The organism is Streptomyces sp. NPDC057280, assembly GCF_042668605.1.
GTDB lineage: Bacteria > Actinomycetota > Actinomycetes > Streptomycetales > Streptomycetaceae > Streptomyces.
On record NZ_JBHUYR010000002.1, the window covers coordinates 1305408 to 1419170 of the forward strand.

At 70.6% G+C, this 113763-nt stretch carries 101 protein-coding genes, 1 tRNA gene and 1 pseudogene (1 of these 103 cut by a window edge); 62 read left to right on the plus strand and 41 right to left on the minus strand.

The genetic code is table 11. The features are described 5' to 3' along the window. The 9 genes from ftsW to ACFUO4_RS16480 all read left to right on the plus strand — a co-directional run. Positions 1–1078: the 3' portion of a putative lipid II flippase FtsW gene (gene ftsW / locus ACFUO4_RS16440; RefSeq protein ID WP_383484843.1), read on the plus strand. It extends 287 nt beyond the left edge of the window; the window shows 1078 of its 1365 coding nt (coding positions 288–1365); its start codon lies off the left edge, out of view; the stop codon is at positions 1076–1078. A 6-nt stretch (positions 1079–1084) separates the two neighbouring features. Next, positions 1085–2182 (plus strand): undecaprenyldiphospho-muramoylpentapeptide beta-N-acetylglucosaminyltransferase, encoded by a 1098-nt coding sequence (gene murG / locus ACFUO4_RS16445; protein WP_079311106.1) that lies wholly within the window; start codon positions 1085–1087, stop codon positions 2180–2182. Positions 2183–2208: 26 nt separating this feature from the next. Beyond that, positions 2209–3003, plus strand: a complete 795-nt coding sequence (locus ACFUO4_RS16450; protein WP_383484846.1) for a cell division protein FtsQ/DivIB — start codon at positions 2209–2211, stop codon at positions 3001–3003. 278 nt (positions 3004–3281) lie between these two features. Beyond that, on the plus strand, positions 3282–4478 hold the full coding sequence (gene ftsZ, locus ACFUO4_RS16455) for a cell division protein FtsZ (RefSeq protein ID WP_383484849.1): 1197 nt from the start codon (positions 3282–3284) through the stop codon (positions 4476–4478). Then, positions 4475–5203, plus strand: a complete 729-nt coding sequence (gene pgeF / locus ACFUO4_RS16460) for a peptidoglycan editing factor PgeF (protein WP_383484852.1) — start codon at positions 4475–4477, stop codon at positions 5201–5203. Before ftsZ ends, pgeF begins: the two co-directional genes overlap by 4 nt. 6 nt (positions 5204–5209) lie before the next feature. Further along, the gene (locus tag ACFUO4_RS16465; RefSeq protein WP_079311104.1) at positions 5210–5929 is read left to right on the plus strand and encodes a YggS family pyridoxal phosphate-dependent enzyme; all 720 of its coding nucleotides are present in this window, start codon (positions 5210–5212) and stop codon (positions 5927–5929) included. A gap of 129 nt (positions 5930–6058) precedes the next feature. Next, the gene (locus ACFUO4_RS16470) at positions 6059–6700 is read left to right on the plus strand and encodes a cell division protein SepF (RefSeq protein WP_079311103.1); all 642 of its coding nucleotides are present in this window, start codon (positions 6059–6061) and stop codon (positions 6698–6700) included. Between the two features lie 74 nt (positions 6701–6774). Next, complete coding sequence (locus tag ACFUO4_RS16475) at positions 6775–7059, plus strand: YggT family protein (RefSeq protein WP_007448661.1); 285 nt, start codon at positions 6775–6777, stop codon at positions 7057–7059. A gap of 52 nt (positions 7060–7111) precedes the next feature. Further along, on the plus strand, positions 7112–8284 hold the full coding sequence (locus ACFUO4_RS16480) for a DivIVA domain-containing protein (RefSeq protein WP_079311102.1): 1173 nt from the start codon (positions 7112–7114) through the stop codon (positions 8282–8284). A 249-nt stretch (positions 8285–8533) separates the two neighbouring features. Here the strand turns inward: ACFUO4_RS16480 and ileS are convergent, their stop codons facing one another. Beyond that, a complete protein-coding gene (ileS, locus tag ACFUO4_RS16485; protein WP_079311101.1) occupies positions 8534–11671 on the minus strand; it encodes an isoleucine--tRNA ligase in 3138 nt (1045 codons plus the stop codon). 591 nt (positions 11672–12262) lie between these two features. Between ileS and ACFUO4_RS16490 the strand changes: the two genes are divergently transcribed. The 6 genes from ACFUO4_RS16490 (at position 12263) to ACFUO4_RS16515 (ending at position 17846) form a co-directional block, all read left to right on the plus strand. Then, positions 12263–13264 (plus strand): TraR/DksA family transcriptional regulator, encoded by a 1002-nt coding sequence (locus ACFUO4_RS16490; RefSeq protein WP_383484857.1) that lies wholly within the window; start codon positions 12263–12265, stop codon positions 13262–13264. Positions 13265–13325: 61 nt separating this feature from the next. Next, positions 13326–13922, plus strand: a complete 597-nt coding sequence (lspA, locus tag ACFUO4_RS16495; RefSeq protein ID WP_383484860.1) for a signal peptidase II — start codon at positions 13326–13328, stop codon at positions 13920–13922. Positions 13923–13965: 43 nt separating this feature from the next. Continuing rightward, the gene (locus ACFUO4_RS16500) at positions 13966–14910 is read left to right on the plus strand and encodes an RluA family pseudouridine synthase (RefSeq protein ID WP_383484863.1); all 945 of its coding nucleotides are present in this window, start codon (positions 13966–13968) and stop codon (positions 14908–14910) included. Further along, positions 14907–15377, plus strand: coding sequence for a GNAT family N-acetyltransferase (locus ACFUO4_RS16505; RefSeq protein WP_383484866.1), 471 nt, complete (start codon positions 14907–14909; stop codon positions 15375–15377). Before ACFUO4_RS16500 ends, ACFUO4_RS16505 begins: the two co-directional genes overlap by 4 nt. Before the next feature lie 73 nt (positions 15378–15450). Then, complete coding sequence (locus tag ACFUO4_RS16510; RefSeq protein ID WP_079311096.1) at positions 15451–17037, plus strand: Na+/H+ antiporter; 1587 nt, start codon at positions 15451–15453, stop codon at positions 17035–17037. A gap of 68 nt (positions 17038–17105) precedes the next feature. Beyond that, entirely contained in the window at positions 17106–17846 is a 741-nt protein-coding gene (locus ACFUO4_RS16515; RefSeq protein WP_383484869.1) for an SDR family NAD(P)-dependent oxidoreductase, read from the plus strand. A gap of 101 nt (positions 17847–17947) precedes the next feature. Here ACFUO4_RS16515 and ACFUO4_RS16520 read toward each other — a convergent pair whose 3' ends face one another. Beyond that, positions 17948–19063 carry a mechanosensitive ion channel family protein gene (locus ACFUO4_RS16520; protein ID WP_079311095.1) on the minus strand — a complete coding sequence of 372 codons (1116 nt, stop codon included), beginning with the start codon at positions 19061–19063 and terminating at the stop codon, positions 17948–17950. 107 nt (positions 19064–19170) lie between these two features. On the opposite strand from ACFUO4_RS16520, the gene ACFUO4_RS16525 reads away from it, so the two are divergent. Further along, complete coding sequence (locus ACFUO4_RS16525; RefSeq protein WP_079311111.1) at positions 19171–19740, plus strand: dienelactone hydrolase family protein; 570 nt, start codon at positions 19171–19173, stop codon at positions 19738–19740. A gap of 7 nt (positions 19741–19747) precedes the next feature. On the opposite strand, the gene ACFUO4_RS16530 is transcribed toward ACFUO4_RS16525, so the two are convergent. From ACFUO4_RS16530 to ACFUO4_RS16550, 5 genes are all read right to left on the minus strand, one after another. Continuing rightward, the gene (locus tag ACFUO4_RS16530) at positions 19748–20737 is read right to left on the minus strand and encodes a zinc metalloprotease (protein WP_383484874.1); all 990 of its coding nucleotides are present in this window, start codon (positions 20735–20737) and stop codon (positions 19748–19750) included. Between the two features lie 176 nt (positions 20738–20913). Further along, the gene (locus ACFUO4_RS16535; RefSeq protein ID WP_383484877.1) at positions 20914–22572 is read right to left on the minus strand and encodes an alkaline phosphatase D family protein; all 1659 of its coding nucleotides are present in this window, start codon (positions 22570–22572) and stop codon (positions 20914–20916) included. Positions 22573–22654: 82 nt separating this feature from the next. Further along, on the minus strand, positions 22655–23467 hold the full coding sequence (locus ACFUO4_RS16540) for a DsbA family protein (RefSeq protein ID WP_079311092.1): 813 nt from the start codon (positions 23465–23467) through the stop codon (positions 22655–22657). A gap of 91 nt (positions 23468–23558) precedes the next feature. Beyond that, complete coding sequence (locus ACFUO4_RS16545; protein WP_383484880.1) at positions 23559–24251, minus strand: hypothetical protein; 693 nt, start codon at positions 24249–24251, stop codon at positions 23559–23561. A gap of 92 nt (positions 24252–24343) precedes the next feature. Then, entirely contained in the window at positions 24344–25669 is a 1326-nt protein-coding gene (locus ACFUO4_RS16550) for a DUF2252 domain-containing protein (RefSeq protein ID WP_079311091.1), read from the minus strand. Positions 25670–25896: 227 nt separating this feature from the next. Here ACFUO4_RS16550 and dnaE point away from each other — a divergent pair, with 227 nt between their 5' ends. Next, on the plus strand, positions 25897–29436 hold the full coding sequence (gene dnaE, locus ACFUO4_RS16555; protein ID WP_079311090.1) for a DNA polymerase III subunit alpha: 3540 nt from the start codon (positions 25897–25899) through the stop codon (positions 29434–29436). Positions 29437–29530: 94 nt separating this feature from the next. Here dnaE and ACFUO4_RS16560 read toward each other — a convergent pair whose 3' ends face one another. Then, complete coding sequence (locus ACFUO4_RS16560; RefSeq protein ID WP_165951132.1) at positions 29531–29695, minus strand: hypothetical protein; 165 nt, start codon at positions 29693–29695, stop codon at positions 29531–29533. 225 nt (positions 29696–29920) lie between these two features. Here ACFUO4_RS16560 and ACFUO4_RS16565 point away from each other — a divergent pair, with 225 nt between their 5' ends. The 4 genes from ACFUO4_RS16565 (at position 29921) to ACFUO4_RS16580 (ending at position 33860) form a co-directional block, all read left to right on the plus strand. Then, complete coding sequence (locus tag ACFUO4_RS16565; RefSeq protein ID WP_383484885.1) at positions 29921–31135, plus strand: NYN domain-containing protein; 1215 nt, start codon at positions 29921–29923, stop codon at positions 31133–31135. A gap of 107 nt (positions 31136–31242) precedes the next feature. Then, positions 31243–32217, plus strand: a complete 975-nt coding sequence (locus ACFUO4_RS16570; protein WP_079309619.1) for an ABC transporter ATP-binding protein — start codon at positions 31243–31245, stop codon at positions 32215–32217. Positions 32218–32329: 112 nt separating this feature from the next. Next, entirely contained in the window at positions 32330–33151 is an 822-nt protein-coding gene (locus ACFUO4_RS16575; RefSeq protein WP_079309620.1) for an ABC transporter permease, read from the plus strand. 34 nt (positions 33152–33185) lie between these two features. Beyond that, positions 33186–33860, plus strand: coding sequence for an AAA family ATPase (locus ACFUO4_RS16580; RefSeq protein WP_383484889.1), 675 nt, complete (start codon positions 33186–33188; stop codon positions 33858–33860). A gap of 258 nt (positions 33861–34118) precedes the next feature. On the opposite strand, the gene ybaK is transcribed toward ACFUO4_RS16580, so the two are convergent. From ybaK to ACFUO4_RS16600, 4 genes are all read right to left on the minus strand, one after another. After that, positions 34119–34625, minus strand: a complete 507-nt coding sequence (gene ybaK, locus ACFUO4_RS16585; RefSeq protein ID WP_383484892.1) for a Cys-tRNA(Pro) deacylase — start codon at positions 34623–34625, stop codon at positions 34119–34121. Positions 34626–34641: 16 nt separating this feature from the next. Beyond that, positions 34642–35382 carry an LON peptidase substrate-binding domain-containing protein gene (locus ACFUO4_RS16590; RefSeq protein WP_383484895.1) on the minus strand — a complete coding sequence of 247 codons (741 nt, stop codon included), beginning with the start codon at positions 35380–35382 and terminating at the stop codon, positions 34642–34644. A gap of 11 nt (positions 35383–35393) precedes the next feature. Then, positions 35394–36416, minus strand: a complete 1023-nt coding sequence (locus ACFUO4_RS16595; RefSeq protein ID WP_383484898.1) for a hypothetical protein — start codon at positions 36414–36416, stop codon at positions 35394–35396. 134 nt (positions 36417–36550) lie between these two features. Beyond that, complete coding sequence (locus ACFUO4_RS16600) at positions 36551–38122, minus strand: oxidoreductase (protein ID WP_383485742.1); 1572 nt, start codon at positions 38120–38122, stop codon at positions 36551–36553. Positions 38123–38277: 155 nt separating this feature from the next. Between ACFUO4_RS16600 and hisD the strand changes: the two genes are divergently transcribed. The 10 genes from hisD to ACFUO4_RS16650 all read left to right on the plus strand — a co-directional run bounded on the left by hisD (position 38278) and on the right by ACFUO4_RS16650 (position 45964). After that, on the plus strand, positions 38278–39603 hold the full coding sequence (gene hisD / locus ACFUO4_RS16605) for a histidinol dehydrogenase (protein ID WP_383484901.1): 1326 nt from the start codon (positions 38278–38280) through the stop codon (positions 39601–39603). Next, positions 39600–40709, plus strand: coding sequence for a histidinol-phosphate transaminase (locus ACFUO4_RS16610; RefSeq protein ID WP_079309624.1), 1110 nt, complete (start codon positions 39600–39602; stop codon positions 40707–40709). The genes hisD and ACFUO4_RS16610 overlap by 4 nt, the downstream gene beginning before the upstream one ends. After that, positions 40706–41299: an imidazoleglycerol-phosphate dehydratase HisB gene (hisB, locus tag ACFUO4_RS16615; RefSeq protein ID WP_079309625.1), complete on the plus strand. Its 594-nt coding sequence runs from the start codon at positions 40706–40708 to the stop codon at positions 41297–41299. The genes ACFUO4_RS16610 and hisB overlap by 4 nt, the downstream gene beginning before the upstream one ends. Next, positions 41296–41460: a hypothetical protein gene (locus ACFUO4_RS16620; protein ID WP_165951131.1), complete on the plus strand. Its 165-nt coding sequence runs from the start codon at positions 41296–41298 to the stop codon at positions 41458–41460. Before hisB ends, ACFUO4_RS16620 begins: the two co-directional genes overlap by 4 nt. Further along, entirely contained in the window at positions 41457–42101 is a 645-nt protein-coding gene (gene hisH / locus ACFUO4_RS16625) for an imidazole glycerol phosphate synthase subunit HisH (protein ID WP_383484906.1), read from the plus strand. Before ACFUO4_RS16620 ends, hisH begins: the two co-directional genes overlap by 4 nt. After that, positions 42101–42829 carry a bifunctional 1-(5-phosphoribosyl)-5-((5-phosphoribosylamino)methylideneamino)imidazole-4-carboxamide isomerase/phosphoribosylanthranilate isomerase PriA gene (priA, locus tag ACFUO4_RS16630; protein ID WP_383484909.1) on the plus strand — a complete coding sequence of 243 codons (729 nt, stop codon included), beginning with the start codon at positions 42101–42103 and terminating at the stop codon, positions 42827–42829. The genes hisH and priA overlap by 1 nt, the downstream gene beginning before the upstream one ends. Beyond that, positions 42826–43227, plus strand: coding sequence for a RidA family protein (locus ACFUO4_RS16635; RefSeq protein ID WP_079309628.1), 402 nt, complete (start codon positions 42826–42828; stop codon positions 43225–43227). The genes priA and ACFUO4_RS16635 overlap by 4 nt, the downstream gene beginning before the upstream one ends. After that, the gene (gene hisF, locus ACFUO4_RS16640) at positions 43224–43979 is read left to right on the plus strand and encodes an imidazole glycerol phosphate synthase subunit HisF (protein WP_079309629.1); all 756 of its coding nucleotides are present in this window, start codon (positions 43224–43226) and stop codon (positions 43977–43979) included. The genes ACFUO4_RS16635 and hisF overlap by 4 nt, the downstream gene beginning before the upstream one ends. 124 nt (positions 43980–44103) lie before the next feature. Next, the gene (locus tag ACFUO4_RS16645) at positions 44104–44694 is read left to right on the plus strand and encodes a helix-turn-helix domain-containing protein (RefSeq protein WP_383484913.1); all 591 of its coding nucleotides are present in this window, start codon (positions 44104–44106) and stop codon (positions 44692–44694) included. A 13-nt stretch (positions 44695–44707) separates the two neighbouring features. Beyond that, entirely contained in the window at positions 44708–45964 is a 1257-nt protein-coding gene (locus ACFUO4_RS16650; protein WP_383484916.1) for an MFS transporter, read from the plus strand. A 90-nt stretch (positions 45965–46054) separates the two neighbouring features. Here the strand turns inward: ACFUO4_RS16650 and ACFUO4_RS16655 are convergent, their stop codons facing one another. Next, positions 46055–46690 (minus strand): TIGR03085 family metal-binding protein, encoded by a 636-nt coding sequence (locus tag ACFUO4_RS16655; protein ID WP_079309631.1) that lies wholly within the window; start codon positions 46688–46690, stop codon positions 46055–46057. 139 nt (positions 46691–46829) lie between these two features. Between ACFUO4_RS16655 and hisI the strand changes: the two genes are divergently transcribed. The 11 genes from hisI (at position 46830) to lgt (ending at position 55705) form a co-directional block, all read left to right on the plus strand. Continuing rightward, a complete protein-coding gene (hisI, locus tag ACFUO4_RS16660; protein WP_128112187.1) occupies positions 46830–47225 on the plus strand; it encodes a phosphoribosyl-AMP cyclohydrolase in 396 nt (131 codons plus the stop codon). A gap of 11 nt (positions 47226–47236) precedes the next feature. Then, positions 47237–48724, plus strand: coding sequence for an anthranilate synthase component I (locus ACFUO4_RS16665; RefSeq protein WP_383484921.1), 1488 nt, complete (start codon positions 47237–47239; stop codon positions 48722–48724). Positions 48725–48776: 52 nt separating this feature from the next. Beyond that, on the plus strand, positions 48777–49418 hold the full coding sequence (locus tag ACFUO4_RS16670; protein ID WP_383484924.1) for a TIGR02234 family membrane protein: 642 nt from the start codon (positions 48777–48779) through the stop codon (positions 49416–49418). A 184-nt stretch (positions 49419–49602) separates the two neighbouring features. Next, complete coding sequence (locus ACFUO4_RS16675; RefSeq protein ID WP_079309633.1) at positions 49603–49851, plus strand: HGxxPAAW family protein; 249 nt, start codon at positions 49603–49605, stop codon at positions 49849–49851. An 87-nt stretch (positions 49852–49938) separates the two neighbouring features. After that, positions 49939–50379 (plus strand): DUF2752 domain-containing protein, encoded by a 441-nt coding sequence (locus ACFUO4_RS16680; protein ID WP_383484928.1) that lies wholly within the window; start codon positions 49939–49941, stop codon positions 50377–50379. Positions 50380–50517: 138 nt separating this feature from the next. Continuing rightward, complete coding sequence (trpC, locus tag ACFUO4_RS16685; protein WP_079309635.1) at positions 50518–51327, plus strand: indole-3-glycerol phosphate synthase TrpC; 810 nt, start codon at positions 50518–50520, stop codon at positions 51325–51327. A 21-nt stretch (positions 51328–51348) separates the two neighbouring features. Further along, positions 51349–51582, plus strand: a complete 234-nt coding sequence (gene trpM / locus ACFUO4_RS16690; RefSeq protein WP_383484931.1) for a tryptophan biosynthesis modulator TrpM — start codon at positions 51349–51351, stop codon at positions 51580–51582. A 77-nt stretch (positions 51583–51659) separates the two neighbouring features. Beyond that, a complete protein-coding gene (trpB, locus tag ACFUO4_RS16695) occupies positions 51660–52943 on the plus strand; it encodes a tryptophan synthase subunit beta (protein ID WP_383484934.1) in 1284 nt (427 codons plus the stop codon). Continuing rightward, entirely contained in the window at positions 52940–53758 is an 819-nt protein-coding gene (gene trpA, locus ACFUO4_RS16700) for a tryptophan synthase subunit alpha (protein ID WP_383484937.1), read from the plus strand. Before trpB ends, trpA begins: the two co-directional genes overlap by 4 nt. An 88-nt stretch (positions 53759–53846) precedes the next feature. Next, a complete protein-coding gene (locus ACFUO4_RS16705; RefSeq protein ID WP_383484940.1) occupies positions 53847–54623 on the plus strand; it encodes a DsbA family protein in 777 nt (258 codons plus the stop codon). Between the two features lie 92 nt (positions 54624–54715). Continuing rightward, entirely contained in the window at positions 54716–55705 is a 990-nt protein-coding gene (gene lgt, locus ACFUO4_RS16710; RefSeq protein ID WP_383484943.1) for a prolipoprotein diacylglyceryl transferase, read from the plus strand. 64 nt (positions 55706–55769) lie between these two features. On the opposite strand, the gene ACFUO4_RS16715 is transcribed toward lgt, so the two are convergent. The 7 genes from ACFUO4_RS16715 to ACFUO4_RS16745 are packed head-to-tail and all read right to left on the minus strand — an operon-like array spanning position 55770 to position 63863. Then, positions 55770–56597, minus strand: a complete 828-nt coding sequence (locus tag ACFUO4_RS16715; RefSeq protein WP_383484946.1) for an HpcH/HpaI aldolase/citrate lyase family protein — start codon at positions 56595–56597, stop codon at positions 55770–55772. Then, positions 56594–57811: a CaiB/BaiF CoA transferase family protein gene (locus ACFUO4_RS16720; RefSeq protein ID WP_383484949.1), complete on the minus strand. Its 1218-nt coding sequence runs from the start codon at positions 57809–57811 to the stop codon at positions 56594–56596. The genes ACFUO4_RS16715 and ACFUO4_RS16720 overlap by 4 nt, the downstream gene beginning before the upstream one ends. Further along, positions 57808–58704, minus strand: coding sequence for a ribokinase (gene rbsK / locus ACFUO4_RS16725; RefSeq protein WP_383484951.1), 897 nt, complete (start codon positions 58702–58704; stop codon positions 57808–57810). Before rbsK ends, ACFUO4_RS16720 begins: the two co-directional genes overlap by 4 nt. Next, positions 58701–60191 carry an ADP-ribosylglycohydrolase family protein gene (locus tag ACFUO4_RS16730; protein WP_383484954.1) on the minus strand — a complete coding sequence of 497 codons (1491 nt, stop codon included), beginning with the start codon at positions 60189–60191 and terminating at the stop codon, positions 58701–58703. Before ACFUO4_RS16730 ends, rbsK begins: the two co-directional genes overlap by 4 nt. Continuing rightward, entirely contained in the window at positions 60179–61381 is a 1203-nt protein-coding gene (locus ACFUO4_RS16735; RefSeq protein ID WP_383484957.1) for an ADP-ribosylglycohydrolase family protein, read from the minus strand. The genes ACFUO4_RS16730 and ACFUO4_RS16735 overlap by 13 nt, the downstream gene beginning before the upstream one ends. Positions 61382–61389: 8 nt before the next feature. Next, positions 61390–62823 (minus strand): ADP-ribosylglycohydrolase family protein, encoded by a 1434-nt coding sequence (locus ACFUO4_RS16740; RefSeq protein ID WP_383484960.1) that lies wholly within the window; start codon positions 62821–62823, stop codon positions 61390–61392. Beyond that, positions 62820–63863, minus strand: a complete 1044-nt coding sequence (locus tag ACFUO4_RS16745; RefSeq protein ID WP_079309643.1) for an ADP-ribosylglycohydrolase family protein — start codon at positions 63861–63863, stop codon at positions 62820–62822. Before ACFUO4_RS16745 ends, ACFUO4_RS16740 begins: the two co-directional genes overlap by 4 nt. Before the next feature lie 274 nt (positions 63864–64137). Between ACFUO4_RS16745 and ACFUO4_RS16750 the strand changes: the two genes are divergently transcribed. The 3 genes from ACFUO4_RS16750 to ACFUO4_RS16760 all read left to right on the plus strand — a co-directional run bounded on the left by ACFUO4_RS16750 (position 64138) and on the right by ACFUO4_RS16760 (position 71286). Then, the gene (locus ACFUO4_RS16750) at positions 64138–64869 is read left to right on the plus strand and encodes a VIT1/CCC1 transporter family protein (RefSeq protein WP_079309644.1); all 732 of its coding nucleotides are present in this window, start codon (positions 64138–64140) and stop codon (positions 64867–64869) included. Positions 64870–65240: 371 nt separating this feature from the next. After that, positions 65241–69833, plus strand: a complete 4593-nt coding sequence (gltB, locus tag ACFUO4_RS16755; protein WP_383484964.1) for a glutamate synthase large subunit — start codon at positions 65241–65243, stop codon at positions 69831–69833. After that, positions 69826–71286, plus strand: coding sequence for a glutamate synthase subunit beta (locus ACFUO4_RS16760; RefSeq protein ID WP_383484967.1), 1461 nt, complete (start codon positions 69826–69828; stop codon positions 71284–71286). Before gltB ends, ACFUO4_RS16760 begins: the two co-directional genes overlap by 8 nt. 151 nt (positions 71287–71437) lie before the next feature. Here ACFUO4_RS16760 and ACFUO4_RS16765 read toward each other — a convergent pair whose 3' ends face one another. The 3 genes from ACFUO4_RS16765 to ACFUO4_RS16775 form a co-directional block, all read right to left on the minus strand. Beyond that, positions 71438–72100 (minus strand): family 16 glycoside hydrolase, encoded by a 663-nt coding sequence (locus ACFUO4_RS16765; protein ID WP_383484970.1) that lies wholly within the window; start codon positions 72098–72100, stop codon positions 71438–71440. Beyond that, positions 72097–73260, minus strand: a complete 1164-nt coding sequence (gene wecB, locus ACFUO4_RS16770) for a non-hydrolyzing UDP-N-acetylglucosamine 2-epimerase (RefSeq protein ID WP_079309645.1) — start codon at positions 73258–73260, stop codon at positions 72097–72099. The genes ACFUO4_RS16765 and wecB overlap by 4 nt, the downstream gene beginning before the upstream one ends. A 128-nt stretch (positions 73261–73388) precedes the next feature. Then, entirely contained in the window at positions 73389–74633 is a 1245-nt protein-coding gene (locus tag ACFUO4_RS16775) for a glycosyltransferase family 2 protein (protein WP_079309646.1), read from the minus strand. A gap of 514 nt (positions 74634–75147) precedes the next feature. Between ACFUO4_RS16775 and ACFUO4_RS16780 the strand changes: the two genes are divergently transcribed. Together ACFUO4_RS16780 and ACFUO4_RS16785 are read left to right on the plus strand one after the other, a co-directional pair. Next, positions 75148–76971 (plus strand): DUF2334 domain-containing protein, encoded by a 1824-nt coding sequence (locus ACFUO4_RS16780; RefSeq protein ID WP_383484974.1) that lies wholly within the window; start codon positions 75148–75150, stop codon positions 76969–76971. Continuing rightward, entirely contained in the window at positions 76968–78002 is a 1035-nt protein-coding gene (locus ACFUO4_RS16785) for a glycoside hydrolase family 113 (RefSeq protein ID WP_383484977.1), read from the plus strand. The genes ACFUO4_RS16780 and ACFUO4_RS16785 overlap by 4 nt, the downstream gene beginning before the upstream one ends. Here the strand turns inward: ACFUO4_RS16785 and ACFUO4_RS16790 are convergent. Together ACFUO4_RS16790 and ACFUO4_RS16795 are read right to left on the minus strand one after the other, a co-directional pair. After that, positions 77999–78913 (minus strand): chitosanase, encoded by a 915-nt coding sequence (locus ACFUO4_RS16790; protein WP_383484980.1) that lies wholly within the window; start codon positions 78911–78913, stop codon positions 77999–78001. The two genes, ACFUO4_RS16785 and ACFUO4_RS16790, sit on opposite strands and share 4 nt — an antisense overlap. After that, positions 78910–79833, minus strand: a complete 924-nt coding sequence (locus ACFUO4_RS16795; RefSeq protein ID WP_383484983.1) for a rhomboid family intramembrane serine protease — start codon at positions 79831–79833, stop codon at positions 78910–78912. The genes ACFUO4_RS16790 and ACFUO4_RS16795 overlap by 4 nt, the downstream gene beginning before the upstream one ends. A gap of 99 nt (positions 79834–79932) precedes the next feature. Here ACFUO4_RS16795 and ACFUO4_RS16800 point away from each other — a divergent pair, with 99 nt between their 5' ends. After that, positions 79933–80676 carry a vWA domain-containing protein gene (locus tag ACFUO4_RS16800; RefSeq protein ID WP_383485745.1) on the plus strand — a complete coding sequence of 248 codons (744 nt, stop codon included), beginning with the start codon at positions 79933–79935 and terminating at the stop codon, positions 80674–80676. Positions 80677–80768: 92 nt separating this feature from the next. After that, a complete protein-coding gene (locus ACFUO4_RS16805) occupies positions 80769–82418 on the plus strand; it encodes a cytochrome bc complex cytochrome b subunit (RefSeq protein ID WP_383484985.1) in 1650 nt (549 codons plus the stop codon). Here the strand turns inward: ACFUO4_RS16805 and ACFUO4_RS16810 are convergent. Then, positions 82393–83391, minus strand: a complete 999-nt coding sequence (locus tag ACFUO4_RS16810; RefSeq protein ID WP_383484988.1) for an acyl-CoA dehydrogenase family protein — start codon at positions 83389–83391, stop codon at positions 82393–82395. The genes ACFUO4_RS16805 and ACFUO4_RS16810 overlap by 26 nt on opposite strands. After that, entirely contained in the window at positions 83391–84530 is a 1140-nt protein-coding gene (locus tag ACFUO4_RS16815; protein ID WP_383485748.1) for an acyl-CoA dehydrogenase family protein, read from the minus strand. Before ACFUO4_RS16815 ends, ACFUO4_RS16810 begins: the two co-directional genes overlap by 1 nt. Before the next feature lie 59 nt (positions 84531–84589). Between ACFUO4_RS16815 and ACFUO4_RS16820 the strand changes: the two genes are divergently transcribed. The 3 genes from ACFUO4_RS16820 to ACFUO4_RS16830 are packed head-to-tail and all read left to right on the plus strand — an operon-like array spanning position 84590 to position 87196. Continuing rightward, positions 84590–85375, plus strand: coding sequence for an SDR family oxidoreductase (locus ACFUO4_RS16820; RefSeq protein ID WP_079309652.1), 786 nt, complete (start codon positions 84590–84592; stop codon positions 85373–85375). Between the two features lie 15 nt (positions 85376–85390). Next, positions 85391–86002 (plus strand): TetR/AcrR family transcriptional regulator, encoded by a 612-nt coding sequence (locus ACFUO4_RS16825; RefSeq protein ID WP_383484992.1) that lies wholly within the window; start codon positions 85391–85393, stop codon positions 86000–86002. 36 nt (positions 86003–86038) lie between these two features. Next, a complete protein-coding gene (locus tag ACFUO4_RS16830; protein ID WP_383484995.1) occupies positions 86039–87196 on the plus strand; it encodes an acetyl-CoA C-acetyltransferase in 1158 nt (385 codons plus the stop codon). Here the strand turns inward: ACFUO4_RS16830 and ACFUO4_RS16835 are convergent. The 4 genes from ACFUO4_RS16835 to ACFUO4_RS16850 are packed head-to-tail and all read right to left on the minus strand — an operon-like array spanning position 87180 to position 90522. Next, on the minus strand, positions 87180–88229 hold the full coding sequence (locus ACFUO4_RS16835; RefSeq protein WP_383484998.1) for an NAD(P)H-dependent flavin oxidoreductase: 1050 nt from the start codon (positions 88227–88229) through the stop codon (positions 87180–87182). The genes ACFUO4_RS16830 and ACFUO4_RS16835 overlap by 17 nt on opposite strands. After that, on the minus strand, positions 88229–88960 hold the full coding sequence (locus ACFUO4_RS16840) for a CoA-transferase subunit beta (RefSeq protein WP_383485001.1): 732 nt from the start codon (positions 88958–88960) through the stop codon (positions 88229–88231). Before ACFUO4_RS16840 ends, ACFUO4_RS16835 begins: the two co-directional genes overlap by 1 nt. After that, on the minus strand, positions 88957–89763 hold the full coding sequence (locus tag ACFUO4_RS16845) for a CoA transferase subunit A (protein ID WP_383485004.1): 807 nt from the start codon (positions 89761–89763) through the stop codon (positions 88957–88959). Before ACFUO4_RS16845 ends, ACFUO4_RS16840 begins: the two co-directional genes overlap by 4 nt. Then, entirely contained in the window at positions 89764–90522 is a 759-nt protein-coding gene (locus ACFUO4_RS16850; RefSeq protein WP_383485007.1) for an enoyl-CoA hydratase family protein, read from the minus strand. Between the two features lie 54 nt (positions 90523–90576). Here ACFUO4_RS16850 and ACFUO4_RS16855 point away from each other — a divergent pair, with 54 nt between their 5' ends. Together ACFUO4_RS16855 and ACFUO4_RS16860 are read left to right on the plus strand one after the other, a co-directional pair. Next, a complete protein-coding gene (locus tag ACFUO4_RS16855) occupies positions 90577–91317 on the plus strand; it encodes an SDR family oxidoreductase (RefSeq protein ID WP_383485010.1) in 741 nt (246 codons plus the stop codon). Positions 91318–91359: 42 nt separating this feature from the next. Continuing rightward, complete coding sequence (locus tag ACFUO4_RS16860) at positions 91360–92265, plus strand: SDR family oxidoreductase (RefSeq protein ID WP_383485013.1); 906 nt, start codon at positions 91360–91362, stop codon at positions 92263–92265. Between the two features lie 16 nt (positions 92266–92281). Here the strand turns inward: ACFUO4_RS16860 and ACFUO4_RS16865 are convergent, their stop codons facing one another. Both ACFUO4_RS16865 and ACFUO4_RS16870 read right to left on the minus strand, forming a co-directional pair. Beyond that, positions 92282–93163 carry a hypothetical protein gene (locus ACFUO4_RS16865; protein ID WP_383485015.1) on the minus strand — a complete coding sequence of 294 codons (882 nt, stop codon included), beginning with the start codon at positions 93161–93163 and terminating at the stop codon, positions 92282–92284. A 45-nt stretch (positions 93164–93208) separates the two neighbouring features. Continuing rightward, positions 93209–94942 carry a beta-galactosidase family protein gene (locus ACFUO4_RS16870; RefSeq protein WP_383485018.1) on the minus strand — a complete coding sequence of 578 codons (1734 nt, stop codon included), beginning with the start codon at positions 94940–94942 and terminating at the stop codon, positions 93209–93211. A 361-nt stretch (positions 94943–95303) separates the two neighbouring features. On the opposite strand from ACFUO4_RS16870, the gene ACFUO4_RS16875 reads away from it, so the two are divergent. The 5 genes from ACFUO4_RS16875 (at position 95304) to ACFUO4_RS16895 (ending at position 101842) form a co-directional block, all read left to right on the plus strand. Then, complete coding sequence (locus tag ACFUO4_RS16875) at positions 95304–95654, plus strand: chorismate mutase (protein ID WP_079309659.1); 351 nt, start codon at positions 95304–95306, stop codon at positions 95652–95654. A 141-nt stretch (positions 95655–95795) separates the two neighbouring features. Then, positions 95796–96347, plus strand: coding sequence for a two-component system response regulator (locus ACFUO4_RS16880; protein WP_383485021.1), 552 nt, complete (start codon positions 95796–95798; stop codon positions 96345–96347). A 56-nt stretch (positions 96348–96403) separates the two neighbouring features. Continuing rightward, positions 96404–98899 carry an aminopeptidase N gene (pepN, locus tag ACFUO4_RS16885; protein WP_383485024.1) on the plus strand — a complete coding sequence of 832 codons (2496 nt, stop codon included), beginning with the start codon at positions 96404–96406 and terminating at the stop codon, positions 98897–98899. Positions 98900–99011: 112 nt separating this feature from the next. Then, positions 99012–100421, plus strand: coding sequence for a pyridoxal phosphate-dependent decarboxylase family protein (locus tag ACFUO4_RS16890; protein WP_383485027.1), 1410 nt, complete (start codon positions 99012–99014; stop codon positions 100419–100421). Beyond that, positions 100418–101842, plus strand: a complete 1425-nt coding sequence (locus ACFUO4_RS16895) for a lysine N(6)-hydroxylase/L-ornithine N(5)-oxygenase family protein (RefSeq protein WP_383485030.1) — start codon at positions 100418–100420, stop codon at positions 101840–101842. Before ACFUO4_RS16890 ends, ACFUO4_RS16895 begins: the two co-directional genes overlap by 4 nt. A 67-nt stretch (positions 101843–101909) precedes the next feature. Here the strand turns inward: ACFUO4_RS16895 and ACFUO4_RS16900 are convergent, their stop codons facing one another. Further along, positions 101910–103715 (minus strand): bifunctional metallophosphatase/5'-nucleotidase, encoded by a 1806-nt coding sequence (locus ACFUO4_RS16900; protein ID WP_383485033.1) that lies wholly within the window; start codon positions 103713–103715, stop codon positions 101910–101912. A 150-nt stretch (positions 103716–103865) separates the two neighbouring features. On the opposite strand from ACFUO4_RS16900, the gene ACFUO4_RS16905 reads away from it, so the two are divergent. Further along, positions 103866–104582 carry an SIMPL domain-containing protein gene (locus tag ACFUO4_RS16905; protein WP_383485036.1) on the plus strand — a complete coding sequence of 239 codons (717 nt, stop codon included), beginning with the start codon at positions 103866–103868 and terminating at the stop codon, positions 104580–104582. A 105-nt stretch (positions 104583–104687) separates the two neighbouring features. Further along, complete coding sequence (pyk, locus tag ACFUO4_RS16910; RefSeq protein WP_079310944.1) at positions 104688–106124, plus strand: pyruvate kinase; 1437 nt, start codon at positions 104688–104690, stop codon at positions 106122–106124. A gap of 10 nt (positions 106125–106134) precedes the next feature. Here the strand turns inward: pyk and ACFUO4_RS16915 are convergent. Further along, positions 106135–106834, minus strand: a pseudogene (locus ACFUO4_RS16915) (helix-turn-helix domain-containing protein). A 106-nt stretch (positions 106835–106940) separates the two neighbouring features. Next, positions 106941–107015: transfer RNA gene (locus ACFUO4_RS16920), tRNA-Leu, on the minus strand. A gap of 101 nt (positions 107016–107116) precedes the next feature. Between ACFUO4_RS16920 and ACFUO4_RS16925 the strand changes: the two genes are divergently transcribed. Next, entirely contained in the window at positions 107117–107773 is a 657-nt protein-coding gene (locus tag ACFUO4_RS16925; protein ID WP_079310942.1) for an ANTAR domain-containing response regulator, read from the plus strand. Between the two features lie 78 nt (positions 107774–107851). Here ACFUO4_RS16925 and ACFUO4_RS16930 read toward each other — a convergent pair whose 3' ends face one another. The 5 genes from ACFUO4_RS16930 to ACFUO4_RS16950 form a co-directional block, all read right to left on the minus strand. Beyond that, positions 107852–108568, minus strand: coding sequence for an ABC transporter ATP-binding protein (locus tag ACFUO4_RS16930; RefSeq protein ID WP_079310941.1), 717 nt, complete (start codon positions 108566–108568; stop codon positions 107852–107854). Beyond that, positions 108565–109443 (minus strand): ABC transporter ATP-binding protein, encoded by an 879-nt coding sequence (locus tag ACFUO4_RS16935; protein ID WP_079310940.1) that lies wholly within the window; start codon positions 109441–109443, stop codon positions 108565–108567. Before ACFUO4_RS16935 ends, ACFUO4_RS16930 begins: the two co-directional genes overlap by 4 nt. 3 nt (positions 109444–109446) lie before the next feature. Beyond that, complete coding sequence (locus ACFUO4_RS16940) at positions 109447–111273, minus strand: branched-chain amino acid ABC transporter permease (protein ID WP_383485042.1); 1827 nt, start codon at positions 111271–111273, stop codon at positions 109447–109449. Between the two features lie 5 nt (positions 111274–111278). Further along, entirely contained in the window at positions 111279–112211 is a 933-nt protein-coding gene (locus ACFUO4_RS16945; protein WP_194080193.1) for a branched-chain amino acid ABC transporter permease, read from the minus strand. A 140-nt stretch (positions 112212–112351) separates the two neighbouring features. After that, positions 112352–113581 (minus strand): branched-chain amino acid ABC transporter substrate-binding protein, encoded by a 1230-nt coding sequence (locus tag ACFUO4_RS16950; RefSeq protein WP_383485047.1) that lies wholly within the window; start codon positions 113579–113581, stop codon positions 112352–112354. Positions 113582–113763 lie beyond the last annotated feature (182 nt).

Consider the following 113763-nt stretch of genomic DNA (forward strand, 5'->3'; position numbering starts at 1 on the left):
GCTGCTGCTCGTGGCCTCGCGCATGCCGGTGAAGCTGCACCGGGCGCTGGCCTACCCGATCCTCGCGGGCGCGGTCTTCCTGATGGCCCTGGTGCAGGTGCCGGGGATAGGGATGGCGGTCAACGGCAACCAGAACTGGATCTCGCTCGGCGGCTCCTTCCAGATCCAGCCCAGCGAGTTCGGCAAGCTCGCCCTCGTCCTGTGGGGCGCCGACCTGCTCGCGCGCAAGCAGGACAAGAAGCTGCTGACCCAGTGGAAGCACATGCTGGTGCCGCTCGTCCCGGTCGCCTTCATGCTGCTCGGGCTGATCATGCTCGGCGGCGACATGGGGACCGCGATCATCCTGACGGCCATCCTCTTCGGCCTGTTGTGGCTCGCGGGGGCGCCGACCCGGCTGTTCGTCGGGGTGCTCTCGATCGCCGGTCTGATCGGCCTGATCCTCATCAAGACCAGCCCCAACCGGATGGCCCGGCTCGCCTGCATCGGCGCCACCGAGCCCCGGTCCGCGGGAGCCGACTGCTGGCAGGCCGTGCACGGCATCTACGCCCTCGCCTCCGGCGGAATCTTCGGCTCCGGGCTCGGCGCGAGTGTGGAAAAATGGGGGCAACTGCCCGAAGCGCACACGGACTTCATCTTCGCCGTCACCGGTGAGGAACTGGGCCTGGCGGGGACGCTGTCGGTGCTGGCCCTGTTCGCGGCTCTAGGCTATGCGGGTATCCGCGTGGCCGGCCGCACGGAGGACCCCTTCGTCAGGTATGCCGCGGGAGGCGTGACCACATGGATCACCGCGCAGGCGGTGATCAACATCGGTGCGGTGCTCGGCCTGCTGCCGATCGCCGGTGTCCCCCTCCCGCTGTTCTCCTACGGAGGATCCGCCCTGCTGCCGACCATGTTCGCGATCGGGCTGCTGATCGCCTTCGCTCGTGACGAGCCCGCTGCGCGGGCCGCGCTTGCGATGCGGCAACCCCGCTTTGGTAGAAAGCGGGGTGCCGGGGGCTCCGCTCGGACCAGGGAGCCGCGGAGATGGAACACGATGCGACGGCGTGCCTCGGCGGCACGCACGTCCGGAGAGCGGTGAATTTCGGTGCATGTCGTACTCGCCGGTGGGGGGACCGCCGGCCACATCGAGCCCGCGCTCGCCCTCGCGGACGCCCTGCGCAGGCAGGACCCGACCGTGGGGATCACGGCCCTGGGCACGGAGCGCGGCCTCGAGACTCGTCTCGTCCCCGAGCGCGGCTACGAACTCGCGCTGATCCCCGCCGTACCGCTGCCACGCAAGCCCACGCCCGAGCTGATCACCGTGCCGGGCCGGCTGCGCGGCACGATCAAGGCCGCCGAGCAGGTCCTGGAGCGCACCAAGGCGGACGCCGTCGTCGGCTTCGGCGGGTACGTGGCCCTGCCCGGCTACCTCGCCGCCAAGCGCCTCGGCGTGCCCATCGTGATCCACGAGGCCAACGCGCGCCCCGGCCTGGCCAACAAGATCGGCTCGCGCTACGCCGCCAAGGTCGCCGTCTCCACCCCGGACAGCAAGCTGCGCGACGCCCGCTACATCGGCATCCCGCTGCGCCGCACCATCGCCACCCTCGACCGGGCCGCCGTCCGCCCCGAGGCCCGCGCGGCGTTCGGCCTCGACCCGAACCTGCCGACCCTGCTGGTCTCCGGCGGCTCCCAGGGCGCCCGCCGGCTCAACGAGGTCGTCCAGCAGGTCGCCCCGTGGCTCCAGCAGGCCGGCATCCAGATCCTGCACGCGGTCGGTCCGAAGAACGAACTGCCGCAGGTGCACCATATGCCGGGGATGCCCCCGTACATCCCGGTACCGTACGTGGACCGGATGGACCTCGCGTACGCCGCGGCCGACATGATGCTCTGCCGCGCGGGCGCGATGACCGTCGCCGAGCTCTCCGCCGTCGGACTCCCGGCCGCCTACGTCCCGCTGCCCATCGGCAACGGCGAACAGCGGCTCAACGCCCAGCCGGTGGTCAAGGCGGGCGGCGGCCTGCTGGTCGACGACGCGGAACTCACCCCGCAGTGGGTCCAGCAGAACGTCCTGCCCGTGCTCGCCGACCCGCACCGGCTGTACCAGATGTCCCGCGCCGCCGCCGAGTTCGGCCGCCGGGACGCCGACGACCTGCTCGTCGGCATGGTGTACGAGGCGATCGCCGCCAACCGTGCACGCCACTAGGAACGTATGACCGAAGGGCAGGGAGCGTGGCCGGACCGACCACCGCCGAACGCGGTGAACGCCAGCAGGAGTCGTCCGTTCCGCCCCCTGCCCGACGGCTGAGGCCGCCGCGGCCTCGTACGATCATCATTCTCGCCGTCGCGCTGGTCCTCCTCGGTGCCGGCGGCGTCTGGGCGCTCTACGGCTCCCCATGGCTGCGCGTGGAACGGGTGTCGGTCTCCGGCACCGGCGTGCTGACGCCGGCACAGGTGCGCGAGGCGGCCGACGTACCGCTCGGATCGCCGCTGATTTCCGTCGACACCGATGCGATTGAGGCGCGGTTGCTCCGGAAATTGCCCCGAATTGACTCGGTTGACGTGACTCGCTCCTGGCCGCACGGAATCGGGCTGAAAGTGGTCGAGCGCACTCCGGTTCTGATTGTCGAAAAGGGCGGAAAGTTTGTCGAAGTGGACGATGACGGCGTCCGTTTTGCCACGGTTTCCCGGGCCCCGAAAGGCGTCCCCGCACTCGAATTGACGCTCGCCGACTCGGGCTCCGCCACCCCGAGCCTGCGCCGCTTCGGCGACGGCCGGCTGGTGCGCGAGGCGGTGCGCGTCGCCGGTGACATTCCGGCCGCCGTCGCGCGCACGACCCGGACCGTCAAGGTGCGTTCGTACGACGACATCTCGCTGGAGTTGAGCGACGGCCGGACCGTCGCGTGGGGGAGCAGCGAGAAGGGTGCCGCGAAGGCCCGCACGCTCACCGCTCTGCTGAAAGCGGCGCCCGGTGCGCGGCACTTCGACGTCTCGGTTCCCACCGCCCCTGCGTCATCAGGGAGTTGACGTACATCCGCGCAGGCCAGCACCCTGGTTGGCTACCGCTACGGCTGATCACATAGGGTGAAAAGAAAAACGGGAGGTTCGGCGTGTTCGTTGAACGTGCGCCACTTGTCGACTTAGTGTCCTGTTCAGAAGACTCCAGGGAACAGACACACTGGTAACCCTAAACTTCAACGTTAGGGTTCGGGTCGGCACTATGGACCGTCCCATTCGGCATCCGTCGTCGTATCGCATGACCACGCGAGACGACGACACGTAACTCGAGGCGAGAGGCCTTCGACGTGGCAGCACCGCAGAACTACCTCGCAGTCATCAAAGTCATCGGTGTCGGCGGCGGTGGTGTCAATGCCATCAACCGGATGATCGAGGTCGGTCTCAAGGGCGTCGAGTTCATCGCCATCAACACCGACGCGCAGGCGCTGTTGATGAGCGACGCCGACGTGAAGCTCGACGTCGGCCGTGAACTCACCCGTGGACTCGGCGCCGGCGCCAACCCGGCCGTCGGACGCAAGGCCGCCGAGGACCACCGCGAGGAGATCGAAGAGGTCCTCAAGGGGGCCGACATGGTCTTCGTGACGGCCGGTGAAGGCGGCGGCACCGGCACCGGCGGCGCGCCCGTCGTGGCCAACATCGCACGCAACCTCGGCGCCCTGACCATCGGCGTGGTCACCCGCCCGTTCACCTTCGAGGGACGGCGCCGCGCCAACCAGGCCGAGGACGGCATCGCGGAGCTGCGCGAAGAGGTCGACACCCTCATCGTCATCCCCAACGACCGGCTGCTGTCCATCTCGGACCGCCAGGTCTCGGTCCTCGACGCCTTCAAGTCGGCCGACCAGGTCCTGCTCTCCGGTGTCCAGGGCATCACCGACCTCATCACCACGCCCGGCCTGATCAACCTCGACTTCGCCGACGTCAAGTCGGTCATGTCCGAGGCCGGTTCGGCCCTCATGGGCATCGGCTCGGCCCGCGGCGACGACCGCGCGGTGGCCGCCGCCGAGATGGCGATCTCCTCGCCGCTGCTGGAGGCGTCCATCGACGGCGCCCGCGGTGTGCTGCTCTCCATCTCCGGTGGCTCCGACCTCGGCCTGTTCGAGATCAACGAGGCCGCCCAGCTGGTCTCCGAGGCCGCCCACCCCGAGGCCAACATCATCTTCGGCGCGGTCATCGACGACGCCCTCGGCGACGAGGTGCGCGTCACGGTCATCGCCGCGGGCTTCGACGGCGGCCAGCCGCCGGCCCGCCGGGACACCGTCCTCGGCTCGACCTCCTCCTCGGGCCGCCGCGAGGAGCCCACTCCGGTACGGCAGACCGAGTCCCGCCCGTCCTTCGGCTCGCTCGGCAGCGTCACGCCGAAGGAGGAGCCGGAGCCCGCGCCGGAGCCGGTCGCCGACCTCCCGGTCGCCCCGCCGGTCCCGCCGTCGCGCACCTACTCGGACAGCGCGGCCGAGGAACTGGACGTGCCGGACTTCCTGAAGTGATAGGACGGCGCGACACCGTGAGCGGCGCGCACTTCGCCTTCACCGACCGGTGGGGCGGGGTGAGCGCCGTTCCGTACGAGGAGCTCAACCTCGGCGGAGCGGTCGGCGACGACGCCGACGCCGTCCGTACGAATCGCGAACTGGCCGCCAAGTCGCTGGGGATCGACCCGGCGCGGGTGGTCTGGATGAACCAGGTGCACAGGGCGGAGGTGGCGGTGGTCTCCGAGGCGTGGGGGGACCGGCCGGTGCCCGAGGTCGACGCGGTCGTCACCGCCGAACGCGGTCTCGCCCTCGCCGTCCTCACCGCGGACTGCACGCCCGTCCTGCTCGCCGACCCGGTCGCCGGAGTCGTCGCCGCGGCCCACGCGGGGCGGCCCGGCATGGTCGCCGGGGTCGTCCCCGCCGCCGTACGGGCCATGGCCGAACTCGGCGCCGAACCCGGCCGGATCGTCGCCCGCACGGGACCCGCGGTGTGCGGCCGCTGCTACGAAGTCCCGGACGCGATGCGCGCCGAGGTCGCCGCCGTCGAACCGGCGGCGTACGCCGAGACGAGTTGGGGCACTCCCGCCGTCGACGTGACCGCCGGAGTGCACGCGCAGCTCGACCGGCTCGGGGTGCGCGACCGGGAGCAGTCGCCGGTGTGCACGCTGGAGTCGCGCGACCACTTCTCGTACCGCCGCGAGCGCACCACGGGGCGACTCGCGGGATATGTCTGGCTGGACTGAGAGAGCATGACGGACCGTAAGGGCGAACTCGCCGCAAATCTGGCGAAGGTGGAGGAGCGCATCGCCGCCGCGTGCGTGGCCGCGGGGCGCAAGCGTGAAGAGGTGACCCTGATCGTGGTCACCAAGACCTACCCCGCGAGCGATGTGCGGATCCTGTCGGAACTCGGCGTCCGCGACGTCGCCGAGAACAAGGACCAGGACGCGGCACCCAAGGCCGCCGAATGCTCGGATCTGCCCCTTAATTGGCATTTCGTCGGTCAGCTTCAGACCAACAAGGTGCGATCCGTGGTCGGTTACGCGGATCTCGTGCAGTCCGTCGATCGTTCGAAGCTGGTGACGGCCCTCTCCAAGGAGGCCGTCCGGGCCGGGCGCGAGGTGGGGTGTCTGCTCCAGGTCGCGCTCGACGCGGGGGAGAGCGAGCGAGGGGAGCGGGGTGGCGTGGCGCCCGGCGGAATCGAAGAGTTGGCCGACCTCGTGGCCGGCGCTCCGGGGCTGCGGCTCGACGGACTGATGACCGTCGCGCCGCTCACCGGGGAGTACGCGGGGCGCCAACAGGCGGCGTTCGAGCGGTTGATGGATTTGTCGACCGACCTGCGCCGAGCCCATCCGGCTGCGAACATGGTCTCGGCAGGGATGAGTGCGGATCTCGAACAGGCCGTGGCCGCCGGAGCGACACATGTACGCGTCGGTACCGCGGTACTCGGAGTCCGCGCGAGGCTCGGGTAACGTCGCCAGGAAGTCGGACCACAGCAGAAAATATGGTCATTACCGCCGGAAGGCGGGTGTAACGACCTCGTGGATCGCAGGCACTTGGCAGTCGTCAGCAGATCCACCACAGAGCGGAGGACTCAGAGCATGGCCGGCGCGATGCGCAAGATGGCGGTCTACCTCGGCCTCGTGGAGGACGATGGGTACGACGGCCGCGGTTTTGACCCCGACGACGACTTCGAACCGGAACTCGACCCGGAGCCCGAGCGGGACCACCGGCGCCACGAGCCGGTGCACCAGTCGCACAGTGCACATCAGTCCCAAAGGGACGAAGAGGTGCGAATCGTACAGCCGTCCACCCCGCGTGAACCGGTCGCCCGTTCCGCTTCGCTAGCCGCGGAATCCGGCCGTCCGGCGCGCATCGCGCCCGTGGCGTCCATCACACAAGAACGCCAGAGCCTGGAGAAGAACGCACCGGTGATCATGCCCAAGGTCGTGTCGGAACGAGAGCCTTACCGGATCACCACACTTCACCCGCGGACCTACAACGAGGCCCGTACCATCGGGGAACACTTCCGTGAGGGCACCCCTGTGATCATGAATCTCACTGAGATGGATGACACAGATGCGAAGCGACTTGTCGACTTTGCGGCCGGTTTGGTGTTTGGTCTTCACGGCAGCATCGAGCGGGTGACGCAGAAGGTGTTCCTGTTGTCGCCTGCTAACGTCGATGTCACGGCGGAGGACAAGGCCCGTATCGCAGAGGGCGGGTTCTTCAACCAGAGCTGAGACGCAAGGCCGGAAACAGCAGTACAAGTAGTACCCAGCAGCACGGAAAAACAGGGGAGAGGGAAGCACAGGTCATGAGCGTGGTTCTGGATGTCGTCTACATCGCGCTGATGTGCTTCCTGATCGTGCTCATCTTCCGGTTGGTCATGGACTACGTCTTCCAGTTCGCCCGCTCGTGGCAACCCGGCAAGGCGATGGTGGTCGTTCTGGAGGCCACCTACACTGTCACCGATCCACCGCTCAAGCTTCTGCGGCGGTTCATTCCGCCGCTGCGTCTCGGGGGCGTGGCGCTCGACCTGTCCTTCTTCGTACTGATGATCATCGTCTACATCCTGATCTCGATCGTGAGCCGGCTGTGAGCGATGTGAACTACCGTCTTGCCGATGCCGACGACTACGTTGAGGTGAAGAGATGCCGTTGACCCCCGAGGACGTGCGGAACAAGCAGTTCACGACCGTCCGCCTCCGAGAAGGCTATGACGAGGACGAGGTCGATGCCTTCCTCGATGAGGTCGAAGCCGAACTGACCCGCCTGCTCCGCGAGAACGAGGACCTGCGCGCCAAGCTGGCCGCGGCCACGCGCGCCGCTGCGCAGAACCAGCAGAACATGCGCAAGCCTCCGGAGGGTCCCGGCGGTCCCGGTCCGCAGGACCAGCAGCAGGGTATGCCCCCGCAGGGAATGCCTCAGCAGGGGATGCCGCAGCAGGGCATGCGAGGACCGGGCGGCCCCGTGCCGGCCGGCATATCTGGCCCGCCGCAGCAGCAGATGGGCGGCCCCATGGGTGGCCCGCCCCAGCTGCCGAGCGGTGCGCCGCAGCTGCCCGCCGGTCCCAGCGGCCAGGGTGGCCCGCAGGGTCCCGGTCCGATGGGCCAGGGTCCGATGGGTGGCCCCATGGGTGGTCAGCCGCCCATGCAGCAGCAGATGGGTGGCCCGATGGGCGGCCCCATGGGCGGTCCGATGGGCGGCCCCGGTCAGGGCCCCGGTGGCGACAGCGCCGCCCGTGTCCTCTCGCTGGCCCAGCAGACCGCCGACCAGGCGATCGCCGAGGCCCGCTCCGAGGCCAACAAGATCGTCGGCGAGGCGCGTTCGCGTGCCGAGGGTCTTGAGCGTGACGCCCGTGCGAAGGCCGACGCCCTGGAGCGGGACGCGCAGGAGAAGCACCGCGTCGCGATGGGCTCCCTGGAGTCCGCCCGCGCCACGCTGGAGCGCAAGGTCGAGGACCTGCGCGGCTTCGAGCGCGAGTACCGCACCCGCCTGAAGTCCTACCTGGAGTCGCAGCTGCGTCAGCTGGAGACCCAGGCCGACGACTCGCTGGCTCCGCCGCGTACCCCGGCGACCGCGTCGCTTCCGCCGTCCCCGGCGCCTTCGATGGCTCCGGCCGGTGCGAGCGCCCCGTCGTACGGTGGGAACCCGGGCGGCATGGGTGGTGCTCCGGCGCCGGCCGCTCCGTCCTACGGCGGTCAGCAGCAGATGTCGCCCGCGATGACCCAGCCGATGGCTCCGGTGCGGCCGCAGGGGCCGTCGCCGATGGGGCAGGCTCCCTCGCCGATGCGTGGGTTCCTGATCGACGAGGACGACAACTGACGAGGTGTAGTACGCCTTAGGCGTCGGCAGCGTTCAAAGGGGCGAGCCCTGGACTTCGGTCCGGGGCTCGCCCCTTTTACGCGGGTTGCTTCGCAGGGTGCCGGGTCAGGCTGTCAGGCGGCTGCTGGTCCGATGTGGCTGCGCGCGCAGTTCCCCGCGCCCCTGGGTTGGTGCAGCTGACGGCCGTTTCATGGCGAAGGCCCGGTTTCCCTGAGCAGGGAGACCGGGCCTTCGTCGGTTGTGCTGGTGTTACGCCTTGCGCAGGCGGAACGTCAGCGACAGGCCCTCGTCTGTGAACGGGGTGCCGTAGGTGTCGTCCGCCTCGCCCTGGGCGAAGTCCGTCGACAGGACCTCGTCGGCGATCAGGCCCGCGTGCTCGGTCAGGGCCGCGATCACCGCCGGGTCCGTGGACGTCCAGCGCAGGGCGATGCGGTCGGCCACGTCCAGGCCGCTGTTCTTGCGGGCCTCCTGGATCAGGCGGATCGCGTCACGGGCGAGGCCCGCCTGGCGGAGCTCCTCCGTGATCTCCAGGTCCAGGGCGACCGTCGCGCCGGAGTCCGAGGCGACCGACCAGCCCTCACGCGGGGTCTCCGTGATGATGACCTCGTCGGGGGCCAGCGTGATCGTCTCGCCGTCGACCTCGACCGAGGCCGTGCCCTCGCGCAGGGCGAGGGAGAGCGCCGCCGCGTCGGCGTTCGCGACCGCCTTCGCCACGTCCTGGACGCGCTTGCCGAACCGCTTGCCCAGGGCGCGGAAGTTGGCCTTGGCGGTGGTGTCGACCAGGCTGCCGCCGACCTCGGAGAGGGACGCCAGCGACTCGACGTTCAGCTCTTCCGTGATCTGCGAGTGCAGTTCGGGGTTCAGGGTGTCGAAGCCCGTCACCGCGACCAGCGCGCGCCGCAGCGGCTGACGGGTCTTGACGCCCGACTCCGCGCGCGTGGCACGGCCCAGCTCGACCAGGCGCCGGACGAGGACCATCTGCCGCGACAGCTCCGGGTCGATGGCGGAGAGGTCCGCCTCCGGCCAGGTGGACAGGTGGACGGATTCCGGGGCGCCCGGCGTGACCGGGACGACCAGGTCCTGCCAGACCCGCTCGGTGATGAACGGGGTCAGCGGGGCCATCAGCTTGGTGACCGTCTCCACGACCTCGTGCAGCGTGCGCAGTGCGGCCTTGTCGCCCTGCCAGAAGCGGCGACGCGAGCGGCGGACGTACCAGTTGGACAGGTCGTCGACGAACGCCGAGAGGAGCTTGCCGGCGCGCTGGGTGTCGTAGGCCTCCAGAGCCTGCGTCACCTGGTCGGTGAGCGCGTGGAGTTCGGACAGCAGCCAGCGGTCCAGGACCGGGCGGTCGGCCGGGGCCGGATCGGCCGCGGACGGCGCCCAGTTGGACGTACGGGCGTACAGCGCCTGGAAGGCGACCGTGTTCCAGTAGGTGAGGAGGGTCTTCCGCACCACCTCCTGGATCGTGCCGTGGCCCACGCGGCGGGCCGCCCACGGGGAGCCGCCGGCCGCCATGAACCAGCGGACCGCGTCGGCGCCGTGCTGGTCCATCAGCGGGATCGGCTGCAGGATGTTGCCCAGGTGCTTGGACATCTTCCGGCCGTCCTCGGCGAGGATGTGGCCGAGGCAGACGACGTTCTCGTAGGACGACTTGTCGAAGACCAGGGTGCCCACCGCCATCAGCGTGTAGAACCAGCCGCGGGTCTGGTCGATGGCCTCCGAGATGAACTGCGCCGGGTAGCGGCTCTCGAAGAGCTCCTTGTTCTTGTACGGGTAGCCCCACTGCGCGAACGGCATCGAACCCGAGTCGTACCAGGCGTCGATGACCTCCGGCACGCGCGTGGCGGCCTTGCCGCAGGCGTCCTTGGGGCAGGCGAAGGTGACGTCGTCGATGAACGGGCGGTGCGGGTCGAGGTCCGACTGGTCGGTGCCGGTCAGCTCGGTGAGCTCCGCGCGGGAGCCGACGACGGTGAGGTGGTCGTCCTCGCAGCGCCAGATCGGCAGCGGGGTGCCCCAGTAGCGGTTGCGGGACAGCGCCCAGTCGATGTTGTTGTTCAGCCAGTCGCCGTACCGGCCGTTCTTGACCGTGTCCGGGAACCAGTTGGTGTTCTCGTTCTCCTGGAGGAGGCGGTCCTTGATGGCCGTGGTGCGGATGTACCAGGACGGCTGCGCGTAGTAGAGGAGCGCGGTGTGGCAGCGCCAGCAGTGCGGGTAGCTGTGCTCGTACGGGATGTGCTTGAACAGGAGGCCGCGGTCGTGGAGGTCTTCCGTGAGCTTCTCGTCCGCCTTCTTGAAGAAGACGCCGCCGACCAGCGGGACGTCCTCCTCGAAGGTGCCGTCGGGGCGGACCGGGTTCACGACCGGGAGGCCGTAGGCGCGGCAGACCTTGAGGTCGTCCTCACCGAAGGCGGGGGACTGGTGGACCAGACCCGTACCGTCCTCGGTGGTGACGTACTCGGCGTTGACCACGTAGTGGGCGGGCTCCGGGAACTCCACGAGCTCGAACGGACGTTGATACGTCCAGCGCTCCATCTCGGCGCCCGTGAAGGACTGGCCGGTGGTCTCCCAGCCCTCGCCGAGCGCCTTGCCGACGAGCGGCTCGGCGACGACGAGCTTCTCCTCGCCGTCGGTCGCGACGACGTAGGTCACGTCGGGGTGCGCGGCCACGGCCGTGTTGGAGACGAGGGTCCAGGGCGTAGTCGTCCAGACCAGGAGCGCGGCCTCGCCGGCGAGCGGACCGGAGGTGAGCGGGAAACGGACGTACACGGACGGGTCGACGACCGTCTCGTAGCCCTGCGCCAGCTCGTGGTCCGACAGGCCGGTGCCGCAGCGGGGGCACCAGGGGGCGACGCGGTGGTCCTGGACCAGCAGGCCCTTGTTGAAGATCTCCTTGAGCGACCACCAGACCGATTCGATGTACTCGGGGTCCATCGTGACGTAGGCGTCGTCGAGGTCGACCCAGTAGCCCATGCGGGTCGTCAGCTCGGAGAACGCGTCGGTGTGCCGCAGCACGGAGTCGCGGCACTTGGCGTTGAACTCCGCGATGCCGTACGCCTCGATGTCCTGCTTGCCGCTGAAGCCGAGCTCCTTCTCCACCGCGAGCTCGACCGGCAGGCCGTGGCAGTCCCAGCCGGCCTTGCGGGCCACGTGGTAGCCGCGCATGGTGCGGAAGCGGGGGAAGACGTCCTTGAAGACGCGCGCCTCGATGTGGTGGGCCCCGGGCATGCCGTTGGCGGTGGGCGGGCCCTCGTAGAACACCCACTCGGGGCGGCCCTCGGACTGCTCCAAGGACTTGGCGAAGATCTTCTGCTCGCGCCAGAAGTCGAGCACCGCGTGCTCGAGCGCGGGCAGATCGACCTGGGCGGGCACCTGGCGGTACTGCGTCATCAGTCTTCCTCCGGCGGACTTGCTGCCTTCCGTCCGGAGGGACGAGAGCTACGTCATTTCCTGCGCCGCCTTCGGCGCGCTCCCGCGGTACCACCCTCCTTGGCTCCCCTGTGCGCCGTACGCACCGGTGAGCCCCCTCATTGGGGTCGCGAGGCCGGGTCTACTTGCCCTCCAGGGCGTTCTTCCGGCGGCTCCGGGGTGATCTTCACGTCGCGCTCGCCCCCGGGCTTCCACCGTCCCCGGGTCGCTCTGGGCTGCGTACGTCGCTACTCGTCCCCATCCACGCTTTTCGCTCCGCCCAGTGTACGGCGCCGCGAGGACAGCGGCCGACCGGTTTTCCCGGCCCCCGGGGCGCGGTCGTCGCGGCCGACGGAGTGACCCGAATGGAGCGGTACGCGTGTTCGGATTCTGGGACGCGCAGTCCGGCGGATTACCGGGCGGGGAGCTGGGCACAACGCTTGCATGCCTGGCGTTCTCCCTGCGCGAGGCGGGCGAATCGGGCGGTGTGCCCCGTTGCCGCGGGACTCAAGTCGATTTATCGTCCCAGCACGATTCGCGTGCAAGATCACAATATGTGAAGGGGCCGCGGCCATGGTGGCGAAGAAGACCGCCGATCAGAAGTCGGCGTCGGGCAGGTCCACACATGCCTCCGGCGGTGCGGCCAAGGACGTGGGCGGGAAGAAGGCCGTGGGGGCGGCGGCGAGAAAGGCGGCCGAGAAGGCGGCGGAAGGTCCTGAAAGACCGGGGGCCGCTGCCGGGAGCAGTAAGACGGCGGCCAAGAAGGCCGTGACGACGAAGACGGCCGCCAAGAAGACGGCGGGGGCGGCGGAGGCGGCGGTGAAGAAGGCGGCTGCCAAGAAGACGGCCGCCAAGAAGACGCCGGCCGAGAAGACCGCGGCGAAGAAGACGGCCGCCAAGAAGACCGCTGCCGCGAAGAGCACCACTGCGAGGACCACGGAGACCACGAAGGCGACGAGCACCAGCACGAAGTCCACGAAGTCCACGAAGTCCACGAAGAGCACCTCCACGAAGAGTGCCGCCGGCGAGAGCACGGCCGGGAAGACGGCCAAGAAGGCGAGCGCGGCGCAGGCCGCGAAGCAGACGGGAGCCACGACGGTGGTTGCGAAGAAGACTCCTGGCACGGCCACGGCGGCGAAGACGGCCGTCCCCAAGGCACGCCTCGCCGCGGCGGAGCCCGGCGAGCTCGCGGTCCGCCCCGGCGAGGACCCCTGGACCCCGGAGGAGGTCGCGGAGGCGCGCGCCGAGCTGCAGTCCGAGGCGCTGCGGCTGCGCGCCGAGATCACCACGTCCGAGGAGTCCCTCGTGGGCCTGATGCGGGACTCCGGGGACGGCGCGGGCGACGACCAGGCCGACACCGGCACCAAGAACATCACGCGCGAGCACGAGATGGCCCTCGCGGCCAACGCGCGCGAGATGCTCGAACAGACCGAGCGGGCCCTGGACCGCCTCGACGCGGGGACCTACGGTCTGTGCGAGAACTGCGGCAACCCGATCGGCAAGGCGCGTATGCAGGCGTTCCCGCGCGCGACCCTGTGCGTGGAGTGCAAGCAGAAGCAGGAACGCCGGTACTGAGGGTCCACCCGAGCGTGTCGTACCCTCGTCCTCAGTCAGGCACCTAGGTTGAGGGACTCACGTGACCGAAGCGGAGCGCATGATCGGTACGCCGGACACCCCTGAGGGGGACGGGGCCGAGCCGGAGCGGGCAGCCGGGCAGCAGGGCGTCGGGGAGCGGCCCCAGCCCAGGGGCAAGCGCCGGATCGCCGTGCTGTTCGCCGTCGCCGCCTTCGCGTACCTCCTCGACCTCGGCAGCAAGCTGCTCGTGGTGGCCAAGCTGGAGCACCACGCGCCGATCGAGATCGTCGGGGACTGGCTGAAGTTCGAGGCGATCCGCAACGCGGGCGCCGCCTTCGGCTTCGGCGAGGCCTTCACCGTGATCTTCACGGTGATCGCGGCGGCCGTGATCGTGGTCATCGCCCGCCTCGCCCGCAAGCTCTACAGCCTGCCCTGGGCGATCGCCCTCGGCCTGCTCCTCGGCGGTGCGCTCGGCAACCTCACCGACCGGATCTTCCGCTCGCCCGGCGTCTTCGAGGGCGCGGTCGTCGACTTCATCGCGCCGAAGCACTTCGCGGTGTTCAACCTCGCCGACTCGGCGATCGTGTGCGGCGGCATCCTGATCGTGCTGCTGTCCTTCAAGGGCCTCGACCCGGACGGGACCGTTCACAAGGACTGAGCGCGCGTTCGGGGCTGTCCGACCCGTCCGGCATACTCGACGGGTGAGCACAGTTCCCGAGGTCCGTACCCTGCCCGTGCCCGACGGCCTGGAGGGCGAGCGCGTCGACGCCGCCATCTCCCGCATGTTCGGCTTCTCCCGCACCAAGGCGGCCGAGCTGGCGGCGGCGGGCAAGGTCCAGGTCGACGGGGCCGTGGTCGGCAAGTCCGAGCGGGTGCGCGGCGGTGCCTGGCTGGAGGTCGAGATGCCCGGCGCGCCCGCGCCCGTGCAGATCGTCGCCGAGCCGGTCGAGGGCATGGAGATCATCCATGACGACGATGACGTGGTCGTCATCGTCAAGCCCGTCGGCGTGGCCGCCCACCCGTCGCCCGGCTGGACCGGCCCGACCGTCATCGGCGGCCTCGCCGCCGCCGGGTACCGCATCTCGACCTCCGGCGCCGCCGAGCGCCAGGGCATCGTGCACCGCCTCGACGTCGGCACCTCCGGCCTGATGGTCGTCGCCAAGTCCGAGTACGCGTACACGTCCCTCAAGCGCCAGTTCAAGGAGCGCACGGTCGACAAGCGCTACCACACCCTCGTCCAGGGCCACCCGGACCCCACGAGCGGCACCATCGACGCCCCCATCGGCCGGCACCCGAACCACGACTACAAGTGGGCGGTCACCGCCGACGGCAAGCCGTCGATCACGCACTACGACCTCATCGAGGCGTTCCGGGCGGCCTCCCTGCTCGACGTGAAGCTGGAGACGGGCCGCACCCACCAGATCCGCGTCCACATGGCCGCCCACCGACACCCCTGCGTCGGCGACCTCACCTACGGCGCCGACCCGACCCTCGCCAAGCGGCTGCGTCTGACCCGGCAGTGGCTGCACGCGGTCCGCCTGGGCTTCGAGCACCCCGGGGACGGGCAGTGGGTCGAGTTCGAGAGCGACTACCCGGAGGACCTCCAGCAGGCCCTGGACCAGGTCCGCGAGGAGACGTACGCGTGAGCCGGCCGCCGTACGCCGTGCGGGTCGCCGAGGACCCCGCCGACCGGGAGATGTGCTTCGCCGTGCGCAAGCAGGTCTTCGTCGTCGAGCAGGGCGTTCCGGAGGACCTGGAGTACGACGCGTACGACGCCGTCGCGGTGCATGTGCTGGCCGTGCGGGACGACGGGACCGCGCTGGGCACCGGAAGGCTGCTGTACGGCTCCGAGGCCGCCGAGAAGGTCGGCGGTGATCTCACCCTGGGCTCGCTCGGGCGGCTCGCGGTGGCCGAGGAGGCGCGCGGTCTCGGCGTCGGCGTGGCGCTCGTACGGGCCATCGAGGACGCGGCACGCGCGCGGGGGCTCGCGGCGGTGGATCTGCACGCGCAGACGCACGCGCTGGGGTTCTACGAGCGGCTCGGCTACGAGGCCTACGGCCCGGAGTACCTGGAGGCAGGGATTCCGCACCAGGGGATGCGGCGCGCGCTGTAACTGATCGGCGCGGCCGGCATGGCAGGCTGGACAGCTGGAGATTCCTGCTCGTCCGACCCGCCGGAGCCTGCCCGTGGATCAATTGGCCCTGCTGTTCCTGCTGTTGCTCGGGGCCGTGGTGAGCGTCCCGGTGGGGGACCGGTTCAAGCTGCCGGCGCCGGTCCTGATGACCCTGCTCGGGATCGTCCTCGCGCTGCTGGACTTCGTGCCCAACGTCGAGATCGCGCCGGAGCTGATCCTGCCGCTCCTGCTGCCGCCGCTGCTCTACGCGGCCGTGCGGCGCACCTCCTGGCGGCAGTTCGCGGCCAACGTACGGCCGATCCTGCTGCTCGCCGTGGCGCTGGTCTTCGTCACCACCCTGTGTGTGGCCGCCGTCGCCCAGGCGATCGTGCCGGGGCTGCCGATCGCCGCCGCCGTGGCGCTCGGCGCGCTGGTCGCGCCGCCCGACCCGGTCGCGGCGACGGCCGTCGCCGGGCAACTGGGGCTGCCGCGGCGGCTGGTGTCGATCCTGGAGGGCGAGGGCCTCTTCAACGACGTCACGGCCATCGTGCTCTACCACGTGGCGATCACCGCGGCCGTCAGCGGTTCCTTCCACGTCGGGGAGGCCGCGTTCGAGCTGGTGCTCTCCGCGGTCGTCGCCGTCGTCATGGGCGTCGCCCTGGGCTGGGGCGCGAACAAGCTGATGGACCTGCTCGACGACGCGACCCTCCAGATCGGGCTGACGCTCCTCGTGCCGTACGCCTCCTACGTGCTCGCCGAGGAACTGCACGGGTCCGGGGTGCTCGCCGTGCTCACCACCGCCCTCTTCCTCGCCGAGTACGGCACCGACGCCGACGACGTGCTCACCCGGCTCGCCGGGCACACCTTCTGGGACATCGTCGACACGCTCGTCACCGGGGTGGCCTTCGGACTGATCGGGCTCGAACTGCACAACGCGATCCGCACCGCGTCCGGACGGTGGGGCGAGATGCTCGGCTGGGCCGCCGCGATCGTCGTGGTCGTCGTCCTCGTACGCCTGCTGTGGCTGGTTCCCGCGACCTGGGTCGCCAAGCGGCTGCACGCCCGGCAGGACTACGACGAGGAGATCCCGATGACCTGGCGGGAGACCGTCGTCATGTGGTGGTCGGGGATGCGGGGGGTGGCGTCCGTGGCGTTGGCGCTGGCGATTCCGCTGAAGACCGACGACGGAGGCGCCTTCCCCGACCGGGACGAGATCGTGTTCATCGCTTTCGGGGTCATCATGGCGACGCTCGTGCTCCAGGGGCTGACCCTGCCGTGGCTGGTGAAGCGGCTCGGTGTGAAGGCCGACACCGAGCGGGAGAAGGAGTTCGAGAAGACCCTCGCCATCCGGGCCGCCAAGGCCGCCAAGCAGCGGCTGAAGGAGATCGAGGAGGTCGAGGAACTGCCGGAGGAGCTGTCCGAGCAGATGCTGCGGCGGGCCTTCGACATCGGGGTGCGGATCAGTCCCGACATGGGGGACGAGGAGCGCCGGGAGGCGCATCAGCAGCGGGCGAAGCGGCTGAAGCGGGTGCGGCGGATCCAGGGCGAGATGCTCAGCGCGGCGCGGCACGAGGTGCTGGCGGCGCGCAGTGAGCCCGGGGCCGATCCGGAGGTGGTGGACCGGGTGCTGCGGCACCTGGACGTGCGCAGTCTGCGCTGACCTGACAGTCGTATGACCTTCGTGTGAAGGCGGATGACGGGAGTCGCGGCCCTTCCTAGGGTGGGTTCATGGCTCGCAACGTGGTGATCAGTGGTGGCGGTACGGGAATCGGGCGCGCTGCGGCCCGTGTCTTCGCGGCGGACGGGGACCGGGTGCTGCTGCTCGGGCGACGGAAGGAAGTACTGGAGGGGGCCGGGGTGCCCGGGGCGCTGACCTACGCCGCCGATCTCAGTGACACGGCGGACGTGCGCGGGGTCGCCGAGTTCGTCGGACGGGAGCTGGGGGCCGTGGACGTGCTCGTCCACAGCGCCGGGGGGAACGGGCAGCTCGAACCGTCCGTCTCCGGGGACGATCCGCTGGACGCCGTCGCGCACCACTGGACCGTCAACTTCCGGCTCAATCTGCTGACCGCCGCACTGCTCACCGAGGCCCTCAAGGACCGGCTCGCCTCGCCCGGCGGGCGCGTGCTGTTCGTCAGCTCCATCGCCGCCTACCGGGGCTCCGGGAGCGGGGCGTACGGGGCCGCCAAGGCGGGGCTGCACCCGTACGCCCACGACCTGGCCCGGGATCTCGGCCCGCGCGGCATCACCGTGAACGTCGTCGCGCCCGGCTACATCGAGGACACCGAGTTCTTCGGCGGCGCCATCGACCCGGCCCGGCGGGAGCGGCTCATCAACGACACCGCGAACGGGCGCGCCGGGAACCTGGGGGACGTCGCCGAGACCCTGCACTGGCTCGCCTCGCCCGGCGCCGGACACGTGACGTCACAGATCGTGCAGGTCAACGGGGGCGCCGAGCGGGGGCGTTGAGCCGTTCTTTCTGCTGGGGGTCCGGGGGTCGTCCCCCGGGCAGGTGCAGCACCTCGCAGATCGTGCAGGTCAACGGGGGCGCCGAGCGGGGCAACTGACGGTCAGCGGCTCTGCCTCGGGGGCTCGTGGATCCTGCGGGGCGCGCCGTCCGGAGAGGCGGACGGGCGGGCGCCGTTCCTGCTCGGCGGCTGAGCCGAGTCGGCCGTGTTGACGCGGGGGAGGGCGTACGGGTGGTGGTCGGTCAGCCAGCGGATCATCTGCTCGCGGACCGTGACCCGTACCTTCCAGATGTCGTCGGCGTCCTTGGCGGTCACCAGGGCCCGCACCTGCATGGTGTTCGGCGTCGAGTCCGTGACCGTCAGATCGCAGGCGCGGCCGTCCCACGCCGGGCACTCGCGCAGGATGTCGCGGAGCTTCTCGCGCATCGCGTCCATCGGCGCCGAGTGGTCGAGGTGCCAGTAGACGATGCCGGTCATCTGGGCCCCGCCGCGCGACCAGTTCTCGAACGGCTTCGAGGTGAAGTACGACACCGGCATGGTGATCCGGCGCTCGTCCCAGGTGCGGACCGTCAGGAAGGTCAGCGTGATCTCCTCGACCGTGCCCCACTCGCCGTCCACCACGACCGTGTCCCCTATGCGCACCATGTCGCCGAACGCGATCTGCAGCCCCGCGAACATGTTGCTCAGCGTGGACTGCGCCGCGACACCGGCGACGATGCCGAGGATTCCGGCCGAGGCCAGCAGTGAGGCGCCGGCCGCGCGCATCGCCGGGAACGTCAGCAGCATCGCCGCCACCGCCACTACGCCGACGATCGCGGCGACGACCCGCATGATCAGCGTCACCTGGGTGCGCACCCGGCGGACCCGGGCGGGGTCCCGGTGCATGCGCGCGTACCTGCTGTACGACGTCTCGACGACCGCCGCCGCGATCCGGATCACCAGCCAGGCGGCCGACCCGATCAGCACGAGCGTGAGGGTCTGCCCGATGCCGACCCGGTGCTCGCGCAGCAGCTGGGCCTCGTCGTAGGACCCTCTGAGCATCGCGGCGCAGAGCACCAGCTGGTAGGGGATGCGGCCGCGGCGCAGCAGACCCCACAGCGGGGTCTCGCTGTGCCGTGCGTCGGCCTTGCGCAGCAGCAGGTCCGTGGCCCAGCCGATGACCAGCGTGAGCAGGACCGAGCCACCGATGACGATCAACGGTCGGAGTACGTTCTCCATGACCCCGAACCTAACCGGCACCACGGGGTCATGAACATGTGACTTCTGCGGAGATGTGGGTACGGGCGCTCGCCCGCGCTGTCGTACCCGGCTGGCACCATGGCCTCATGAACATCATGCTCTTTCACTCGACCTACGGTCTGCGGCCCGCCGTGCGCCAGGCCGCCGACCGGCTGCGCGCCGCCGGACACCAGGTCTGGACACCGGATCTCTTCGAGGGGCGCACGTTCGAGACGGTCGAGGACGGCATGGAGTTCAAGGAGAGCGTCGGCAAGGACGAGCTGCTCAAGCGGGCCGTGCTGGCCGCCGCGCCCTACTCGGAGCGGGGCCTGGTGTACGCCGGGTTCTCGTTCGGTGCCTCCGTCGCGCAGACCCTCGCCCTCGGCGACGACAAGGCGCGCGGGCTGTTGCTGCTGCACGGCACCTCGGACATCGCGGCCAACGCCGCCGTGGACGAGCTGCCGGTCCAGCTGCATGTCGCCGAGCCGGACCAGTTCGAGACGGACGACTGGCTGAGCTCCTGGTATCTCCAGATGGGCCGCGCGGGCGCCGACGTGGAGATCTACCGGTACGCCGGGGCCGGTCACCTCTACACCGACCCCGACCTGCCCGACTACGACGAGGAGGCCGCCGAGGCCACCTGGCGGGTGGCGCTCGGCTTCCTCGACTCGCTCTAGGTCAGCCTCAGCCGGCGCGGTAGGCCGCGAAGCTCTGCTGCATCCGCGTCACCTGGCCCGCGGTGAACTGGTACATGCAGTTGTCGTACGTGTAGTCCATGAAGTTGTGGATCGGGTCGACGCCGGTCTTGTTGGTGCAGCTGTCGCGGCCGGTCGGGCACTCGTAGGCGGCGCTCTTCTCGGCCGGGGTGTCGCTGACGTAGTCGCCGTTGCCGTTACAGCCGCCCTGGAAGGTGTGGTAGAGCCCCATCCAGTGGCCGACCTCGTGGGTGGCGGTGTCGCCCTCGTTGTAGTTGGTCGCCGAGCCGCCGGGCAGGGACGTGTCGAGGATGACGACACCGTCCATGGACGGGCTGGACTTGTACGAGCTGGGGAAGGTGGCCCAGCCGAGGAGGCCGCCGCCGAGGTTGGCGGTGTAGATGTTGAGCGCGTTCGCGCCGCCCTTGCGCAGGGCGGTCTTCATCGCCTTCTCCGCCGTGGAGCCGGAACTGACGTTGTACCAGGTGGCGTTGTCGGTGTAGTCGGTGCCGGCCAGCGTGAACTGGTAGCCGGAGTCGACGTTTCCGGTGCCCTGGCCGGCGTAGGCGGCGTTCAGGACGTTGATCTGGGCGGTGATGGCCGACGAGCTGAGGTTGCCGGTGGCGCCGTCGTGGATGACGTGGAAGTACACCGGGATGGTGGTGGAGGACGCGGCGGCGAGGCTGCGGCTGCCGGACTTGGGCAGCTTGTCGAGCTTGGCCTTGAGGTCGGCGTTCATCGCCTGGGCCTTGGCGGCGCTGACCTCGTTGGGCTCGGCGGCGTGCGTGCCGCTGCCGGGGCGGGCCTCGCGGGCCGCCGCGTGGGAGTCCGTGCCGGCGCAGTCGGCGGCGGCCGGAGCCTGGGCCGCCGCGAGTCCGGTGGGCGCCGACAGGGGAGTGAGCATCAGGGTTCCGGCCACAACTGCCGTGCCGAGAAGGCGTCTGCGCGTAGTGGGGGATATCCGGGCAAGCGCACGCATGCTGACTCCTAGCGGATGCGTTGGGGAGAGCGGACGCAGGGGTCTTCCTGGCCGCCGCCCGGAGATTACGTGTACATGCCCAGCCTGTAAATGCCTTCCGATCACCTTCTGACCGGCCACGGGGTGCGGCCGTATACGAACACGGGCCGCACCCCTTGCCGTTGGCCGGAACCTGACTACACGGGGTCGTACGTCCGTTCGACCTTCTGGGTGCCGGACTTCGTGCGGTACGAACGGGCCCAGGACGAGGTCGCGTTGGCCTTCGTCTTGTCGGAGACGACGTAGTAGTCCATCTGCGCGCGGTCGGCGGTGAGGTCCAGGACGCCGTAGCCGTGGCGGTCGGTGTCGACCCAGTGGACATGCCGGTTGGCGGCCTTGATGATCGGCGCGGCGAGCGCGGAGACCGTGCCCTCGGGGACCTTGACGATGTCGTCGAGGTTGTCGGAGGTCACCGAGGTGACGACGAACTCGGTGGCGGCCGAGGCCGACAGCGGATACGTACCGGCGTCCACCGGCACGTCGTTGGCCCACGCCATGTGGATGTCACCCGTCAGGAACACGGTGTTGCGGATCGCGTTCGCGCGCAGATGGGCCAGGAGCTCACGGCGGTCGTCCGTGTAGCCGTCCCACTGGTCGGTGTTGAGGGCGAGGCCCTCCTGCGGCAGGCCGAGCAGCTTGGCGAGCGGCTTGAGCAGGTCCGCGGAGAGCGAGCCGATGGCGAACGGCGAGATCATCACCGAGTTGCCGACCAGCCGCCAGGTGGTGTCGGAGGACTTCAACCCCGCCTTCAGCCAGTCCAGTTGGGCACGCCCGGTGAGGGTGCGGTCCGGGTCGTCGACCGAGCCGTTGCCGACGGAGACCTGCTGCGAACGGAAGGAGCGCAGGTCCAGCAGCGACAGATCCGCCAACTTGCCGAAGCGCAGCCGCCGGTAGGTCGTCCCCGCGATCGCCGGACGCACCGGCATCCACTCGAAGTACGCCTGCTTCGCGGCCGCCTGGCGCGCGGTCCAGGCGCCCTCCGCGCCCTCGGTGTGGTTCTCCGCCCCGCCCGACCAGGCGTCGTTGGCGAACTCGTGGTCGTCCCAGATCGCGACGACCGGAGCCACCGCGTGCAGCGCCTGGAGGTCGGCGTCGGTCTTGTACTTCCCGTGCCGCACGCGGTAGTCGGCGAGGGTCAGGATCTCGTGGGTCGGCGCGTGCTGCCGGACGACGGTGCCCCGCGTGCCGTACTCGCCGGTGCCGTACTCGTAGATGTAGTCGCCCAGGTGCAGCCAGGCGTCCAGGTCGCCGCGGGCCGCGAGATGGCGGTACGGCGCGAAGTAGCCGGCCTCCCAGTTGGCGCAGGAGACCACGCCGAAGCGGAGGCCCGGGACGGCCGCGTCCGCCGCCGGCGCGGTGCGGGTGCGCGCCGCCGGGGAGTCGGTGCCGCCCGCGGAGAAGCGGAACCAGTAGGTCGTGGCGGGGGCGAGGCCGCGGACGTCGGCCTTGACGGTGTGGTCGGAGGCGGCGGTCGCGGTGACGGAGCCCTTGGCGACGATGTTCGTGAACGCCTTGTCCGTGGCGACGATCCAGCTCACCTCGGTGTCCGGGCCGAGCCCGGAGCCGGGTATCGCCGCGGCCACGGGGGTCACCCGGGTCCACAGCAGGATGCCGTCGGGCAGCGGGTCGCCGGAGGCGACGCCGTGCAGGAAGGCGGGGACCTCGTCGGCGGCGCCGGCGGGGAAGGGGGCCGCGACGAGGGCGGCGCCCGCGGTGGCGGCGGCGGCCTTCACGACCGTACGGCGGCGCGGCGCCAGGGAGTTGAGGCGCTCGGATGCTCTGTGTCTACTGGTCACGACCGATCAGGTTACTGATCGGTATGAACGAGAGCGGGCGAACTGGTGAAAGTTCGCCCGCTCTTTGAGGTGAAGCGAAGGGTCAGGCCTTGAGGGCCGCCTCCAGCGCCGTGTTGAACTCGGCCACCGTCATCGGGGCGTTCTGGCCGTCGGAGCCGGTGAGGTTCTTGCCGTCCATCTGCAGGGTCGGGGTGCCGCTCACGCCGGCCTTGTCGAAGAGCTTGGACTCCTCCAGCGCCCACTTGTCGTAGGTGCCGTCCTTCACGTCCTTCTGGAACTGCTTGTTGTTCTTCAGGGCGTCGACCGTATTGGCGATCTTGATGAGGTAGGCGTCGTCCTTGAACTTGTCGTCGGTCTCCTCGGGGTGCCACTTCGTCGTGTACATCGCGGTCTTGTACTCGAGGAAGGCCTCGGGGCTGACGTTGAGCGCGGCGCCGAGCGCGCTGAGGGCGTTCTTGGAGCCCTCGCCGGTCAGCTTGTCGTCGAGGAAGGTGGCGCCGACGTACTGGATCTTGAACTTGCCGGCGTCGAGGTCCTTCTTGACGGTCGGGCCGACCGTCTGCTCGAACTGGGCGCAGACCGGGCAGCGCGGGTCCTCGTACATGACGAGGGTCTTCTTGGCGCTGCTCTTGCCGATGACGACGGTCGTGCCGTTCGTGCCGGTGGTGTTGGCCGGCTTGACCAGCTTGTCGTTCTTGGCGTCTTCCCAGTAGCCGGGCTTGTTGCCCTGGACGACGGCGTAGCCGATGCCGCCGGCTATCGCGAGGACGCCCACGATGGAGAAGGCGACGATGACCTGCCGCTTGACCTTGTCGCGCTTGGCCTGGCGCTCGCGTTCCTGACGCAGGCGCTCGCGCGCCGCGGTCTTCGCCGACTGGCTGTTCCGCTTGCTCATGGGGGATCTCCGTAAGGGGACGCGCACACGTGGGTGCGGGTACGTAAAGGCGTAAAGGGGGGTGGTGATGCTCGGTGCTGTGCGTGGTCGTTCAGGCCAGAGCGGCCGAGCAGGGCGGTCCACGCCGTCCCAGGGAGTGCACGAGAAGCCGGTCGCGGGCGACGGTCGTACGACGACGGGGGCGCCGCGGGACGCGGAGTGCCGGGGTCCGTCGTACCGCCACCGCGGCGACCGCGAGCAGGAGCGGGCGGAACGTCGTCGCCGCGACCGCCCGCAGCAGCTGGGCCAGCGCCCGCTCGCCGCGGCGCAGCCAGGCGGCGGCCAGCAGGCCGACGCCGATGTGCGCGCCGAGCAGCAGCCAGGCGGCCTGCGGATCGGCGTGGGCGAGGACGCTCGCGAGCCGGTCCGTGTCGGCGCCCGTGACCCGGGCGAGGGGGCTGCCGACGCTGGTGCCGTCGCCGCAGAACACGTCCCAGCCGACCGAGCGCAGCGGGCCCGCGACGGGGCCGCCCGCCGCCCCGTAGCAGACGTGCTGCCCGGTGGTGAGGACCGTGTCCGCGGCCAGCTCCAGCGGGACGAGCAGGGCGGCGATCCGCCCGAAGCTCCGCTCCCGGCCGGCCAGGGCGTATGCCACGGCGAACACGGCGACCGTGACCAGGGCCACCGTGTTCAGCGGGAGCGGGGCGCGGGACAGCAGTACGTGCGACGCGGTGCTGAGCGTCACGACGAGTGCCGTGAACAGCGCCGCGCGGAGCGCTCGTAGCTGGGTCCCGGATATGTCCATAGCGACAGAGAGTGTGTCACGCGCCCCTGTAAGGGACCCCTAAAAGGTCCCTGTGAGCGCCCCTATCGTTATCGACATCCCTGCGGTTTCCGTCACAGGCCCGGAATGCGGCCGTTGCGGAACAGGTCCACGAAGATCTGGTGGTCTGCACGCGCGCGTGCGCCGTAGTCGTGCGCGAAGGAGACCAGGAGCTCGCCGAAGCCCTCCTCGTCGGCCGCGATCGCCGCGTCGATGGCCCGCTCGGTGGAGAACGGCACCAGGGACTCGCCGGACTGGTCGTCCGCCGCCGCGTGCATGGTGGCCGTGGCCCGGCCGAGGTCGGCGACGACCGCCGCGATCTCCTCCGTGTCGTCGATGTCACCCCAGTCGAGGTCCACGGCGTACGGCGAGACCTCGGCGACCAGCTGGCCCGCGCCGTCCAGCTCGGTCCAGCCCAGCCACGGGTCGGCGTGCTGCTGCAGGGCGCGCTGGGAGAGGACCGTGCGGTGCCCCTCGTGCTGGAAGTAGCCGCGGATCGCCGGGTCGGTGATGTGCCGGGAGACGGCCGGGGTCTGGGCCTGCTTGATGTAGATCACGACGTCGTTCTCCAACGCGTCGCTGTGGCCCTCCAGCAGGATGTTGTACGACGGGAGTCCCGCCGAGCCGATGCCGATGCCGCGGCGGCCCACCACGTCCTTCACGCGGTACGAGTCCGGGCGGGCCAGCGAGGTCTCCGGCAGGGTCTCCAGGTAGCCGTCGAAGGCGGCCAGCACCTTGTACCGCGTGGCCGCGTCCAGCTCGATGGAGCCGCCGCCCGGGGCGAACCGGCGCTCGAAGTCCCGGATCTCCGTCATCGAGTCCAGCAGCCCGAAGCGGGTCAGCGCGCGGGCGTCGCGCAGGGCGTCCAGGAGCGGGCCCTCGGCGGTGTCCAGCGTGAACGGCGGCACCTCGTCGCTCTTGGCGCCGGTCGCCAGGGCGTGGATGCGCTCGCGGTACGCGGCCGCGTAGACGCGCACCAGCTCGGTGATCTGCTCGTCGCTGAGCGCCTTGGCGTAGCCGATCAGGGCGATGGAGGCGGAGAAGCGCTTGAGGTCCCACGTGAAGGGGCCGACGTACGCCTCGTCGAAGTCGTTGACGTTGAAGATCAGCCGGCCCGTGGCGTCCATGTACGTGCCGAAGTTCTCCGCGTGCAGGTCGCCGTGGATCCACACGCGCGAGGTGCGCTCGTCGAGGTACGGGCCGCCCCGCTTCTCCGCGTCCAGGTCGTGGTAGAAGAGGCACGCCGTGCCCCGGTAGAACGCGAACGCCGAGGCCGCCATCTTGCGGAACTTCACACGGAACGCTGCCGGGTCGGCGGCCAGGAGCTCGCCGAAGGCGGTGTCGAAGACGGCGAGGATCTCCTCGCCGCGGGGCTCGTCGTTGAGCGGCTGTACCGACATCGCGGGGTGCCTCCTGGTGCGAATCTGCGTGCAGGCCGTACCTGCATGTGTACGACAGCGTTTCTGTCGTCTGAACGGTCGGGGCCGCGCGAAAGTGCCCGCGGAACCCCCGCTGTGAAGGTACGCGGGGCGGCCCCCGAAGTGTCAGTCCCGAGGCATAGACTTCGACGCTGTCCCCCGAACTGTCCGCCCGCCTGTCGCCGAGTGTTTTCCATGGAGGCCACGCCGTGTCAAAGCCGCCGTTCACGCACCTGCACGTCCACACCCAGTACTCCCTGCTGGACGGTGCCGCGCGGCTGAAGGACATGTTCGACGCGTGCAACGAGATGGGCATGACCCATATCGCCATGTCGGACCACGGCAACCTCCACGGGGCGTACGACTTCTTCCATTCCGCGAAGAAGGCCGGGGTCACCCCGATCATCGGCATCGAGGCCTACGTCGCCCCCGAGTCCCGGCGCAACAAGCGCAAGATCCAGTGGGGCCAGCCGCACCAGAAGCGGGACGACGTCTCCGGTTCCGGTGGTTACACCCACAAGACGATCTGGGCGTCGAACGTCACCGGTCTGCACAACCTCTTCCGGCTCTCCTCGGACGCCTACGCCGAGGGCTGGCTGCAGAAGTGGCCCCGGATGGACAAGGAGACCATCTCCCAGTGGTCCGAGGGCCTCATCGCCTCCACCGGCTGCCCCTCCGGCGAGCTCCAGACCCGCCTGCGCCTCGGCCAGTACGACGAGGCCCTGAAGTCCGCCGCCGAGTACCAGGACATCTTCGGCAAGGACCGCTACTTCCTGGAGCTGATGGACCACGGCATCGAGATCGAGCGCCGGGTCCGCGACGGCCTCCTCGACATCGGCAAGAAGCTCGGCATCCCGCCCCTGGTGACGAACGACTCGCACTACACGTACGCGCACGAGGCGACCGCGCACGACGCCCTGCTGTGCATCCAGACCGGCAAGAACCTCTCCGACCCGGACCGCTTCAAGTTCGACGGCACCGGCTACTACCTGAAGTCCACGGACGAGATGTACGCCGTCGACTCCTCCGACGCCTGGCAGGAGGGCTGCCGCAACACCCTCCTGGTCGCCGAACAGGTCGACACCACCGGCATGTTCGAGGCCAAGAACCTCATGCCGAAGTTCGACATCCCGGAGGGCTACACCGAGGTCACCTGGTTCAAGGAGGAGGTCCGCCGCGGCATGGAGCGCCGCTACCCGGGCGGCATCCCCGAGGACCGCCAGAAGCAGGCCGACTACGAGATGGACGTCATCATCTCGATGGGCTTCCCCGGCTACTTCCTCGTCGTCGCCGACTTCATCATGTGGGCCAAGAACAACGGCATCGCGGTCGGCCCCGGCCGAGGCTCCGCGGCCGGTTCGATCGTCGCCTACGCCATGGGCATCACCGACCTCGACCCGATCCCGCACGGCCTGATCTTCGAGCGGTTCCTCAACCCCGAGCGCATCTCCATGCCCGACGTCGACATCGACTTCGACGAGCGTCGGCGCGTCGAGGTGATCAGGTACGTGACGGAGAAATACGGCGCCGACAAGGTCGCCATGATCGGCACCTACGGCAAGATCAAGGCCAAGAACGCGATCAAGGACTCCGCGCGCGTGCTGGGCTACCCGTACGCGATGGGCGACCGCATCACCAAGGCCATGCCCGCCGACGTCCTCGGCAAGGGCATCGACCTCAACGGCATCACCGATCCCTCGCACCCCCGCTACTCGGAGGCCGGCGAGGTCCGCGGGATGTACGAGAACGAACCGGACGTGAAGAAGGTCATCGACACCGCCAAGGGCGTCGAGGGCCTGGTCCGGCAGATGGGCGTGCACGCCGCCGGCGTGATCATGTCCAGCGAGACCATCACCGAGCACGTGCCCGTCTGGGTGCGCCACACCGACGGCGTGACCATCACGCAGTGGGACTACCCGAGCTGCGAGTCGCTCGGCCTGCTGAAGATGGACTTCCTCGGCCTGCGCAACCTGACGATCATGGACGACGCCGTCAAGATGGTGAAGTCCAACAAGGGCATCGACATCGACCTGCTGGCGCTGCCGCTGGACGACCCGAAGACCTTCGAACTCCTCCAGCGCGGCGACACCCTCGGCGTCTTCCAGTTCGACGGCGGCCCCATGCGCTCCCTGCTGCGCCTGATGAAGCCCGACAACTTCGAAGACATCTCCGCCGTGTCGGCCCTGTACCGCCCGGGCCCGATGGGCATGGACTCGCACACCAACTACGCGCTGCGCAAGAACAAGCTCCAGGAGATCACCCCGATCCACCCGGAGCTGGAGGAGCCTCTCAAGGAGGTCCTGGACGTCACCTACGGCCTGATCGTCTACCAGGAGCAGGTGCAGAAGGCCGCCCAGATCATCGCCGGCTACTCGCTCGGCGAGGCCGACATCCTCCGCCGCGTGATGGGCAAGAAGAAGCCCGAGGAACTGGCGAAGAACTTCACCATCTTCCAGGCGGGCGCCAAGAAGAACGGCTACAGCGACGAGGCGATCCAGGCCCTGTGGGACGTGCTGGTCCCCTTCGCCGGCTACGCCTTCAACAAGGCGCACTCCGCCGCGTACGGCCTGGTCTCGTACTGGACGGCCTACCTCAAGGCCAACCACCCCGCCGAGTACATGGCCGCGCTGCTGACCTCCGTCAAGGACGACAAGGACAAGTCGGCCGTCTACCTCAACGAGTGCCGCCGCATGGGCATCAGGGTGCTCCCGCCGAACGTCAACGAGTCGGTGCACAACTTCGCCGCCCAGGGCGACGACGTGATCCTCTTCGGCCTGGAAGCCGTCCGGAACGTCGGGTCCAACGTGGTCGAGTCGATCATCAAGGCCCGCAAGGCCAAGGGGAAGTACGCCTCCTTCCCCGACTACCTCGACAAGGTCGACGCCACCGCCTGCAACAAGCGCACCACGGAGTCGCTGATCAAGGCGGGCGCCTTCGACAGCCTCGGGCACACCCGCAAGGGCCTCACCGCGCACTTCGAGCCGATGATCGACAACGTGGTCGCGGTCAAGCGCAAGGAGGCCGAGGGCCAGTTCGACCTCTTCGGCGGCATGGGCGAGGAGGAGAGCAGCGAGCCCGGCTTCGGACTCGACGTCGAGTTCACCACCGACGAGTGGGACAAGACCTATCTGCTCGCCCAGGAGCGGGAGATGCTCGGTCTGTACGTCTCCGACCACCCGCTCTTCGGCCTGGAGCACGTGCTGTCCGACAAGGCCGACGCGGGCATCGCCCAGCTCACCGGAGGTGAGCACGCGGACGGCGCGGTCGTCACCATCGGCGGCATCATCTCGGGCCTGCAGCGCAAGATGACCAAGCAGGGCAACGCCTGGGCGATCGCCACCGTCGAGGACCTCGCCGGCTCCATCGAGTGCATGTTCTTCCCGGCCACCTACCAGCTGGTGTCGACCCAACTCGTCGAGGACGCCGTGGTGTTCGTCAAGGGCCGCCTCGACAAGCGCGAGGACGTCCCGCGCCTGGTCGCCATGGAGCTCCAGGTCCCCGACCTGTCCAACGCGGGCACCAACGCGCCGGTGATCCTCACCATCCCGGCAACGAGGGTCACCCCGCCGATGGTCAGCCGCCTCGGCGAGATCCTCAGCCACCACAAGGGCGAGAGCGAGGTCCGGATCAAGCTCCAGGGCCCGACCAAGACCACGGTCCTGCGCCTGGACCGGCACCGGGTCAAGCCGGACCCGGCGCTCTTCGGCGACCTGAAGGTGCTGCTCGGCCCGTCCTGCCTGGCGGGTTAGCCGTACGTCGAGAGGGCGCATCCGTGAACCGGATGCGCCCTCTCTGTGTGCCTGGGTCTCAACAACCCATGGGTCTCAACCCGTTATGCAGATGTCAGTTGTGACCGAAGCGCTTCTGCTTGCCCTTGCGGGCCATGTCACCCGGAGTCACCTGGGTCATGCGCTGCTCGGCCTGCGCCTCCATCGAGGACTGCTGGGCCTGCTGCTGACCACGCTCGGACTGCGGCTGCTTACGGTCACGGTTCTTGTTCTTGGCCATGGTGATCTGCCTCCTGAGGGGGATCTAGGGGCCAGGGCCGCGACCAGATTCACATAGGCTGGCAAAGAACGCATTTCGGATAATTACCGTGTGTGACAGGGGTGGTCGTCCGGCGATGCCCCGAAACGCCACGCCGAAGATCGAGTTCGGGCCGTTAACCTCCGCGCGGTCGGGCAGACTCGAAGGAAGCCCCGAAGCAAACCTCCCGGGAAGAGGGTGAGTCGCGTGGACCGCTGCATCGTCCTGGTGGACGCCGGCTATCTGCTGGGGGCGGCCGCCTCCCTCCTTGCGGGGGAACCTTCCCGATCCCGGATCACCGTCGACCACGCCGCCCTCATCCAGGGCCTGCGCGACCGCGCCGAGTCGGACACCGAGCGACCGCTGCTGCGCATCTACTGGTTCGACGGCGCCCCCGACCGCGTCCCCCAGCCCGAGCACCGCCGCCTTCGCGTGATGCCCCGGGTCACCGTCCGGCTCGGCGCCCTGACCCGCAGCGACGGACGCTGGGCCCAGAAGGGCGTCGACGCCGCCATGCACGCCGAGCTCACCGAACTGGCCCGCAACCGTGCCTGCTCCGACATCGTCCTCGTCACCGGCGACGGCGACCTGCTGCCGGGCATGATGGCCGCCAAGGAGCACGGCGTCGCCGTCCACCTGTGGGCCGTGCAGGCCGCCGACGGCGACTACAACCAGTCCGAGGACCTGGTCGCCGAGGCCGACGAACGCCGCGTCCTGGACCGCACGTGGATCACCAAGGCCGTCCGCGCCAAGGAGCTCGGCGGGATCTGCGCGCCGCCGCCCGCGCCCCGGCCCGAGATCGCCGCGATCCTCTCCGCGCCGCTGCCCGAGTCCGCGCTCGCCGCGGCCGCCGAGCGCTCCGCCGACGAGGGCGAGCACGCACCCGCCGCCGCGTCCGAGAACGGCACCCAGGAGCGGGTGCCCGCGCCCAAGGGCGTGCCCACCCCCAAGGACCTCGCCGCCCTGCGCGCCCCGGGCGTCCAGCCGCAGCAGCCCGCCAACGCCACCCTGCGCTGGTCCTCCGACAAGGGCTGGGTCGACCGGCCCGGCGGCGCCGCCGAACCGCCCGAGGTCGCCTCCATGCCGACGCTCGCGCAGCTCACCACCGCCGAGCAGCGATGGGCCGACCGGGAGGAGGACATCACGACCGTCGGAGGCGACCCCTACGAGGTGGGGCAGGTCTTCGCCCGACGCTGGATGGAGCGGCTGGGCGACCAGAGCCACCTCCAGAAGCTGTCCGGGATGTACCCGCGCATCCCGCACCGCATCGACGGGGAGCTGCTGCGCTACGCCGCCCGCTTCGGACTGCTCGCGCACAAGGACGACCAGATCGACGAGCACGACCGGTACGCCATCAGGGCCGGGTTCTGGCGCGAGATCGACGTCCGCACGGCCGCGGAGCACGCGCCCGCCGGGGAGTGAAACGGCACATACCCCGCCCCCAGGGGCGAGCGGAGCTTCCCGACCCCGTAGTCTCGTGCCTTGTGAGTACGCGCGCGGGACAGGCACTTCGGCATGGCGACGATGTCGTGTGCGCGGTGCGCGGACTGACCAAGACCTATCCCGCGGTACGGGGCAGGCGCGGGGTTCCCGCGACACCCGAGGTACGGGCCACCGACGACGTACGACTCGACATCCGCCGCGGTGAGATCTTCGGGCTGCTCGGGCCGAACGGCGCCGGCAAGTCCACCCTCGTACGCCAGCTGACCGGCCTGATGCGGCCCGACAGCGGCACGGTCGAGATCCTCGGGCACGACATCGTGCGCCACCCCGAGCGGGCCGCGCGCATCCTCGCCTACCTCGGCCAGGAGTCCACCGCCCTCGACGAGCTCACCGTCTCCCTCGCCGCCGAGACCACCGGACGGCTGCGCGGTCTGGACGCGCGGACGGCCAGGGCCGAGCGGGACGCCGTACTCGACGAACTCGGGCTCGCGCCGCTCGCCGGGCGGGCGATCAAGAAGCTGTCCGGCGGCCAGCGGCGGCTGGCGTGCTTCGCCGCCGCGCTGGTCGGGGAGCGGCCGCTGCTGGTGCTGGACGAACCGACCACCGGCATGGACCCGGTGGCACGGCGGGCCGTGTGGGCGGCAGTGGACCGGCGCCGGGCCGAGCGCGGCACGACCGTCCTGCTCGTCACCCACAACGTCATCGAGGCCGAGACCGTCCTCGACCGGGTCGCGGTCCTCGACCGCGGCCGCGTGATCGCCTGTGACACCCCCGTCGGGCTCAAGGAGCAGGTCGCCGGGGAGGTCCGGGTCGACCTGGTGTGGCGCGACGCCGCGCCGCTGCACGTCCCGGAGGTCGCCGCGCTGCACGACCGGGCCGTCGAGACCGGACGCCGCTGGACGCTCCGGCTCGCCCCCGAGGAGGCCCGCGCGGTCGTCGCCACCGTCACCGGCGGCGCCGCCTTCGCCGCCCTCGACGACTTCACGCTCGCCACGCCCAGCCTGGAGGACGTGTACCTGGCGCTCGGCGGGGCGGCGCGGCAGGGGCTGGTGAAGGCGTGAACGCTTTGAAGGCTCTTGAGTCAGGCTTGAGCGAGCGGGCCGTAGCATCCGTACGGAGACGGAACAGGGCGAACGTATCGGTGACCCCGTGGGTGAAAGGGAGCAGCGCCACGTGAGTGTCGTACCCGCCGAGGTGCTGCCGGGCGGCGCCCTGGCCGTCGAGGAGACGGACCGGGGGGCGGCCGAGCTCGGGCCGCGTGCGCGGCTGTGGCCGGCGCTCGTCGCCGTGTACCGGGCCCAGCTGTCCAGGGCCCGGGTCGCGCGCATCCCGCTGCTGTTCGTGGCGACCTTCCAGTCCGTCGGGATCATGATCCTGATGCGCGGGGTCGTGGACGGCGGGGCCGAGGCGCAGGCCGTGGTCGCGGGCTCCGCGGTGCTCGTCGTGGCGTTCGTCGCGCTGAACCTGCTCGCCCAGTACTTCGGGCAGCTCCGCGCGAGCGGCGGCCTCGACCACTACGCGACGCTGCCGGTGCCGCCCGCCGCGGTGGTGCTGGGCGCGGCGGGGGCGTACGCCTCCTTCACCGTGCCCGGGACCGTGGTGACCGCGGTGTTCGGGTGTGTGCTGTTCGGGCTGCCGATGGCGCATCTGTGGGTGCTCGTCGCCGTGATCCCGCTCGCCGGGGCCGCGCTCGCCGGGCTCGGGGCGGCCTTCGGGCTGCTCGCGCCGCGGCCGGAACTGGCGACCGTGCTGGGTCAGTTGGGCATGTCCGCGGCGCTGCTGCTGGGCGTCCTGCCGGCCGACCGGATGCCGGAGGGAGTGCGGTTCCTGCGGGACCTGCTGCCCTCGACGTACGGCGTCGAAGCCTTCGCGCGGACCTTCGGGCCGCATCCCGACTGGGCGTTCGTCCTCGGTGACCTGGCCGTCTGCGGAGCGGTCGGGGTCGTTTCCCTCGGCGTCGCCACCTGGGCCTACCGTCGAGCGGCCGTCCGGTGACGCGCCGCACAGGCGGGCCTGGCACGATGTCAGGGTGACCGCACCGCTGACTCCTCCTCCGCCGCCGAGCGACCCCTCTCCGCACCAGGCCTGGCAGGCACCGCCGCCGTACGGTGCCGGTGGGCCCGGAAGCCTGTACGAACAGGACGGCCCCGGAATGAAGACCGAACTGCGGGAAGCCGCCGTGATCACGGTGGCGGTGGCGCTCGGTGGGCTGCTGCTGGGGGTGCTGTGGTGGTGGCTGGCGCCGCATGTGCCGCTGGTGGGGGACATCGTCGACAAGCGCTGGATCGTCTACGTCAAGGACACCGAGGGGGAGCAGGCGGTCGGCGTCGACGGGACGTTCGCGCTGCTCGGGCTGGCGTTCGGGGCGGTGAGCGCGGTCGTCGTGTTCCTGCTGCGGCGGCGTGGCGGGGTGCCGCTGGTCGTGGCGCTCGGGGTCGGAGGGCTGCTCGGGTCGCTGCTGGCGTGGCGGGTCGGGGTGTGGCTCGGGCCCGCGCAGGACGTGCTGGCCCATGCGAAGTCCGTGGGCAAGGGGGTGACGTTCTCGGCGCCGCTGAAGCTCGGGGCGAAGGGGGCGTTGCTGGCGTGGTCGTTGGGGGCGCTGCTGGTGCACCTGGGGCTCACGGGGTTGTTCGGGCCGCGGGATCCTGAGGTGCCGGTGTATGGGGCGGGGCCGGGGCCGTATGGGGCGAAGCCGTCGGCGTAGCTCGTAAGGAGCCCGGGGTGGGGGCTGGGCGGGGGTGGGTTTGGCTCGCCCGCGCCTGCGGGGTGCCGCCGCGCCCACCCGTGCCGCCCTGCGGCACGACTGCCCGCGGCTGCGCGGGGAGCGCGTGCCGCTGAAGACCCCCCTACGCCGGGCGCCTGCCGTGGTTGGAGCGGCCCTTCTTGGTGCGCCATTTCCGCTTTCGCGTTTTCTTCGACATGTTCCTCGTACTTAACGGAGGAACGGACCCGCGTCGAGAGGTCAGGCGCGGCCGATGGGGGCCAGGATCGCGTCCGTGAGGTTCGCCAGGTCCTGCGGGGCGAGTTCGACCTCCAGGCCCCTGCGGCCCGCCGAGACGCAGATGGTGGGGTGGGCGGAGGCGGAGGCGTCCAGGACCGTGGGGAGCTTCTTGCGCTGGCCCAGGGGGGAGATGCCGCCCCGAACGTAGCCGGTCGTGCGCTCGGCGAGGGCCGGGTCGGCCATCGCCGCCCGCTTGCCCTTCACCGCCGCCGCCAGCGCCTTCAGGTCCAGCTGGCCCGCCACCGGGACCACCGCCACCGTGAGGGTGCCGTCCACGTCCGCGACGAGGGTCTTGAAGACCCGCTCGGGGGAGACGCCCATCGCCTCGGCCGCCTCCTCGCCGTAGGAGGGGTGGCTGGGGTCGTGGTCGTAGGAGTGGACCGTGTACTCCGCTCCCGCCGCCGTCAGGGCCACCGTCGCGGGGGTGCCGCCCGTCTGCTGGGCCTGCTTCTTGGACTTCTTCGCCATCGGTCGTCCCTCGGACTCAGTTCAGACTCGTCGGGCCGCGCGTCAGGTCCGACGCCGGCAACGACGGCAGATTACGGATGATCGCCGTCTCCGAGCGAAGGAGTTTCAGCTCGTCCCGGAGGCGGGAGGCCGTGTCGGGGGCCTGGAGGAGGCGCTGCTTGGTGGGGGTGTCGAGCATCATCGCGGCCGCGACGAGGTAGGAGACGACCGCCGGTTCGTCAGGGAGTTCGGAGCCGGAGGCCAGGGAGCGTTCTCGGGCGCCCGCCAGGCGCTTCTGGTACGCGCGGAAGGCCCTCAGGACGCCTTCGGCCAGGGCGCCGGCCTCCTCCCCCCGCTCCTCCGGGAGCTCCTCCAGTTCCGCGACGAGATACGGGCCCGACGCGTCGACGGACAGCAGCTTCACCCGGGTCGTGCCGGTCGCCAGGACCTCGAACGTGCCGTCGGCCCGTTCCCTGATCGTCGCCGCGTCCGCGATGCAGCCGGTGCCGTGGAAGGCCTTGGCGGGGTCGGCGCCGAAGCCCGCCGCGGGGCCGCGTTCGGGCACGGACGTGGGATCGGGCATGCCGGGCTCACTCGCCGCCACCTCCTGGCCGTCGCGGATGGCGACGACGGCGAAGCGGCGCGGTTCGTCCTCGGGGGTCTTCAACAGTTCGCGCATCATGGCGCGATAGCGCTCCTCGAAGACGTTCAACGGGAGCACCAACCCCGGGAACAGCACCGAGTTCAGGGGGAAGAGCGGGAGCCGGACGGTGGTCACGGCGCAAAAGCCTAATGGTCGCGGGAGTGTGCACGTCCACGGTGCTCACTCCGTGGAAGACCGGAGGCCGATCGCAGCCGGATCTCCTCCCGCAGTTCCAGGAACCGGCCCAGCGGGTCGTCGGAGACCAGTTCCCAGGGGAACGAGGTGGCGTACGGGCCGATCCGGCCGAGCTGCTCCAGGGCGTCCTCGCGGCGGTCCAGCAGCGCGAGGACGTACGTCAGCTTGTTCCGCATCTCCGCCGGCCACGGGTCCGCCGCCGGGAACCGGGCCGACAGCGCGATCGCCCGGTCCACCGCCGCGTCCAGCCGGGCGCGGGGCACGTCCGGGCCGCAGCCGTCGGTCAGATAGGCGAGCGCGGCCCGGGTGGGCAGGGCCTGGACGAGGGAGTCGGCCGGGGCGTCCTGCGCGGCCGTCTCCGCGAAGTCGAAGCACTCCCGGTGCGAGCCGTGCCAGCTCTCGGCGAGACAGCGCAGGGCGGCGGCATGGCAGCCGTAGTGGTGCGGGGCACGGCGGATCGCCGCCTCCCACAGCTCCTCGAAGTACTTGTGCCCGGCGCGCGAGCCGTGCGCGTGGTCCAGCGCGATCCGCCACGGCACCGGATCGCGGTCGTCACCGCGCGCGGCGGCCGTGATCAGCGGGCTCACCTCGCGCAGCAGTTCCTCCCGCGCGGGCGACCCCCAGGCGCGGGTCACGGCGAGCTGGGCGCGGACCACGAGCATGTCCGGGTCGCGCGGGGCGGCCGTACGCCAGGAGTCGAACCACTCGGGGCGCGCGCCCGCGAAGGACGCCAGGCGGACGACGTACCGGTCGCGGTGTTCCCAGGCGGCAGCCGCGCGGGTGCCGGCGAGCAGGGCGGCCGCCACCTCGTACGATCCCTGCCCGGCGGCCACGAGGGCCGGACCGAGCCGGTCGTCGGGCGCGTCGAGGAGCACCTCGTCGTCGGCCGGCAGCGCGACAGGCGGGTGCTCGACGGTCCTGGACGTCCGGGAGGAGCGGACGAACGGGGGCAGCAGAGCCATGGTGTCGACCATTGAAAAGCCGCAGGTCGTGCGAGCGCCAGAGGTTCCGGGCAAAGTACGGAAAGTTGTACGGCGGAAGGTCAAGAGCACGTAAAAATGATTAGTGTTCAACATTCGTTCGACCGCTGTGCCCCCGAACGGCGGCGTCAATTGCGTCTCAGCAGCCTGGTCGCCCCCGCCGCCACCGTCGTCGCCAGGATCCAGCCCAGCAGGATCATCGCCGCCGCCAGCCACTGCCAGCCGCCGCGCAGCTGCCAGAAGCCGACCTGGCCCAGGTCGATGACCGGCAGGAGCAGGTCGAGGGCGAAGAGGGTGGCGTTCCAGTGCGGGCCCTCGCTGCCCTTGAGCGGCGGATGGTCGGCGTGCGCGAAGGCGAGTGAGCCCGCCGCCCACAGCACCGCCATCCACACCAGCGCCCGCCCCGGCCGGTAACCGTAGGCGACCGTCCAGTCCTGCGCGTACCCCCACAGCTTCGCGGCGGGCGGCAGCGTCTCGCGGCGGCGGCGCTGCTTGGCGAGCAGCACCTCGCGGGCGTCCTCGTCCTCGCCGCCGGCCCGCAGCACCGCCGCCAGCCGCTCGTACGGCTCCGGGTTGTACTCGGCGGTCGCCGCGGCCACCCACGTCAGCCGCTCCTCCAGCGGGAACGGGCCCCTCGGCACCAGGTTCTCGTAGCCGAAGCCGCCCATGTGCAGCCGGCCCGGGCCCGGCCAGCTGTCGGTGCGGTCCATCAGGTTCACCACCCGCGCCCCCGACAGCACCACCCGCCCGCGCGCCGGTGCCTGCCCGAGGAAGCGCAGCTCGGGCGTCTGGATGCGGCGCAGCGACACCTCCTGGTCGTCGGTGAGGGTGAAGCGGGCCTTGTCGAAGTCGACCGCGTCCCCGAACCTGCCGTCGTCCAGGCGCAGCCCGCCCCGGCAGGTGAACCGCTGGATGCGGGTGCCCTGCGCCGGGGTGGCCCCGCTCAGCAGCGCGTTGCCGACGCCCGCCGGCGTCAGGTACATCGAGCGCCCGACGGTCAGCTGGGGCGCGTTGAGCGCGAGCCGCGTGTACGGGTTGGCCAGCTTCGCGCCGCGCAGGCTCAGCGAGACACCGATCTTGGCGCTGCGCAGGCTCAGCTCGCCGTGCGACTCGAGGAGCTCGGCCTGGAGATCCTGGCCCACGCTCATGCCGTCGGCGGCGATCGAACGGCCGCTGCGGTCCCGGTAGACGATCGCCTGGTTGAGCAGCAGGTCCGTGCCGATGTGCGCGTCGGTGAGCCGTACGCCGTTGTGGAACCGGCAGCGGGGGAGGTGCAGATCGCCTTCGGTGTGGACGCGGGCCGCCTCCAGGCGCGGCACCGAGCAGTCCACCAGGCGCAGGGTGGCGAAGCGGGCCTCCGGCAGCAGGACGTCCCGCTCGAACCGGCAGCCCTTCATCTCCACGTACGGCACCACGATGCCGCCCGCCAGGTCCAGCGCGCCGCTGATCTGCACGCCTGCCAGCTTCAGCGACGACACCCGGCCGGCCAGCGCGGGCGGCCCGTCCAGCAGCAGCCAGCACACGATGCGGGCCCGCACGGTCCGCTCCGGGCCCCACGGGTGACCGCCGTGCGGATCGTCGACGACCGCGTCGCCGCTGCTCAGGTCGTACACGCTGCCGTTGCGGAAGGCCTGCCACATGCCGACTTCGGCAGGCGTCAGATCGTCCGGCAGGTCCCCCTCGGTCACCATTCCTCCCATCCCGTGCGCGCCCCCGGTCATGCCCGCGTCATGCCCGCTCGGTGAGGCCCCGAACGCTAGACGTGAAGGCGATCTTCCAGGTTGCGTATCAGGCCGCGTATCAGCCATTGGAATGCCCGAACGACGCCGAACCGTGGTCTGAGAGAATTGGGGATGTGATCTCCCGAATCGATCTGCGCGGCGACGCCCTCCCCGAGGGCCCCGCCCTGCGCGACCTGCTGCCCCGAGCCGACTTCGACGTCTCGGCCGCCCTGGAGAAGGTGCGTCCGATCTGCGAGGCCGTGCATCATCGGGGTGACGCGGCGCTGATCGACTTCGCCGAGAAGTTCGACGGGGTCCGGCTGGAGTCCGTACGGGTCCCCGCCCAGGCCATCAGCGAAGCACTGCAGAACCTGGACCCGGCCGTCCGCGCGGCCCTGGAGGAGTCCATCCGGCGTGCCCGGCTCGTCCACCGCGAGCAGCGCCGCAGCACCCACACGACCCAGGTCGTCCCCGGCGGCACCGTCACCGAGAAGTGGGTCCCCGTCGACCGGGTCGGGCTGTACGCGCCCGGCGGCCGGGCCGTCTACCCGTCCTCCGTGATCATGAACGTGGTCCCGGCCCAGGAGGCCGGCGTCGAGTCCCTCGCCCTCGCCTCCCCGGCGCAGGCCGAATTCGGCGGCCTGCCGCACCCGACGATCCTCGCCGCCTGCGCGCTGCTCGGCGTCGACGAGGTGTACGCCGCCGGCGGCGCCACCGCCGTCGCGATGTTCGCGTACGGCACCGAGTCCTGCGCGCCCGCCAACCTGGTCACCGGCCCCGGCAACATCTGGGTCGCCGCCGCCAAGCGCTACTTCACCGGCAAGATCGGCATCGACGCCGAGGCGGGCCCGACCGAGATCGCGATCCTCGCGGACGACACCGCCGACCCGGTGCACGTCGCCGCCGACCTGATCAGCCAGGCCGAGCACGACCCGCTCGCGGCGGCCGTGCTGGTCACCGACTCCGTCGCGCTCGCGGACGCGGTCGAGAAGGAGCTGGAGCCGCAGGTCGCGGCCAGCAAGCACATCGACGAGCGGATCGCCCCGGCCCTCGCGGGCAAGCAGTCCGCGATCGTCCTCGTCGACGGCATCACCGAGGGCCTGCGGGTCGTCAACGCCTACGGCGCCGAGCACCTGGAGATCCAGACCGCCGACGCCGGCGCGGTCGCCGAGCGGGTCCGCAACGCCGGCGCGGTCTTCATCGGCCCCTGGGCGCCGGTCTCGCTCGGCGACTACGCCGCCGGGTCCAACCACGTCCTGCCCACCGGCGGCTGCGCCTGCCACTCCTCCGGGCTCTCCGTCCAGTCCTTCCTGCGCGGCATCCACATCGTCGACTACACGAAGGACGCGCTCGCGGACGTGGCGCACCACGTGGTCACGCTGGCGGAGGCGGAGGACCTGCCCGCGCACGGCGCGGCGATCAAGGCAAGGTTCGGTTGGAAGGTGCCTGAGAGCAAGTGAGCTTCGGAATCGACGATCTCCCCGTACGGGACGAACTGCGCGGCAAGTCCCCTTATGGCGCGCCCCAGTTGGACGTCCCCGTACGGCTGAACACCAACGAGAACCCCTACCCGCTGCCCGAGCCGCTGGTCGAGCGCATCGCCGAGCGCGTCCGCGAGGCCGCCCGCGACCTCAACCGCTACCCCGACCGGGACGCGGTCGAACTGCGCACCCAGCTCGCCCAGTACCTGACGGACACGTCCGGACACGAGGTCGGCCTGGCCAACGTGTGGGCTGCCAACGGCTCCAACGAGGTCATCCAGCAGCTGCTCCAGACCTTCGGCGGCCCCGGCCGCACCGCGATCGGCTTCGAGCCGTCGTACTCGATGCACGGCCTGATCGCGCGCGGAACCGGCACGGGCTGGATCTCCGGCCCCCGGAACGCGGACTTCACCATCGACGTCGAGGCGGCCGTGCGCGCGATCGCCGAGGCCGAGCCGGACGTCGTCTTCGTCACCACCCCCAACAACCCCACGGGCAACGCGGTCCCGCCCGAGACGGTCCTCGCGCTGTACGAGGCCGCGCAGGCGGCGAAGCCGTCGATGGTCGTGGTCGACGAGGCCTACGTCGAGTTCAGCCACGGCGACTCGCTGCTGCCGCTCATCGAGGGCCGGCCGAACCTCGTCATCTCGCGCACGATGTCGAAGGCCTTCGGCGCGGCGGGCCTGCGCCTCGGCTATCTGGCCGCGCACCCGGCGGTGGTGGACGCCGTACAGCTCGTACGGCTGCCGTACCACCTGTCGGCCGTCACCCAGGCGACCGCCCTGGCCGCCCTGGAGCACACCGACACGCTGCTGAAGTACGTCGAGCAGCTGAAGGCCGAGCGGGACCGCCTGGTGAGCGAGCTGCGCGCGCTCGGTTTCCAGGTCGTGGAGTCGGACGCGAACTTCGTGCAGTTCGGGCTGTTCGACGACTCCCACGCGGCCTGGCAGAAGATCCTCGACCGGGGCGTCCTGGTCCGGGACAACGGCATCCCGGGGTGGCTGCGGGTCTCCGCCGGAACCCCCGAAGAGAACGACGCGTTCCTCGACGCGGTCCGTGAGTTGACGAAGGAGCAGAGCGCATGAGCCGCGTAGGACGGGTGGAAAGGGTCACCAAGGAGACCTCCGTGCTCGTCGAGATCGATCTCGACGGCAGCGGCAAGGTCGATGTGGCCACCGGGGTCGGGTTCTACGACCACATGCTCGACCAGCTCGGCCGGCACGGTCTGTTCGACCTGACCGTGAAGACCGAGGGCGACCTGCACATCGACTCGCACCACACCATCGAGGACACCGCCCTCGCCCTGGGCGCCGCCTTCAAGCAGGCGCTCGGCGACAAGGTCGGCATCTACCGCTTCGGCAACTGCACGGTCCCGCTGGACGAGTCCCTCGCCCAGGTGACGGTGGACCTGTCCGGCCGCCCCTACCTCGTGCACACCGAGCCCGAGAACATGGCGCCGATGATCGGCGAGTACGACACCACCATGACCCGGCACATCCTGGAGTCCTTCGTGGCCCAGGCGCAGATCGCCCTGCACGTGCACGTGCCGTACGGGCGCAACGCGCACCACATCGTGGAGTGCCAGTTCAAGGCGCTCGCGCGGGCGCTGCGCTACGCCTCCGAGCGGGACCCGCGCGCGGCCGGCATCCTCCCCTCCACGAAGGGCGCGCTGTGAACGGGCTGTCCACCGTCCTGATCGTCCTCGGCCTGTTCCTGGTCGGCGGGATCATCTCCTTCGTCAAGCAGGGGATGCCCAAGCAGCTCGTCGTGCTGCTCTCCATCGGCGCCGCGATGTGCCTGGTCGCCGGTGTCATGAGGCTGGAGGTGTGGAGTTGAGCGCATCCTCGAAGAAGGTCGTGGTCTTCGACTACGGCTTCGGCAACGTGAGGTCGGCCGAGCGCGCTCTCGCGCGCACCGGGGCCGAGGTCGAGATAACACGTGACTTCGACCAGGCCATGAACGCCGACGGGCTGCTGGTGCCGGGTGTCGGGGCCTTCGCCGCCTGCATGAAGGGCCTGCGCGACGCGCGCGGCGACTGGATCATCGACCGCCGGCTGTCCGGCGGGCGCCCGGTCATGGGCATCTGCGTCGGCATGCAGATCCTCTTCGCGCGCGGCATCGAGCACGGCGTGGAGACCGAGGGCCTCGACGAATGGCCCGGCTCGGTCGAGCCGCTGCAGGCCGACATCGTGCCCCACATGGGCTGGAACACCGTGGACGCGCCGGCCGGCTCCGAGCTGTTCGCGGGCCTGGACGCGGACGCCCGCTTCTACTTCGTGCACTCCTACGCCGTCCACGACTGGTCGCTGGAGACGCACAACGAGGCGTTGACACCGCCCAAGGTCACCTGGTCGACGCACGGCAAGCCCTTCGTGGCCGCCGTGGAGAACGGCGCCCTGTGGGCCACGCAGTTCCACCCCGAGAAGTCCGGCGACGCCGGAGCGCAGCTGCTGAACAACTGGATCGGAACCCTCTGATGCCCGCCAAGCTCGAACTCCTCCCCGCCGTCGACGTCCGGGACGGCCAGGCCGTCCGCCTCGTGCACGGCGAGTCCGGCACGGAGACCTCGTACGGCTCCCCCCTGGACGCCGCCCTCGCCTGGCAGGCGGCGGGCGCCGAGTGGCTGCACCTGGTCGACCTGGACGCGGCCTTCGGCACCGGCGACAACCGCGAGCTGGTCCGCCAGGTCACCGAGGCCATGGACATCAAGGTGGAGCTGTCCGGCGGCATCCGCGACGACGCCTCCCTGGCCGCCGCGCTCGCCACCGGCTGCACCCGCGTCAACCTCGGCACGGCCGCCCTGGAGAGCCCGGAATGGGTCGCCAAGGTCATCGCCGAGCACGGCGACAAGATCGCGGTCGGTCTCGACGTCCGCGGTACGACCCTCAAGGGCCGCGGCTGGACCAGCGAGGGCGGCGACCTCTACGAGGCGCTGGAGCGCCTCGACAAGGAGGGCTGCGCCCGGTACGTCGTCACCGACATCGCCAAGGACGGCACGCTCCAGGGCCCCAACCTGGAGCTGCTGCGCAACGTCTGCGCGGCGACGGACCGTCCGGTCGTGGCCTCCGGCGGCGTGTCGTCGCTGGACGACCTGCGGGCCATCGCCGAGCTGGTACCCCTCGGTGTCGAGGGCTCCATCGTCGGGAAGGCCCTGTACGCGAAGGCGTTCACCCTGGAAGAGGCCCTGGAGGCTGTGTCGTCATGAGCGATGCCGTACGGCGTGTGCAGAGCGGAAGTCCCTGGGAAGAGTCCTTCGGTTTCGCACGCGCCGTCGCGGTGGGCGACCGGGTGCTGGTCGGGGGCACGACGGCCTTCAAGGGGTCGGTGCTGTACGGCGAGGGCGATCCGTACGAGCAGGCCAGGACCGCCTTCGGTACGGCGATCGAGGCGCTCGGCGAGTTCGGCCTCGACGCCGGGTCCGTGATCCGTACGCGGATGTATCTGACCCATGCGCGGGACGTGGACGACGTCGGCCGCGCGCACAAGGAGCTCTTCGACGCGGTGCGTCCGGTCTCGACCCTCCTCGTCGTGGAGGGCTTCGTCGACCCGCGCATCCTCGTCGAAGTCGAAGTAGAGGCATTCAGAGGAGCCGTGAACTCATGACCCTGGCGGTCCGAGTCATCCCCTGCCTGGACGTGGACAACGGCCGGGTCGTCAAGGGCGTCAACTTCCAGAACCTGCGCGACGCGGGCGACCCCGTCGAGATGGCCAAGGTGTACGACGCCGAGGGCGCCGACGAACTGACGTTCCTGGACATCACCGCGTCGTCCGGCAACCGCGAGACCACGTACGACGTGGTGCGCCGCACGGCCGAGCAGGTCTTCATCCCGCTCACGGTCGGCGGCGGGGTGCGGACCGCCGAGGACGTGGACAAGCTGCTGCGCGCCGGTGCGGACAAGGTGGGCGTCAACACGGCGGCCATCGCCCGTCCCGACCTGATCCGCGAGATTGCCGAGCGGTTCGGGCGGCAGGTGCTGGTGCTGTCGGTGGACGCCCGCCGGACGCCCGAAGGCTCCTTCGAGGTGACCACCCACGGGGGCCGCAAGGGCACGGGCATCGACGCCGTCGAGTGGGCGCACCGGGCCGCCGAGCTGGGTGCGGGGGAGATCCTGCTCAACTCGATGGACGCAGACGGCACCAAGGACGGCTACGACCTGGAGATGATCGCCGCCGTCCGCAAGCACGTGACGGTTCCGGTGATCGCGTCCGGCGGCGCCGGCAAGCTCGCCGACTTCGCCCCGGCGATCGAGTCGGGGGCGGACGCGGTCCTGGCGGCGTCCGTCTTCCACTTCGGCGATCTGCGGATCGGCGAGGTGAAGGACGCGCTGCGGGGGGCCGGGCACCCGGTGCGGTGACGGTCCTCAAGGGTTGAAGTAAGCCCCGACCACCTCGTGGGCGGGGCTTACTTGTCGGCAGATGCGAAAGAGAAGTTGCGCAAAATCCATTGCGCAAGATTTCTTTCGTATCTACGGTGGTGGCATGACAGGAAAAGAGCGGGACCGGCGGATCACGGATGTGGGGACGCTCAAGGCGCTCGCCCACCCGCTGCGGATGAGGCTCTGCCGGAACCTCACGCTCATGCGGATCGCCACCGCCTCACAGCTCGCCGAGCAGGTCGACGAGGCCGTCTCGCTGGTCAGCTACCACCTGCGCAAGCTCGCCGAGTTCGGGCTCATCGAGGAGGCCGAGCCGCAGAGCGCGGACGGCAGGGAGCGGTGGTGGCAGCTCGCCTCGGACGGCGTCAGCATCCACCACGAGGACTTCAGCGCCGCCCCCGAGGAGGCGGCGGCGCACACGGCGGCCAGCAGGCTCTTCGCCGAGCAGCGCATGGACATGTACCGGCGCTGGCTCGACGAACGCGCGCACTGGGACGAGGCCTGGAACCGCAGGGCCGAGTCCTCCGAGTCGGCGCTCCGCCTCACCGCGGACGAACTGGCCGACCTGAACAAGGAGATGCTCGCGCTCCTGCACAAGTACGACGAGCTGGGCCGGGCCGCCGAGGCCGCCGGCGACACCGAGGGCCGCGAGAACGTCGCGGTGCACACGTACGCCTTCCCCTTCCGCGCCTGAGAGGACCTGGCCCGTGACCGCCACGCTCACCGCCCCGGCCGACGTCGCCACCGCCCGCCCCGCCCACCGCGACGGCAACGTCCTGCGCTGGCTCGCCGCCTACACCTCCTCCATGGTCGGCGACAGCGTGTACTACATCGCCCTGTCCTGGGCCGCCGTCCAGACGGGCAGCGCCTCGCAGGCCGGGCTGGTGATGTCCGTGAGCGCGCTGCCGCGGGCGGTGCTGATGCTCGGCGGGGGAGTCATCGCCGACCGGCTCGGACCGCGCCGGGTCGTCATCGGCAGCGACGTCGTGCGCTGCGCGGCCGTCCTCGCGGTGGCGGCGCTGCTGTTCCTCACCAGCCCCGGGCTGTGGCCGCTGGCCGCGCTGGCGTTCGTCTTCGGCACCGTCGACGCCGTGTTCATGCCGGCCGTGGGCGCCCTCCCCGCGCGCGTGACGTCACGGGACCAGCTCGCGCGCGTGCAGGGCATGCGGGGCCTCGCGATCCGGTTCGCGAGCGTGGTCGGGGGACCGCTGGGCGGCCTCGGGGTGGCGGCGGGCGGGGCGGCGGCCGCGTTCGGGCTGGCCGGGCTGCTGATCGCAGTGTCGGTGCCGCTGCTCGTGTCCGTACGGGTGGGGGAGGTACCGGCTGATGACAAGGCTGGTGACAGCGCTCGGGGTACCGCCTGGAGCGATCTGGTCAGCGGGTTGCGCTACATCCGCCGGCACCGCGTACTCGCTCCGTTGATGCTGGCCATCGCGCTCGGGGACCTCGGGTTCGTCGGGCCCCTCAACGTCGGGCTGACCCTGCTCGCCGACGAACGCGGCTGGGGTGCCTCCGGCATGGGTGCGGTGCTCGCCGGGTTCGGGGTCGGCGCGGGTGCCGCCTCCCTGCTGCTCACCGTGCGCGGGCGGCTGCCGCACGCCGGGCAGGTCGCGGCGTACGCCATCCTCGCGGGCTCCGTCGCGATCGGGGCGCTGGCGTTCGTGCCGAGCCTCCTCGCCGCCGTCGGCACCGCCGTGCTGGTCGGGCTGCTCGCCGGGCTCAGCGGCGCGATGTGCGGGGCGCTGCTCCAGACCCAGGCCGACGCCGCCTACCTGGGCCGGGTCACGGCCGTCTCCGGACTGGTCAGCCTGGGCTTCGCGCCGCTGAGCATGCCGCTGTCCGCCGCGGCCATCGGGGCGTGGGGCACGGGGCCGGTGTTCGTCGTCAGCGCGGCGGTGTGCGGGCTCGGCGGGGTCGTCGCCCTGCTGGTACGGGACCTGCGCCGCGCCGAACTCCCGAAGTAGCCGCGCGTCGGGGCGGGCTCCCGAAGCAGCCGTGCGTCGGGGCGGGCTTCCGAAGCAGCCGTGCGACGCGCCGGGCTCCCGAAAGGGTTGCTAGATCCCCAACTGCTTGCCCTCGGACAGCTTCGCGATGGCGTCCTTCTCGCCGTCCAGGTCCACCTTGGCGGCGCTCTTGCGGCCGTACAGGAACAGCAGCAGCTCCGACGGCTCGCCCGTCACCGTCACGACCGGCGTGCCGCGGTGGGCGACCGCCGTCTGGCCGTCGGGGCGGCGCAGCACGAGGCCGGTCGGGGCGCTGCGGCCCATCAGCCGGGCCGTGCGCTCCAGGCGGGACCACAGGGCGTCCTGGAAGACGGGGTCGAGCTCGCGGGGCGTCCAGTCCTCCTGGGCCCGGCGGACGTCCTCGGTGTGGACGTAGAACTCGATGATGTTGGACGCCTCGTCGAGCTGCTTGAGCTGGAACGGCGAGAAACGCGGCGGCCCCGTCCTGATCAGCTGGATGAGCTCCTCGTACGGCTTGGCCGCGAACTCCTCCATCGCCTTGTCCAGGCGGGCGGAGAGCTGCTTGATGAGGAGACCGGCGGAGGCGTCCGGGCGCCGCTCGCGCACCACCACGTGCGCGGCGAGATCCCGGGTCTGCCAGCCCTCGCACAGGGTGGGCGCCTCGGGACCGGCGGTTTCCAGGAGATCGGCGAGCAGAAGTCGTTCACGCTTGGCGAAAGTCGACATGCCGTCAGCCTACGACCGCGCAGCGGGTCCGCCCACCCGTCTCCCGGCCACCACCCCTCACCGAGGCGCCTCGCGCCGCCATTTCCAATCAGTGGACGCCCCGCGTTCGCTGTCGGTGGCGCGCGGCACAATGGCACCCATGACCAGCACGCCGCCCCCCAGCAGCCTCGACCCGGAGATCGCCGCGCGCCTCAAGCGCAGCGCCGACGGGCTCGTCCCCGCCATCGCCCAGCAGTACGACACCGGTGAGGTGCTGATGCTCGGCTGGATGGACGACGAGGCGCTGCACCGCACGCTGACCACCGGCCGCTGCACGTACTGGTCGCGCAGCCGCCAGGAGTACTGGGTCAAGGGCGACACCTCCGGCCACTTCCAGTGGGTCAAGTCGGTCGCGCTGGACTGCGACGCCGACACCGTGCTGGTCAAGGTCGACCAGGTCGGCGCCGCCTGCCACACCGGCGCGCGCACCTGCTTCGACGCCGACGTGCTCCTCAAGGACGGCGCCGGTTCCGGCGTACCGGCCGCGGATCAGTAAGGTCAGCCGCCATGGACCTCGAGACCTTCCGCAAGCTCGCCACCGACCGTCGGGTCATCCCGGTCACGCGCAAGCTCCTCGCCGACGGCGACACCCCGGTCGCGCTCTACCGCAAGCTCGCCGCCGAGCGCCCCGGCACCTTCCTGCTGGAGTCCGCGGAGAACGGCCGCACCGCTTTTCGATGGTCTCGCTACTCCTTCGTGGGCGTCCGCTCCTCGGCGACGCTGACCGCGCGCGACGGCCAGGCCCACTGGCTCGGTTCCCCGCCCGTGGGCGTCCCCGTCGACGGCGACCCCCTCGCCGCCCTGCGCGCCACCATCGAGGCCCTGCACACCCCGCACCAGGAGGGCCTGCCGCCCTTCACCGGCGGCATGGTCGGCTATCTCGGCTACGACATCGTCCGCCGCCTGGAGAAGATCGGCCCCGGCGAGCGCGACGACCTCAAGCTCCCCGAGCTGACCATGCTCCTCACCAGCGACCTCGCCGTCATGGACCACTGGGAGGGCTCGGTCCTGCTGATCGCCAACGCGATCAACCACAACGACCTCGACACCGGTGTCGACGAGGCCTACGCCGACGCGGTGGCCCGGCTGGACGCCATGGAGGCGGACCTGTCCCGCCCGGTGGCCCAGCCGCCCGCCGTCCTCCCGCCCTCCGAACTGCCCGAGTACACCGCCCTGTGGGGCGGCGCGGACTTCCAGGCGGCCGTCGAGGACATCAAGGAGCGCATCCGCGCGGGCGAGGCCTTCCAGGTCGTCCCCTCCCAGCGCTTCGAAACGCCGTGCACGGCAAGCGCGTTGGACGTGTACCGGGTCCTCAGGGCGACCAACCCGTCCCCGTACATGTACCTGTTCCGCTTCGACGGCTTCGACGTCGTCGGCTCGTCCCCCGAGGCCCTCGTGAAGGTCGAGGACGGACGGGCCATGGTCCACCCCATCGCCGGCACCCGCTGGCGCGGGGCCACCCCGCAGGAGGACCAGGCCCTCGCCGACGAACTGCTCGCCGACCCCAAGGAGCGCGCCGAGCACCTGATGCTGGTCGACCTCGGCCGCAACGACCTGGGGCGGGTCTGCGAACCGGGCTCGGTCGAGGTCGTCGACTTCATGTCCGTCGAGCGGTACTCGCACGTGATGCACATCGTCTCGACGGTCACCGGAAAGGTGGCGGAGGGCCGTACGGCCTTCGACGTCCTCACGGCCTGTTTCCCGGCGGGCACGCTCTCCGGCGCCCCGAAGCCCCGCGCGATGCAGATCATCGACGAACTCGAACCGTCCCGGCGCGGTCTGTACGGCGGCTGCGTCGGCTACCTCGACTTCGCGGGCGACTCCGACACGGCCATCGCCATCCGAACGGCCCTGCTCAGGGGCGGTACGGCCTACGTCCAGGCGGGCGCCGGGATCGTCGCCGACTCCGACCCCGTCGCCGAGGACACCGAGTGCCGCAACAAGGCGGCGGCGGTGCTGCGCGCGGTGCACACGGCGAACCGGCTCGGGCAATAGGGCGCTTCTCATAGGAACCCCGGGTGACGGTTCGCCCGGGGTTCGGGCGATAGTGGAGTACGTGACTGCCGTTCCTCACCCCCGTTCCGAAGCCGCAGGACCCGCCAGGGCCGGCCGCCTCAGCCTCGCCACAGCCCTGCTGGCCGGTGCCCTCGGCGCGGCCGTGGCGCTGCTCGCGACCCGTCAGCAGTGGTCCTCGGGCACCGCGACGGTGGCCGGCGGCGACTTCCCGCTGACCGCCAAGGGCAGCGACGTCACGGGCGTCCCCGCGGCCCTCGCCATAGTGGGCCTCGCCGCGCTCGTCGCCGTCTTCGCCGTCCGCAAGGTGGGCCGCTTCGCGGTTGCCGCGCTGCTCGCCCTCTCGGGCGTCGGCATCGTCGTCGCGGCGCTGCTCGGCGTCTCCGACAGCTCGGCGCTCGACGAACAGGCGGCGTCCGCCTCCGGCGACGCGGCCGCCACGGTCGACGGCCTCAGCCACACCGCCTGGCCGTACGTCGCGGTCGCCGGCGGGGCCTTGATCCTGCTGGCCGGGCTGCTGGCGCTGCGGTACGGGCGGATGTGGCCGGCGATGTCGGGGCGCTACGAGCGGAACGGGGTGCCTGCGGCGGCTCGGCGGAAGAAGGTCGTTGATCCTGAGCGGCCTGAGGAGATGTGGAAGGCGTTGGATCGGGGAGAGGATCCTACGGGGGCTTAGGGGTTGTTTTTCGGCGTGCGGCCGGTGGGGGCTGGTCGCGCAGTTCCCCGCGCCCCTGAAGGTCGGCTGCACTTCCCGGCATTGACCCGCTAGGCCTACCCCTGCACAACGCTCACGTACCCGTGCGGGACAATAGGTGCCGAGCGTCCGGCTCAGACACGTTTACAGCAACGAGGAGCAAGTCATGGCGGGCAGCAGCCACGGTCACACCCCGGCCGCCTGGACCGGTGTCACTATCGCCTTCATCGGTTTCTGCGTCGCGGGCGCCTTCATGGTGATGGCCCAGCCCGCCGGCTTCTGGGCCGGCATGGCGATCGTGGTCATCGGCGGCATCGTCGGCTGGATCATGAGCGCGATGGGCCTGGGCCAGCCGAAGGACGGCCACAAGGACCTCGTCGCCGCGCAGCCGGAGCCGGCGAGCGCCAAGGGCTGAGAGCGGCAGCAGCCACCTCGTGGAGGGGCGGACCGGCGGAGGCGCCGGGGCCGCCCCTCACGCGCGTCCGGGGTCCCGCGGGGCACAATGCGAGGCGTGAACGCCGACAGCCCGAGGGTGCTGACCCCCACGCGCGTGCTGAGCCGCCTGGGCGTGCCCGCCGGCGTCCTCGCGGCCGTCGCCGGAGCCTTCGCCTACGTGGCCGCGGTGGACCCCAACGAGCCCGGCCACTACCCCGTCTGCCCGCTCCTGCGCTACACCGGGCTGTACTGCCCCGGCTGCGGCGGACTGCGCAGCGCGCACGCCTTCGTCCACGGGGACGTCATGGCGGCGCTGCACGCCAACGCCGTGGCGGTGCTCGGCTATCTGGGGTTCGCCGTGCTGTGGACCGTCTGGGTGGTCCGCGCCGCGCGCGGGCGGCCGATGCGCGTCGATCTCGGCCCGTTGCACCTGTGGACGCTGGGCATGTTGCTGCTGGTCTTCACCGTTGTCCGGAACCTGCCGTTCGGTGGCTGGCTGCATCCTTGATCAATCAGTGAACGTCCAGGTAGTGGGACCGCCGTCAACCGGATGCAAGGCCTACGCCCTCCTGCGGATACCATCGCAGTGACCGCCTTTTCCCACCGGTCGCTGGAACTGTCAACCGTCTGGAAGGGGGCCGCTCGCGTGAGTGTGCTCGACGAGATCATCGACGGAGTCCGTGCCGACCTCGCGGAGCGGCAGGCGCGCGTCAGCCTCGACGAGCTCAAGGAGCGCGTGGCGAAGGCTCCGGCGGCCAAGGACGGCGTGGCCGCACTGCGCGGCGACGGCGTCAAGGTCATCTGCGAGGTCAAGCGTTCCAGCCCCTCCAAGGGCGCGCTGGCCGCGATCGCCGACCCGGCGGGCCTCGCCGCCGACTACGAGGCGGGCGGCGCCGCCGTCATCTCCGTCCTCACCGAACAGCGCCGCTTCGGCGGCTCGCTGGCCGACCTGGAGGCCGTCCGCGCGCGCGTGGACATCCCGGTCCTGCGCAAGGACTTCATCGTCACGTCGTACCAGCTGTGGGAGGCCCGGGCCTACGGCGCCGACCTCGCCCTGCTGATCGTGGCCGCCCTCGAACAGCCCGCCCTGGAGTCCCTCATCGAGCGCGCGGAGTCCATCGGACTCACCCCGCTCGTCGAGGTCCACGACGAGGACGAGGTCGAGCGTGCCGTGGACGCCGGCGCGAAGATCATCGGCGTCAACGCCCGCAACCTCAAGACCCTGGAAGTCGACCGCGGCACCTTCGAGCGCGTCGCCCCCGAGATCCCCGGCCACATCGTCAAGGTCGCCGAGTCCGGAGTCCGCGGCCCCCACGACCTGATCGCCTACGCCAACGCCGGCGCCGACGCGGTCCTGGTGGGCGAATCCCTGGTGACGGGCAAGGACCCGAAGACGGCGGTCGCGGACCTGGTGGCGGCGGGCGCCCATCCCGCCCTGCGCCACGGCCGCGGATGATCTTTCGGTAGTCTTGCCCCGATGACTCTCTCGCTGACCCTGACGACCGTGGACCGGTACGCCCGCCTCGCGCGCGGCTGCCGCCCGCGGGGCTGCCGCGCGCCGGCACGCAGGGTGCACGGCCGCAGGGTGCGGTACGTGATCGGGGATGAGCCGGGGCAAGTGAACGGCATGCGATGGCACCAGCGCCCCCTGAGGGGCGCGGGGCTCTGTTTGATTTGCGGCTACCGCCGCGCGGGCGCGACCAGCCACTGACGGCCCGCAGCCAACCAACACCTCCCCGCCCCCACGGCGCATAGTGTCCTTTCCACGCACTCACCGTGAGGTTCGGCATGCCCAGCGAGTTCTTCATCCCCGACCCCGAGGGTCAAGTACCGACCGCCGAAGGCTACTTCGGCGACTTCGGCGGCAAGTTCATCCCGGAGGCCCTCGTCGCCGCCGTGGACGAGGTCGCCGTCGAGTACGACAAGGCCAAGCACGACCCCGAGTTCGCCCGCGAACTCGACGACCTGCTGGTCCACTACACCGGCCGCCCCAGCTCCCTCACCGAGGTGCCGAGGTTCGCCGAGCACGCCGGTGGCGCCCGGATCTTCCTGAAGCGGGAGGACCTCAACCACACCGGCTCCCACAAGATCAACAATGTGCTCGGCCAGGCGCTGCTCACCAAGCGCATGGGCAAGACGCGCGTCATCGCCGAGACCGGCGCCGGTCAGCACGGCGTCGCGACGGCCACCGCCTGTGCCCTCTTCGGCCTCGACTGCACGATCTACATGGGCGAGATCGACACCCAGCGCCAGGCACTCAACGTGGCCCGGATGCGCATGCTCGGCGCCGAGGTCATCGCCGTGAAGTCCGGCAGCCGCACGCTGAAGGACGCGATCAACGAGGCGTTCCGCGACTGGGTCGCCAACGTCGACCACACCCACTACCTCTTCGGCACGGTCGCCGGCCCGCACCCCTTCCCGGCGATGGTCCGCGACTTCCACCGCGTCATCGGCGTCGAGGCCCGCCGCCAGATCCTGGAGCGGGCCGGCCGGCTCCCCGACGCGGCGATCGCCTGCGTCGGCGGCGGCTCCAACGCCATCGGCCTCTTCCACGCCTTCATCCCGGACACCGCCGTACGCCTCATCGGCTGCGAGCCCGCCGGGCACGGCGTGGAGACCGGCGAGCACGCGGCGACGCTCACCGTGGGCGAGCCCGGCATCCTGCACGGATCGCGCTCCTACGTCCTCCAGGACGAGGAGGGCCAGATCACCGAGCCGTACTCGATCTCGGCCGGTCTGGACTACCCGGGCATCGGCCCCGAGCACTCCTACCTCAAGGACTCCGGCCGCGGCGAGTACCGCGCGGTCACCGACGACGCGGCCATGCAGGCGCTGCGCCTGCTGTCCCGCACCGAGGGCATCATCCCGGCCATCGAGAGCGCCCACGCGCTGGCCGGTGCCCTGGAGGTCGGCAAGGAACTCGGCAAGGACGGGCTGATCATCGTCAACCTGTCCGGCCGCGGTGACAAGGACATGGACACGGCCGCGCGCTACTTCGGCCTGTACGACACCGACGCCGAGGTCGCGGCCGACGCCGCCGACCTCGCCGAGATCGAGGGGGACGCCAAGTGAGCGGGAACATCCAGCTGCTGACCGACACCCTCGCCGGTGCCAAGGCCGAGGGCCGCTCCGCGCTCATCGCCTACCTCCCGGCCGGGTTCCCGACCGTGGACGGCGGCATCGAGGCGATCAAGGCCGCCTTCGACGGCGGTGCCGACGTCGTCGAGGTCGGGCTGCCGCACAGCGACCCGGTCCTCGACGGTCCCGTCATCCAGACCGCCGACGACATCGCCCTGCGCGGCGGCGTCAAGATCGCCGACGTCATGCGCACCGTGAAGGAGGCGTACGCGGCCACCGGGAAGCCGGTGCTCGTGATGACGTACTGGAACCCGATCGACCGCTACGGCGTCGAGCGCTTCACCGCCGAGCTCGCGGAGGCGGGCGGCGCCGGGTGCATCCTGCCCGACCTGCCCGTGCAGGAGTCGGCGCTGTGGAGGGAGCACGCGGAGAAGCACGGCCTCGCGACCGTCTTCGTCGTGGCGCCGAGCAGCAAGGACGAGCGGCTCGCGCAGATCACCGCGGCGGGCAGCGGTTTCGTGTACGCCGCCTCGCTGATGGGCGTCACCGGCACCCGGGAGTCGGTGGGTGCGCAGGCGCAGGATCTGGTCGAGCGCACCCGCGCGGCCGGCGGCGACCTGCCCGTCTGTGTCGGGCTCGGTGTCTCCAACGCGGCGCAGGCCGCCGAGGTGGCCGGCTTCGCCGACGGCGTGATCGTCGGTTCGGCCTTCGTCAAGCGGATGCTGGACGCGCCGGACGACAAGGCCGGCGTCGAGGCCGTCCGCGAACTCGCCGGTGACCTGGCGAAGGGCGTGCGCGGACAGGCGTAACAAGTCCGGATGTTTCGGATCGGTCACTCGAACGGGTGGACCTGGGACCGGGGAGGCGCGCTGCGCCTCCCCGGTTCGTTTCCGGGGTGTGAGCGAGAAGAACCGTGAGGGAAAGCGCACCGCCCGCGAGCGGCTGGCGGTCGAGCGTGAGAAGCAGAAGGCCGCGGAGAGGCGTCGGCGGACGCTGATCGTGGCCGCGAGTGTCGTCTGTGTCCTGGGGCTCGCGGCGGTGATCGGCATCGTCGCCGCCAACGCGGGCAAGGACGACGGGAGCGACTCCGCGGGCCCGGTCGTGGCGCCCTCGGGCGCCAACGGCGACGACCAGCTCGCCATCCCGGTGGGCAAGACCGACGCCAAGTCCACGCTCACGGTGTGGGAGGACTTCCGCTGCCCGGCCTGCAAGTCCTTCGAGGACGCCTACCGCTCGACCATCCATGAGCTGACCGGCGCCGGCCAGCTGAAGGTCGAGTACCACCTCGCGACGATCATCGACGGCAACATGGGCGGCACCGGCTCCCGCAACGCGGCCAACGCCGCGGCCTGCGCCCAGGACGCCGCCAAGTTCACCGCGTACCACGACGTGCTGTACGAGAACCAGCCCCCGGAGACGGACGACGCCTACGCCAAGAACGACAAGCTCATCGAGCTGGCGAAGAAGGTCGACGGCCTGGACACCCCGACGTTCCGGGCGTGTGTCGAGAAGGGCACCCACAGCAGCTGGGTCGAGAAGTCCGCGGCCGCCTTCCGCAACGGCGGATTCAGCGGCACCCCGACCGTCATCCTCAACGGCAAGAACATCTACCAGGACCAGACGATGACCCCGGCGAAGCTGAAGAAGCAGGTGCAGGACGCGGCCAAGGGGTAACGGGGGTAAGAGAATTCCGACCCTCCTGTTATGGAGCCGTAGCCGGGCTGCCTGCCGTCGGCGGCGCCCGGCAGGGTAGCGTCGGTCCTGCCATGGAACTTGCCTACATTCCCAGCCCGTCGCACGGGGTGTACCACCTCGGTCCCATCCCGCTGCGCGGCTACGCGTTCTGCATCATCATCGGCGTCTTCGTCGCGGTCTGGCTCGGCAACAAGCGCTGGATCGCCCGCGGCGGCCGCGCCGGCACGGTGGCCGACATCGCGGTCTGGGCGGTGCCCTTCGGCCTCCTCGGCGGCCGGCTCTACCACGTGATCACGGACTACGAGCTGTACTTCAGCGAGGGCCGTGACTGGGTGGACTCCTTCAAGATCTGGGAGGGCGGCCTCGGCATCTGGGGCGCGATCGCGCTCGGTGCGGTCGGTGCCTGGATCGGCTGCCGCCGCCGGGGCATTCCGCTGCCGGCCTACGCCGACGCCATCGCGCCAGGCATCGCCTTGGCGCAGGCCATCGGACGCTGGGGCAACTGGTTCAACCAGGAGCTGTACGGCCGGGAGACCGACCTCCCCTGGGCCCTGAAGATCACGTCCTCGACGGACGGCCGGGTTCCGGGCCTCTACCACCCGACGTTCCTGTACGAGTCCCTGTGGTGCATCGGCGTCGCCCTGCTCGTGATCTGGGCCGACCGCCGCTTCAAGCTCGGGCACGGGCGGGCGTTCGCGCTGTACGTCGCCGCGTACTGCGTGGGCCGGTTCTGGATCGAGTACCTCCGCGTCGACGACGCCCACCACATCCTGGGCCTGCGCCTGAACAACTGGACCGCGCTGATCGTGCTCCTGCTGGCGGTCGTCTACATGGTCGTCTCGGCGAAGAAGCGCCCGGGCCGCGAAGAGGTCGTCGAGCCCGGCGCCCCCGACGGCGAGACGGAAGACGTCGAGAAGGCCGAAGACGCCGAGAAGGCCGAAGACGCCGAGAAGGCCGAAGACGTGGAGAAGGCGGAAGCCGGGACCGAGTCCGAGGAGACGGCGGACGAGGCTGATTCCACCGAAGTGAAGGACGAGGCCGAGTCGGCCAAGAAGGGCTGACGGCCGTTCGTACGACGACGAAGGGCGCCCGGTGATCACCGGGCGCCCTTCGTCGTGCCGAGGGTCAGCGGCGTTGTGCCAGCGACAGCGTCCGTCGGGCCGCCGCGACCACCGCCGCGTCGATGAAGCTGCCGTCCGGTAGGGCCTGGGCGCCCTGTTCCGTCGTCGCCGCCTTCACGATCCTCTCCGCCTTCTCGATCTCCGCCGGGGTCGGGAGATAGGCACGTTCGATGATCGGGAGCTGGCGGGGGTGGATGGCCGCCCGGCCCAGGAAGCCCAGGGTGCGGCCGTGGGCGCAGGAGGCGGCCAGACCCTCCAGGTCGCGGATGTCGGGGTGGACCGACTGGGGCGGCGGCGGGAGGCTCGCGGCGCGCGCCGCCACGATCACGCGGGAGCGGCACCAGTCGAGGCCCGCGTCCTCCCGTACGCCCAGGTCCGCCCGCAGGTCCGCCTCGCCCAGGGCGATGCCGCGCAGCGACGGGTGGGCCGTGGCGATCGCGTGGGCGTGTTCGATGCCGAGGGCCGACTCCAGGAGGGCGAACAGGGCGGGTGCGCCGCCGTCGGCGGGGGTGGTGCGTTCGGCGATGGCGGTGATCTGCCGCGGTCCCGTCACCTTGGGCAGCCGGAGGCCGGACAGACCCGGAAGGGCGGCCACCGCCTTCACGTCCGCCGCCGCGAGCGGGCCGTCCAGGGCGTTGACGCGGACGTGGACCGGGACGGGGTGCTGTTCGGTGAGGAGTTCGGCGGTGGCGTCGCGGGCGTAGGCCTTGCGGTCCGGGGCGACCGCGTCCTCCAGGTCGACCACGACGACATCGGCGCCGGCCGCCAGCGCCTTCGTCACGACGTGCGGGCGGTCGCCGGGGGCGTACAGCCACGTCAGCGGTGTGGTCATACCGCGCCCTCCGCGCGCAGCGCCGCCAACTCGACCTCCGTCAGACCCAGTTCGGTCAGAACGGTGTCCGTGTCGGCGCCGTGCGGACGGCCCGCCCAGTGGATCGCGCCCGGTGTGGCGGAGAGCCGGAAGAGGACGTTCTGCATGCGGAGGGGGCCGAGTTCGGGGTCGGGGAGGGTGGTGATGGAGTCCAGGGCCGCGTACTGCGGGTCGGTCATCACGTCCTGGATGTCCTGGATCGGGGCCACCGCCGCCTCCGCCTTCTCGAAGGCCGCCAGCACCTCCGTACGGGTGCGGGCGGCGATCCAGGTGCCGACCGCCTCGTCGAGGACGTCGGCGTGGCGGGCGCGGTCGGCGCCGGTGGCGAACCACGGTTCGGTGATCAGATCCTCGCGGCCCACCAGCCGCATCACGCGCTCCGCGATCGACTGGGCCGAGGTGGAGACGGCGACCCAACCGCCGTCCGCGGTGCGGTAGGTGTTGCGCGGGGCGTTGTTGGCGGAGCGGTTGCCGGTGCGCTGCTGGACGTAGCCGAGCTGGTCGTACCAGGTGGGCTGGGGGCCGAGGACGGTGAGGATCGGCTCGATGATCGCCATGTCGACGACCTGGCCCGCGCCGGTGCGGTCGCGGGCCGCGAGCGCCGTCATGACGGCGTACGCCGTGGCCAGGCCCGCGATGGAGTCGGCGAGACCGAAGGGCGGCAGCGTCGGCGGCGCGTCCGGTTCGCCGGTGATCGCGGCGAAGCCGCTCATGGCCTCGGCGAGGGTGCCGAAGCCGGGGCGGTGCGCGTGCGGGCCGAACTGGCCGAAGGCGGTGACCCGGGTGAGGATCAGCCGGGGGTTGACCGCGGACAGCTCGTCCCAGCTCAGGTCCCATTTCTCCAGGGTGCCGGGGCGGAAGTTCTCGATGATCACGTCCGCGGTCGCCGCCAGACGCAGGAGGGTGGCCCGGCCGCCCGGCTTGGAGAGGTCGAGGGTGATCGTGCGCTTGTTGCGGCCGAGGACCTTCCACCACAGGCCGATGCCGTCCTTGGACGGCCCGTGGCCGCGGGAGGGGTCGGGCTTGGTGGGGTGCTCGACCTTGACGACCTCCGCGCCGAAGTCACCGAGCAGGGTGGCCGCGAGGGGGCCCGCGAAGAGGGTGGCCAGGTCGAGGACGCGCAGGCCGGAGAGCGGGGCGGTGGGGGCTGGGCCGAGGGGTCGGATGCCGGTCATGCGTGGTACTGCTTGTCGATCTCGGAGCGGTACGGCATCGACGCCGACGCGCCCGGCCGCTGCACCGACAGGGCCGCCGCCGCTGCCGCCCAGCGCAGCGCCTCGTGGATCGGGCGCTCCTCGCTGAGCGCGACCGCGAGGGTGCCGGCGAAGGTGTCGCCCGCGCCGGTCGAGTCCACGGCGGTCACCGGCGGGGCGGGCACGGCCAGCGGGTCGGCGCCGTCGCGGGCCAGGTACAGGCTGCCCGCCGCGCCGAGCGTGACGACGACCGCCGGGACCTGGTCGAGGAGGGCCCGGGCCGCCGCGATCGGGTCGGACAGGCCGGTGAGGGTGGTCGCCTCGTACTCGTTGGGGAGCAACAGGTCGGTGACGGCGAGGAGTTCGGGCGGGAGGGGCTGCGCGGGGGCGGGCGTGAGGATCGTCCGGACGCCGTGCGCGCGGGCCGCCTCGGCGCCGGCCACGACGGCCGCCAGCGGGATCTCCAGCTGGAGCAGCAGCGCGTCGGCGGAGGCGATCAGGCCCTCGTCGCCGGGGGCGAGATGGTCGACGGTGCCGTTCGCGGCGGGGATCACCACGATCGCGTTGCCGCCCTCGTCGTCGACGACGATGTGCGCGGTGCCGGACGGGCCCTCGACGGTGCGGAGGTGATCGGTGTCGACGCCGGAGTGTTCGAGGGTGGAGCGGAGGTGGGTGCCGTAGGGGTCGTTGCCGACCGCGCCGATCATCGAGACGGTGGCGCCGGCGCGGGCGGCGGCGATCGCCTGGTTGGCGCCCTTGCCGCCGGGGATCGTACGGAACGCGCGGCCGGTGACCGTCTCTCCGCGCTGCGGGGCCTTCTCGACGTAGGCGACGAGGTCCATGTTCGTGCTGCCTAGTACGGCGATGTGGGTCATGGGCGGGGTGCCTCCACTGGGGTGTCGCCGGGGGCGGGGTCGGGGGCTTGGTCCGGGGTGCGGGCGAGGGCGTGGGTGAGGTGGGCCAGGGCGTCGAAGCCGGTGCCGTCGAAGTCGCCGACGGACGTGGCGAGTCGGTTCTTCAGCGGGGTCGTCCAGCGGTCGGGGAGGGCGGCGGGGCTTTTGGCGAGGAGGGCGGCGATGCTGCCGGCCGTCGCGCCGTTGGAGTCGGTGTCCCAACCGCCGCTCACCGCTTTGCAGATGGACGCGGTGAAGTCGCCGTCCGCGTGGGTGAGGGCGGCGGCGATCAGGGCGGTGTTGGGGATCGCGTGGACCCAGTGGTGGGTGGGGGAGTAGGTGGCGTGGAGTTCGTCCACGACCGTGTCGAAGTCGGGGGTGCCGGCGGCGAGGCGGATCGCGTGGGTGATCGCCTTCGCCAGTCGGGAGGCGGGGGGTACGACGGCCAGGCCGGTGCGCAGGCACGCGTGGACGTCGTGGGTGCCGGTCGCCGCGGTGGCGATCGTCGCGGCCGTGAACATCGCCGCGTAGACGCCGTTGGCGGTGTGGGTGAGGGTGGCGTCCCGGTGGGCCTGTTCCGCCGCGGCGGCCGGGCCGCCGGGGTTGGTCCAGCCGTGGACGTCGGCGCGGATCAGGGCGCCGATCCATTCCCTGAAGGGGTTGCGGTGGCGGGCGGTGTGCGGGGGTTCCAGGCCGAGGAGGAGGTTGCGGTAGGCGATGCGCTCGGCGGTGAACGTGCGGCCCGCGGGGAGTTCGTCCAGCCAGAGTCCGGCCACGTCTGTGGTCGTGAAGCCTCTGCCGTGGCGTTGGAGCAGGAGGAGGTTGAGGAGGGGGTAGTTGAGGTCGTCGTCCTCGGGCATGCCGTCGATGTTCTCGGCGAGGGAGGTGGGGGCCGAGCGGCGGTTCCAGGGGTGGGAACGGAGGAGGGTTTCCGGGACTCCTCGGGCGGTGAAGTAGGTGGTGAGGGGCCAGTTGCCGGTGGACTTGGCCAGTTGGCGGATGGCGTCGAGGGGGAGTTTCTCCACCGGTTTGCCCAGGAGGCAGCCGACTGCTCGGCCGAGCCAGGCTGCTTCGTAGGCTGCGGGGGGTGGGGGTTGCCGTAGGGGGGGTGCGCTTGCCCGCGCTGGCGGGGCGCCGCCTGCGCCCACCCGTGCCGCCCCAGCGGCACGACTGCCCGCAGCCAGGGCGGGCCATTCTGGGCAGCCGGCCTTGATTTCTGGCAGGGCTGTGGGTTCCTGGTCTGCCAACTTGCTGGGGAGGTCCGCCAGTTCGTCCAGCAGGTCCTTTGCCAGCCGGCGTAGGTAGCGGGACGGCGGTCGCGGGGAGGCGCCCGCTCTCAGGGGGGCCTCCGTGCCGCCTGCCGCCTTCCACCTCGCGGCGATCACACCGGGTTCCCTGCCGTCCAGTGCTGCCTGGTGGAGTTCGTGGCCCAGGAGGTCTTCCGGTTGGACCCAGGTCAGTCGGAGCATCTCAGGCCTCCGATCTCCGTGAACGCGGCCTCGTGGGCGCGGCGGCGGTGGACGTCCCGGTCGTGGATCTCGCGGGTCACCTCGGTGAGCGTCCTCGCCGGTTCCCAGAGGTCCAGGCGGCTGGCCTCCGCGACCGTCTTGGACCAGCCCTCCGGGACCGGGGAACCCAGGGCGCCCGCGATCGCGCCGGCCATCGTCGCGATGGAGTCGCAGTCGCGGCCGTAGTTCACGGCGCCCAGGACCGCGCCGCGGTAGTCGCCCTTCGCCACGAGCAACATGCCCAGGGCGATGGGGAGTTCCTCGATGGCGTGCAGACGGGAGGGGCGGCGGGCGCCGAGCGAGGGGGCGCGGTAGTCGGGGCCCACCGTGTCGTAGGGGGCCACCACCTCGCGGAGCGGGGTCAGGGCCGACTCGAAGGTGGTGTGGTGGGCCGCTGTTTCGCAGACCTTCTCGATCGCCGTCCTCGTGCCGTCCTTCGCGAGGGACAGGCAGTGGGAGACGACCGTCTCCGGCGTCGCGTCCGGTGCGCAGGCCGCCGCCACGGCCGCCGCGAAGACGCCCGCCGCCTCGCGGCCGTACGACGACTGGTGGGCGCCCGCGATGTCCAGGGCCTCGGCGTAGGCGGCCCTCGGGTTCGCCGCGTTGACCAGGCCCACCGGGGCCATGTACATCGCCGCGCCGCAGTTGACGATGTTGCCGACGCCGGCCTCACGGGGGTCCGCGTGGGCGTAGTGGAGGCGCGTGACCAGCCATTTCTCCGCCAGGAAGAGGCGGTGCAGGGGGAGCGCCTCCTGTTCCAGTTCCGGGATCCAGCGAGCGGTCGTCATCAGGTCGGGGACCAGGTGGTCGGCGACGGCGTAGGCGTCCAGGTGGTCGCGGACCTCGGCGTAGACCCTGATCAGGGCGTGGGTCATCAAGGTGTCGTCGGTGACGTGGCCGTCGCCCTTGTGGTACGGGGCGATCGGGCGGGCCGTGCGCCAGGCGTCGCCGTTCCAGGGGCCGACGATGCCGTGGACGCGGCCGGCGTGGCGTTCCAGGATCTGGTCGGGGGAGTAGCCCTCCACCGGGCCGCCCAGTGCGTCGCCCACCGCGGCGCCTACGAGGGCGCCGGTGATGCGGTCCTCGAGGGTGGGGTTCGGGAGGTTCGGGGTCTTCGGAGAAGGGTTTTGTTGGGATGGTTTGGGTGGCATGGACCGAATCATCCTCCTGGCAGGGCCGGTTGCGTGGCTTCCAGGAGTTCGGCGAGTTCCACCAGGTCGGTGCCGGTGAGGCGGGGGAGGGCGCAGCCGGAGAGGGTGCGGCAGGTGTCCCGCCAGGAGGGCGGGAGGGCGGTGCCGCCGGTGAGGGCTCCGGTGAGGGCGCCGGTCAGGGCGGGGGCCGAGTCCGCGACGCGGGACAGGCAGGCGGCGGCGGGGACGGCCGCGGAGATGTCGCCGTTCGCCGCGGTCGCCAGGGCGAGGGCGACCGGGACCGTTTCCGCGGCCGCGATGCCGTAGCTGTAGACGTGGTCGACGATCTCGTGTTCCAGGAGGGGGATCAGGGCGAACGCGGTGGGGGTGGTACGGGCGAGGGCCAGGGCGTGGCGGGCGTTGCGGCCGATCTCCGTGGACGCCGGGAGTTCGGTGAGGGCGGCGTCGACGCAGGTGTGGACGTCGGCTCCGGTGAGGGCGAGGGAGAGGGCCGCGGCCATGGCCCGGGCGCCGTGGACTCCGTCGCCGTCCTGGGTGTAGCGGGCATCGAACTCGGCGAGGTCCGCGGCGAGTTGGGGGTTGCCGGGGTGGGTGACGGCCAGGACGCAGGCTCTGATGCAGGCCGCGTCGTCGAAGTAGTGGGGGTTGTCGTGGCCGGTGGCGGGTGGGCGTAGGCCGGTGGCGAGGTTGCCGAGGCCGGCGCGGACCGAGATGCGGGCGCGGAGGGGGAGTACGGCGGACTCGATCTCGGGGGCGCGGTTCGCCGCGGCGGCCACTTCGCCGGCGAGGGTGGTCCAGGTGAGGTCGATCGCGGCTCTGGTGCGGCGGTCTCGGCTGAGGTCGGGGAAGGTGGTGTCGTCGCCTGCGCGGAGGAGGGCTTCGGCGGTGAAGGCCGCCCATTCCGCGTCGTCGGAGGGGCCCAGGCGGAGGGGCTCGGGGGGTTGGTTGAGGGCGATGGGGACGGGGAGGGTGGTGGTGGCGTTCTGCTCGGCGAAGGTGTCCAGTTCGCGGGTGAGGCGGCGGGTCCAGTCGGGCATGCGGGCGGCTCTGTGGCGGGCGGCGGGCCAGCCGGCGGCGTCGCCTGCGGCCAGGCCGAGCAGGAGGCCTTCGATGCGATGAGGGTTTGGGGTGGGGGTGTCGGCGGCTGCTTCTTTCGCCCCCGCCGCCCCTGCCCGTCCCCTCTCCAGGGGCGCTGCCCCTTCGACCCCGCCAGGGGGCTCCGCCCCCTGGACCCCCGTCGGCCCTGAAAGGGCCTCGTCCTCAAACGCCGGACGGGCTGAAGGATGCGGGCCGGCGTTGAGAGGTGCCGGTTCGTCGTCGAACGCCGGACGGGCTGAAGGATGCGGGCCGGCGTTGAGAGGTGCCGGTTCGTCGTCGAACGTCGGACGGGTTGAAGGATGCGGATCGGCCTCGGCAGGTGTCTGCTCGTAATCGAGTGTCATGCCACGACCTCCGCCTCGTCCCCGTCCGCCGCCAGTACGTACTCGTCGGGCGGTGTCAGCAGGTCCGCCACGTCCAGTACGTGGTGGCCCGCCATGGAGGGGAGGCAGCTGCCCCGCGCCGGGGCGATTGCCGCCGCCCACTCCGGCGGGATCGCGGACGCTCCCCTCGTCGCGCCTGCCAGCGCGCCCGCCACCGCCGCCGTCGTGTCGGCGTCGCGGCCCATGTTGACGGCCGTGAGGACCGCCTCCACGAAGTCGCCGTCCGCCGCCGCGTACGCGCCGAAGGCGAGGGCCACCGCTTCCGGGGCCAGGTCGGTCCAGGGGTAGCCGCCGATCACCACCGCGGAGCGGACCGCTCGTTCGCCCCGGTGGGCCACCGCCACCGCGCGGCGCAGGGAGCGGGCCGTCCAGGAGTCGTCCGGGATCACCGCGAGGGCCGAGGCGACCACCGCCACCGTGGGGGCGCCCGCCATCGCCGCCGCCACTCCTGCGGCTACCGCCTGACCGCCGTAGATGCCCTCGCCGTCGTGGCTCACCGAGCCGTCGATCGCCGCCAGGCGTGCCGCCTCCGCCGGGCGGCCGGACGCGTAGACGCCGAAGGGGGCCGCGCGCATCGCCAGGCCGTCGCTCCAGGCGTGCCGGTGCTGGGCGGAGATGGGCGCCGCCAGACCCCGGCGCAGGTTCTCCAGCGTGCCTCGTTCGCTGAAGCCCGCGCCTCGGAAGGGGCCCTCCTCGCGGTCCGCGATCCACTCGTGCCAGGCCGCCTCCACGTGGGCCGGGGTCAGCGCCGAGCCGTGGCGGGCCAGGAGGAGGCCCGAGAAGATCGCGTACTCGGTGTCGTCCGTGCCGGCGGGCCGCTCGGCCACGTACCCCGTGATCCTGCCCCACCGGGCTCGGATCTCCGACGGTTTCAGGTTCTCCGCGGGGGCGCCGAGGGCGTCTCCCACCGCCAGGCCCAGCAGCGCGCCGCGGCCTCGTTCGCGGAGTTCGGCGGCGTTCCCGGGTGCCGGGACCGAGGGGATGCAGGCGAGCGATGCCATACGGCGGGCCTCTCCTCCGGGGGCTCCGCACAGGGCGCGGGGCCTTTGCGGATGTGTCCCACGGGGCGGTCACGACAAGAGCATCACTCGCCTCAGCATCACCCGGTCGACATCTGAGCAGACTTGCGATCGTATGCGCATTCGGAGGCAAAGGCGCAGGTTAGCCCAGCCTTTCCTTCGTGGCGGACGGGAATTTCTCGTCGTACAGTCGGGTTGTCGGTAATTAGAATCTGTCTAAAGTTAGCTTTGGCTTAGCTTCCTTGGGGGACCCCTGATGGCCATCATCGAGACCGAGGCGCCGCTGCACGAGGCGCACCGTGACAACCACACCCACCGCGATGTGAACGGGGGGTGGCTGCGGCCCGCCGTCTTCGGGGCCATGGACGGGCTGGTCTCCAACCTCGCGCTCATGACCGGCGTCGCCGGTGGCGCCGTGGGGCAGCAGGCCATCGTGCTCACCGGGCTCGCGGGCCTTGCCGCCGGCGCCTTCTCCATGGCCGCCGGCGAGTACACCTCCGTCGCCTCCCAGCGCGAGCTGGTCGAGGCCGAGCTGGACGTCGAGCGGCGGGAGCTGCGCAAGCACCCGCAGGACGAGGAGGCCGAGCTCGCCGCCCTGTACGAGGCTCGGGGGGTGGAGCCGGCGCTCGCGCGTGAGGTCGCCAAGCAGTTGTCCCGTGACCCTGAGCAGGCGTTGGAGATTCATGCCCGGGAGGAGCTCGGGATCGATCCCGGGGATCTGCCCTCGCCGCTCGTCGCCGCCGTCTCCTCCTTCGGGGCCTTCGCGCTGGGCGCGCTGCTTCCCGTACTGCCTTATCTGCTGGGGGCCAGCGCCCTGTGGCCTGCGGTTCTCGTCGCTCTCGTCGGCCTGTTCGGGTGCGGTGCCGTCGTGGCCAAGGTGACGGCGCGGACCTGGTGGTTCAGCGGTCTGCGGCAGCTCGCTCTCGGTGGTGCGGCGGCCGGTGTGACGTACGCCCTGGGCAGCTTCTTCGGAACGGCCGTAGGATAGGTCGACCGCTACTTATGCGTTGGGCCGCATAAGTAGCCGTTACTCACTGGTTTCGAATGCTTAACCACTGGGCATGAGCCGTAAGCGCTGTGGGCAAGGACGCCTGCCGCGCACCCGCGAGGTGAGCGACGCCGCTCGCCTCGCCCCTGGAGCGACGGACATCGATCTGTCCCGTTCGGTCCCCACACACTTCAGGCCACGTGCGCGATACCCCCGTCGCCACCACGTGGCGTCCGCATGTTGGAACGCAGTATCCGGTTCCCGAGAACCGCTCCATCATGTAACCTGCACGAAATTTTGCGCACACGCAGAGGGCCAACGTCGTCCCTCGGCACGCAGATATGCCACTTGAGACGACGACGGGAGAGCCGATGCGTACGCCGCGCCAGCCGTCCCAGCATTCCGCGAATGGCCAGAAGTGGTCCTTCATGGATGCTCGCCCTGCTGCGCAGGGTATGTACGACCCCCGCAACGAAAAGGACGCCTGTGGCGTCGGTTTCGTGGCCACCCTCACCGGCGAGGCGAGCCATGCGCTGGTCGAGCAGGCGCTCACCGTTCTGCGCAACCTGGAGCACCGAGGTGCCACCGGCTCCGAGCCCGACTCGGGTGACGGCGCGGGCATCCTGACCCAGGTTCCGGACGCCTTCTTCCGTGAGGTGGCCGGCTTCGAGCTGCCCGAGGCCGGCGCCTACGCCGTCGGCATCGCCTTCCTCCCGGAGGACGGCACCGACGACGCCGTCTCGCGGATCGAGACGATCGCCGCCGAAGAGGGCCTCACCGTCCTCGGCTGGCGCGAGGTCCCGGTCGCGCCCGAACTCCTCGGCGCCACCGCCCGGTCGACCATGCCCGCCTTCCGCGAGATCTTCGTCGCCGACGGTGCCGGCTCCGGCATCGAGCTCGACCGCAAGGCCTTCGTGCTGCGCAAGCGCGCCGAGCGCGAGGTCGACGTCTACTTCCCGTCGCTGTCCGCGCGGACCATCGTCTACAAGGGCATGCTGACCACCGGCCAGCTGGAGCCCTTCTTCCCGGACCTGTCCGACCGCCGCTTCGCCTCGGCCATCGCGCTCGTCCACTCGCGCTTCTCCACGAACACCTTCCCGTCGTGGCCGCTCGCGCACCCGTACCGCTTCGTCGCGCACAACGGTGAGATCAACACCGTCAAGGGCAACCGCAACTGGATGGCCGCGCGTGAGTCGCAGCTGGTCTCCGACCTCTTCGGGGACAAGGGTCTGGAGCGGGTCTTCCCGATCTGTACGCCGGACGCCTCCGACTCGGCGTCCTTCGACGAGGTGCTCGAACTCCTGCACCTGGGCGGGCGTTCGCTGCCGCACTCCGTGCTGATGATGATCCCGGAGGCGTGGGAGAACCACGACTCCATGGACCCGGCCCGGCGCGCCTTCTACCAGTTCCACTCCACGATGATGGAGCCCTGGGACGGCCCGGCCTGCGTCACCTTCACCGACGGCACCCAGGTCGGCGCGGTCCTCGACCGCAACGGTCTGCGTCCCGGCCGCTACTGGGTCACCGACGAGGGTCTCGTCGTCCTCGGCTCCGAGGTCGGCGTCCTCGACATCGACCCCGCCAAGGTCGTCCGCAAGGGCCGCCTCCAGCCCGGCAAGATGTTCCTCGTCGACACCGCCGAGCACCGCATCATCGAGGACGACGAGATCAAGGCCGGCCTCGCCGCCGAGCAGCCGTACGCGGAGTGGCTGGAGGCCGGCGAGATCGAGCTGTCCGACCTGCCCGAGCGCGAGCACATCGTGCACACGCACGCCTCGGTCACCCGCCGCCAGCAGACCTTCGGGTACACCGAGGAGGAGCTGCGCGTCATCCTCGCGCCGATGGCCAAGGCCGGTGCCGAGCCGATCGGCTCGATGGGCACCGACTCGCCGATCGCCGCGCTCTCCAGCCGCCCGCGGCTGCTCTTCGACTACTTCACCCAGCTGTTCGCGCAGGTCACCAACCCGCCGCTGGACGCGATCCGGGAAGAGCTGGTCACCAGCCTGCGCTCGTCGCTCGGCCCCGGGAGCAACCTGCTGGAGCCGACGGCCGCTTCCTGCCGCAGTGTCACCCTGCCCTTCCCGGTGATCGACAACGACGAGCTGGCCAAGCTCATCCACATCAACGCCGACGGCGACATGCCCGGCTTCAAGGCCGCGACCCTGTCCGGCCTGTACCGGGTCTCCGGCGGCGGCGACGCCCTCGCCGCGCGCATCGACGAGATCTGCGCCGAGGCCGACGCGGCCATCGAGAACGGCGCCCGGCTGATCGTCCTGTCGGACCGGCACTCCGACGCCGAGCACGCGCCGATCCCGTCGCTGCTGCTCACCGCCGCCGTCCACCACCACCTCATCCGCACCAAGCAGCGCACCCACGTGGGCCTGCTGGTCGAGGCCGGTGACGTCCGCGAGGTCCACCACGTCGCCCTGCTGATCGGCTTCGGCGCCGCGGCCGTCAACCCGTACCTGGCGATGGAGTCCGTCGAGGACCTCGTCCGCGCGGGCACCTTCCTCTCGGACATCGAGCCCGAGCAGGCCATCCGCAACCTGATCTACGCCCTGGGCAAGGGCGTTCTGAAGGTCATGTCGAAGATGGGCATCTCGACCGTCGCCTCCTACCGCGGCGCCCAGGTCTTCGAGGCCGTCGGCCTGGAGGAGACCTTCGTCGAGAAGTACTTCAACGGCACCGCCTCCAAGATCGGCGGCGTCGGCATCGACGTCATCGCCAAGGAGGTCGCCGCCCGGCACGCCAAGGCGTACCCCGCCTCCGGCATCGCTCCCGCGCACCGCGCGCTGGAGATAGGCGGCGAGTACCAGTGGCGCCGTGAGGGCGAGCCGCACCTGTTCGACCCGGAGACGGTCTTCCGCCTTCAGCACTCGACGCGCAGCGGCCGCTACGACATCTTCAAGAAGTACACGGACCGCGTGAACGAGCAGTCCGAGCGGCTGATGACGCTCCGCGGGCTGTTCGGCTTCAAGTCGGACCGTCCGTCGATCTCCATCGACGAGGTCGAGCCGGTGAGCGAGATCGTCAAGCGGTTCTCGACCGGCGCCATGTCCTACGGCTCCATCTCGCGCGAGGCCCACGAGACCCTCGCCATCGCCATGAACCAGCTGGGCGGCAAGTCCAACACCGGTGAGGGCGGCGAGGACCCGGACCGCCTGTACGACCCGGCGCGCCGCTCGGCCATCAAGCAGGTCGCCTCCGGCCGCTTCGGTGTGACCTCCGAGTACCTGGTCAACGCGGACGACATCCAGATCAAGATGGCCCAGGGCGCCAAGCCCGGTGAGGGCGGTCAGCTGCCCGGCCACAAGGTCTACCCGTGGGTCGCGAAGACGCGTCACTCGACGCCGGGCGTGGGCCTCATCTCCCCGCCGCCGCACCACGACATCTACTCCATCGAGGACCTGGCCCAGCTGATCCACGACCTGAAGAACGCGAACCCGCAGGCGCGGATCCACGTGAAGCTGGTCTCGGAGGTCGGCGTCGGCACGGTCGCCGCGGGTGTCTCCAAGGCCCACGCGGACGTCGTGCTCATCTCCGGCCACGACGGCGGTACGGGCGCCTCCCCGCTCACCTCGCTGAAGCACGCGGGCGGTCCCTGGGAGCTCGGTCTCGCCGAGACCCAGCAGACCCTGCTGCTCAACGGCCTGCGCGACCGCATCGTCGTGCAGACCGACGGCCAGCTCAAGACCGGCCGTGACGTCGTCATCGCCGCGCTGCTCGGCGCCGAGGAGTTCGGTTTCGCGACCGCGCCGCTCGTCGTCTCCGGCTGCGTCATGATGCGCGTCTGCCACCTGGACACCTGCCCGGTCGGCATCGCCACCCAGAACCCGGTGCTGCGCGACCGGTTCACCGGCAAGGCCGAGTACGTGGTGAACTTCTTCCAGTTCATCGCGCAGGAGGTCCGCGAGATCCTCGCCGAGCTGGGCTTCCGCTCCATCGAGGAGGCCGTCGGCCACGCCGAGACCCTCGACGTGACCCGCGCGGTCGACCACTGGAAGGCGCAGGGCCTGGACCTGGCCCCGCTCTTCCACGTGCCGGAACTGCCCGAGGGCGCCACGCTGCACCAGGTCATCGAGCAGGACCACGGCCTGGAGAAGGCGCTCGACAACGAGCTCATCAAGCTCGCCGCCGACGCCCTGGCCGCCGACTCGGCGACCGACGCCCAGCCGGTGCGCGCCCAGGTCGCCATCCGCAACATCAACCGCACGGTCGGCACCATGCTCGGCCACGAGGTGACGAAGAAGTTCGGTGGCGCGGGCCTGCCCGACGACACCATCGACATCACCTTCACCGGTTCCGCCGGCCAGTCCTTCGGCGCCTTCCTCCCGCGCGGCATCACGCTGCGCCTGGAGGGCGACGCCAACGACTACGTCGGCAAGGGCCTCTCCGGCGGCCGGGTGATCGTCCGTCCCGACCGGGGCGCCGACCACCTCGCCGAGTACTCGACGATCGCGGGCAACACGATCGCGTACGGCGCGACCGGCGGCGAGCTCTTCCTGCGCGGCCGTACCGGCGAGCGGTTCTGCGTCCGCAACTCCGGTGCCCTGGTGGTCTCGGAGGGCGTGGGCGACCACGGCTGCGAGTACATGACCGGCGGTCACGCGGTGGTGCTCGGCCCGACGGGCCGCAACTTCGCGGCCGGCATGTCCGGTGGCATCGCGTACGTCATCGACCTCGACCGGGACAACGTCAACGTGGGCAACGTGGACGCCGTGGAGGCGCTGGACGACACCGACAAGCAGTGGCTGCACGACGTGGTGCGCCGCCACGCCGAGGAGACCGGCTCGACGGTCGCCGAGAAGCTGCTCGCCGACTGGGACGCGTCCGTGGAGCGCTTCAGCAAGATCATCCCCAGCACGTACAAGGCAGTGCTCGCCGCCAAGGTCGCCGCCGAGCAGGCCGGTCTCTCCGAGACCGAGATCACCGAGAAGATGATGGAGGCGGCGATCAATGGCTGACCCGAAGGGCTTCCTGAACCACGGCCGTGAGGTCGCCAAGTCCCGCCCCGTCGACGTCCGGCTGAAGGACTGGAACGAGGTCTACGTCCCCGGCTCCCTGCTGCCGATCATCAGCAAGCAGGCCAGCCGCTGCATGGACTGCGGCATCCCGTTCTGCCACAACGGCTGTCCGCTGGGGAACCTCATCCCCGAGTGGAACGACTACGCCTACCGCGAGGACTGGGCCGCCGCCAGCGAGCGGCTGCACGCGACCAACAACTTCCCGGAGTTCACCGGTCGCCTCTGCCCCGCGCCCTGCGAGTCGGCGTGCGTGCTCGGCATCAACCAGCCGCCGGTCACCATCAAGAACGTCGAGGTCTCGATCATCGACAAGGCGTGGGACACCGGTGACGTCGCGCCGCAGATCCCCGAGCGCCTGTCCGGCAAGACCGTCGCCGTCATCGGCTCAGGACCGGCCGGCCTCGCCGCCGCGCAGCAGCTCACCCGGGCCGGTCACACGGTCGCGGTGTACGAGCGCGCGGACCGCATCGGTGGTCTTCTCCGGTACGGCATCCCCGAGTTCAAGATGGAGAAGCGGCACATCAACCGCCGCATCGAGCAGATGCGCGCGGAGGGCACCCGCTTCCGCACCGGCATCGAGATCGGCCGTGACCTCAAGGCGACCGACCTGAAGAAGCGGTACGACGCCGTCGTCATCGCCGCCGGTGCGACCACCGCGCGTGACCTGCCGGTCCCGGGCCGCGAGCTCAAGGGCATCTACCAGGCCATGGAGTACCTGCCCCTGGCCAACAAGGTGCAGGAGGGCGACTACGTCACCGCCCCGATCTCCGCCGAGGGCAAGCACGTCGTCGTCATCGGCGGCGGCGACACCGGCGCCGACTGCGTGGGCACCGCCCACCGCCAGGGCGCGGCCTCGGTCACGCAGCTGGAGATCATGCCCCGCCCGGGCGACGAGCGGAACGCCAACCAGCCCTGGCCGACCTTCCCGATGCTCTACAAGGTCACCAGCGCGCACGAGGAGGGCGGCGAGCGGGTCTACTCCGTCTCCACCACCCACTTCGAGGGCGACGAGGACGGCAACGTCCAGTGGCTGCACCTCACCGAGGTGGAGTTCATCGACGGCAAGCTGACCCCGAAGCCGGGCACGGAGCGCAAGATCCCGGCCCAGCTGGTCACCCTCGCCATGGGCTTCACCGGCACCGACCGGGAGAACGGCCTGGTCGACCAGTTCGGTCTCGAGCTCGACGAGCGCGGCAACATCGCCCGCGACGCCGACTTCCAGACCAACGTCCCCGGTGTGTTCGTCGCCGGTGACGCGGGCCGCGGCCAGTCGCTCATCGTGTGGGCGATCGCGGAGGGCCGCTCGGCCGCCCGCGGCACCGACCGGTTCCTGACCGGCAGCAGCGAGCTGCCGGCGCCGATCCGCCCGACGGACCGCGCCCTGATGGTCTGACGGTCCATCACAAGACGTCCCGTACAACGGCGTACGGAACGCTGACGGCGCCTGCCCATCTCGTCCCCGACCGGACGATGGGCAGGCGCCGTCGCCTTTTCAGCCGGAGGACGCCTTCCGGCCTTCCAACGGGAGGACGCCCGCGGGTCTTTCAGCCGGACGACGCCTCCAGGCCCTCGAACTCCACCGTCGCGTCCTCCGAGTAGGCGCCCACCCGGCCCTGGTCGTACGGGCGTTCGGCGTCCGTGAACGTCACCACCGGAGTGCCGTCGACCGCCACCGACAGCGCCGCCCCGCGCTGCTCGACCCGCACGTCGTACCAAGGACCCACCGGGTACCTCGTCCGTCCCGTCGCCAGGAAGCGCTGACCGCCCGGGTAGGCGGGGTCGCGCTTGCCGAGCTCCCAGCCGTTCGGCTTGAGGGTGATGTAGTAGAAGTGCTCCGGGTCGGTGTACGCCCAGACCAGCCACGGCACTTCCCACGGGTTCGGCTTCGGTGAGCGCAGCTGCTTCAGCGTCCGCATCCGGGCCTCGTAGCGCACGTCCGTGTAGACGCCCGTGCTCACCACCAGACCGGCGTGGGTGGTGCCCGGGTCCTCGGCGGCCATGGGGGAGAGGGTGAGCGAGGAGTCGTCGCCGTGGTTGGCGCCCATGCCGTTGAACACCGACAGCCAGCGGCCGTGGGTGGTGCCGTCGATCCAGGGCTTGGGGGGCGGGGCGTCGTCGCTCTGGCACTGGCTCACGGTGATCGCGACGAGCGCGGCGAGGGTGAGAGCCAGTGCCAGTCCGGTGACGCGGCGGCCCCTGCGTGTCATGCCGTCGAGTATGGCCCGGACGCCGTCAGCCCGACCGGGACATCGGCGGCGAAGTCCTCGGCCAGCTGACCCAGGATGCGGCGCGCGGCCTCGCCGTCGCCGAAGGGATTGCCGGCCGTCGCCATCCGCCGGTACTCCGCGGGGTCGTCCAGGAGTCGTTCCGCCCAGGTCACGATGGCGTCCGGGTCGGTGCCGACGAGCCGGGCCGCGCCGGCCTCCACCGCCTCGGGCCGCTCGGTCGTCGTCCGCAGCACCAGCGAGGGCTTGGCGAGGCTCGGGGCCTCCTCCTGGATGCCGCCGGAGTCGGTGAGCACGAGGTCGCACTCGGCCAGCGTCGCCGCGAAGTCCAGGTAGCCGAGCGGCTCGACGAGTTCGACGCCCTGCTGGCCTTCGAGTTCGGGCAGCAGCGCCTCCCGTACGGCCGGACTCTTGTGCAGCGGCAGCACGATCTCCACGTCCCCGCGCCGCGCGAGCCGGGTCAGCGCCCGCCCCATGCCCCGCATCCGCTCGCCCTGGTTCTCCCGGCGGTGCAGGGTGACCAGGATGCGCTTGGCGTCGGTGCGGAACGCTGAGGTGCCGTTGCCCTCGGCCAGTACCCACAGCAGGTTGTCGATGACGGTGTTGCCGGTGGTGAACACCTGCTCGTCCGGGACGCCCTCGTCGGTGAGGTGCCGGGCGGCGGCCGGGGTCGGGGCGAAGTGCCAGCGGGCGATCCGGCCGATGAGGCTGCGGTTGAGCTCCTCCGGGAACGGGTTGTCGATGACGCCGGTGCGCAGGCCCGCCTCGACATGGGCGACCGGGATCTTCTCGTAGAAGGCGGCCAGCGCACCCGCCAGCGCGGTGGTGGTGTCCCCCTGCACCACCACCAGGTCCGGCCGCTGCTCCCGCAGCACCGTGCCGAGCTCCCGGACCAGCCGGGCGGTCAGGTCGGAGAGCTGCTGCCGGGTGCGCATCACGTCGAGGGCGATACGGACGTCGACGCCCAGCATGCCGAGCATCTGGTGGAGCATCTCGCGGTGCTGGCCGGTGGTGACGACGACCGGCTCGAACTGCGGGCCGGCGGCCATCGCGCGTGCCACGGGCGCCAGTTTGATCGCTTCCGGCCGGGTGCCGAGCACCAGCATGGCGTGCACGGGCAGGGTTGTCGCAGGTGTGGACATGGGTGGTGCCCCCCTTGGGCATGCGTGATCGGCGCAGCGATCACGTGAGGGTGATGAGCGGTGAGGCGAGGACCCGCGCCGGGACCCGGCGCGGCCTGAATGTCCTCGGTCGAGCGGTACGGAAGTCGTCAGGTGCGTGCCGTCTTCAGCCAGCCCCGCTGGCCGGTGAGCATCCGCCAGAAGCCCCACCAGCCGGCCGCGAACCAGATGTAGCCGTAGAAGACGAAGACATGGGCGAGCAGGACCGACCGCACCAGGCCCAGCTCGCGCTCCCGCTTGGCGTACACGTAGCCGTACGCGTAGGCGGCCGTGAACGACAGCAGATACGGGCCGAACAGCCACATGGGCGAGACCAGCGGGTGTCCGACCTGCAGGGAGGCCACGGTGGTGGCGCCGACGGCGACGAGGAAGGACAGCGGCAGCAGCGAGGTGAGCAGGATCAGCACCGGGCTGGAGAGGTGGTAGAGCAGGTCGACCGCGGCTTTCGTGGGGACGTCCCTGAGGATGAGCGGGACGAGTCCGGCGGACTGCAGATGGCCCTGGAACCAGCGGGATCGCTGGCGGATCAGGCGCCGCAGGCTGAGCACGGCCTGCTGGGAGACCGCGGCGGTGGTGCAGTGCTGGTTGGTCCAGCCCTTGGCGATCAGCCGTACGCCGAGGTCGAGGTCCTCGGTGAGGCTGTCGCTCCACGGGCCGTCGCCGTCCAGGGTGTCGAGCGCCGACAGCCGCATGAACTGCCCGTTGCCGCCCATGCCGACGCTGCCGATGTAGCGGCGGGCGCTCTGGAAGACGTCGCCGTAGACGACGAACTCCATGTCCTGCATGCGGGCGAGCAGCCCGAGGTGCCGGTTGTACATCCGGACGCAGACCTGGACCGCGCCGGTGCGCGGGTCGTCGAAGTACGGGTCGACCGACTGCACGACATGCGGATCGAGCCGTCCGTCGGCGTCGACCACGCACAGGACCACGTCCGCCGGGTCGTGGCCGGCGAGCAGGCCGGACGCGCGCAGATGGCGGACCCCGTCGTTGAGGGCGGCCCCCTTGCCCTTGCGGCAGTTGGGCGGGGTACGCCGGTGCACGCGGACCAGGCTCGGATCGGCGGCCCGGGCGATCTGGAAGGTGCGGTCGTCGGAGCCGTCGTCGATGACCAGCGCCATGAAATTCCGGGCGGGCAGCGAAGTGATCCGCGCCAAGCTTTCAGAAAGCACTTTCTCCTCGTTGAGGCAGGCGAGAAGAAATACGTAGAGCCGATCTCTCCGGTCGGTCCGGGAGCGGCGAATTCTGCGCCTCGACAACAGAAAGAGACTCGTGTTGTAGCACCCGGCCATAATGATCAGAGTGATGCTCGACCACAGGAGCAGTTCAGTGATCATGGCCGCTCCCGGCGCCGACCTGTGTCCTTTCGCCGGCCTGCGCCCGCAGGGCCTGGCGGCGCAGTCTTGTCCGGGCCAGCAATATCAGGCAGGCGGTCAGGCAATAGAACAGAAATCCGGCCCCCGCCGTCGCCTGTAGCGCTTTGGCCAAAGGTAGCCCTGGTACAGCTTCTGGCGCGGCCATCGCCCCTGCCAGGGGCAACAGGGCCCCCAGGGCGGGTCGTCCGTACATTCTCCCCCCACATTTCGCAGCGCGTCCCCATCGCGCCGAGGTGAACGTAGCAGACGCCGAGGGCGGGTCAGAAGACTATTCGAAAAAAGGACAAGTCCGATCTTCCGGTAGGATCTCCTGGCGCTCGGGAATTCACCCTTCGGTCCATTGACACCGTTCCTGCCGGTCCGAAGAATCAGTGACTTCCCATTGGAAAAACCTTTGCCAAGAAAAGGCAAAGTGGGGGGAAAGATCGTGAGACCGTTGATCCGTCCTCGGCGACGAGGAATCTCGAAGTTTTCCGTGCTCCTGCTGCTGATCGCCGCCCTGTTGAGCGGCACTTTCCTGGCCGCCGGCGCGCAGGCCGCGCCAAAAGGTCATGGACATGGCCATGAAAACACCGGCGGGAAATCCGGACTGAATCGCGTCGACCTCAAGGGCTGGGCGAAGGCCCAACTCAAGGCCGACGACGCCCGCCGCGCCAGGGCCCGGGCGAAGACCTCCGCGACCACGCTGTCGACCACCGCGGTCTTCCCGGCCCGCACCGCCACCACCGTGACCCGTCAGGCCGCCCTGCTCCGGGCCGCCGACGCCGAGGTCGCCGCCGCGGCCGACCCGAGCACCCTCGTGCTCTACGACACGGCAGGCCCCTACGGGCAGTTGGGCGAGCTGTACGCCATGGCCGCGGCCAACCTCGCCGGCCACTTCGGCACGGTGACCGCCAAGCCGGTCCAGCAGTACACGGCCGGCCTGGCCGACTCGTACACGGCCGTCATCTACATCGGCTCGACGTACTACTGCTGCGACGTCCCCGACGCCATCCCGGCCGCCTTCTACCAGGACGCCGCCACCACCACCAAGCCCGTGCTGTGGATGGGCGCCAACATCTGGAACATGGCGAACTCGGTGGGCGTAGCCCAGTTCACGCAGAAGTACGGCTGGGACCCGACGACGTCGTACTACGAGGACGGCGGATCGATCGGCACCGTGACGCAGGTGACGTACAAGAACCAGGCCCTGACCCGGAAGATCCCGGCGGGCCAGGACGGCGGAGTGCTGCGCCCCAACGTCCTCACCGGCCCCGGCTATCCCGCCGTCACCCGGCTCGCGGAGGGACTCGACACCTCCAACGGGCACACCTTCGGGTGGGCGGTCCGCTCCTCCAACCTCACCTACATCGGTGAGATCCCGTTCGCGTACGTCTCCGAGAGCGACCGGATCATCGCCCTGGAGGACCTCCTCTTCGACGCCCTCGCCCCGGCCACCGCCGAACGGCACCGCGCGCTGCTGCGCCTGGAGGACATCAGCCCCGACTCGGACCCGGCCGAGCTGCGCGCGACGGCCGACTACCTGAAGTCGCAGAACATCCCGTACGGCATCAACGTGATCCCGGTCTACAAGGACCCCAACGGCACCTACAACAACGGCGTCCCGCAGACGATCACGCTCGCCCAGCGGCCGCAGGTGGTCAGCGCCCTGAAGTACATGCTGGCCAGGGGCGCGGTCCTGATGGACCACGGCTACACGCACCAGTACGGCAACGCCGCCAACCCCTACGACGGCGTCACCGGCGACGACTTCGAGTTCTACCGGGCGCACGTCGACGCCTCGGACAACGTCGTCTACGACGGCCCCGTCGCCGAGGACTCCACCGTCTGGGCGCAGGGGAGGGTGACCAGCGCGCTGGCCGCGTTCGCCGCCGTCGGACTGCCGAAGCCGACGCTGTGGACCACCCCGCACTACGCGGGTTCGGCCACCGACTACAAGGCCATCAGCGCCAACTTCGCCGCCCGCCTGGAGCGTTCGCTGTACTTCTCCGGAACGCTCAGCGGCAACTCCGCCGGACCCAACGTGTTCATCGGCCAGTTCTTCCCGTACGTCGTCAAGGACGTCTACGGCACCAAGGTGCTGCCCGAGAACATCGGCAACTACGAACCGGACGCCTTCAACAACCACCCGCCGAGGCTGCCGGCCGACCTGATCGCCTCGGCCAAGGCCAACCTGGCCGTCCGGGACGGGTTCGCCAGCTTCTTCTACCACCCGTACTACCCGACCCAGCCGCTCAAGGACACGGTCGACGGCATCAAGGCCCTGGGCTACACCTTCGTCAGCCCGACGAGCCTGTGAGGCGGACCACCGCCAGGAGGAGGGTCGTCACCGCGGCAGCGGCGGCGGCCCTCCTCGCCGCCGGCGGCTGCACCACCCCCGGCGTCTCCGACGGCAAGAAGCCCACGCCGCCCCAGCGCGGCATCACCCTGCCTTCCTGGTACCGCACCGACTACGACAGCCCCGCCGCCCCCCGCTACCTCCAGGACATCAAGGCCACCGGCGCCCGCTGGGTCACCTTCACGCCCACCTGGTACCAACGGCTGCGCGGCGACACGGAGATGCACCGCACCGAAGAGACCGCGAGCGACGCGAGCCTGCGCCGGATCGTGCGCCGTGCCCATCGGCTCGGCCTCCAGGTGATGATCAAGCCGCACGTGGACCTGCCCGGCGACGGCGACCGCGCCGAGATCCGCCCCCGCGACCGGGCCGCCTGGTTCACCTCGTACCGCCGCTTCATCACCCACTACGCCGACCTCGCGGCGGACACCGGCGCCGAGCAGTTCGCGGTCGGCACCGAACTCGCCGGGGTCTCCGGCGACCGCGAGGCATGGACCCGCGTCATCGCGGCGGTCCGCGACCGCTACGACGGCACCCTGACCTACGCCGCCAACTACGACGAGTACACGAACGTCCGCTTCTGGAAGCGCCTCGACCTCATCGGCATCGACGCCTACTGGCCGCTCGCGGGGAAGCCCACCACCGACGTCGGCCGGCTGCGCCGCGCCTGGCGGCCGATCACCGAGGAACTCGCCGCGTTCGCCGCACGGTACGACCGGCGCGTGCTGTTCACCGAGGCCGGGTACGTCAGCCAGCGCGGTGCGACCACCGCGCCGTACGCCTGGGACCTCAGCGACCGCACCGGCGACGCCGAACAGGCCGCCGCCTACCGGGCGTTGCTGGAGACCTTCACCGCGCGCCGCTGGTGGGCCGGGGTCTGCTGGTGGATGTGGGACGACTGGCCGGACAGCGGCGAGACACCGGCGAAGCTGGCGTACACGCCGCACGGGAAGCCGGCGGAGGAGGTGCTGCGCGAGGAGTGGGGCGGCTAGCTCACCTTGTACGTCTCCCCGTACACCGCCCAGGTCAACGGTGTCTCCAGCTCCAGCTTCCCTTCGCGCAGGAAGCGGCGCTGGGCGGTGTCGACGCGGGTGGTGTCGATGTCCGCCTTGCGGGTCCTCATCGCGGCCTTGCGGACGTCGAGGAAGGCGTCCAGGTAGGCCTCCTCGGAGCCGCCCTCGGAGGGCAGGTCGGCCTTCTTCATGGCGTTCTCGCGCAGGCCGTAGAAGCTGGTGGCGTTGGCGCCGGGACCGTGGAAGACCATGGCGTCGTAGTAGATGAACTGGCCCAGCGCGCCCAGGCCGTCGAGCTTGGCGAGGCGGACGGCGGGGTCGAAGTAGACGCGGTCGCGCTCGGCGTCCTGGGCCTCGCGGAACGCCTCGACCTTCGCCTCCGCCTTCCAGGCTTCCGTGAAACCGGGGTCCAGGCCTTCGTGGGAGTCCGTGCCGTCGACCTCGCGCAGGGCCGGGAGGTAGCGGGCGAGGCCGTTGTCCGGGTGGTCCTTCGTGTAGCGCTCGACCAGGGTGAGCAGGTCGTGGGTGCCGGTGCAGAAGCCGATGATGCCGGCCGTGTAGCCCTGGCCGTCGCCGATGTCCTCGATGTAGGCGTAGGCCGTGCGCCAGTCGAGGGTGGAGTTCTCGGCGCTGGCCACGATCTGCTGGGCCAGTTCCTTCTTGGCGGGGGCGGCGAGGCCCGGCGGGAGGGCGGCGATCGCCTTGTCGTCGGCCGAACGTTTCTCCTCGGCGCGGCTCCTGGCCGCCTCGGCGTCCTCGCCGACGGCCGACTGCGAGGTGGTGCCGGGCTCCTCCGAGGACTCCGACGAGTCCGAGGGGGACAGGAAGAAGATCCCCGCCGCGATGGCGACGGGCACGGCCGCGAGCAGCGGCACACCGATACGTCTCACCGGGTCAGCTCCGAGACGCGCACGAGCGTCAGGACCACGAGCAGCGCCAGCAGCGCCACGCAGGCGGTCGCCTGGATCAGGGCGCGCCGCGGTCCGCGGGGGGCGTACGCGTAGGCGAGCGTCACCGCGGCGCCGGTGAGCAGTCCGCCGAGGTGGCCCTGCCAGGATGTGATGAAGGCCGATCCGACCAGCCAGACCAGCATGTACGCCATGAAGCGGTTCACGCCGCTCATGTTCGAGCCCGCGCGGCGGGCCAGCACGTAGTAGGCCCCCACGAGGCCGAAGATCGCGCCCGAAGCGCCCAGCGTCTCGGTGCCGGGTTCGGCAAGCCATGCCACGGTGACGGAACTGCCGACCGTCGCGAGGAGGTACAGCCCGAGATACCGGACCCGTCCCAGCACCGGCTCCACCACCCGGCCCAGCGTCCACAGCGAGAGCATGTTCATCACGATGTGCAGCAGCCCGAAGGGCAGATCGGTCGGCTGTGCGTGCAGGAAGCCGCTGGTCACCAGGCGCTCCCACTGCCCGGCGACCAGGCCCACGGCGTGGAAGTCGGACGGGTAGGAGGACTGGTAGACGTAGTGGCCGCCGTCCGAGCCGTCGAGGCCCGCGGTGAGCATCACGAAACGGTCGACGATCGCCGGGCGGACCACCTCGCCGACGTACGCGAGCACGTTCAGGCCGATCAGTACGTACGTCACCAGCGGCACCGCCGACACCCGCCCGCCGACGACCGTGCGGGCCTGCCGGACCGACTTGGCGCCCTCCTTCACGCACTCCACGCAGTGGTGACCGACCGCGGCCTCGCGCATGCAGTCCGGGCATATGTACCGGTCACAGCGGGTGCAGCGGACATGGGACTCCACCTTGGGGTGGCGGAAGCAGGTGGTGACGGCGGACTCGGTGGCCTCGGGTTCCACGGCCGGCTCCTCGGGAGATGGGACGATCTGTGAGCCGGTGGGGTCGGCGGCGAACAAAAATAGCCAATGCCCGTGAAGAGAGAGACGGTGGGGGAACGAATGGCGGCGATCAGCCTCAGCAAGGTCGAGGAGAAGGCACCCGCGCTGGTGAGCCTGTACAAGAGCGCCGGGGTCTCGCTGACGAAGCACGGGCTGGACGGCCTGCGGGCCGCCGTCTACCTCGTCGTCGACTACTCCGGCTCGATGAAGCCGTACTACCAGGACGGCAGCGTCCAGGCGCTCGCCGACCGGGTGCTGGGCCTGTCCGCGCACCTCGACGACGACGGCAGTGTCCCGGTCGTCTTCTTCTCGACGGACGTCGACGCCGAGACCGAGATCGCCCTCGCCGACCACGAGGGGCGCATCGACCGGATCGTGGCCGGGCTCGGGCACATGGGCAAGACCAGCTACCACCTGGCGATGGACGCGGTCATCGACCACTACCTCGACAGCGGTTCCAGGGAACCGGCCCTCGTCGTCTTCCAGACCGACGGCGGCCCGATCAACAAGCTCGCCGCGGAACGGTACTTGTGCAAGGCCGCCAGGCTGCCGCTGTTCTGGCAGTTCATCGGGTTCGGGGACGCCAAGAGCAAGCAGTTCGACTATCTCCGCAAGCTCGACGAGCTGTCCGTCCCGGACAAGCGGGTGGTCGACAACGCCGGTTTCTTCCATGCCGGTTCGGAGCCGCGGAAGGTGTCCGACGCCGAGCTGTACGACCAGCTGGTCGGCGAGTTCCCGAAGTGGCTGGTGGCCGCGCGGGCGCAGGGGATCATTCCGGCGGGAGGACGAACCACGCGTCCCTGAGGGCTTGTTCGCGGGCACGAGGTTGCTCGCCCCGTTGGCTTAGCCGTACGGCCGTGCCACCCTGAGGTTGATCCGACGGGAGGCGACGACGTATGGACGGCGCGCGATCGGTGAACGGACGGGCCGGCTCCCGGAGTTCGGGGCCGCCCGGCAGCGGCGAGAAGCTCGCCGACTGGGCGGACGGGCGGCTCGGTCTGTACGGGCTGGCCAAGACCAACATGCGCAAGCTGTTCCCGGACCATCCGTCCTTCATGCTGGGCGAGATCTGCCTCTACAGCTTCATCGTCATCATCCTGACCGGCATCTATCTCACCCTGTTCTTCGAGCCGAGCGGCGTCGAGGTCGTCTACCACGGCCCCTACGAGCCCCTCAACGGGGTCGTGATGACCCGGGCGTTCGAGTCCACGCTCGACATCAGCTTCGAGGTGCGCGGCGGGCTGCTGATCCGGCAGATCCACCACTGGGCGGCGCTGGTCTTCGTCACCGGCATGCTCGTGCACATGATGCGGGTGTTCTTCACCGGCGCCTTCCGCAAGCCGCGCGAGGTCAACTGGGTGTTCGGCTGGACCCTGTTGATGCTCGGCATCATCACCGGCCTCACCGGCTACTCGCTCCCCGACGACCTGCTGTCCGGCACCGGCATCCGCTTCGCGCAGGGCGCCATCCTGTCGGTGCCGATCGTCGGCACGTATCTGTCGTTCTTCCTGTTCGGTGGGGAGTTCCCGGGGCACGACATCATCTCGCGGCTGTTCCCCATCCACGTCCTGCTGCTGCCCGGGATCATGCTGGGCCTGGTGACCGCGCATCTGATCCTGGTCTTCTACCACAAGCACACCCAGTACCCGGGGCCCGGCAAGGACGAGAAGACGGTCGTCGGCATGCCGCTGATGCCCGTCTACACCGCGAAGGCCGGCGGGTTCTTCTTCCTCGTCTTCGGCATGCTGGCCTTCATGGGCGGCATCGCCCAGATCAACCCCGTGTGGGCCTTCGGGCCGTACCGTCCCGACCTCGTCACCACCGGTGCCCAGCCCGACTGGTACCTCGGCTTCTCCGAGGGGCTGATCCGGGTGATGCCGGGATGGGAGATCAACGCCTGGGGCCACACCCTCCAGTTGGGCGTCTTCATCCCCTTCTCGCTCTTCCCGCTGATCCTGGCCGCCATCGGCGCCTATCCGTTCATCGAGGCCTGGATCACCGGTGACAAGCGCGAGCACCACATCCTGGACCGGCCGCGCAACGTCCCCGTCCGCACCGGCCTCGGTGTGGCCTGGCTGAGCCTGCACGCGGTGCTGCTGATCGGCGGCGGCAACGACGTCGTGGCCACGCATCTGCATCTGTCCATCAACGCGATCACCTGGTTCGTACGGATCGCCGTCTTCGTGGTGCCGGTGCTCGCCTTCGTCGTCACCAAGCGGGTCTGTCTCGGGCTCCAGCGCCGGGACCGGGACAAGGTGCTGCACGGCAGGGAGTCCGGCGTCATCAAGCGGCTGCCGCACGGCGAGTACGTCGAGGTCCACGAGCCGCTCGGGCAGGCGCAGTTGCACACCCTCACCCAGCACGAGCAGAACGGCCACTACGAGATCGGCCCGCTCGTCGACGCCAACGGGGTGCGCCGCCCGGTCAGCGCCTCCATGCGGGTGCGGGCGCGGCTGGCGCGCGTGATGTTCGGGCCGGAGACGCAGATCCCGAAGCCGACGGTGGAGGAGTACCGGCAGATCACGAGCGGCGACCACCAGCACTGAGGACGGTGTCGCGGCACTCCTGGGGGCTGCCCCAGGCCGTGCGCAGGGCGCGGGCCTTGGTCAGCCACAGGGACAGGTTGTATTCCGCCGTGTAGCCGATTGCGCCGTGCAGTTGGAGGGCGGTGCGCGCGGTGGCGTACGCCGCCTCGCCCGCCGTGACCTTGGCGGCGGCGACGTCGGCCGGGTCCAGGGTGACGGCGGCGGCCAGCACCAGGGGCCGGGCGAACTCCAACGCGGTCTTCACGTCGGCGAGTTGGTGCTTGACGGCCTGGAACGAGCCGACGGGGGTGCCGAACTGGGTGCGCTGCCCGACGTAGGCGACGGTCCGGTCGAGAAGGGCGAGGCCGACGCCGAGGGCCTGCGCTGCGGTGGCGAGGCGGGCCAGGAGGAGGGCTTTCGCGAGGGGCGGCTCGGCGGTGAGGAGGTCGCCGGGGGCGAGGGTCGTCAGCCGCCGGGCCGGGTCGAGGGACGGGCGCACCGGGCCGCGGCCGGCGGCGGCGTACAGGCCGTCGGGGGTGAGGACGAGACGGAGGTCGGCCGCGTCGCCGTCGAGCGCGTACGGGCCGTCGGGGGTGGGCACGGGACGCAGGTCGGCGGCGCCGTCGAGGGCGTACGGGCCGTCGTATGCCACCGTCGCCAGGGTCTCTCCCGACACGAGCCGCTTGACGAGGTCGGGAGCGGGCAGCAGGACGGCGGCGGCCACCGTCTCGACGAGCGGGCCGGGGACGACATGGCGACCCAACGCCAGGAAAGCCAGGGCGAGTTCGACCGGACGGACGCCGACACCGTCGTACTCCTCCGGGGCGGCCAGCGCGAACACGCCGGCCGCCGCGAGCCGGCCCCACAGGGCGCGCCCGCTCCCGTGCTCACCGCGACTCCACTCCCGTACGACGGACGGGGTGTCCGCGCCGGTCAGCAACGCCTCCAACGAGGCGGTGAACGCCCGCTGTTCGGCGTCGAGCACGAGCCGCATCAGCGTCGCCCCTTCGGCAGGCCCAGCAGGCGCTCGGCGATGATGTCCCGCTGGATCTCGTTCGTCCCCGCGTAGATGGGGCCGGCCAGGGCGAAGACGTACCGCTCCGCCCATTCGGAGTCCGCCAGCTCGCCCTCCGTTCCCAGCAGATCGAGGGCGGTCTCGGTGAGCGCGATGTCGTACTCGGACCAGAAGACCTTGTTCAGGCTGGACTCCGGGCCGAGGGACGCGCCGTCGAGGAAGCGGGAGGCGGCGGCGTACGTGAACACCTGGTAGGCGCGGGCGCCGATCAGGGCGTCGGCGACCCGGGACCTCATGGCGTCCGGGCTGCCCCGGTCGCGCCACAGGGCGTGCAGCCGGTCCGCCGCCGCCAGATAGCGGCCGGGGGAGCGGAGCGTGAGCCCGCGTTCGTTGCCCGTCGCCGCCATCGCGATCCGCCAGCCCTGACCCGGCTCCCCGATCACGTCCGCGTCCGGCACGAACACCTCGTCCAGGAACAGCTCGGCGAACGCCGGCTTGCCGTCGAGGCGGGCGATCGGACGGACCGTGACACCGGGCGCCCGCAGGTCGAACATCAGGTACGTCAGGCCCTGATGGGGCTTCGCGGCGTCCGGGTCGCTGCGGAACAGGCCGAAGGCGCGGTCCGCGAACGCGGCCCGGGACGACCACGTCTTCTGTCCGCTCAGCAGCCAACCCCCGTCCGTGCGCACCGCCTTGGAGCGCAGCGACGCCAGATCCGAACCCGCCTCCGGCTCGGACCACGCCTGCGCCCAGACCACCTCGCCACGGGCCATCGGCGGCAGCACCCGCGCCCGCTGCTCCGGCGTGCCGTGGTCGAAGAGGGTCGGCGCGAGCAGGCTGATCCCGTTCTGCCCGACCCGGCCCGGCGCGCCCGCCGCCCAGTACTCCTCCTCGAACAGCAGCCAGCGCACCAGCCCCGCGTCCCGCCCGCCGTACGCCGCCGGCCAGTCGACGACCGACCAGCGGTCCGCGGCCAGTTCGGCCTCCCACGCGCGGTGGGCGGCGAAGCCCTCCGCCGTCTCCAGGGACGGGAGCGGCTCGGACGGCACATGGCTCGTCAGCCAGGCGCGGGCCTCCGCCCGGAAGGCGACCTCTTCCTCGGTGAAGGCGAGATCCATCGGCTCCAGCCCTTCGACCACGCTTCCCTAACAAGTGTTTGGTAGGTTAGCGTGCCCCCATGACAGGCGTCGAGAGTCCGGTGTACGAGCCGGGGCACGGGCTGCTGAAGGGCCGCACCGCCGTCATCACCGCCGCGGCCGGTGCCGGGATCGGCGGGGCGACCGCGCGGCGCTTCCTGGAGGAGGGCGCGCGCGTGCTGGTCAGCGACGCGCATGTGCGCCGGCTCAAGGAGTACGAGGCCGAGCTGGCCCGCGACTTCCCGGGCGCGGTGACGGCCCTGCCGTGCGATGTCACCGACGAGACGCAGGTGACGGCGTTGTTCGAGGCCGCGGTGCGGGAGCACGGACGGCTCGACGTGGTCGTCAACAACGCCGGCCTCGGCGGGACTTCGGACCTCGCCGACATGAGCGACGAGCAGTGGACACGGGTGCTCGACGTGACGCTGAACGGGACCTTCCGGTGCACGCGGGCAGCGCTCCGGCGCATGCGGGAGACCCGCAGCGGTGTCATCGTCAACAACTCCTCCGTCGTCGGCTGGCGCGCCCAGGCCGGGCAGGCGCACTACGCCGCCGCGAAGGCCGGGGTCATGGCACTGACCCGGTGCGCGGCGATCGAGGCAGCCGGGTTCGGGGTGCGTGTCAACGCGGTGGCGCCCAGCCTCGCCATGCACCCGCACCTGGTGAAGGTGACGTCGGCCGAGCTGCTGGAGGAGCTGACCGCGCGGGAGGCGTTCGGGCGGTACGCCGAGCCCTGGGAGGTGGCCAACGTGATCGTGTTCCTGGCGTCGGGCTACTCGTCGTACCTGACGGGCGAGGTCGTCGCCGTCAGCTCTCAGCACGCGTAGGACGACAATGGATCCGTGCCGACCAAGAAGAAGCCCCAGGTGACCGCCGCCCCCGCCCGGCGGCGCGAACTCCTCGACACCGCCGCCGAGGTCTTCGCCGAGCAGGGCTACAACGCCACCACCGTCCGCAAGATCGCGGACCACGCGGGCATGCTCGCGGGCAGCCTCTACTACCACTTCGACTCCAAGGAATCGATGCTGGAGGAGATCCTGCGGACCTTCCTCGACGAGCTCTGGGCGGGCTACGACACCGTCCTGGAGGCCGAGTCGGGCCCGCGCGAGACCCTCGAAGCCCTCGTCACCGAGTCGTTCCGGGAGATCGACCGGCACCGCGCCGCCGTCGCGATCTACCAGAAGGAGAGCAAACAGCTCGTCGCACAGGAGCGGTTCGGCTTCCTCGCCGAGTCGCAGCGCAGGTTCGAGAAGGTGTGGCTGTCCACGCTGGAGCGCGGGGTCGCCGCCCGGGTCTTCCGGGCCGACCTCGACATGCGGCTGACGTACCGCTTCGTGCGCGACACCGTCTGGGTCGCCGCGTCCTGGTACCGGCCCGGCGGACAGCACAGCCCGGAGGAGATCGCCCGGCAGTACCTGACGATGGTGCTGGACGGGGTCGCCGTACGCGAATAACCCCTATCAAATGCCCCTTAGGTCAAGGGAGTTGTCATGGGCGAGGCCTACATCGTCGAAGCGGTGCGGACGCCTGTCGGGCGGCGCGGAGGAGGGCTGAGCGCGGTCCACCCGGCCGACCTGGGAGCGCATGTGCTCGGCGCGCTGGTGCAACGGGCCGGGGTCGATCCGGCCGCCGTCGAGGACGTCGTCTTCGGCTGTCTGGACGCGGTCGGGCCGCAGGCCGGGGACATCGCGCGGACCGCGTGGCTGGCGGCCGGGCTGCCCGAGGAGGTGCCGGGCGTGACCGTGGACCGGCAGTGCGGCTCCTCCCAGCAGGCCGTGCACTTCGCGGCGCAGGGCGTGCTCTCCGGGACGCAGGACCTCGTCGTCGCCGGTGGTGTGCAGAACATGTCGATGATCCCGATCGCCTTCGCGACCCGGCAGGCCGCCGAGCCGCTCGGGCTGACCCAGGGGCCGTTCGCGGGCAGCGAGGGCTGGCAGGCGCGGTACGCGGGCAAGCCGGTGAACCAGTTCGTCGGCGCCGAGATGATCGCCGCGAAGTGGGGGATCAGCCGGCAGGACCAGGAGGAGTTCGCGCTGCGCTCCCATCAGCGGGCGGTCCGGGCGATCGACGCGGGGCGCTTCGCGCGGGAGACCGTGGCGTACGGGGACGTCGACACCGACGAGGGGCCGCGCCGGGACACCTCGCTGGAGAAGATGGCCGGGCTGAAGCCGGTCGTCGACGGCGGCACCATCACGGCCGCCTGCTCCTCCCAGGTCTCCGACGGCGCGGCGGCGATGCTGCTGGCCTCCGAACGGGCGGTGCGGGAACACGGGTTGCGGCCCCGCGCCCGTGTGCACCACCTGTCCGTCCGCGGCGAGGACCCCATCCGCATGCTCACCGCGCCCATCCCGGCCACCGCCCACGCCCTGAAGAAGACCGGCCTGTCCATCGACGCCATCGACCTCGTCGAGATCAACGAGGCCTTCGCACCGGTGGTGTTGGCGTGGCTGAAGGAGACGGGCGCCGACCCGGAGAGGGTCAACGTCAACGGCGGCGCGATCGCGCTGGGGCATCCGCTGGGGGCGACGGGGGTGAAGCTGATGACCACCCTCTTGCATGAACTGGAGCGCACGGGTGGGCGGTTCGGGCTTCAGACCATGTGCGAGGGCGGTGGGCAGGCCAACGTGACGATCATCGAGCGGCTCTGAGGTTCTCCAGCACCTCCTCGGCCTCCTTCATGATCCGCTCCACCAGTTCCGTGCACGACGGCAGGTCGTCGATCACCCCGGCGACCTGCCCCGAGGCCATCACCCCGAGGTCCGTCCGGCCGTCCACCATCGCCGACCTGAGCAGCATCGGCGTGTTGGCGGCGAGCAGCACCTGGCTCCAGGTGAGCTCCCTGCCGTGCTTCAGGGCGAGGCCGTCGTGCAGCATCTCGCGCCAGGACAGGCCGGACAGGCGGCGGAAGCCGGCCGCGTGGCGGACCGCACGCAACAGCGTCCTCGCGCGGCCGGAACCCTCCACAGAGGCCACCAGCTCCGTGCGGAGCATGCGGTGCGGCAGGCCGTCCACCGCGCGGGTCACCGTCACGTCCCTGACGCCGGCCGCGAGATAGCGCCGCTTCACCGCGTCCGGCACCGTCGAGTCCGACGTCAGCAGGAACCGCGTCCCCATCGCCACGCCCGCCGCCCCGTACGCCAGCGCCGCGACCAGCCCGCGTCCGTCGAAGAAGCCGCCCGCCGCGACGACCGGGATGCCGACCGCGTCGACGACCTGGGGGAGCAGTACGGTCGTCGCCACGTCGCCGGTGTGCCCGCCGCCCTCGCCGCCCTGCACGATCACCGCGTCCGCTCCCCATGCCGCGACCTTCTCGGCATGGCGGCGGGCCCCGACGGACGGGATGACCACGACGTCCGCCGCCTTGAGCCTGGCGATCAGTTCGGGGGAGGGGGCCAGCGCGAACGACGCCACCCGGACGCCCTCGGCCAGCATGATCGACACGCGCTCCCCGGCGTCCGCCGCGTCCGCCCGCAGATTCACGCCGAAAGGTGCGTCCGTGCGGGACCTGACCTCCCGTATCGCGTCCCGCAGCTGGTCGAGGGTCATCGTCGCGGAGGCCAGGATGCCCAGCGCGCCCGCGTTCGCCGTGGCCGACACCAGACGGGGGCCCGCGACCCAGCCCATGCCGGTCTGCACGACCGGGTGCCGGACCCCGACGAGCCGGGTCAGTGCCGTGTCCATCAGACGGCGACCTCCCTGGCGCGGGCGCCGGCCGGGTCGAGCACCCCGCGGATCAACTTCAGTTCCTGAGCGGTCGGTTCGCGGGTGTACGGCACCTCGGAGGGGATGTCGAGCGGGAAGCCCGTCGCCTCCGCCACCTGCTCGACACTCACCCCGGGATGCAGCGAGGCCAGCCGCATCGAGTGGTCCGGCGTCGCGAAGTCGAAGACGCCGAGATCGGAGACGACCCGGGGGATGCGGTGGAAGCGGGCGCCTACGACGGGATCGTACCCGGCATGGTCGTACCCCACCCCGCACACCATGTCGACCTTCTCCACGAACACCCGCCGGGAGTGCTTGGGCACCCAGTAACTCGTCGGGTTGTTGAGGGTGTTGACCGGTGCTCCCCGCACCCCCAGCAGCTGCCGTTTCGGGCGCTCCCAGTCGCCGATGCAGGAGATGTTCTGGTTGCCGTACCGGTCGATCTGGCTCGCCCCCATCATCACGTGCCGCCGCCCGCCGGTGACCAGGGCCAGATGCTGCCGGTACGGCAACCAGCCCTCGACGGTGCCCTCGGCGTCCACGAGCATCGCCTCGCCGTCGGTCAGCAGCAGGTCCGGTGCGAAGGTGAGGCGGGCCAGCCGGGCACCGACGGAGGGGATCAGGCCCATGGGGCTCGCGAGGATCTCGCCCGCGTCGCGCCAGGCCTCGGCGCAGGCGATCACGCAGTACTCGGCGCGGGTCGCGGTCATGGCGTCCTCCCGTCGAGGTAGGTTGCGGCGAACTCCGGCCAGGGGGTGGTCGCGTACGCGCGCTGGGCGTCCTCGTCGCGGCCGTAGTCGGGTGCGCAGGACGTGAAGTGCGCGCCGCCCGGCGCCTCGACGACCCCTGTCACCACGTGCCGTTTCAGCAGCAGCGACTGGGGCGGCCCCCCCTTCGCGAACTCGTCCGTCCCGACGAGCCGTTCGCAGGAGACGTACGCCGTGTCGGCCGCCTCGCAGAAGAGGTCGTCGAAGTACGGGTCCGGGCCCAGGTACTGCCCGTTGCCCCGCCGGTCGGCGCGGTTGACGTGGACCAGGGCCGCGTCGAGCCGCAGGGCGGGCACGGCGACGAACGTCTCGCCGTCGTCGTACGGCGAAGTCACCGTCCGCAGACCGGGGTTGACCCGCATGACGTCCGAGCCGAGGCCGGCCCGCACCGGCAGGAACGGCAGCCGGTGGGCGGCCGCGTGCAGTCCCCACATGAACATCGCCTCGTCGATCTCCGTCAGTTCGAAGGCGCCGGATTCGCGGGCGGCCCGGTAGTGCGGTTCGAGGGGGATGGAGTCGAGGGTGACGAAGGGGGCGACGAGCCTGCGCAGGCGTCCGGCGGCGGCGAGCATGCCGACGTCCGGGCCGCCGTACGAGACGACGGTGAGGTCGGTGATCCCGGTGCGGAGCAGTGCCCTCACCAGCTCCATCGGCTTGCGGCGGGAACCCCAGCCGCCGATGCCCAGGGTCATCCCGCTCTCCAGCCGGGAGACGGCCTCGTCGGCGGTCATGGTCTTGTCGGTCACCTAGGAATCACCCTTCCCGAACCTGCTCCGCACCCGGTCCGCGACCCCGCTCACGCTCGCCTCGAACGTGAACCCCTGCTCGAAGCGGTAGCTGCGGCGGACGTCGACCGGGTCGATGCCGTTGATGGCGGCCTTGGCGAGACGCAGCAGCTCCCCGTCCTTCGCGGCGATCTCCCGCGCCAACTCAAGGGATGTGTCCAGCAGTTCGTCACGCGGCACGACCGCCCACACCGACCCGTGCGTGTGCAGCTCCGCCGCCGTGACGGTGCCCGAGGTGAAGTACAGGGCGCGCATGAGGTGCTGCGGGACCAGCCGCGCCAGATGGGTGGCGGCGCCCAGGGCGCCCCGGTCCAGCTCGGGCAGCCCGAAGGTGGCGTCCTCGCTCGCCACGATCACGTCCGCGTTCCCGACCAGCCCGATCCCGCCGCCCAGACAGAAACCCTGCACGGCCGCGATCACCGGGACCTCGCACTCGTACACCGCAGAAAAGGCCTCGAAGCACCCGCGGTTGACCGCGACCAGCGCGTCCGCGCCCCGCGCCTGGAGCTCCTTGATGTCGACGCCCGCGTTGAACCCCCGCCCCTCGGCGGCCAGCACCACACAGCGCGTGCCCGGATCACGGCCGGCGGCGCGCACGGCGTCGGCCAGCGCGTACCAGCCGTCCACCGGAAGGGCGTTCACCGGCGGGAAGTCGACCGTGACGACGGAGATCCCGTCTCCTCGAATCCCTTTTTCCCCGGATGAGGTGGAGACACCCATGGAAGCATCAGCTACCTTTCCACCAAACGTTTGTTAGGTGGAGGGTAGCGGCGAATGGAGCTGAAGGGGAGGGTCGCCGTCGTCACGGGAGGAACCCGGGGCGTGGGCGCCGGGGTGGCACGCTCCTTCGCGGAGGCGGGCGCCGAGGTCGTGGTCTGCGCCCGCCGTCCGCCCGAAGTCCCGTTGAAGGGCGTGGAGTTCATGCCCCTCGACGTCCGCGACCACGACGCCGTGCTCGCCTTCTTTGCCGCGCTGCCCCGGGTCGACGTGCTCGTCAACAACGCGGGAGGCGGCCCCTACCGGCTGCTAGCCGACGCGGACGCGGCCCGGCACGCGCGCGTGATCGAGCTCAACCTCCTTGCCCCCCTGGCGGTTTCCCTCGCCGCGTACGACCATCTCAAGCGCGCCAGGGGCTCCGTCGTCATGGTCGGCAGCGTCAGCGGCAGCCGCCCCTCGCCCGGATCGGCGGCGTACGGGGCGGCGAAGGCCGGGCTGGAGAACCTCGCCCGCTCGATGGCGGTGGAGTGGGCGCCGGACGTCCGGGTCAACACCCTGGTCGTCGGCATGGTCCGCACCGAACTCGCCCACCTGCACTACGGCGACGCGCAGGCGGTCGACGCGGTGTCCCGCACGGTTCCGCTCGGGCGCCTGGCCGAGCCGTCCGACGTCGGCGCCGCGGCCGTGTTCCTCGCCTCCGACGCCGCCGCGTACATCAGCGGGGCCTCGCTCCAGGTGCACGGGGGCGGGGAGCGGCCGCTGTTCCTGGACGCCGCGACTGCCCACAGGGAGGCGTGAGATGAGCGGAATCTGCGACGACTGCCCACAGGGAGGTGTGAGATGAGCCGAATCTGCGAAGGCCGGGTCGTCGTCGTCACCGGCGCGGGGCGGGGACTCGGCCGCGCCCACGCGATGGCGTTCGCGGCCCAGGGGGCGCGGGTCGTGGTCAACGACCTCGGTGTGGGGCTGGACGGCAGGCCCGGCGCCGACAGCCCGGCGGCACAGGTCGTGGCGGAGATCCGCGCGGCGGGCGGCGAGGCGGTGGCGCACGGCGGCGACATCGCGACGTCCGAAGGCGCGCAGAGCCTGATCGCGACCGCCGTGGAGACGTACGGACGCCTCGACACCCTCGTCAACAACGCCGGATTCCTGCGCGACCGGATGCTGGTGAACCTCGACGAGGACGACTGGGACGCGGTGCTGCGGGTCCACCTGAAAGGCCACTTCCTCCCGCTGAAGCACGCGGCGGCGCACTGGAGGAGCGAGGCGAAGGCGGGTCGTACACCGGCGGCCCGGATCGTCAACACCAGCAGCGGAGCGGGACTGTTGGGCTCGCTCGGGCAAGGCGGCTACAGCGCCGCGAAGGCCGGGATCGTCGGGCTGACGCTGGTCGCCGCCGCCGAACTCGCCCGCTACGGCGTCCAGGTGAACGCGATCGCGCCCGCGGCCCGGACCCGGATGACGGAACGGACCTTCGCCGAGACGATGGCGGCGCCCGCGGCCGGGTTCGACGCGATGGCCCCCGAGAACGTCTCGCCGCTCGTGGTCTGGCTGGGCTCGGCGGCGAGCGAGGGCGTCACCGGGCGGGTCTTCGAGACGGAGGGCGGCCGGGTCACGGTCATGGAGGGCTGGCGCCCCGGCCCGACCGCCGACAAGGGCGCGCGCTGGGACGCGGACGAGGTCGGGGACACCGTACGAAAGCTGCTGGCGCGCGCGGAGCCCCCGGGGGCGGTCTACGGGGCGTAGGAACCCGGAGTGACCTCTATGTGTCGCACTCCCACACCGTCCGGCACACCCCGCACCGCGCCCGCATCCGCCCCCGCACCGGCACCCGGATCTTCTGATGGCAGGTCGGGCAGGGGAACGACACCCGCAGCTGCCCGCCCCCGTCCGGACTGAACGCGTACGGCACCCCGGCCGGCGCGGCCGCCGCGTGCTTCCGCTCGCGCGCGTACCGTCGCCGCCCCGCCCACCCCGCCGCGGTCAGCGGCGGCTGCTGCTCGTCCTCGCGCGCCCTCGCCATCCCCTTCACATAGGCGGTATAGGCCTGCGGACTGGTGAACCACACCGACGGGTCCTCCCCGAACACCAGCGACCGCTTGGCGAGGACGTACCCGAACTCCTCCGGCGTCAGATACCCGAGCTTCTGCGAGGACGCGGCGTCCTCCCGGTACGCGTCCAGCAGCAGCCACCCGGCACCCAGATAGGTCGCCGCCGTGTCCGTGAGGATCTCGTTGTCCCGGGTTCCCGGGAAGGACAGCCCGAGGCGGTGCAGATACACATGCATCACCTCGTGCGCGAGCGCCGCCCCGATGTCCCGCCGATGCGTCCGGAACCGGTCGTTGAGTTCCACGAAGTACTCCGGACCGGCGGCCAGTTCGACGTTCGCCGCATGCGTCATGTCACGGAAGCCGACGATCATCCGCGCGTCCGGGAGCCGGTAGTGCCGCACCATCTCGCGCGCCACCCGCTGCGCCCCCAGATGGAGATCGTCGGTGTCGCAGAACGCCACGTCCGCCGGGGCCACGCTGGCCGCGAACGTCTGGACGGTGTCGTACGACAGCCGTTTCCACAGCGCGGTGATCGCGGCCCGCACCGTCTCCAGATGCGGATACCCGTGCTCGACCGGTCCGTCGTTCGCCACGCCCATACCCCCAAGACGCCGGGAACCCGCTTCCACTCTACGAGGTCATCGCCTGCGGACGTATGGCGCCGAACCGGCCCGCTCCAGCTCGAGGACCCACACGTCGTTCACCCCTTCCCGCAGTACCGGGCCGGGCACGTACAGCGACCGCTGGGGGCCCACGGACCAGTACCGGCCGAGGCTGAAGCCGTTGATCCACACGAAGCCGCGGGTCCAGCCCGGCAGCGCCAGCAGCGCGTCCCCGGCACCGCGCACGTCGAGGGTGCCCCGGTAGAGGCCGGGTGCGCCGTCCCCGGGAAGCGCCCGCAGCCGTACGTCCTCGACGTCGTCCAGCGCGTCCAGGCGCAGCCCACGCGCGCGTACCCCGTGCAGAAACTGCCGCTCGTGCAGCAGCCCGCCGGTGATCCCCTTGGACTCCCCGGTGCGCGGCCCGTAGTTGACCCGCCCCAGCGACTCCACCCACAGCTCCACACGCGCGTGCCCGGCGACCGGCTCCTTCAGCCGCTCGTCCTCCTCCGTCAGCACCCCGGCCCACTCCCCGTCGACGTACACCACCGCCAGGTCGCGCAGCCCGCGCGCGCGGAACGGGTACGGCTGCCGCGGCCCCGGTACGGTCACCTCGTAGCGCACCAGCCCCCGCTCCACGTCCAGTTCCTCGAAGGTCGGCGGGACGGGGGAGGCGACGACGGGCCCGCCCCGCGCCTCCAGCACGTCCGCCAAAGGCGCCCACCCCGAGAGCCCCACCTCCGCGGCCACCGCCAACTGCGGCGGCAGCGGCGGAAGTTCGGACAGCGGTCCGTCCGCGTACGGGGCCAGCACCTCGCGGAAGCGCCAGAACTTCTCCGTCGGGTGCCCGAACTCGTCGATCGGGGCGTCGTAGTCGTACGACGTCACATCCGGCTCCAGCACCCCGTCGTGCAGATCGCCGCCGCCCCGGTTCGCCCCCGCCCAGCCCGCGAAACTCGTCCCCCCGTGCGCCATGTACAGGTTCACGGACGCACCGCACTCCAGGATCTCCCGCAGCGCCGCCGCCGCGTCCGCCGGATCCCGTACGACATGATCGGCGCCCCAGTGGTCGAACCAGCCGCACCAGAACTCCATGCACATCAACGGCCCTTCCGCGCGATGCCGGCGCAGGGTCGCGAAGGCCTCACGGGCCTGGGAGCCGAAGTTGACCGTGGCCAGGACGCCGGGCAGCGAGCCGCCGGTCAGCATGTGGTCCTCGGGGCCGTCCGAGGTGAACAGCGGAACCGTGACACCGGCCTCGCGGATCGTCCGGGCCAGCCACCGCAGGTACTCCGCGTCCGAGCCGTAACTGCCGTACTCGTTCTCCACCTGCACCATGAGCACCGGACCGCCCCGGTCGACCTGCCGGGACACGACCTCGGGCAGCAACCGGCCGAACCACTGCTCCACCTGCCGCAGATACACCGCGTCGCTGGTCCGCGCCCGCCCCGCCAGCCAGTGCGGCAGACCGCCGTTCTCCCACTCGGCGCAGATGTAGGGGCCGGGCCGCACGATCGCCCACAGGCCCGCCTCCCGCGCCGCGTCCAGGAACCGGCCCAGGGCCGCCACACCCTCGTACACCCCCGGCCGCGGCGCGTGCAGATTCCACGGCACGTACGTCTCCACACAGTTCAGGCCCATCGCCCGCAGCATCGCCAGCCGGTGCCCCCACTGCGCCTCGTGCACCCGGAAGTAGTGCAGCGCACCGGACAGCAGCCGCACCGGCCGCCCGTCCAGCAGGAAGTCTTCGTCCCCCACCGTGAACTCGCCCATGCGCCCCACCCTCAGTTGAGGGCCGGGATCCTGTCCAGGGGGAGATCGGTATTGGTTTGGACCAGTGTCCAGTGCTTTCGCAACCGGGCGGCGACACGGATCCCGTCCGTGGTCCGGCCCCGGAAGGGCGGAGTCCCTGGCGGCCCGGTCCTGTGGCCGTAGCCACAAGCGGCGGGCCGGTGGGAGGGCCCCGCACACTGGCACTACAACTGGCGTACCAGGTCGCGTCGCTCACGCTACCCCGGCGTGCCGGTCGAGACCGGCGCCGCCGTCGCCCGCCGCGTCGGCCGAGCGACCGGGTGCCCGACCCCGGGGATCCGCCGATCATCCCCGGCACCCGGGCACCGTAGGGTGGACGCTCATGACCACCAGCAATCCCGGTACCGGTGACGTCGACCCCGCCGTGCGCGAGGAGCTCGCCCGGCTGCGCGACAGCATCGACAACATCGACGCGGCCGTCGTCCACATGCTCGCCGAACGCTTCAAAGCCACCCAGCAGGTCGGCCTCCTCAAGGCAAAGCACCAGTTGCCGCCCGCCGACCCGGCCCGCGAGGCCCGCCAGATCGAACGGCTGCGCAGCCTCGCCGAGAACGCCAAACTGGACCCGGCCTTCGCTGAGAAGTTCCTGAATTTCATCATCGCCGAGGTGATCCGCCACCACGAGCGCATCGCCGAGGACGCCACCAACGGCGCCACGCCCACAGCGAACTGACCTCCGTCGACGCCTCCAGGGCGTGACAGAACACCTCCCGCAGGGGCATGCTGCGCTGTGCACTCCTTGTCAGCTGCCGGGCACACACGGTCAGCGCCTCGGACATAAGCTGGTTGTCCCATGCGGGAGGGACGTCGGGCCATGCCGTCGGATGCCAAGATCCTCATCGTCGACGACCACGAGGACACGCTGTACGCGCTGGAGAGCGCCCTCGCCCCGCTCGGCTACCGGCTCGCCAGGGCCACCAGCGGCGACGAGGCCCTCAAGCAGGTCCTGCGCGGCCAGGTCGGCCTGCTCCTCCTCGACGTCCGCATGCCCGGCGTCAGCGGCCTCGACGTCGTCCGCTACATGCGCCGCGTCGAACAGACCCAGCACATCCCCGTCGTCCTGCTCACCGGCTTCGGCCCCGACCAGGAACTCACCGCCACCGCCTTCGGCCTCGGCGTCGCCGACCTCATCATGAAACCCATCGACCCCTGGGCCCTGCGCACCAAGGTCCGCTACCTCTACGACACCCACCGCCGCCGGCTCGCCCTCGAAGAAGAGGTCCGCGCCCTGCGCGCCCTCGTCAAGGACGGCCCCGAAGCCCCCGGCAGCCCCCCACGCCCCGCCCTGCCCCACCCGGACCCCCGCGTCCCCGTCCAACGCGCACAAGGGGCGCACACCGGCAGTCTCGAACAGGACCGGACATAGGCCGCGTACCGGTCCGCCCCTGTGCCGCGCCCCCGCCATCAGGCAGCATGGCCTGCATGTCCGTACTGACGCGCGACGAAGCGCAGACCCGTGCCACCCTCCTCGACGTCCACCGGTACACGATCGACCTCGATCTCACCACCGGCGACGAGACCTTCGACTCGAAGACCGTCATCCGCTTCACCGCGCGCACGGACGCGGACACCTTCATCGAGGTCAAGCCCGCCGAGCTGCGCTCCGTCACCCTCGACGGACAGCCCCTCGACCCCGAGACCCTCGACGGCAACCGCCTCCCCCTGAAGAACCTCACCGCCGGCGCACACGAACTGAGCGTCGAGGCGAGCATGCGCTACTCCCGCACCGGCGAGGGCATGCACCGCTTCACCGACCCCACCGACGGCGAGACCTACCTCTACTCCAACCTGTGCATGGACGACGCCCAGCGCGTCTTCCCCGTCTTCGACCAGCCCGACCTCAAGGCCGTCTTCGAGATCACCGCGACCGTCCCCGACCACTGGACGTTCCTCGCCAACGGCGTCACCACCGCCCTCGGCGACGGCCGCTGGCAGGCCGCCCCCACCCCCCTCATCTCCACCTACCTCGTCGCCGTCGCCGCCGGCCCCTGGCACTCCGTCCGCACCGAACACCGCGGCCTGCCCTTCGGCATCCACTGCCGCCGCTCACTCGCCCCCCACCTCGACGCGGACGCCGACGAACTCCTCACCATCACTAAGCAGTGCTACGACCGCTACCACGAGAAGTTCGAGGAGCCCTACCCCTTCGACTCCTACGACCAGGCGTTCGTCCCCGAGTTCAACGCCGGCGCCATGGAGAACCCCGGACTCGTCACCTTCCGCGACGAGTTCGTCTACCGCTCCGCCGTCACCGATACCGAACGCCAGACCCGCGCCATGGTCATCGCCCACGAGATGGCCCACATGTGGTTCGGCGACCTCGTCACCCTGCGCTGGTGGGACGACATCTGGCTCAACGAGTCCTTCGCCGAGTACATGGGCTACCAGACCCTCACCGAAGCCACCCGCTTCGCCGACACCTGGACCGACTTCGGCGTCGTCCGCAAGGCCTGGGGCTACGACGCCGACCAGCGCCCCTCCACCCACCCCGTCGCCCCCGACCCCGAGCTCGTGCCCGACACCGCCTCCGCGATGCTCAACTTCGACGGCATCTCCTACGCCAAGGGCGCCTCCGCACTGCGCCAGCTGGTGACCTGGCTCGGCGAGAAGGACTTCCTCGCCGGCATCAACACCCACTTCGCCCGCCACAAGTTCGCCAACGCCACCCTCGCCGACTTCATCGACTCCCTCGCCAGCGTCACCGACCGCGACGTCCACGCCTGGGCCGACACCTGGCTGCGCACCACCGGCGTCGACACCCTCAAGCCCGTCGTCACCCCCGGCGCCGAAGGCACCTACGCCCTCCAGGTCGAACACGACGGCAGCCGCCCCCACCGCATCGCCGTCGGCCTCTACGACCTGGACGTCGCCGACGAAGGCCGCCACCTCGTCCTGCGCGAACGCCTCGACCTCGACGTCCCCCAGACCGACGGCCCCCTGCCCATCGGCAAGCGACCCGCCCTGCTGCTCCTCAACGACGGCGACCTCACCTACGCCAAGGTCCGCTTCGACGCCGAGTCCTTCAAGGCGGTCACCGAGAGCCTGTCCGGACTGCCCTCGCCGCTCACCCGCGCGGTCGTCTGGAACGCCCTGCGCGACGCCGTCCGCGACGGCGAACTCCCGCCCACCGCCTACCTCGAGGCGGCCCGCGCCCACCTCCCGTACGAGACCGACCTCGCCCTCGTCCAGGGCGTCCTCGCCTTCGCCTCCGTCCAGGTCGCCGACCGCTACGCCACCCCCGAGGAACGCCCCGCCGCCCTCGCCACGCTCAGCAGCCTGTGCCGCGACCTCATCCGCCGCACCGAGGACGGCGACAACCCCGGGCTGCGCCTCATCGCCGTACGCCACTTCATCGACGTCGCCGCCCACCCCGACACCATCGCCGCCTGGCTCGCCGACGGCACCGTCCCCGGCGGTCCCGAACTCGACCCCGAACTGCGCTGGCGCGTCCTCGCCCGGCTCGCCGTCCTCGGCGCCACCGACGAGGCCGCCATCGCCGCCGAACTCGCCCGCGACCCCTCCGCCACCGGCCAGGAAGGCGCCGCCCGCTGCCGCGCCGCCCTGCCCGACGCCGACACCAAGGCCAAGGCGTGGGAGGCGATGTTCACCCACGACGACCTCTCCAACTACCTGTTCATCGCCACCGCCCAGGGCTTCTGGCAGCCCGAACAGGCCGACCTCGTCCGCGAGTACGTCCCCCGCTTCTTCGAGGACGCCGTCACCCTCGCCGCCCGCCGCGGCCCCGCCATCGCCGACGCCACCGGCCGCTGGGCCTTCCCGGCCCACGCCGTCGACGCGGAGACGCTCCGCTCGGGAGAGCGGTGCCTGAGCGATGCCGACCCGATTCCGGCACTGCGCCGCAGGCTCGCCGACCATCTGGACGACCTGGGGCGGGCGTTGCGCGTGCGACAGGCGTAGCACACGGACGTACCCCCTTTCGGGTTTCGATCGTTGGTCTTCCCGGGCGCGATGCCGCATCCGCGTACAAGCTGGAACTCCCTCTAGCCCAGCGCGCCCGGGAGGACCCACGATGCCCACCCCACCGCTCGCGTCCGGCCCCGACGCCCTGCACCCGTTGCTCACAGAGGTCCTGGAGGCCCTGGGGGAGGGGGCGCGGGCGCGTGGGGGGCCGTTGCCGGGAGGCGGGCCGGAGGCGGTGGCGACACGGCTACGGGCGGCCGTGGGGGACGTACTCCCGGACGAGGGCGACCCGGAGGCGCTACGGCACGTGGTGCGGGTGCTGGCGGAGGGCTCCGCCGACCCGGCGGACCCGCTCTGTGTGGCGCACCTGCACTGCCCGCCGCTGGCGGTCGCGGCGGCAGCGGATTTGGCGGCGAGTGCCCTCAACCCCTCCCTGGACTCCTGGGACCAGGCGCCGGCAGCTTCCGAACTGGAAGCGCTGATCACGGGTGCAATTGCGAGCGAGGTCTACGGTGACGCCCTCAGGGGCGCGGGGCTGTATCGATTTGCGGCTCCGCCGCGGGGCGCGACAAACCCCCACCGGCCCGACGCTCTGATCACAACCGGTGGCACGGAATCAAACCAACTCGCCCTCCTCCTGGCCCGAGAGACCCAAGGCCCCGAAGTCCAACTCGTCTGCGGGGAGAACGCACACCACTCACTCCCCAGAGCCGCATGGCTACTCGGCATGCCCGCCCCGATCATCGTCCCCACCCCCAACGGCACCCTCGACCCCGCCGCCCTCGACAAGGCCCTGCAAGGCCCGTCGGTCGTCGCCGCCACCGCAGGCACCACCGACGCCGGCCTCATCGACCCCCTCCCCGAGATCGCCGCCGTCTGCGAAGCCCACGGCGCCCGCCTCCACATCGACGCGGCATACGGCGGAGGCCTCCTCTTCAGCGCAGCGCACAGAGCCAAGCTCACCGGCATAAGCGTCGCAGACACCGTCACCCTCGACCTGCACAAACTCGGCTGGCAACCCGTCGCCGCAGGCCTCCTCGCGGTCAAGGCCCCGCAGGACCTCGCCGCCCTCCACCAACGCGCCGACTACCTCAACGCCGACGACGACACCGAGGCCGGCCTCCCCGACCTCCTCGGCCGCTCCCTGCGCACCAGCCGCCGCCCCGACGTGCTGAAAATCGCCGTCACCCTGAAAACCCTCGGACGGACCGGACTCGGCGCCCTCGTCGACCAAGTCTGCGACCGCGGACGCGAGTTCGCGGACCTGCTTGACGCGCATCCCCGCTTCGAGCTCTACGACCGGCCCACCATCAGCACGGTCCTGTTCCGCCCCGTGCACGCGACCGACGACGACATCGCCGCCACCCGCCGGCACCTCCTCACCACCGGCCGCGCCGTCCTCGGCCGGGCCCGCATGGAGGGCCGGCTCTGGCTCAAGGCCACCCTCCTCAACCCCCACACCCGGCCCGACGACCTGGCCGCCCTCCTGAAACTCGTGGAAGGAACCACCCCGCGATGAGCCCCACCCCCGCCCCCACCCCGCCCCACGAGCCCGACGCACCCCGCGACCTGGTCGGCATCGGTATCGGCCCCTTCAACCTCTCCCTCGCCGCCCTCGCCCACCCCCTCGCCGAACTCGACACCGCCTTCTACGAACAACGCCCCGCCTTCGACTGGCACCCGGGCCTCCTCATCGACGGCGCGAGAATCCAAGTCCCGTTCCTCGCCGACCTGGTGACCCTCGCCGACCCCGCCAGCCCCTGGACCTTCCTCAACTACCTCAAGGCCCGCGAGCGGCTCTTCCCCTTCTACTTCGCCGAGCGCTTCCACATCCAGCGCGCCGAGTACGACGCCTACTGCCGCTGGGTCGCCGAGAACCTCCCCGGCCTCCACTTCGGCCACCAGGTCGACGCCGTCCGCTGGAACCCCGAACGCGACATCTTCGAGGTCGACTTCACCCAGCTCGACGCGGAGGGAGAGGCCGAGGCCCTCGGACGGACCTACACCAAGAACATCGTCCTCGGCGTCGGCACCGAGCCCTACATCCCGGAACCGCTGAAGCCCCTCGTCGCAGCCGCCGGCGTGCCCGTCATCCACGCCGCCGACTACCTCGCCCACCGCAAGACGCTCGCCGCCGCCGAACACGTCACCGTCATCGGCCTCGGACAGTCCGGCGCCGAGATCTTCCTCGACCTGCTCCGCCAGCGCCCCGCCGGCCGCGAAGGCCTCCACTGGCTCGGCCGCACCGAGGCCTTCGCCCCCATGGAGTACTCCAAGCTCGGCCTGGAGCACTTCACCCCCGACTACACCCGCTACTTCCACGCCCTCGCCGAAGGCACCCGCGACCGCCTCGTCACCACCCAGTGGCAACTCCACAAGGGCATCGACAACGACACCATCGCCGCCATCCACGACGAGCTCTACCAGCGCACCCTGCACGGCGGCTGGCCCGACACCACCCTCACCCCCGGCGTCCGCGTCCGCACCGCCGGCCGCGTCGCCACCACCAAGGTCGAACTCCACCTCGAACACACCGAGCAGAACACCCGCTCCCGCCTCACCACCGACGCCGTCGTCCTCGCCACCGGCTACCGCGAACGCCCCCTCGACCGCATCCTCGCCGGCCTCGACCCCTACCTGCGCCGCGACAGCCGCGACCGCCCCCGCGTCGACGAACAGTTCAGGCTCGTCATGGACCCCTCCGTCACCGGCTCCCTCTACGTCCAGAACGGCGAACGCCACACCCACGGCGTCGGCACCCCCGACCTCGGCCTCGCCGCCTGGCGCAGCGCCGCCATCCTCAACACCGTGACCGGCAAGGAGCCCTACCCGCTGCCCGCCCGAACGGCCTTCACCACCTTCGGACTCGAGCAGCCCGCCCGGGTACCGCAGGCCCGCCAGGCCCCGGCCGCGCTCACCCCGCTGACCGACGCCCGATAGAAAAGCCGTCGCGGACCCGTACCGCCTCAAGGCCGGGTCCGCGACGAGTCCAACACTCCAGGGCCGGCTAGAACACCGGCGTACCGTTCCGCGTCAGCTTCCAGTCCACCGACGCGAAGTCAGCCGGGTTCAGCACACCCTTCGCCGTCACCCACTCCGCGATCCGGGTCCGGATCTCCGTCGACTCCGACCACAGCTCCTTCGCCGACGCCACATGCGGGAACGCGCCGCCGCCGTTCGCACGGTAGTTGTTCACCGCGAACACGAACTGCTGCGCGTCGTCCAGCGCCGCACCGTTGTACGTCAGGTTCCTGATCCGTGAACCCGCCGCCTGCGCGATGTCGATGTCGTACGACAGCCCCGACACATAGTCGTAGTTGTAGTCCGGCCGGTTGTTCGCGTTCGTCAGCTTCTCGACGTCCACCACCGCGTCCGGCGCCGTCTGCACGAAGTACTGCGCCGAGTACTCCAGGTACGCCCTGATCTGCGCCCCGGTCATCAGCTTCGCGACCAGCGTGTTGTCGTACACGTACAGGCTCGACAGATCGCGGATGGTGACGTCACCGGCCGGGATCTCCGAGGTCCGCGAGAACGGCGACGCCTGCGCGATCACCGGCAGCGAGGCGTACTCCGTGGACGCCAGCGCCGCCTTGACGACGTCCTCCTGCACCTTCGTGATCAGGTCGATGATCGGCGCGTCCTTGTACCGCGCCTCGACCGTCGTCAACGTCTCGGTCGCCGTACCGACCACCTGGTTGACGTACTTCACCACGATGTCGTGGTCGTCCTTCAGCAGCTTCGTGATCTTCGGGTCGTCCGCGACCGAGTTCGAGTTGAGGACCGACGACGCGACCGACTCGACCGTCCACTTCCCCTTCTCGAAGACCAGCTCGATGTCGAACAGCGACAGCCGCTCCGCATACGCCAGCGGCTCGGACAGCACGACGGTCTTGCCGGTCGCCGTGTTGGTGACCTTCAGCTCCGGGATCTCCACATGCGCGTGCCCGACGAGAATCGCGTCGATCCCGGGCACCTGCTGGGCCACGAGCGCGGCCGAGTTCTCGACGTACGGCAGCTGGTCACCGTAGGACGACGTACCCGAGGACCCCGAGTGCGCCGACACGACGACCACGTCCGCACCCATCGACCGCAGCTTCGGCACCCACTTCGCCGCCTGCTCCTCCAGACCCGGGAACGTCAGCCTGCCCTCGACGTAGGCCTTGTCCCAGATCGCGATACCCGGGTTGGTGAGCCCCAGGACCGCCACCTTCACCGGCGGCGCACCCGGCACATGGAACTTCTTGATGAAGTAGGGCGGGAACGCCGGCTTCAGCGTCTTCGCGTCCAGCGCGTTCGCACCCAGCAGCGGAAAGTCGCACTGCTCCTCGAACTTCCGCAGCGTCTCGATGCCGTAGTTGAACTCGTGGTTGCCGAGCGCGACGGCGTCGTACCCGATGGCGTTCATCGCGGCGGCCATCGGGTGCACGGGACCGCCCGGGGCCGTGATCGGGTCCACCTTCGCGTAGTAGTACGTCAGCGGCGTGCCCTGGATCGTGTCGCCCGCGTCGAGCAGCAGCGTGTTGCAGCGCCCCTTCTCCGCACGCACCTGGTTCACCAGCGTCGAGATACGCGACAGACCCTGCGCGTTGCCCTTCGCGTCCGAGTACTCCGCGTCCTTGAAGTAGTCCCAGTTGAAGACATGCCCGTGCAGGTCCGTCGTGCCCATCACCGTCAGGGAGTACCGCTTCACCGGCTTCTTCCCCTTCCCGTCCGCCGCCGCCTGCGCCGCAGGAGCCCCCACGGCACTCGCCAGCGCGACCCCGGCGCCGGTCACGGCGGACTTCTCCAGGAACTTCCTGCGGTTCAACGGCATGTCTCGATCTCCTCGGGGAACGGTCAACAACGCGCGTAGATTCTGACCCGAGCATGCCGAACGGCAATAGACCCCAGAGGTTTCGATCTGGTGACCTAACCCGTCACTTCACCCGCCGCCAACCAGGCAAGAAGTGACAGAGTGGGTCGTATGACCACACCTTCCCCGGACACCGCACCGGCCGTGCCCTACGGCACCCCCGACGCCCCCCGCATCGCCGTCCGCGGCGAAGCACGCCTCGAAGTCGACCCCGAGATCGCCCGCATCGGCGTCACCGTCGCCGCCCGCGGCAAAGACCGCCGCACCGCCCTCGACGACCTCACCCGCCGCAACACCACCGTCCTCGACCTCATCAAGACCTACGGCGACGCCGTCGAGAAACTGGAGACAGGCTCCTTCTCCATCACCCCCGAACTGAAGGAGAAAGGCCGCGGCGAACGCATCCACGCCTACCACGGCCGCGTCCGCATCACCGCCGAACTGACGGACTTCACGGCACTGGGTGAACTCACCACCCGCGTCGCCGACTTGGACCTCACCCATGTGGACGGTCCTTGGTGGGCCCTGCGCCCCGACTCGCCGGCCTACCGCGAGGCACGCCAACAGGCGGTGAAGGAAGCGGTCCAGCGGGCCCGGGAATACGCGGACGCCCTGGGCACGACACTCGCGGCCCTGGTGGAACTCGCCGACATCGGCGCCGAGAACACCCAGCCCCTCGCCCCCGCCGCCCCCGGCGGCCGCATGCGCTCCATGGCCTACGCCGCCGCCGAAGACACCGCCGCGGCCCCCCTCGACCTCGAACCCCAACGCCAACGCGTCTACGCACAGGTCAACGCCCGCTTCACCATGCACCCGCCGCGACTGTGAGCCGCCGGCCGGCTTCAATCCTTGTCAACACCCCTTCACCGAAAGGTCGTTGGGCAGTCATGCCGGGCCAATTCTCTACCCGCCGGTAAGCCCTAAGGTCGAACCATGCGCCGAGCCAAAATCGTCTGCACCCTGGGCCCCGCCACCGACTCGTACGACCAGATCAAAGCCCTGGTCGAAGCCGGAATGGACGTAGCCCGCTTCAACCTCAGCCACGGCAGCTACGCCGAACACGAGGAGCGCTACCAGCGCGTCCGCAAGGCCTCCGACGAGACCGGCCACAGCGTCGGCCTCCTCGCCGACCTTCAGGGCCCGAAGATCCGCCTCGGCCGCTTCGCGGAAGGCCCCGTACTCCTTGAACGCGGCGACTCCTTCACCATCACCGTGGAGGAGGACGCGGAGGGCAACCAGGGGCAGTGCGGGACGACGTACGCCGGCCTGGCGGGCGACGTGACGCCCGGGGAGCGCATCCTCGTCGACGACGGCAAGGTGTGCCTGGAGGTCACGGGCGTCGACGGCCCGCGTGTCCACACCACGGTCATCGAAGGCGGCATGGTCTCCGACCACAAGGGATTGAACCTCCCGGGTGTGGCCGTGTCCGTTCCTGCCTTGTCGGAGAAGGACGAAGCGGACCTGCGCTGGGCGCTGCGCACGGGCTTCGACGTCATCGCCCTCTCCTTCGTGCGCTCCGGGCGGGACATCGAGGACGTCCACCGGATCATGGACGAGGAGGGGCGCCGACTGCCCGTCATCGCCAAGGTGGAGAAGCCGCAGGCGGTGGACGCGATCGACGACATCGTGGCGGCGTTCGACGGGATCATGGTGGCGCGCGGTGACCTGGGCGTGGAGATGCCCCTGGAACAGGTCCCGATCGTCCAGAAGCGAGCGATCAAGCTGGCGAAGCGGAACGCGAAGCCGGTGATCGTGGCGACGCAGATGCTGGACTCGATGATCGAGAACTCCCGCCCGACGAGGGCGGAGGCATCGGACGTGGCCAACGCGGTCATCGACGGCACGGACGCGGTGATGCTGTCGGGCGAGACGAGTGTGGGCAAGTACGCGGTGGAGACGGTCCGGACGATGGCCCGGATCGTGGAGGCGGCGGAGGAGGACATCCTCGCGAAGGGCCTGCCCCCACTGACGGAACGCAACAAGCCCCGTACGCAGGGCGGTGCGGTGGCCAGGGCGGCGGCGGAGATGGGCGACTTCCTGGGCGCGAGGTTCCTGGTGGCCTTCACCCAGTCCGGCGACACGGCGAGGCGACTGTCCCGATACCGCTCACCGATCCCACTGCTGGCCTTCACGCCGGAGCCGGCTACTCGGTCGCAGTTGAGTGTGTCGTGGGGTGTGGAGACGTTCCTGGGGCCGCGGGTGGACTCGACGGACGCGATGGTGGATCAGGTGGATGAGCTGCTGCTGAAGTACGGGCGGTGCGAGAAGGGGGACGTGGTGGTTATTACGGCCGGTTCGCCGCCCGGGGTCGCGGGGTCGACGAACCTGGTCCGGGTGCATCACGTGGGGGAGGATGACAGTCCCAAGTAGGCGCTTGTTGCTAGTACTTGGGGCCCACGTGGGTGTCCATCAAGGCTACTGAGGCTTTGCGGGCGATGGAGATGTTGAACGCATTGCCGTTGCGCGCGGATTGTGTCCACTCGATCCCGAGCCTGTCGAGGGTGTCCGTGTAGAGCCCTCGGATATCGGCTGACACATTGGTGAAGAAGTATCTGGGGTACTCGTAGCGCTTGCGCTCGCCAGCGATCATGCGAGTTGTCCAGTTGGTGATGCGGCAGCCGTCGGAGTGGATGAGGCCCCGGATGAATTCCCAGGGGTGGGCGTCCACGATGGCCTGTTGCCAAGGCTCAAGGATGATCGGCCGATCGTGCTTCTTGCCGGGGCCGTGTTGCGGGAAAAGACAGGGCCAGTGCTTGCTGGTGCTTGACACCACGAAGCAGCCACGCCTTGTCGAGCACGATGCGCATGTAATACACGCCTCGGCGGTGTGGACTGATGCATCCGTCGCCGAGGTACAGCCCCAGCAGGTATGCGTACGCAGCTTGATCCTCTGGCAGGTGCGGTGCTTCGTCGCAGCGAGGGCAGGGTTGGTGTTGGCCCAGCCGGGGTCGGGGCTCGATGCGGCGTTGCCAACTGCGGAGTGTCGCTCGGGAGATGCCTGTTTCCCTGCTGACCGAGCTCAGACTGCGCCCCTCAGCGACTAGAGCCATTGCCCGCTTGCGTGTGCCCATGTCGTACATGCGATCAGCGTGTGCGAGCGATCGCGACAACACGCAGCAAAAAGCGGATGTTCACGAGAGCGGGAACATCCGCTTCTTGGTGGCTACCTTCGAATCGAAGGAAAAGTGCCCCGGGTCGGACTCGAACCGACACTGTACGGGTTTTGAATCCGTTGCCTGCTGCCAATTGGGCTACCGGGGCCCGCAGAATCAAAGGTTTCCCCTGACCCTCTGCGCGTCCACCTTACCGTAGCTAGGTACGCTCTTGGGAGCAGCACCCCTGCCCCTGAACGAGGAGCCCCCGTGACCGCCCCCGAGTCGCCCCAGCCCGTAGACGCGCCCGACGACGACAAGTCGCACGTGCCTCCGCTGACGACCCGTGTCGTCATTGCCGAGGACGAGGCCCTGATCCGGCTCGACCTCAAAGAGATGCTGGAGGAAGAGGGCTACAGCGTCGTAGGCGAGGCCGGTGACGGTGAGCAGGCCATCGAGCTCGCCCGTGAGCACCAGCCGGACCTCGTCATCCTCGACGTGAAGATGCCGAAGATGGACGGCATCTCCGCCGCCGAGAAGATCGCCGAAGAGCGCATCGCGCCCGTGCTGATGCTCACCGCCTTCTCGCAGCGCGACCTCGTCGAGCGTGCCCGCGATGCCGGTGCCATGGCTTACCTCGTGAAGCCGTTCAGCAAGAGCGACGTCGTGCCGGCGATCGAGATGGCCGTGTCCCGGTTCACCGAGCTGAAGGAGCTGGAGAAGGAGGTCGCCGACCTCACGCTCCGTCTGGAGACGCGCAAGCTGGTCGACCGGGCCAAGTCCATCCTCCAGACCGAGTACGGGCTGACCGAGCCCGCCGCGTTCCGGTGGATCCAGAAGACGTCCATGGACCGGCGCATGTCGATGCAGCAGGTCGCCGAGGCGGTCATCCAGGACGCCGAGGAGAAGAAGGCGTCCAAGGGCTGACGCCCGAGACGGCGCAGACAGCGAGGCCCGCGTCCCCAGCAGGGGGCGCGGGCCTCGTCGTAGCGCAACTAAGAGGACCTAGTCCTCGCCCAGGTACGCCTTGCGGACCGACTCGTCGTGCAGGAGGTCCTGGCCCGAGCCGGACAGGACGATCTTGCCGATCTCCATGACGTGGCCGTGGTCGGCCAGGGAGAGGGCGGCCTGGGCGTTCTGTTCGACGAGGAGGATCGTCGTGCCCTGGGACTTCAGCTCGGCGATCGTCGCCATGATCTTCTGCATCATGATCGGCGACAGACCCATGGACGGCTCGTCCAGCATCAGCAGCTTCGGCTGGGACATCAGGGCGCGGCCCATGGCCAGCATCTGCTGCTCGCCGCCGGACAGGGTGCCCGCGGCCTGCTTACGGCGTTCGCCCAGGATGGGGAAGAGGTCGTAGGCGCGCTGGATGTCCTTCTCGATGCCGGCCTTGTCGTTCCTCAGGAACGCCCCCAGCCGCAGATTGTCCTCGATCGTCATGCGGGGGAAGATGTGCCGGCCCTCGGGGGAGTGGGCCAGTCCCAGCGAGACGATGTCGTGGGCGGGGACCTTCTTCAGCGATTTGCCGCCGAATTTGATCTGGCCGCCGACCGGCTTGAGGAGGCCGGACAGGGTGCGGAGGGTGGTCGTCTTGCCGGCGCCGTTGGTGCCGATGAGGGTGACGACCTCGCCGGCCTCGACCTTGAAGGAGATGCCCTTGACGGCTTCGATCTTGCCGTAGGCGACGCGGAGGTCCTCGACCTCGAGGAGTGCGGTCATCGGTCGTTCTCCTTGCCGGGCGTGGCGTCCGACGGGGTGCCTGCCTCCGCTGCTTCGACTTCGGCCACTTCTTCGTCGCCGGGGGTGCCTTCGAAGGGCTCACCGAGGTAGGCGGCGATGACGCGTTCGTCGCCCTGGACGGTGGCGCTGTCGCCCTCGATGAGCTTCTCGCCCTGGACGAGGACGGCGACGCGGTCGCAGAGGTTGAAGATGAAGCGCATGTCGTGCTCGATGACGAGTACGGCGATGCCCTTGTCGCGGATGGCGAAGACCAGTTCCTCGGTGGCGCGGGTCTCCTGGGGGTTCATGCCGGCCGTCGGCTCGTCGAGCAGGAGGAGGCCGGGCTCGCTGGCCAGGGCTCGCGCGATCTCCAGCTTGCGCTGCTCGCCGTAGGGGAGGTTGCGGGCGAGGTGCTCGGCCTTGTTGGCGAGGCCGACGAACTCGAGGAGTTCCATGGCGCGTTCGCGGGAGGCCGCCTCGGCCTTGTGGAAGCCGGGGCCGCGGAGCAGGGCGCTCCAGAGGCCTTCCTTGGTCCGGGTGTGGCGGCCGACGAGCACGTTTTCCAGGACCGTCATGTTGGCGAACAGACGGATGTTCTGGAAGGTGCGGGCGATGCCGGCTGCGGTGACCTTGAAGGACTTGGGCGGCAGGATGTCGCCCTTGTAGCGGACTTCGCCCTCGGTGGGGATGTAGAGGCCTGTCAGGCAGTTGAAGAAGGTCGTCTTGCCGGCGCCGTTGGGGCCGATGAGGCCGACGATCTCGCCGCTGTTGACCTGGAGGTCGACGTTGCGTACGGCGGTGAGGCCGCCGAAGCGCATCGTGACGCCGCGGGCGTCGAGGACGGTGGTCCCGGTGACGGTGGTGGTGTCGGTCATGTGTCAGACCCCTGTCTTGCTGAGGACTGCGGGGGCTTCGGCCTCTTCGTGGAATTCGAGCTGGCGGCGCCGGTTGGGGATGAGGCCCTCGGGGCGGAACCGCATCAGCAGGACGAGCGCGACGCCGAAGGCGAAGAGCTGGTAGTCGCCCAGGAACTGGAGCTTGGCCGGGATGAGGTAGAGCAGGGCCGCGCCGACGAGGGGGCCGGCGATGGTGCCCATGCCGCCGAGGACGACCGCCGCGAGGAGGAAGGCCGAGTTGGGCGGGACGACGTGGGCGAACTGGTACTGCTCGGGGGTCACGGTGTAGGTGACGTGGGCCTGGACGGAGCCGGCGAGGCCGGCGAGGGAGGCGCCGAGGGCGAAGGCGATGAGCTTGACGCGGAAGCCGTTGATGCCCATGGCGAGGGCGGCGGTCTCGTCCTCTCGGATGGCGATCCAGGCGCGGCCGATGCGGGAGTCGCTGCTGCGCTGGAAGACCACCACGACGATGAGCGTGATGAACAGCATGAGCAGGAAGTAGTTGGCGAAGCGCGCGATGGTGAAGCCGAAGATGTCGTGCGACTGGCCGAAGTCGAATCCGAGGATGTCGAGGTTCGGGATGGAGGAGATGCCGTTGGAGCCGTTGGTGATGTCGGGTCCGGAGGTGCCGTCCATGTTGAGGACGGTGATGCGGAAGATCTCACCGAAGCCGAGGGTGACGATGGCGAGGTAGTCGCCGCGCAGTCGCAGGGTGGGGGCGCCGATGAGGACGCCGAAGACCATGGCGACGGCGGCGCCGAGCAGCGCCGACAGCCAGAACGGCAGGTGTACGTCGAAGGGTGAGGCGGGGGAGCCGGAGACCATGGCCGCGGTGTAGGCGCCGACGCCGAGGAAGGCGACGTATCCGAGGTCGAGGAGGCCGGCGAGGCCGACGACGATGTTCAGGCCGAGGGCGACGGTGGCGAAGATCAGGATGTAGACGCCGATGGTCGCGTACTGGTCGTCGGACTGGGTGAAGGGGAAGAGTGCGGCGGCGATGAAGGCGCCGAACATGGTGATGGTGCGGTGCTTGCCGGTGATGGCCGAGACACGGGCCACGAGCCCGGCCTTGGCGAGGGCGGCGAAGAGGAAGCCGACGGTGATGAGGAAGCCGACGAAGAGTTCGTCGTACTCGGTGCCGATGCCGTACGTGAAGACGGTCAGGCCGACGGCCATGGCGGCGACGATGACGAGGATCTCGGCGTAGGTGGGGAGCGTCGGAGCCTTGCGGGGGGTGCCGGAGGCGATGGCGGCCTTGAAGATGGACCAGTTGTGGCGCGCCGTGTGCTTGAACTGCTCCCAGCCGGTGTCGTCGGGGTCGACGGGGTCGGGCTCGGGGCGCTCGAAGGGCAGCGAGAAGGCGCCGAGGAGCGCGGCCAGGGTCACGATCGCGGCGATGTAGCCGCCGGGTTCGAGGTTGACGACGCCGCCGAGTTCGGTGCTGATCGCGAGGACCGTGTACCAGGCGGTGGCGAAGGTGCCGAGTGCGGCGAGCTTGATGGAGCTGTCGGCACCCGCGGGGGTGAGCCAGCGCAGGCCCTTGACGCCGTAGGAGGCGAGGCCGAAGAGGGTGGTGAGGGCGCCGCCGATGAGGACGAGGACCTGGAGGCCGCCGGGGTAGCCGTAGACGGTGAGGTCGCCGGGGAAGGCGGAGGTCCAGGTCCAGGCGAGGAAGGTGGAGACGACGGCGAGGGCGCCGCCGATGGTGGCGAGGGCGCGGCCGACGTTCTCGGGGAGGCCGACGAGGCCCTTGGGCGCGCTGTCCTTGTTGACGGGGGCGCCGGTGTTTTCGGTGGTCTGTGTGGTCATCGGTGTCACGCCCTGTCCGCGACGCGTTCGCCGAGCAGGCCTTGTGGCCTGACGAGGAGTACGAGGATGAGGAGTACGAAGGCCCAGACGTTGGCCCAGGACTGGCCGCCGAGGAGGTCGAAGCCGGGGACGTCGGCGATGTAGGCGGTGGCCATGGTCTCGGCGAGGCCGAGGACGAGGCCGCCGAGCATGGCGCCGTAGATGTTGCCGATGCCGCCGAGGACGGCCGCGGTGAAGGCCTTGAGGCCGAGGATGAAGCCCATGCGGAACTGGACCTGGCCGTACTTGAGGCCGTAGGCGACGGCTCCGACGGCGGCGAAGAGGGCGCCGAGGGCGAAGGCGACCACGATGATGCGGTCGGTGTTGATGCCCATGAGCTTGGCGGTGTCGGGGTCCTGTGCGGTGGCCTGCATGCCGCGGCCGGTGCGGGTCTTCATGACGAAGTAGGCGAGGATGGCCATGCTGACGGGGGCGGCGATGAACAGGAAGATGTCACCGGTCTGGATGGTGACGCTGCCGATCTCGAAGGGTCCGCCCGGGATCTCGGGGAAGTTGATGGACTCCTTGGCGCCGGGGTACCAGGCCCAGACGGCCTGCTGGAGGGCGAGGGAGAGGCCGATGGCGGTGATGAGCGGCGCGAGGCGTGGGGCGGTGCGCAGGGGGCGGTAGGCGAACCGTTCCGCTCCGACGGCGACGAGGACGGCTGCGATGACGGCTCCCACGAGCATCAGTGGCAGTGCGACCCACATGGTGGTGCCGTCGGGCAGTACGTACAGGTAGACCGTGAGGGCTCCGAACCCTCCGATCATGAAGATCTCGCCGTGGGCGAAGTTGATGAGCTGGACGATGCCATAGACCATTGTGTAGCCGATGGCGACCAGCCCGTACATTGCTCCTAGTAGCAGGCCGTTGACCAGCTGCTGCGGCAGTTCGTTCACCGCATGTCCTCCGAGGTTTCGGATGTTCGACGGATGTGACCGGAAGTGACCGGATGTGCGTCCGGGGCCGGATGTGAGTCCGCGCGGGGCGCCTGTGGAACAGCGCCCCGCGCGGCTCAGGTGGTGCGGGTGGGGGTGGGTCAGCCGGTGTAGGTACCGGACTTGACGGCCTTCCAGGCACCGTTCTCGACGGCGTACACGGTGAGCTGCTTGTTGGTGGCGTCACCGTACTCGTCGAAGGAGACCTTGCCGGTCACACCGTCGAAGGAGACGTTCTGGACGGCGGCGGTGATCTTCGCGCGGGCGTCGGACGGCAGCTTGCCGTCGTTGTCCTCGACGACCTTCTTCACGGCCAGGATGATCGCCCAGGCGGCGTCGTAGGAGTAGCCGCCGTAGGCCGCGTACTCGTCCTTGTAGCCGGCCTTCTTGTAGTCGGCGACGAACTGCTTGGCGGAGTCGAGGGTCTCGACCGGGGCGCCGACGGAGGTGGCGAGGTCACCGGTGCTGTTGGCGCCGGCCAGCTCGATGAAGGTCGGGTCGTAGATGCCGTCACCGCCGACGAGCGGGATCTTGGCACCGGCGGCCTTGATCTGCTTGCTCAGCGGGCCGGCCTGCGGGTACTCGCCGCCGTAGTAGACGACGTCGGCGCCGGAGTTCTTGACCTTGGTGGCGACCGCGGAGAAGTCCTTGGTGTCCGGGTCGATGTGGTCGGTGCCGACGACCTTGCCGCCGATCTTCTTGAACTCGGCCGTGAAGGTGGCGGCCAGACCGGCGCCGTAGGTCTTCTTGTCGTCGATGACGAAGACCTTCTTCTTCTTGGCGTCGTTGTAGACGTACTGCGCGGCGAACGGGCCCTGGATGGCGTCCGTGGTCGCGGTGCGGAAGTACGACTTGTAGGTGCGGACCTTCTTGGTCTGCCAGTCGACACCCTGCGTGAGGGCCGGGCCGGTGTTGGCCGGAGAGATCTGGACGAGCTTGGCGTCGTCGAAGACCTTCTGCATGGACTCGGCGACGGAGGAGTTCAGCGGACCGACGACGCCCAGCACGGACTTGTCGGACTGCAACTGAACGGCGTTGGCCTGGCCAGAGGAGGGCTGGGCCTGGTCGTCGAGGGCCTTGATCTCGAAGGTGACGCCGTCGACGAGCTTCTGCTTGTTGGCGGTCTTCGCGGCGAGGTCGACGGAGTTCTTGATGCCGAGACCGAGCGCGGAGAGGTCACCCGTCAGCGGGGCGTCGACGCCGATGACGACCTTGGTGCCGCCGCTACCGGAGTCCGAGCCGCCGTCGTCGTCGCGCGAGCCGCAGGCGGTGAGGGTGAGTGCTCCCGCCGCCAGCGCGGCGGTGATGGTGATGAGCGAACGTTGACGCACGATTCGTCCTTTCACTGGCGCGGCGCTTCCCCCTGGAAGCGGCCGAGTCTCTGCGCTGGTCTGTTGTGTGAATCCATGGCGCGGTGACTGGGCGTGACTCTAAGCGTGTGCAGGGAGGTGGAGGAGGGTCTGACAGAGGCTGTGACGCTCTTGTTATGACACGTCGTAATGCAGAGCGGTAC

What these genes read in the sequence shown, in the direction of transcription:
- ACFUO4_RS16815 (WP_383485748.1), bottom strand. Translation starts at nt 84,530, where the DNA reads ATGGATCTCGCCTTCACCGAGGAAGAGGTCGCCTTCCGGGCGGAGGCC.
- ACFUO4_RS16855 (WP_383485010.1), top strand. Translation starts at nt 90,577, where the DNA reads ATGGAGCTGAAGGGGAGGGTCGCCGTCGTCACGGGAGGAACCCGGGGC.
- ACFUO4_RS16765 (WP_383484970.1), bottom strand. Translation starts at nt 72,100, where the DNA reads ATGACACGCAGGGGCCGCCGCGTCACCGGACTGGCACTGGCTCTCACC.
- ACFUO4_RS16715 (WP_383484946.1), bottom strand. Translation starts at nt 56,597, where the DNA reads ATGACCACACCGCTGACGTGGCTGTACGCCCCCGGCGACCGCCCGCAC.
- ileS (WP_079311101.1), bottom strand. Translation starts at nt 11,671, where the DNA reads ATGACGCAGTACCGCCAGGTGCCCGCCCAGGTCGATCTGCCCGCGCTC.
- ACFUO4_RS16600 (WP_383485742.1), bottom strand. Translation starts at nt 38,122, where the DNA reads ATGGGAGGAATGGTGACCGAGGGGGACCTGCCGGACGATCTGACGCCT.
- pyk (WP_079310944.1), top strand. Translation starts at nt 104,688, where the DNA reads ATGCGCCGAGCCAAAATCGTCTGCACCCTGGGCCCCGCCACCGACTCG.
- ACFUO4_RS16735 (WP_383484957.1), bottom strand. Translation starts at nt 61,381, where the DNA reads ATGCCACCCAAACCATCCCAACAAAACCCTTCTCCGAAGACCCCGAAC.
- priA (WP_383484909.1), top strand. Translation starts at nt 42,101, where the DNA reads ATGCCCGCCAAGCTCGAACTCCTCCCCGCCGTCGACGTCCGGGACGGC.
- ACFUO4_RS16875 (WP_079309659.1), top strand. Translation starts at nt 95,304, where the DNA reads ATGACCACCAGCAATCCCGGTACCGGTGACGTCGACCCCGCCGTGCGC.
- rbsK (WP_383484951.1), bottom strand. Translation starts at nt 58,704, where the DNA reads ATGACCCACATCGCCGTACTAGGCAGCACGAACATGGACCTCGTCGCC.
- ACFUO4_RS16840 (WP_383485001.1), bottom strand. Translation starts at nt 88,960, where the DNA reads ATGACCGCGACCCGCGCCGAGTACTGCGTGATCGCCTGCGCCGAGGCC.
- ACFUO4_RS16820 (WP_079309652.1), top strand. Translation starts at nt 84,590, where the DNA reads ATGACAGGCGTCGAGAGTCCGGTGTACGAGCCGGGGCACGGGCTGCTG.
- ACFUO4_RS16675 (WP_079309633.1), top strand. Translation starts at nt 49,603, where the DNA reads ATGGCGGGCAGCAGCCACGGTCACACCCCGGCCGCCTGGACCGGTGTC.
- trpM (WP_383484931.1), top strand. Translation starts at nt 51,349, where the DNA reads ATGACTCTCTCGCTGACCCTGACGACCGTGGACCGGTACGCCCGCCTC.
- gltB (WP_383484964.1), top strand. Translation starts at nt 65,241, where the DNA reads ATGCGTACGCCGCGCCAGCCGTCCCAGCATTCCGCGAATGGCCAGAAG.
- ACFUO4_RS16930 (WP_079310941.1), bottom strand. Translation starts at nt 108,568, where the DNA reads ATGACCGCACTCCTCGAGGTCGAGGACCTCCGCGTCGCCTACGGCAAG.
- trpB (WP_383484934.1), top strand. Translation starts at nt 51,660, where the DNA reads ATGCCCAGCGAGTTCTTCATCCCCGACCCCGAGGGTCAAGTACCGACC.
- ACFUO4_RS16680 (WP_383484928.1), top strand. Translation starts at nt 49,939, where the DNA reads ATGCGAGGCGTGAACGCCGACAGCCCGAGGGTGCTGACCCCCACGCGC.
- ACFUO4_RS16895 (WP_383485030.1), top strand. Translation starts at nt 100,418, where the DNA reads ATGAGCCCCACCCCCGCCCCCACCCCGCCCCACGAGCCCGACGCACCC.
- ACFUO4_RS16940 (WP_383485042.1), bottom strand. Translation starts at nt 111,273, where the DNA reads ATGACCACACAGACCACCGAAAACACCGGCGCCCCCGTCAACAAGGAC.
- ACFUO4_RS16720 (WP_383484949.1), bottom strand. Translation starts at nt 57,811, where the DNA reads ATGACCGGCATCCGACCCCTCGGCCCAGCCCCCACCGCCCCGCTCTCC.
- ACFUO4_RS16890 (WP_383485027.1), top strand. Translation starts at nt 99,012, where the DNA reads ATGCCCACCCCACCGCTCGCGTCCGGCCCCGACGCCCTGCACCCGTTG.
- ACFUO4_RS16905 (WP_383485036.1), top strand. Translation starts at nt 103,866, where the DNA reads ATGACCACACCTTCCCCGGACACCGCACCGGCCGTGCCCTACGGCACC.
- hisB (WP_079309625.1), top strand. Translation starts at nt 40,706, where the DNA reads ATGAGCCGCGTAGGACGGGTGGAAAGGGTCACCAAGGAGACCTCCGTG.
- ACFUO4_RS16490 (WP_383484857.1), top strand. Translation starts at nt 12,263, where the DNA reads ATGGTGGCGAAGAAGACCGCCGATCAGAAGTCGGCGTCGGGCAGGTCC.
- ACFUO4_RS16860 (WP_383485013.1), top strand. Translation starts at nt 91,360, where the DNA reads ATGAGCCGAATCTGCGAAGGCCGGGTCGTCGTCGTCACCGGCGCGGGG.
- ACFUO4_RS16800 (WP_383485745.1), top strand. Translation starts at nt 79,933, where the DNA reads ATGGCGGCGATCAGCCTCAGCAAGGTCGAGGAGAAGGCACCCGCGCTG.
- ACFUO4_RS16525 (WP_079311111.1), top strand. Translation starts at nt 19,171, where the DNA reads ATGAACATCATGCTCTTTCACTCGACCTACGGTCTGCGGCCCGCCGTG.
- ACFUO4_RS16520 (WP_079311095.1), bottom strand. Translation starts at nt 19,063, where the DNA reads ATGGAGAACGTACTCCGACCGTTGATCGTCATCGGTGGCTCGGTCCTG.
- ACFUO4_RS16835 (WP_383484998.1), bottom strand. Translation starts at nt 88,229, where the DNA reads ATGGACACGGCACTGACCCGGCTCGTCGGGGTCCGGCACCCGGTCGTG.
- ACFUO4_RS16480 (WP_079311102.1), top strand. Translation starts at nt 7,112, where the DNA reads ATGCCGTTGACCCCCGAGGACGTGCGGAACAAGCAGTTCACGACCGTC.
- ACFUO4_RS16775 (WP_079309646.1), bottom strand. Translation starts at nt 74,633, where the DNA reads ATGATCACTGAACTGCTCCTGTGGTCGAGCATCACTCTGATCATTATG.
- ACFUO4_RS16530 (WP_383484874.1), bottom strand. Translation starts at nt 20,737, where the DNA reads ATGCGTGCGCTTGCCCGGATATCCCCCACTACGCGCAGACGCCTTCTC.
- ACFUO4_RS16550 (WP_079311091.1), bottom strand. Translation starts at nt 25,669, where the DNA reads ATGTCGGTACAGCCGCTCAACGACGAGCCCCGCGGCGAGGAGATCCTC.
- ACFUO4_RS16750 (WP_079309644.1), top strand. Translation starts at nt 64,138, where the DNA reads ATGGCCATCATCGAGACCGAGGCGCCGCTGCACGAGGCGCACCGTGAC.
- ACFUO4_RS16645 (WP_383484913.1), top strand. Translation starts at nt 44,104, where the DNA reads ATGACAGGAAAAGAGCGGGACCGGCGGATCACGGATGTGGGGACGCTC.
- ACFUO4_RS16515 (WP_383484869.1), top strand. Translation starts at nt 17,106, where the DNA reads ATGGCTCGCAACGTGGTGATCAGTGGTGGCGGTACGGGAATCGGGCGC.
- wecB (WP_079309645.1), bottom strand. Translation starts at nt 73,260, where the DNA reads ATGTCCACACCTGCGACAACCCTGCCCGTGCACGCCATGCTGGTGCTC.
- ACFUO4_RS16805 (WP_383484985.1), top strand. Translation starts at nt 80,769, where the DNA reads ATGGACGGCGCGCGATCGGTGAACGGACGGGCCGGCTCCCGGAGTTCG.
- ACFUO4_RS16470 (WP_079311103.1), top strand. Translation starts at nt 6,059, where the DNA reads ATGGCCGGCGCGATGCGCAAGATGGCGGTCTACCTCGGCCTCGTGGAG.
- ACFUO4_RS16935 (WP_079310940.1), bottom strand. Translation starts at nt 109,443, where the DNA reads ATGACCGACACCACCACCGTCACCGGGACCACCGTCCTCGACGCCCGC.
- hisF (WP_079309629.1), top strand. Translation starts at nt 43,224, where the DNA reads ATGACCCTGGCGGTCCGAGTCATCCCCTGCCTGGACGTGGACAACGGC.
- ACFUO4_RS16595 (WP_383484898.1), bottom strand. Translation starts at nt 36,416, where the DNA reads ATGGTCGACACCATGGCTCTGCTGCCCCCGTTCGTCCGCTCCTCCCGG.
- ACFUO4_RS16830 (WP_383484995.1), top strand. Translation starts at nt 86,039, where the DNA reads ATGGGCGAGGCCTACATCGTCGAAGCGGTGCGGACGCCTGTCGGGCGG.
- ACFUO4_RS16900 (WP_383485033.1), bottom strand. Translation starts at nt 103,715, where the DNA reads ATGCCGTTGAACCGCAGGAAGTTCCTGGAGAAGTCCGCCGTGACCGGC.
- ACFUO4_RS16475 (WP_007448661.1), top strand. Translation starts at nt 6,775, where the DNA reads ATGAGCGTGGTTCTGGATGTCGTCTACATCGCGCTGATGTGCTTCCTG.
- ACFUO4_RS16730 (WP_383484954.1), bottom strand. Translation starts at nt 60,191, where the DNA reads ATGCTCCGACTGACCTGGGTCCAACCGGAAGACCTCCTGGGCCACGAA.
- ACFUO4_RS16545 (WP_383484880.1), bottom strand. Translation starts at nt 24,251, where the DNA reads ATGGACATATCCGGGACCCAGCTACGAGCGCTCCGCGCGGCGCTGTTC.
- ACFUO4_RS16870 (WP_383485018.1), bottom strand. Translation starts at nt 94,942, where the DNA reads ATGGGCGAGTTCACGGTGGGGGACGAAGACTTCCTGCTGGACGGGCGG.
- ybaK (WP_383484892.1), bottom strand. Translation starts at nt 34,625, where the DNA reads ATGGCGAAGAAGTCCAAGAAGCAGGCCCAGCAGACGGGCGGCACCCCC.
- pepN (WP_383485024.1), top strand. Translation starts at nt 96,404, where the DNA reads ATGTCCGTACTGACGCGCGACGAAGCGCAGACCCGTGCCACCCTCCTC.
- ACFUO4_RS16465 (WP_079311104.1), top strand. Translation starts at nt 5,210, where the DNA reads ATGACGGACCGTAAGGGCGAACTCGCCGCAAATCTGGCGAAGGTGGAG.
- ACFUO4_RS16760 (WP_383484967.1), top strand. Translation starts at nt 69,826, where the DNA reads ATGGCTGACCCGAAGGGCTTCCTGAACCACGGCCGTGAGGTCGCCAAG.
- ACFUO4_RS16655 (WP_079309631.1), bottom strand. Translation starts at nt 46,690, where the DNA reads ATGTCGACTTTCGCCAAGCGTGAACGACTTCTGCTCGCCGATCTCCTG.
- ACFUO4_RS16880 (WP_383485021.1), top strand. Translation starts at nt 95,796, where the DNA reads ATGCCGTCGGATGCCAAGATCCTCATCGTCGACGACCACGAGGACACG.
- ACFUO4_RS16745 (WP_079309643.1), bottom strand. Translation starts at nt 63,863, where the DNA reads ATGGCATCGCTCGCCTGCATCCCCTCGGTCCCGGCACCCGGGAACGCC.
- hisI (WP_128112187.1), top strand. Translation starts at nt 46,830, where the DNA reads ATGACCAGCACGCCGCCCCCCAGCAGCCTCGACCCGGAGATCGCCGCG.
- ACFUO4_RS16810 (WP_383484988.1), bottom strand. Translation starts at nt 83,391, where the DNA reads ATGCGGCTCGTGCTCGACGCCGAACAGCGGGCGTTCACCGCCTCGTTG.
- ACFUO4_RS16740 (WP_383484960.1), bottom strand. Translation starts at nt 62,823, where the DNA reads ATGACACTCGATTACGAGCAGACACCTGCCGAGGCCGATCCGCATCCT.
- ACFUO4_RS16665 (WP_383484921.1), top strand. Translation starts at nt 47,237, where the DNA reads ATGGACCTCGAGACCTTCCGCAAGCTCGCCACCGACCGTCGGGTCATC.
- ACFUO4_RS16560 (WP_165951132.1), bottom strand. Translation starts at nt 29,695, where the DNA reads ATGGCCAAGAACAAGAACCGTGACCGTAAGCAGCCGCAGTCCGAGCGT.
- lgt (WP_383484943.1), top strand. Translation starts at nt 54,716, where the DNA reads ATGGAACTTGCCTACATTCCCAGCCCGTCGCACGGGGTGTACCACCTC.
- ACFUO4_RS16635 (WP_079309628.1), top strand. Translation starts at nt 42,826, where the DNA reads ATGAGCGATGCCGTACGGCGTGTGCAGAGCGGAAGTCCCTGGGAAGAG.
- ACFUO4_RS16850 (WP_383485007.1), bottom strand. Translation starts at nt 90,522, where the DNA reads ATGGGTGTCTCCACCTCATCCGGGGAAAAAGGGATTCGAGGAGACGGG.
- ACFUO4_RS16540 (WP_079311092.1), bottom strand. Translation starts at nt 23,467, where the DNA reads ATGAGCAAGCGGAACAGCCAGTCGGCGAAGACCGCGGCGCGCGAGCGC.